Raw genomic sequence first — 115,343 nt, forward strand, 5'->3', positions numbered from 1 at the left:
ATGAATTTGAAATTTCTAAACAAAAAGAAGCTGTTTACTCTTCGTAATTTCCGAATATTGTTAGGTGTTATGGGAATAATCATTGTGTTATTTAATGATTTTTTTGGAAAAAAAGAGGGCTTTGTAGAGTTTCTCCTACTCTATTTTATAACGGTTTGTGTTGTGGTGTTCCATTGGTTATTTGTGAATATAAGGTTCATTATTAATTTGAAAAATGAAAAGACAAAAACAGAATTAATGCATTTACAATCACAGATAAATCCTCATTTTTTCTTTAATATGCTTAATAATTTATATGGATTAGTAGATAAAGATAGTGATAAGGCAAAACAACTTATTTTAAAACTGTCGGATATGATGCGTTATAGTATTTATGAAGGACAAAAAGAACGTGTTACGTTACAACAAGAAATAGATTTCGTTCGCAATTTTATTAAACTTCATAAAATGCGCTACCATAAAAATATTACGATAACTTTTGATGTTTCCGTGGAAGATGAAACCCTTAAAATTGTTCCGTTACTTTTTATTATTTTAGTTGAAAATGCTTTTAAACATGGAGTTGAAGTACTTCGAAACAATGCTTTTGTTAATATTTTTATCAATTCGGAAGAAGCTCAAGTCTGTTTTAAAATTGAAAATAACTTTGATATTGATGAAAAAAGTGAAACAGGAATTGGTTTGGAGAATTTAAAAAGACGGCTGATTTTGGCATACCCTAAAAAACATGATTTCACGCATACAATTCAGCAGGATATGTATAGTGCAAAACTTACCTTAAACGTATGATAAAGTATATTATAGTTGATGACGAACCAATAGCGCATGAAATTATTAAAGGCTATTGTAATGTGCTACCGAAACTTTCATTTGTACAGCATTGCTATGATGCCATTGAAGCAATGGAATATTTAAAAAATAATGAAGTAGATTTAGTTTTTTTGGATTTAAATATGCCTAAATTAAAAGGTTTTGACTTTTTAAAAATACTCCAAAACCCTCCGAAAGTTATTGTTACAACGGCTTATCAAGAGTTTGCTTTGGAAGGATATGAGTTGAATATTGTTGATTATTTATTGAAGCCATTTAGTTTTGAACGATTTATAAAGGCTGTAAATAAAGTGGATGTAAGTGATAAAGAAACGAGTCCAACTTCAAATGTTAAAAAGAAAGAACAAAGTTTATTTTTACGATCAAATAAAAAACATGTCCAGGTAAAGTATGAAGATATTTTGTTTGTGGAGGCTACTGGAAATTATATAAAAGTTGTTACTTCGGATAAGGAAATTCAAGTTAGAGAGAAAATTTCTGATATTATGAATCTACTACCTGAAGAAGAATTTTTTCAAGTTCATAAATCGTTTATTGTAGCGAAACAATGCATTAATGAAATTGAAGGAAATAGAATATTCATTAATGATTTTGTGATTCCTATTGGTAAGGTTTATAAAAACAATTTGAAAAGATTGTTTGAATAATACTCGCTTTTACTTTTTAATGATTTTTTTTGTTACGTATTTATTTTCATCATAAAGTTTTAGGATATACATTCCTGAAGACAGTTCTTGAATATCTATTGAATTCTGAATATTATATACTTCTATGAGCTTTTTACCTAAGAGTGAATAGATTTCAATCTTTGATAAAGTTATTGAAGAAGAATCTACATAAAGCCTATTATCAACTGGGTTTGGATAGATACTTATTGGAGTTGTAATCACCTCTGTAGTTGATAACGTTGCTGTTTGCTGTACGTCATCAAAATAAAAAGTAGATGCTGGCGAACCATCTCCAATAGATCCAAAATCAAACATAAAAACTAGCCTGTCATAAGCACTCACTCCGAGTGAACTAAAATCCCAACTCAATATCTCCCATTGTCTTGTTACTGAAGTGTTTGTAAGCAATTCAAAAGTATTACCACCGTTCTGTTGTTCGAGTTTAATTTGCATTGGAGTACCAATAGGTGCATCCGTCCAAACCTTTAAGGTTATATAACTATTGCTACTGAAATTTAGAGCATCATTTAGATTTATATAGGATCCAGCCCATGGCTGACCACCATTTTTAACTATTTTAGCTAAGTTTTCGCTTGTATTTCCCTCATTCTGTGGAGAAATAACGGCTTCTACAGTACCCGTTCCTCCGTCGAAATTAATAAAATCAGAGGTTATGGGACTTGCTTCAAAATCAAAAGGTAAACCTGTATTAATTCCAGGTTCGGCACATTCTGTATCGTTATAACTAAAGGCCATTTTACCTAAATTAATTTCACCCTCAGTTGCTACAAGCCGAATCACATGCTCTCCTTCCAGCAAGTCAATAGTACTGGTAGATCTTGTATTCCAGTTTTCCCAACCACCAGTGGAAGGAAAAGAAATATCTTGACTAATTTTTTCACCATCAACTTCAAAATAAATTGGACCTCCTCCGTTGTCATTACCTGAAGCATATCGCATATCTAAATTATAGCACCCTGTCGTTTCTACATTCACGGTATATTCAAGCCATTCTCCAGAAGAAATCCACCCTACTGTTTTTCCTTCTGAGGCAACAGCTAAAGCATCTACATATTCTTCAGGTCTAAAATCACCCTTATTATCTAAAGAAGAATCAAAATAAGCGATGTTCTGACCATTTCCTCCTTCGAAATAATCGTAATTACCTGCTTCAATAACTCCGGGAATTTGATTTGCTACATCGAGATAAGGCAATTGATCACCCACCGTTACCGTAATAATATTGGTTACAATGGAGGTCTCTCCTGCATAAACTCTAGCATAGAATTTATGGATTCCTAATTCAATATTTTGAAGATTGTAATTGTAAGGAGCCGAACTGTCTTCGCTCAATAAAGCATCGTCATTATAAAAGGCTACTTTCGTTATTCCTGCGCCTGTAGTTTCTGCATTTAGCAAAACATTATCATTTTCATTAACTTCAGAAGAGTTTATAGACAATTCACCAGTAATATCAATATCTTTACTTGTTGCTAGAGTATTAGGTGGAACTGTTAGCATATAACCATCAGAAAAAGTAACAGTGGTTGCATTATTTGTATAATTATGAGCTGTATAAATAGTTTCTCCATTATTATCAAAAGCCACTGCTAAGGGATGATTTGCCGTTATAGAAGTATCTGGAACTCCCAAACTGTTCATCGTATGCAACCAATGGTAAGTATGTGCATCAGAAACCCCAAATTTCAACTCTCTATTTGGATAGGAATCGTAAAGATCGACGGCTGTTTGAGCATCTGTTAGAGCTAGAAACTTCCAATAAGTATCATGCCATAAATTAGGATTCTCTTGGTTACTTAAAATACCAGTATTGGCCGCCATTTCTGTCCATAAGGATTCCGCATACGTTTGATGATGCCCTAAATATAAAGAACCGCCATGCATGGGATATAGTTCAATCCCGTAACTCGCGGCTATATCTTGTGTCCAAAAAGTACCATTATCATATGAGTTTCCCCAAACACGAGAGACCAAACTATAAGGATGTGTCGCTGAAAAGTTACGATTGTAAATATCTAACCAATATTCTTCAATAGCTGTTTGTTCAGTGGTATAAATGTATATTCCTAAATCGCGAATAGCATCATTATTTGTAACGGCTCCCCAATGAATTAAAGAAGAGGCAAATTGCATGCTTTCAGAAGTCGATTCTTGATCGTTACCATGAGGAAATGAGGCAAAACCGTTTGCCCAGCTATGACCAGCATACGGACTAAAGTTTCTTAAAAAAGGAAAAAGTGAATCGTTTCGATCTTGGCTAGCCGCATCTCTTACTAACAAATTAATCATTTCTCCCCATTGATTTGCCCAACCTGGCTCAAACTGTTCAATAAATGCGGCAGCATGAATAAAATACCCCCAATGAAAATGATGATCATTAATATTGCTATCTTGACCATGACCTGCTGGGTATCCTAATAATGTTGACCAATTATTGTTGTAATAATACAAAAAGGCTACTTCACCCGATTCATAAGTTAACCAATCTTCCAATCGCTCTTTTATTGTTGAAAGCATGGTATTTCTAGCTATGATATTTCCTGTTTGGTGAGCGATTCTGGCCGTTTGTATTAATCTATTCATTACTTGTCCTTCATTATAAGAATCCGTCCAAGTAGCTAATTGATCATTTTTAATTAATGAAATTTTGGTGTTTAAAGCAGCAGGGTTAAAACCAGGACTGTAGTGACCTAGATTGGGTAACGTTGGTAAAATTCCCTTAAATGTGTTTTCTACAGTAAAACTATTTCCGCTTAGTGTTTTTAAATCTCCTCGCACTGTTGAATAAGTGTATTCATTGGGTGCTGGAGAATTGGCTGCTAAGTTATTCCATTGATGTGGAAGTAACCCCATCAATATGTTCGTATGATTTCCTTCTTTTATATCTGTTGTAACAGAAAATGTAGAGGTCATTTTAGCGTTAGACTCGTTGTAGTTCCAATTTGTTGTTGTGTTACTAGGAAATACATAGGCATATTTTTTATACTCTTGGGCAATACTGCTGACATTATTAGTACTTTGAGGCAACATAGCTAAAGACCAATAATTCTTTCCGTTTAAAGAGGAAGTGTAAACGTTTCCTGTTTGATTCCATATACTTCCCGTTGGACCATAGATGACAAAATCTGCACCCGAAGCAGCATCTTTTACCATAATTATTTCGTTTGAAATTGTGACATCACCAGCGTTAATTTTGATTTCTACAATATCATCATTCCCTTTTTCAAAGTAGATGAAAGGCATTCCTATTCCTGATGTTGCTTTTAGATCATGAGAGGTATCATTCCAATTCATGGTAACCGTCCAATCTGAATAATCAGAAACTTTAGCCATTGAGGCATGCAACCCAGAAAGTCCAATTTCAATAGGTGATGAATCTCCTATCGGTCCCCACGGAATATAGGTTACAATCAATCCTTGTTCATTGGTTTTCATAGTCATTGGATAATTAAACAAATTATCAGCATGATTTTCCTTAATTAACTTAGACCACCAATCATTAGTAGGAACAGGTTTACCTAAAGCATTACCACTTAACTGAGGAGTCCCTGAAGGAAAGCCGTTTCTCCCTGCGGAATCTGAACCAGGAAAACTAGTGGTATAGCTTCCACTACCAATATTAATAGTTTGTGCATTACTTGAAGATATAACTCCTAGTAAAAAAGAAATAATAAAGATCTTTAAAGTCTGAAAATGGATGGTTCGCATGTCTAAAGGATAAAGCCTTTCAAATGTATTTTAATTTTAGGGTGTATAAAATTAAAGCACCCATACACCACCCATACAGCTCTATTGTTTTATAAAAAAATGCTAATCTATTATTCCTTTGGCCTTAAACCCTGTATAATCTCAGCATCAACCCAAAAAATATTCACATTTTTATAATCATCATTTTCGTAAGGAACCTCACCAACCGTTCGATTGAAGAATAAAAACTTTCCATCAGGAGTAATACTAGCAGCTGCCTCCCATGCCGCTGTGTTTATTTTATTTCCTAAGTTAATAGGATCACCCCATGAACCATCTTGCTGACGAAAACTAATATAAATATCAGAATCTCCATACCCACCTTCTCTATCACTATCGAACAGTAAATAAGATTCATCAGGAGCTATAAAAGGATGAAAACTTCTACCTGTATTAATTTTAGCGTTGAGTTTTTTGGGTTTTTCATGCTTTCCATTAACTAATCCAGAATAACGAATATCTCCGGTAAAATCACGTTTAAATTCATCAAAAAAATAGGTTCCTTTATCTGAAACAGATAATCGCATGATAGGTAAACTATCAAAGGGAGCTTTAAGCTTTTTGATTTCAGACCAATTACCATTTCCAGTTCGTTCTGAAAAACTATTTCCTAAATAAATGATATTATTATTTGAAGAGAAAAAAGGACTTCCTTTCGTTTTGAAATTACTTTCTGAACCCATTGTTTATCCTTTTTGATATAAGCAACATTTAGTTGTATTTCTCTCTTCTCATCAAGCTTTATATAATAGAATTCATTTAAATCAGGAGAAAATACACCGTTATATTCCCAATCCGTTGTTGTTACCAATTTTGGTGCAAAAGGTTTAGGAACAAGTCCCGGAGGCTTTTGTCCTAGATATGCATTTTCAGTCGTATTAGATATAATATCTTTCTTTTGCTTCTTGCTTTCGCAAGCATGACAAAAAGAAATGCCTATAATGAGTACTATAAAGTTTGCTACCTTCATGATATTTGAATTTATTTATTCCAGGTTAGGTTTAAGGTTTTCAATGATTTTAACATCAACCCAATATTGTTTTCCAATGTAAGTACGATTACCGTCTTTATTTAATTTCCAATCTCCTCTTATGAAAAAGAAATATTTACCATCAGGCGATATTTGTGGAGAGCTTTCCTGTTTATCCGTATTTATTATTGGCCCCATATTCATGCTATTTGACCAAGTTCCCTCATTTTTTTTAAACTAATATAAAGATCACTTTGCCCATATCCATCTTCTCTTTCTACACTCCAGATTAAATAGGATTCATCGGGGGAGATTAGAGATCCTGCAATATATTTTCCTCTATTGATATCATCATTTAACCTGATAGGATCTTCATATTTACCATTAACAAGTCTTGAATAATAGATAGCTCCAATCGGTCCCCGTTCTTTGTATGCCGTGAAATAGTAAGTGCCCTTAGCTGAGACAGATCGACCATGATTCATATGCTTTAGAAAAGTACCTGCACTTTTAGGTTCTGACCAGTCATTGCTCTTTCGTTCTCTATAAAGTTTTCCAATGAACATCTTATTACCATCAGTTGAAAATTGCGGCCATCTTATGTCCGTCTCAGATTCTTGCCCCCAATGATTATTTTCATATTTGATAACGAAAAAAGTGCGCTTACCGTTATTTCGTACGAAGTAATACGATTTCATATCTGAAGTATATGTCCCCTCTTCAAAAATTCCTTCTGGAGAAATAATATCAGGATCAAAAGGTTTTGGAGTTAAGCCAGGTGGTTTTTGTCCAAAATAGCGGTTCTCTAGGGCTTGAAAATCAGAATTATTTGCTTTTTGATTTTTAGTATTACAAGCACACGCGAATAGTAGTGATGTGAGCAATAATAAAATAAGTTTGTTGTTTTTCATCGATTATAGATTGTAATATTTGGCAATGGCTTATGAAGAAGTATTAGTAGATTTCTTTTCGCAAACCTTTTTATTCAAGATTTTAAGTTCTTTAACAAGTCTGATAGCCAATACATGCTACGTATTGATATCATTGGAAAAGCTGAACTATGATCAAAACCTTCAATCAACTCGAGTTTTGATGTTATATTTGGATAATCTTTACTCTTTAGAAAAGAATCAAGACCTTTGGCTTGTTGAATCGTCTTTTCATTATCCAATGTACCAATTGCTATGTAAACATTAGCATTTACGTCTTTTTGCTTCTGGGATACTATTGATTCATTTTCATAAATAAATGATTTGTCCATTAAATATGTTGAGCTACCAAGAATGTAATTTTTAAAAGTATTAGGTTTTGTCAACAACACATAGGCTCCAAAATTTCCGCTTATGGAATATCCAAAATAACTACGGTTATCGGGGTCTGCCTGATAATTATTCTCTACATACTTAATTACATCGTTACAAATAAAATCTAGGTGATTTTCAGCTTGTCCATAATTATATTTAGCCTGATGTTCTTGGTTACTGGATTTCATAATTGAGTAATCACGAAACCTGCTAGCATAAGCTTTAGTTGGATGTAAGTTTTTCTGCCAAGAAATACCAACAAGAATAAGGTTATCCATTAGATATTCACTGGATCCGGATAATATTTCTAAATGCCACATCGCATCTTCAATATAAAGAACAGGGTATTTAATATCATTATCGTTTGAATATCCTTCTGGCAACTTTATATAAAGTTCATATTGTCTATCAAACTGACTATCTTTTATAGGAATCACTTGTATCTGTGGTAATTCTAAAGATTTTTTAAGAGGTTGAATATTACTATTGATACTATTATTTTGAGCATATACAGCATTAAACGATATATATAATGTTAGTATTAATAATTTAGTTTTCATAGTTTTAATGTTTTCGATTGTAGCTTGTCATGTTCTATGTTAGTATTGATCTAGATCGATCATATTTTTACAAAGAAGGTCTTTAAATTCCATTTTACATACCTATTTTTAATGAACCGCTCTATGCATTAATGAACGGCTCAAGTAAGCCGTTCATTAATGCTATCTTGCATAAGTAATCACTTATTAAAACGGTTTGAGGTACTTTTATGTTTTTCTTTTTTTTAGCTTCCTATTATCAACAGTTTCTTGTTCTGATAAACCGGTTTATAAGCAAGGTAAAACTGTTTTTAAACTTAGTGATGAACAAGAATGGGCTTCTAAGCATTTAAACACTGCTGAATGGAAAAGAAGATTGAAGTTTGTGCCCGACGGAAAAGTTTTTTGGTCTCGAACCAATGTGAAGATATTAGAAAGCCCTGAATCATTAAAATCTTACGGTGTCCGATTGGAAATTTATGGAGAGTATGAATTATTTTGGGATGGAGTATTAATTGGTAGAAATGGAAACCCAGGGCAAGAGTCCAGTTTATCTCCAGAAGGGGAATTGTGGACTACTTTCCTTATTCCAAGAAATTTGTCAGCTAAAGGAGAGCATATTATAGCCATTCGTATAAGTAATTACTATTTTCCCGATCATATTGGTATCTATGATCTCAATATAGATGATTATGATGATTTATTAACAGATAGGCTTATCGAGTCTTCTTATATGAATCTTTTTGCGGGAGCTTTCCTTATTGCTTCTTTTTATTTCTTTTTTCTCTTTTTAAGTAATAAAAAGGAATATGCAACCCTTGTTTTTAGCATAAGTTGCTTTCTTTTTTTTAGTTTAATATTAGCGGAATTTATTAAAACATACATCCCTATTCATTACAATATGCATGTTGTACGCTTAAAGACTATAGGGGCTTTATTGCTTTGCATTTCCTTTTTGATTCCATTCTATTTTTCTATGCAATTTCCATTTCCTAAGCGAAAATGGTTATTCATAATTTATGGAGCACACTTATTATTTATTTTCTTTTCTAGACATGTTTTTCAATTAACTTCAAATAATATGACCTTAAGTATGTGGGTTTTCTCCTTTGGAATTGTAGTATTCGGAGTTTACCGTAAGATGAGAGGAGCACTTTTGGTATTATTAATACTAGTTTTATCTGCTCTTATTGGTTTTATTACTCCTTTTAGCAAAAGTCTATTTGTAGGTTTTAGTTTAATACTTTTAGGGATGTTTTATTTACTTTCTTTAAACATAAAAGAACAGCGAATTGCTTATGAAAATTCATTATTGCAATCTACTCGTCTCCGTTTGGAATTACTAAAAAAGAACATTCAACCTCATTTTTTAATGAATACGCTAACTTCGCTGATTGATTGGATTGAAGAAAGTCCGAAGAAGGGCGTTCAATTTATAGAGGCCTTGGCAAAGGAATTTGATCTTTTTAATCAAATAGAAAACAAAAAACTGATCCCCATAACACAGGAAATAGCTCTTTGTCGTTCTCATATTGAAATAATGAAATATCGAAAGGAGATCGATTATTTATGGCAAGAAGAAGGAATACAACCTGATGAAATTATTCCTCCTGGTATTTTTCATACATTATTAGAAAATGGAATTACACATAGCTTGCCTATGGAAGGGAATATAATTGAGTTTAAATTGATTTTTGAGCTCGGACAGGACTTCAAATGCTATACTTTTTTAACTTTTGCCAAGTTAGTAAAAGAGGGTGCTAATAACAAAGAAGGAACGGGTTCGAAATATGTAAAAGCACGATTAATGGAGAGTTATAGTAATAAATGGGAGTTTATTTCGGAACCTACAAATAGTGGTTGGAAAAACACGATAAAAATATATTCTTAAGCTTATGAATGTTTTAATTGTTGAAGATGAATTAAGAATAGCCAAAAGAATCGAACGAATGGTTCTTGAAATTTTGAGTGATAATTTAAAATTCATAAAGGTCTCAAACACGCTTAAGAATGCCGTTGAATATATTGAGAGTAATACGTTAGATCTGGTTTTTTTGGATTTAAATTTAAATGGAGAAAGTGGTTTTGATTTACTTGCAACGGCGGTTTCTAAATCATTTTATACGATTATCGTTTCTGCATATAAAGATCAAGCAATTAAAGCTTTTGAATATGGTGTTTTAGACTTTGTCCCAAAACCATTTAATAAAGATCGATTAGAGTTGGCAATCAACAGAATGAGAACTGAGGAAAAAATAGCAAACAATCCTATTAAGTTTTTAACTGTTAAAAAAAGACATAAAATACAACTCATCCCTATAGATAGCATTGTTTATATTAAAGGTGCTGGTGTTTATTCGGAGCTCTTCCTTTCTGATGGTAAAACAGAACTCCATGATAAATCTCTTGAAAAACTAGAACGATTATTGCTTCCTTCTTTTGAACGAGTTCATAAGTCGTATTTAGTAAAAATGACTGAAATAAAAGAGATTATTGTAGCTTCAGGAAGTAAATACATGGCAGAATTAACCGATGGAACACAAATTCCTATAGGAAGAACAAAGTATAAAGACTTAAAAGCGAAATGGATTTAAGACTCTGCTATATTTTATCTAATATACTTTTTCTGTACGACTTCCCTATTGGCAATTTTGCATCGTTTTGTAGTATTATTTGATTCCCATCGATTATTTTCAGCTTATCGAAATTAATAACAAAAGATTTGTGTATCCGTGTAAAGTAGTCAGGTAGTTTACCTAAGAAATCGGATAAGGTTTGTTGTGTTAGCAACATGGAGTCAGTATATATTTTTATATAGTTTCCATAAGCTTCTATGTAGTTAATATCATCAAAAAAGAGCTTGATAATTTTCTTATCACTTTTCACAAAGATAAAATTAGGTTCTTCTTCTTTTTCTATTGAAACTGTTGTTTGTATGGATGCCGTTTCTGGGATACTAATTTTATTCACTGCCTGCAAGAAACGTTCTAAAGAAAAGGGTTTTAATAGATAATCTGTTACAGCGAGTTCAAAACCTTCTAAGGCATATTCAGGATAAGCGGTGGTAATAATTACATTTGGTTTTTGTTGCATGGTTTTCAATAAACTCAAACCTGATAATTTTGGCATGTTTATATCTAAAAACAAGATATCTACAGACTTTTCTTTTAGCACTTCAAGAACTTCAAAAGCATTTTTACATGCAGCAACAATCTCTAAATGAGGCATAGAGTCAATATAGTTCTCTAAAATTTGACGAGCAATAGGCTCATCATCTGCAATAATACATTGTAATACCTTCATTTTACAAGTTTATGATTAGTTGTACTGAGTAATTGTTATTGACTTTATTGATATGCAATTCGTGCTGATCTGGATATATAAGATCTAACCGTTTTCTAACATTGTTTAATCCAATTCCACTTTTACCTTTTTCCATATTATTCACTGTTTTTTCCTTTTCAAGGGTATTATTGCATTCAAAAATAATACTATCATTTGATTCTTTTAATGAAATAGAAACCTCACTCTTGCCATTGGCTTGTTCTCCTAAATGCTTAAAACAATTTTCGACAAACACAATCAATAACATAGGGGCTATTTTCTTTTCGCTGAAATTACCGGATTTATGAAACTCAATATCGGCTTCGTCTTCTAGCCTTATCCTTTCTAATGAAATATAATTTTCTAAATAACTTACCTCCTTTTCAAGTGAAACAAACGTTTCTCGGGTGTCATATAAACTATAACGTAGAAGATCTGATAATTGCAGCATCAAACTAGGAAGTTTGTCTGATTTAATTACAGAAAGTCCATATAAGTTATTCAACGTATTGAATAAAAAATGTGGATTTAACTGTGCTTTCAAGAGTTTTAATTCAGCCTCTTTTTCTTTTTGACGACGGATAAAACTATCTCGAGATAATTTCAAAGCAGTTCCAAAAATTATAATAAGTAAAAAGGCTCCAAAAACATTGATAAGCATTCTGAATTCAAATTTCTTGAAGAAATCACTCAATACAGCAACTCCAATAAAAGTGAAAAAGCAAATATTCAGAATATAAAAAAGAACCCCAAGTTTCTCTTTCTTTTTAAAGAAAAGAGGGAGTATTTTAAGATTGCTAATGTATACTGGTGGTATAATAAAAGCAATGAAAATTAACGCAGTAAGGAATGTGTTGTCAGCCGTAATAATCATTGTAAAAATGATTAATAGTAACAGCCACGCGAATACATTTTGAACAATTTTGTTATCAATTAACTTATCAAGTGCAGTCATTTTATCCTTTTAAAATCCCTCCAAAAATAAAGGTTCATCTATTAAAATGCTTCTTTTAATGATGAAAGTTCTCTTTTTAAATGTAAACGTTTCTTTTACGATGATAATGGTAAATCTGTAGGGATATCATTAAAGTAAACACCTTCATCATTCTTTTTTTTAAAAGACATGGTTACTTCTGATTTTTGACCCGACAATTAAAAACAAATACCATGAAAACACTATTCAATATCTTAATTTTTATAATAATACTAATTCAAAGTACAGTATTTGCTCAAGAAGATACCCTAAACCTAATAAACGATAAGTACACACCTATACTAAAAGAACAAAATAAAGGTTTGGCTATACTTGTAAAAAAGAACAATAAGATAAGTACGTCAAGTATTGGAAACTTCAGTTTAAATGAAAATAGTGTTTTTAATATTGGAAGTGCAACGAAAACATTTACTTCAATTTTAATATTGCAGGAAGTAGAAAAAGGAACTTTAAAATTATCAGATACGATTGGTAAATTTTTAAAACCAATTAAAAACATTGATAGTTCTATTACTTTAAAGCAACTACTGACACATGAAACAGGCTTGGATGAGATTATAGGAGAAAATATTTTGGAAATATTCTTTTCGAAAGCAGATTCACTATACACTCAAAATTTATTTAAGTTAGTTGAAAAGCGAAATATAGAAAAGATTGGAACTTTTGATTATTGTAATACAAACTACTTTCTTTTAGGGAGAATACTTGAAAAAATTACAGATGAGAACTACTTTGATTTACTTAGAAAACGAATTATAGCCCCTTTAGGGTTAAAAAACACACATCCTTATTTGCATAAAAACTTGCCAAATTTAGCAGCTCCTTATCACGATGGAAAAGATGTTAGTAATTATTTAGATTATAAGTTTTTTGCCAACATTGCCTACTCCGCAGGTAGCATGGCTTCTACTCTATCGGATATGGAAATATTTTATAGCTCACTTTTTCAAACAGAAAAACTATTGAAAAAAGAAACGCTTCAATTAATCATTGAAGATGGAAATGACACATATGGTTTAGGAATATTTAAGAAAGACTATAACGGAAAGAAATATGTAAATCATGGAGGAAACAATATTGGTTATGCTTTTCGAAATACATACGATATTGAAACAGGGAATCTATTTTTAATATTCTCAAATACCATGAGAATACCTTCAGGGAAAGCTATAACGAGCGATCTGTACGCTTATTTGCATAATGAAAAGATTCAGGACTTTGAAGCTGTAAACTTGTCTAATTTTAAAGACATAACAGGTAAGTATTTATTAAAGGAAGCCAATTTAGTCTTAGAGATAAAACGAGAAAACAAGAAGTTATATCTAATTGTTGAAGCACAGGGGGGCAAAAGTGAATTAGCTCAAAAATCGAAAGACACTTTATACGATACAACTGTAGGAGCCTCTTTAACTAAAATTATCGGAAGCTTAAATAGTTTAACCTTCAAGCAAAATGGATTTACAACTACAATTACCAAGATCTCTTCAGAAAACAGTACTAGTTTAACATCTAAAAAATAAAAGTTATGCAATTAGAAATTCAAAATGTATCAAAGAAATACAATAAGAATAAATATGGGTTGAAAGATTTTTCAATCAATATTGAAAAGGGAATCTTAGGTTTATTAGGTCCCAATGGTGCTGGAAAATCTACATTATTAAAAATGATTGCTACTGTCAGTAAACCCACCGATGGAATTATTAGCTTAAACAAAAACAATATTTTAAAAGATGCAAATTATATGCGAAAGCAACTAGGTTTTTTACCTCAAGACTTCGGTGTGTATCCTAACTTAAATGCATACGAGTTTTTAGAATATATGGCGGCCATAAAAGGCATTGGTGGTAAGAATTTAAAGGATAAAATTGAATTGTTATTGGAAGGACTGAATTTAATTGAGGTTGCCAATAAACCGATCGGAAGTTATTCAGGAGGAATGAAACAACGTATAGGTATTGCTCAAGCTTTATTAAATGACCCTAAAATTGTGATTTTCGATGAGCCTACCGTTGGTTTAGATCCAGAAGAGCGTGTTCGGTTTAGGAACTTGATTTCTGACTTAGCCAATGATTGTATTGTCATTTTATCATCTCACATAGTTTCTGATATTGATACAGTCGCAGATACAATCGCCGTGATGAAAAATGGCGAATTGCTCTTTCATGGAAATCAAAGAAGTATTATAAAGCAAATGGAAAATAAAGTTTTTGAAATATCTATTAAAAAAGAAGAGTTCATTGACTTTAAATCAAAATATAAAGTAGTAAGTACGTCTCGTCAGGATAAGCAATTACTCGTTCGTTATATATCAGATATTCCTTCAGAAAACTCCATTAAGAAAACGGCAAATTTGGAGGATGCGTATTTAAATCTAACCAAAGCCAATTAAAATAAATAAGAAATGAAACAACTTTATCATATTGTAAAACTAGATTATTTACAGAGAACTCGAAGTTATTCCTTTTTGATTACACTCTGTTTAACATTAGCAATAGCATACACGTTTATTCCCCATCCTAATGCAAATTATTCTACCATTAGAGTAGCAGATTATGTGGGATTTTACAACTCTGCTTGGATTGGAAATGTAACAGCGGTAATGACGAGTGTGTTTTTATCTTTGATAGGCTTTTATTTGGTGAATACGGGTATTAAAAAAGATGGTGAAACTAAAGTTGGGCAAATTATAGCCTCAACTCAAATCAAAAACAGTGCATACTTGATAACCAAAGCTCTAAGTAATTTTTTAGTACTCTCTACAATTGTAGTTATCGTATTCATTATGAGTCTGATTCTTTTTACCTTATACAATAATGGCTATTCATTTGAATTGAGACATTTTATAAAGCCTTATTTACTGATCACGGTTCCTGCCATCTTTTTAGTATCGGTTATCGCAGTAGTTTTTGAAATACTTTTTGGAAAATATACCGTCATTCAAAATGTAGGTTTTTTCTTTTTATTTACGGCTGTCATGAGCTTTAATACACAAAATGAAAATTACTTTTCCTTTGATCCCTTTGGAAATCAAATAGTCGTTCACCAAATAGAACAAGATGTAAAAGCTATGATTAATCAAGATGAAAATATAAACTTATCTGTAGGTTACATCATTGGTGATAAAACAAAAATTCAAAAGTTTCAATTTAATGGCGTCGATTTTCCAATATCTTTTATCGTGAGTCGATTTATTTGGATAGGCTTTGGAACTCTATTAATATTTGTAGTCTCGCTATTTTTTCATCGTTTTGATAACAAAAGAATCGCTTCCAATAAAAGAACTATTAGTGGAACAGTTTCATCAAAAGGAAGCAACAGTATTAGTTTGCTAACATTACCTTCGGTATCTTATAATGGCAATATACTTCCCATTTTAAAAACGGAAATTCTATTGTTATTTAGAAAAGGTAAAAAATGGCTATGGATATTGAATATTATTGGCATGATCCTCTTAGCCGTTTTACCCCTAAAAATAGCTCATCAGATAGTACTACCAATACTTTGGTTTTTACAAGTATCAAGACTATCCGATCTTACGATTAAAGAAACAATAAACAATGTACATTATTTCACATTCACAAGTTACAACCCTATTAAAAGGTTGTTGTTCGCACAACTACTTTCAGGATTTATATTAATGCTGACCTTAGCATTGCCTTTAGTAATTCGACTCGGAGTTGAAGGAAACCTTATGGCTGTATGTTCTGTCTTTCTGGGAAGTATTCTTTTGGTTTTATTCTCAAGTATCCTTGGATTATTCTCTAAAGGAAAGAAACTATTCGAAGTATTGTTCTTTTTTATCACTTATTTAGTAGTAAATGGAATGACATTTTTAGATTATTATGGCGGATTTCAACATGATAAAATGTATATACCCTGGATAACTTCGTTAGTATTGTTTTTAAGCTTGGGTAATGTGTTAAAGCGAAAACAGGAGTTAAATCGATAACAACTTATAATTGGAGTATTTAATGATGTTGAATACTCCAATTATCTATCTAACCAACGTTTAAATAGGGCTGCTTTATCTTTACCAATAATCACATCTTCGTTGTGTACGGGGTCTGTTTCCAGCTTTAATTTTCCATTAAAATAAGAATGTACTCGCTTAATACTGTTAATGTTGATAATGATTTGACGATTTAGTTTAAAAAAGTAATCAGGATCTAACTGCTCTTTTAAGTTTTCTAAGGAAAAGTTAACAGGATATTCTCGTTTTTCGAAGGTTACCGCAAATGTTACCCCTTGCATACTATAGAAATATGCTATTTCATTTACTGATACTTTTAAAAATGAGTCATTCGATTGAATTAAAAAGCGTTTACGATATTCCTTTTGCTTATTACCTATAATGGAGGCTAGTTTTTCATAATCTACGATTGCAGTTCTTTCTTGAACAATATTACTTTGATGCTTTTGAAATTTATTAAGTGCCATTTGCAGCTCTTCTTCTTCAATGGGTTTTAATAAGTAATCTAAACTATTCACTTTGAAGGCTTGTATGGCATATTCGTCATATGCTGTAGTAAATATAATTTGACTATTGACCTCTACTTGTTTGAAAATTTCAAAACTAAGTCCATCTGATAACTGTATGTCCAATAAAATAATCTCTGGATGCTTATTGTTTTGTAACCAATTAACAGCCGATTTAATACTGTTCAAACAAGTAATAACCTCGGTATTAATGGAGATTTCCTTTAGAGTTTCCTTTAACAAACGTTGTGCAGGTATTTCGTCTTCTATTATTAGTATTTCTATCATATTATTGATCAATTAATGGAATAGTTACGTTAAACTTTCCGTTATTTTCTCCGAAATTAAAACCTTCTTTCTTCAAAAGTTCAAAACGTTTACTTAAATTGATTAATCCTGTATATGTTGATTCCACTTCACCATGAATAGGTTGAATATTATTACTAATTATTAATGTGTTTTCGCCAGTTTCATTAATTTGAATATGCAATATATTTTCTTCATTAGCAACATTATGCTTTATAGCATTTTCAATAAGGATTTGTAAAGTTAATGGAGGCATTTTTAAGTACTTGGCGCTTTCTGAAATTGTCACTTCATAATTAAGGGCCTCTCCTAACCTAACCTTATGCAAAAAAATAAATGAATCTATAAAAGTGAGTTCTTCTTTTAACGAAATTAAATCGTAATTTTTACTTTGTAAAACATATCTATATACTTTAGACAATTTACGTGTAAATTCAACTGCTGTCTTTGGATTGTGTTTTATTTCTGCTATTAAAACATTTAGACTATTGAATAGAAAGTGTGGATTTACTTGATTTTGTAGAACTCTGTATTCTGCTTTAAGTTTTTCTTGTTTATAATATTCTGCCTCTAGTAATGACCTTTGAGACTGTTTGAAAAAATTTATGGTAACAGAAATTCCAATAAAAACTAACAGAAAGATAATAGATCCTACAAATATAATTACAGGTGCTCGAGGATAAATAAATGACTCATCATTTAGGTAATACCAAGCGGTGAAAGGAATTATAATGGAAACGATTGCCCAAGAAAAAATTAGAGAAACTTGCGTTAATAATCGTTTTTTAGGAAAGTGAAACCATGGAAGTTTCTTATTTAAATAGCCATCAAAAAACAAACTACCTTCAACATTCAGATTAAAAAAAAAGAGATATAGTAACGCGAAGAATTCTTTTGGAATTCCTGATTTAGGTTCAAATTTTATGTTAGAAGGCATTACGTAGGTAACTAATTTCATGACACATATTGCATATATTGAAACCAATACGATGCGAACAATACCTCTTTTTATATTTTTACTCATTTCAATTTATAACAAAATGTCTTTAGAAAGATATTGAATTATTTTCTTTTACTAGGAATGTAAACAATGCCTATATTGAAAAAAGAAGCTCCTTTAGAATCTACTTCGAGTGTATTACCAGCAATATCTACAAAATTATATTTTCTATTCGTACTAATGCCTCCATAAGCTTCTGCACGAAATCCTTTTGCAAAATTATATTGCGTCAAAATACCAAGGTTTGTACGAGAATAATTGATCTTATTTACATTATTTAAGTTATTATCTGATACATTAAAATTAGCACCATCACTATTATATTTTACACCAAGAGCTAATTTATTATTGGCTAATAGTGAATATGTATATTTCAAGTTTACAGGTAATAATGCATTCACTTGATGTTTATTCTTTTTATAGTTTAAACTTACTAAAGGAATAACTCTGGATTCCCCAAAGCGTGAACTTTGAGCAATACCCGCTCCAATTTTTAACCTTTCATGAATTGTCCTAGTCGCTAAAATTGCTCCTTGAAAAAGAAAATCGTCTGAGCTTAATGATTCCTCAAAATCAGAGGCTAATGAAGGTCTGAGATTAATCGCTAGGCCCCATTTATCATTGAACTGATGTAAAATAGTAAGTTGATAATATAATTCCTGTAGTTTTTTATTATAAGAATCAAGTGATGTTAAAGGCAAATTGTACATATTGGCTTCAACAAACGCATATCCTACTCCATTTATTAGAGTTGTCTGTTTATTCTTCAATAACGTCGGAATATTCAAATAAACTCCAAATTCTTGAAATGCTATTTCCTGTCCATCTGTAACATCTTTTATCGCCGCTCTTTGATAATTATTGTACTGAAGTCCTGCTAATCTAAACTCTTGAGCTTCTGTTTTGAAAATAATAGCAAAACAGGCAAAGTTAAAGGCAATTAGCTTTGTAATTACCTTCCTTTCTAAATTAATATTTATGATTCCTTTTTTGTCCATTCTATTGTTTTTGAGAAGAATCCTGCCTTCACTTTAACTTCTAGTACATTTTCCTTTGGTGTGAACTCAGCATCATACCATTCCTTCTTTTTTGGTGAAAATAATTTACCTTTCCATTTTCCATTTTTGCTTTTTAGTTCTTTCACCATCAGTTTTCCTAAAATAACTTTTGGATTATCAGAAGCTATGATCTTTCCTTCATAATTATTATCGTTTTGTTTCTCAATTTTTATAATGGTATTTTTCTTTCCAAGAACCCATTCTTGTGCTATATCGGTTTGCCCATAGCTAGTAATGCTTGTTACACTAATGAGTAATAAAGTAATAATTGTTTTTAAATATTTCATGTTTACTGTTGTTTAATTTGCTTACAATTTTAGTCATAATTCAATTTTATCTAATATTTAAATAGATGAACTCGAATATGTTGTGTTGGAATCGAAATTTGTGACTTAAAGACTTTATTGACGAATCAATTCTCCATCTGACAGTTCGATAATACGATCGCATTTATCAGCGAATTCATCATCATGAGTTACGGCAATAATAGTTTGTCCTCTTTCTTTGGCTAATTCACGAAATACATCAAATACGATATCTGTGTTTTTGGAGTCGAGGTTACCCGTAGGTTCATCTCCCATAATAATGGATGGTGAATTAATTAAGGCTCTTGCAATCGCTACACGTTGTTGTTGCCCTCCAGATATTTTCGAAGCTTTTTTATATTCATTCCCTTTTAAACCTAACAGATGTAAAGACTCAATGGCTTCCGCTTCAATTTCTTTCTTACTCTTTTTGTTAAGTTTTAGTGCTGGTAACATGACGTTATCGAGAACCGTGAATTCAGGAAGTAAGAAATGAAACTGAAATACAAAACCTATATGCTCATTTCTGAATTTGGCCAATTGATTTTGAGATAAACCAGTAACTTCCGTATTATTTATTGATATATTACCGTTGTACTGGGTATCCATTGTAGATAAAAGATATAGTAAAGTGGATTTACCAGAACCCGATTTACCAACGATAGATACAAATTCTCCTTTATGCACATCAAATGAAATATCTTTCAAAACTTGGAACTCTACTGGATCGTAGAAGTGTTTGTTGATATTATTTACTGAAATCATATTCATAATTATCTGTTTTTATCCTCTTAATATTTCAACTGGATCTACTTTTGATGCTTTACGAGAGGGGAGATATCCTGCTATTAAAGTGATGATAACTCCAAAGCAAAAAGACAAAACATAATCCTTTGGATTATAAACTACAGGTAAGGTATTATGTGTAGCTATTTTAAACGGAACAACATCCAATGTTTGAACAATAATATTACCTAAAAACACACCTATAAAGCCACCAATTAGCCCTATCACTATGGATTGTGTTAAGAAGATTTCAATCACATCTTTTCCGTTGAACCCCATAGCTTTAAGAATAGCAATTTCCTTTATTTTTTCGTTAACAGTCATGTTCATAATATTATAAATACCAAATCCAGCTACGATTAGAATAGTTAAGGAAACTGATATTGCAAGAATATCTCTTAAAATGCTCGAAGAAACTAATTGACTGTTTCCCTCCTGCCAGGATTCAACTTTATAATCTGTGATTTCACGAACTTTTTTAGCCACTTCGTTAGCATTATTGTAATCATTGGTGTTAACTAAAATGTCCGTAGCATAGCTCTTATTTTTTGAAAACAACTGCCTTGCAGTTTGAATAGAGACTAATGCACGTGTCATATCCGCTCCTTTAGAACCCGTTTCTATGATTCCAATAATCTTAAAAGTTTTAGAGATACCATGAGATGTAGATACAGATACAGTATTTCCCGTTTTTACTCCTATTTTTCTAGCTAAGTTGACACCAAGTATAATTCCATCGGAACGTTTATCTAATTCGCTCAAACTTCCCTCAATCATATAGCTAGCTGTTTCGAAAAGTTCATTTTCGTTAACCGTATCAATACCAGAAAGAGAAGCATTTGCTTTAGCTACTCCATTTCTAATAAAAACCGTCTCATTTAACTGAACAGTTACACTGTTTACCTCAGGGATTTCAAAAATCTTTTTTTTAATCTCATCCACATTTTTAATGCCTTCTGTGTATTGAATGTTTTTATTGTTATGAATCATCAATACAGTGTTATTCTCTTTTGGTGCAGATAATATTGAAGAAGTATCGTCTGTTAAATCGTTAAATACTTTTATATGTGCCATAGAAGTAAAAGTAATTTCAGTTTGTATATTGTTTACTCCGGCCATAAAGCTATTCATAGCGATATACATAGATGTACCGAAAGCAACGCTTAATATAGCAACGAGTAACTGCCTAAACCTTGAACTTAACTGAACTTTTGCTATTTTTTGATTGGTGTTCATGTTTTACTTTTTAGGTTTTACAATTTTGGTGCTTTCAGATATACCTGATTTTACCACGGTCCAATCAATATTTTTATGTCCTATTTCTATCGCTTTTTCTTCTCCGTTATCTAGCAATACATGATTTTCTTTAATTAAATATTCTGTAGGAATCACCAAAACATTCGTCACGTTCTTGGTTTTTATATTTGCTTGAAGTTGTGAACCTGAGAAAATCTTTTTTGGGCCTTGCTTAAATTTTGCTTCAACAATATAGGATTGCTCTTGAATATTGAAACCAGGATATATTTTAGATATTTCTGCAGTAAAAGTTTCCTCTGTATTCGTATTTACATGAACAGCCACCAATTGTCCTAAATTTATCTTGCGTATATCATCTTCAGCAACAAATAGTTTAATTATAAAATCTCCGCTACCTATTTCAGCAACAGCCTCACCCCTTCTAATGAGTTCACCTTGCTTTTTGAAAACATCAATTACAGTTCCAGAAATTGATGATTTAAGGTGATAGTCTTCAAGTAGCTCTTTTTGGGTATTTACTTGAACCAAACTACGTGTTTTACTAACTTTTAAGTCCTTTATGGTTTGTTTATAATTGTCTTTTAAGCCTAAAAGATTATTCTTAGATGCTTGATATTGTATATACGCCTTTTCATATTCCAATTGTGAAACAGAATTCTTTTCCAACAAATTCTTATATCTTTCATAATTAGACTCATCCAATATTAATTGTGACCTTGCCTGATTAATTTTTACTTCAATTTGTTGTAAAGTGGAAGAATTACTTGCTGCATTATTTACTGCGTTATTATAAACTATAAGGGCATCTTTGACTTGATTCTTTTGAACATCACTTTTGATACTTGCAACGGTGGTATTCTTCATAATGAAATCACCTTCACTTACAGGTATAGAAGTTAAAATTCCTTCAACACTTGCTGAAACTGTATATTGATTTTCTTGTTCGATATGACCACTGGCAAACACTGCATTTTCAATGTTTTTTCTTATTGGTTTGGTTGTTTCTTTCTTATTACAAGAAATAAATAGAGATAGTGTTAATATGGTTGCAACTAAATATAGTTTGTTATTATGTTTCATTTTTATGACTTTTTAGTTCTGAGATTCTAAATCGATTTGCCTGATATAGAGTTTATATTTAGATAAAGTGTAAGAAGAAAGGCTTTGTAAATATGCATTTTGGGCATTCAATAAATCATCATAACTACTTAATCGATCATCCAGACTAATAATACCCGAGTTGTATTTGTTTTCTGCATGTTGATCGTTTTTCTCTGTAAGTTTTAGGATTTTTGAATTTTCAGAAAGTTCCTTTTTAAAATGTTCTACTTCATCGACTAAAAGTTTATCTTCATTTTGAGTTATTAGTTTTATGTTTTCTAATTGTAATTGTTGTTGTTGTAGAAGTAATTTGGATTGTTTGATCTTTTTACGACTCGAAAAACCGCTAAAAACGGGGATGTTAATTTTTACCCCTAAGGTTTGTTGTGGTAACTCACTTACATTGGAAAAGTCGTTAAATGTGTCTGTTGCCCAACTTTTATTGTACTGGTAATTAAAACTTAGATTTGGTAATAACAAAGATTTGGATTCTTTAAGAATTGATTTTTGTTTCTCAACTTCCATTTTTTGCCAAACAACATCGGGATGCGTGCTTGATATGAAAGTACTCGATAAATTGAAATTATCAGGTGTGTCTTCAATGCTTATTTCTCGATTACAATTTAATTGACTTTGTAGCTGTTTGTAATAACGATTTATATTGTTTTTTGCCTTTTGAAGGTTTTTTCTATTTTGAATATGCCTGATTTCAGCAGTATTTACGGCTTTTTCATCTACAATTCCTCTTTCATACTTATCTTTTGTATGGTTATAAAAAGCCTCTGAAACTTTAAGATTTTCATTGTATATTTTAGTAACTTCTTGTGTTAGAATTACGGAATAGTAATTGGAGGCCAATCCATTGTAGGTAGACAGCTTACTCTTTTGAGTAGTGATTTTACTCTGTTTTGCTGATATATTAGCCGTTTCTGAAGCGAATATTTTTTGAAAGTTCAAAATATTCCAATTTACTTGTAATCCCGCCGAGTAGATATGCTGCCTACCAAAAGTTAATTCTTCAAAAGTTCCTGATGGAGCATTCGGGTTGAATATCTGTGCAGGAATGAGCGTTGGTTGCAAGGTGAGATTATTATTATAGCCACCTGAAGCATTTATGGTTGGATAGAGGTAAGCTTTGGATGCTTTTTTTCTTTCTTTTGAAACTTTTTCATTGATGCCTGAATTGAGAATAGATATGGCATGTTCATTGGCATAAGAAATAACTTCTTCAAAAGAACTAAACTCTAATGGAGTATAATTTGTACTAGTTTGAGCAAAAAATGATAGCGCGTTAAGCCAAGTACAAAGAAAAGTTAATACTATGTTGGTTCTCACTAAAAATACATTTAAAATTCATGGTAAAGATGAAGTTTCAATGATCGTTCTGGATAAAATTTTTAATGAAGTCGAATTTTAAGAATTAAAGTCGAAATTAAGAGTATGAAAATATATAGATGATTGAATTTATGGATAATAAAAAAGCCGCTTTGGAAATTAAGCGGCTTTTAACTATATAAATAATTTTATTAATTTTTCAAGTGTTTTGCATAGAATCCCATCATAGCTTTGTATAGTTCTATGCTATTTTCCTCTTTAGCAAACCCATGGCCTTCATCATATTTCACCATATATGGCACGTCAAAACCTTTTCCTCTCAAGGCACTAACAATTTGATCAGATTCATCGATGTTTACTCTTGGATCATTGGCTCCTTGTACTACAAAAAGAGGCTTCTTTACCTTGTCAATTTGGAATACAGGAGACACTTCGTTCATTATTGCTTTTTCCGCAGGAATAGCAGAATCATACCAAATCTCTTTTAAAATTTTTAAATATGGTTTCCAATATGCTGGTATACTTTTCATGAAAGTAAATAAATTTGAAACACCTACATAATCTACACCACAAGTATATAAATCCGGAGTTTTAGTTAAACCACGTAATACCGCATAACCACCATGACTTCCTCCATAAATAGCTACCTTACTTTTATCTACCCAACCTTGATTAATAGCGTATTGAAGACCATCTTCAACATCATCCATTGCTTTTCTTCCAATCTGTTTAAATCCTGATTCTAAAAATTTCTTTCCATAACCACCTGATATTCTAAAGTTAACTTGAAGTGTAGCATATCCTCTACTTGCAAACAATTGTGCCTCTGGGTTAAATCCCCAAGAATCTCTAATACCTTGTGGCCCACCATGTGGATTTACAATTACAGGAACTTTATTTCCTTTTTTTGCTTCCCTTGGTAATGTGATATAACCACGAATTGTAAGTCCATCTCTACTTTTAAAAGTAATAGGACGCATTTCAGCCATATCTTTTTCATTAAGATTAGGCATTAAATTATAAAGTAATTTAAATGTATCCTTCTTGGCATCATATGAATAGTATATACCGTATAGTTTATCACTTTGAAGGAAGATTAAATATTTACTTTCATCGTCCGTTACATCCGATATAGAATAACTATAATCAGGAAATTTAGAGGTGATTCTTTTGTGCAATGTTTTATAATAATTGCTTACCGGAATAACATTTGCTTTCTCCCCTTCATATGAAAAATAGTCTAATTCATAATTTCTTTTTCTTGATAAAGACAAACCAGAGACATCATAATCTTCATTAGCAAATAATTTTTTAATTATTTTATCTTCCTTTAAATCATATAAATAAATTTGTGTTTTATCACTATATAAATTAGAAGAAACATAAGCCTCATGTTTATTATCAGAAGCATAATTAAAACTTATAATCGAAAAACGATCTTTCCAGCTAAGTTTTTTCTTGATTTCATAGTTTTTACCATCTACAGTATAATACATATCAACAAATACTCCATCTCTAAGTATTGAGAAACCTCTTAAATTTCCATCTTTATCAAACTCATATCCATTAATAGGATTAGCAGCATCTTCGTTTTTATAAAGTTGTTCTAACTCACCACTAATAATATTGATTTTATAAGGTTCAAAAATTGAAGGATTGTTCTTATTCATAGAAATAATCATATGGTTTTTGTCCTCTTTTAAACCATTCAATATTCTAACCTTAACACCATCATATGGAGTCAATTCTTTTTGATTTTTTCCGTCTACATCAACAGCGAACAAATGATAATCTTCATTCCCTCCTTTATCCATAACATATATTAATCGATCATCATTTGCCCAACCAAAACCTCTAATCAATTCTTCTTTCTCTTCAATAACTCTCGTTATTTTCTCTGTTTCAGTGTTTTTTACATAAACATGATTCTTTTTATTAGCATCTTTCTCTTGATAAGACATATAGTAACCATTAGGTGAAAAGCTAAAGCTTCTTGCCTTAGGTCTAGCAAAATAATCTTCTACAGAGTACTTATAATTGCCTGTATCTGCATTCATAAGCTTTTCTAATTCCGCTTCTGATGTCGGTAAAGCCGTATTACCAGGTAATGTTTTAACTGTTTTATTCAATATTAATGGAATTTCATTAGAACCTTGAAAGAAGGTTCCTTCAAATTTATTTTCTTTTAAATTCCCAACATATTTTATTCCAGCTTGATTGAATTTTATGGTTAAAATGTTGTTCGTAAAACTGGTTTCATCCATAGGAATTCCCGAAGCCCCTTGAGATGGGCTGTCCATTGTTGATGAATATGATCCTGCTTCTAACTTAACGTTAAACAGTATCGGTATCTTACTCTCTTTAATGGTTAGTTTCCCTTCCCATGCTCCAGTAATATCTTGGGCATTAATTTGTGTTAGCATACTAGAAAAAAAGAGTAATGTAATTAAACATTTTGAAATTATGGTTTTCATTGTTCAGTTAATTATGGTTTGTAAATTGTTAATAGACATAAAAGATTAAGTTCTGTAAAATAATTACGCAATCATTTAACAATTAGCAAAGTGTTATACCTTGTATGTTGTTTCAAAATCTATTTTGTTACGTTGAATAATATAATTAACATAAAATTAAGAGTTTTAAAAAAGATTTAAGAGCCCAAAAAATATTGCAAACATGTCAATAACGTATATTTGTATAAAACCATCTTAGTGCTTATCCATTTAATTCAAATACTCGTTTTTTCGTCATTTTTGCTACTTTCATTTATCATGCTTTCCAATCCCTTAAAAGTAAATAGAAAGGCCAATGTTTTATTTGGTATGTTCTTATTTTTGTGGGCCACTTTCTTTTTAGATGAAATATTAATACTAATAAAAGCACCACCTTTAGGCGGTATAGCTTCATTAACAATTGCGTTTTTTCAATTTTTAACACCTATTTTATTTTATATAAGTGTTGTTTTTTTTACGAACCCTAACTATAAATTTAAAAAGCAAACTATAATCTACCTTATATTGCCATGTATATATTTAGGAGTTCTTATTCTTAATTTTATAGGTAATAGTTCACTTCAAATGATTTTGGTTTTATTACTTATTGGCCATGCATTCTTGTATACTTTACTGTCATATTTAAAAATTAGAAAACATCAGCGAAAGATAAATTTATTTTCTTCAAACATATCAGAAATCGATTTGAACTGGCTAGTATATATCATTGGAGCCATTATTTTCACTTCCATTACTATTGCCATTTTTAATTCTATTTATTTCGGTCTTCCATTGAATTTGTATGCCAATATAATAATGCTTGGTATTGCTTTTTTTATCGCTTATCATTCATTAAGACAAAAGGAAATTTTTCCAAAAAATGAAAAACACCGAAAAGAAGTTATTTCGATTGAAAAAGATGAAAAGAAATTTGATATAATAAAGCGTAAATTGATAGAGGATGAAGATTTAGTACGGCTAAAATCTAAATTGAATTCTTTGATGAAAGAAAGTGAATTATATTTAAATCACGATGTCAATTTGGCTTCTTTATCTGAAGAAATGAAGGTAACTACACACCAACTCTCTTATATAATTAATAAAGGGTTTAATCAGAATTTTTTTCAGTTTATCAATACATATCGCGTTCAAAAAGCAAAAGAATTATTGTCCGATACTTCTACTGATAAACTATCTATTTTAGGGATTGCTTACGAATCTGGGTTTAGCTCTAAAACTACTTTTAATACAACTTTTAAGAAATTAACCAACCAAACACCTTCTGAATTTAAAAAACAACGTTCTAATTTATAAGTACGAACTTATTTTTACTTCAACATTCTGTTTTTAAAGGGATTCGTAATATGTTCTTGTTTGTAAAATCGAACATTTAAAGACCATTCTAGTACTAATTTAGCACCATATCTTAATATCGATTAAATATGAATGCTCAATCCCAAAAGAAGTACGCTCTTATTACAGGTGCCAGTCAGGGCCTAGGAAAAGAGTTCGCGATATCTCTAGCAAAAAGAAAACACAATGTAATACTAGTAAGTTTACCTAACCAAAATTTAAATAAACTGGCTGAACATATTAAATCTTTATTCGGAGTTAAAGTGTCTTATTTTGAAGTAGATTTTTCCTCGGATGAAAGTGTACTTTCCTTAACTAAGGAGTTGAATAATAATTTTGAAATCGATGTATTGATTAACAATGCAGGTACAGGTGGAACGAAGAAAATTGAAGATGTTTCTCTAAATTATGTGACTACAATTATTCAAGTAAATGTAAAGGCGACAGCCGTTTTTACTCATCAATTACTTTCAAATTTAAAAAGACAATCACGCTCTTACATTCTGAATGTATCAAGTATTGCGGCCTTTGCTCCTGTTGGTTATAAAACAGTATATCCCGCTTCAAAAGCCTTTGTTCATTCATTTTCTTTAGGGCTTTCAGAAGAGTTAAAGGGCAGTAACATTTCTGTAAGTGTAATAAACCCAGGGGCTATGAAAACCAATCCAGAAATTACGGCGCGAATAGAAAAGCAAGGTTTTATGGGAAAATTAACCTTATTACATCCTAAAAAAGTGGCTGAATATTCTCTAACCAAAATGTTTAAAGGCACCACTTTCATATTAATCAATCCAATGAGTTGGTTTTTGTCCGTTCTTTTACCGAATTGGATCAAGGTACCTATGATGACTAATATTGTTAAACGGGAAGCTTAAGATATCAATTGAATGAAACATATTTTTATTACAGGAATCTCTGGATTACTAGGGACTAATTTATGCCATGAATTATTAGATAAAGGATATTATGTTACTGGCTTAGTTAGAGATAAAAATAGCTATATAGGAAACACGCATGAGAACTTAAATTTACTAGAAGGCCAGTTATTTGATGATTTCTCGTCATTATTTAAAACTATTGATGTTGTAATTCATGCCGCAGCTGTAACAAATCAAGGATTGTTAGATTATTCAGACTATTGGGCGATTAATTGTAACGCGACGAAACAATTATATACTACTGCCATTCTGTGTAATGTTGAGCGATTCATTTTCGTGAGTTCTGCTAATACTTTAGGCTATGGCACATTAAAACAGCTTGGTAATGAAAAAAAACAAGCAAATAACTTGTTTAAACAATCATACTATGCAAAAAGCAAAATAGAAGCGGAAAAATACTTGGTAAGAAATAAATATAAGATAGAAACAATTATTGTAAATCCAACATTTATGCTTGGTGCCTATGATAGTAAGCCTAGTTCAGGTAAAATAATATTAATAGGTTGGAACAAAAAGGTTGTTTTTTATCCACCAGGTGGAAAGAACTTTGTCCATGTAAAAGATGTTGCTATTGGAATAATTAAGGCTATGAATAAAGGAGTGTCCGGAGAAAAATATTTATTAGCCAATAAAAACTTAAGCTATAAAACGTTCTATAAAACTTTAAACCAGATTGTAGATCAAAATCCGATAATGGTAGAAATACCAAAAAGTGTTTTGGTACTATTTGGGTATTGTGGAAATTTGCTACGAAAAATAGGAATAAAATCAAGCTTAAGCTTAATAAATATGAAGATTCTATGTATTGAAAATTATTTTTCTAATAAGAAATCTGTTAAACACTTAAATATGGAGTATCAACCTATTGAGAACGCCTTAAATGATGCTGTAGATTATTTTTCAAACCCGAAAAATTAATCTCATAAACTATAAAAACAAGATGTCTCCCCTTTCTTTTTCTAAGTCCCAGATTGTATTTAAATAATATTTATCTGGGACATTAAAAGAACTACTTATCCTTTATTATTGAAAAGCAAATATTTACAAAGTTTAACTAAGGTTGGTGTTAATACCTATGTAAGTAGGAGTTATGAAAAGCTTTATAAGTATGCAGTAAGTTTGCGGTAATCTTCCTTTATATAACCAAGAAAGAATGATTCTTGAAATGCAGTGCTTAGTATTAAAGCTGAAGGAAATGTATTTTGTTTTTTAGGTAAAGTAAAACAAAAATCAATGTTGGAGCCGAATTTCTTCTTACGAATACAAACTAATTCATACTTTAGAGATGCAAAAATGTAAAAAAGCAAGCCCATATTTTTCCTATCTATAGTTGATTTCATTAAACACAAAAAGCCCTGTAAATTAATACAGAGCATATTTTTTGTTACATAGTTTCTTACATAATTTTAATTAAAATACACTTCATTAGCATTATCTAATAAAAGTGGTATATGATTATAAAATTAAGTAAGGGCAATTTTAAGCACTATTTTATAAGACCTACACGTACGGCATTCATACCTCTTGGTCCTTTTTCTAATTCAAATGAAACTTTGTCATTCATAGAAATATCGTCCTTAAAACTACTTACATGCGTAAAATACTTTTCTTGGTTTTCTGAATCAAGTATAAAGCCAAATCCTTTCGAATCATCAAAGAAAGAAACAACTCCTTTACGAATAGGATCAACTTGATCTTCTCTATCTTCAAGTTTAGGAATACTTATTTCTATGTTCTTTGCTTTAATCTTGATTTTTTCAGAAGGATCCGGAGGAGTATCAGTTAATTGACCATTATGATCTACATAAGCGAACTCAATACCTTTTGATCCATTTTCTTCTTTGTCAAGCTTGCGAGCGTCCATCTTTTTTTGCTTCTCCTGACGCTTTTTTAAACGCTTTTTTTCTCTTTCACTTTTACTAAACGATTGTTGTGATTTACCCATAAATTAATTTAAGGGCGTAATTTACTGCTTTTTTAATTAAGAAATGGGCTTTTATAGTAAAAAAGCCTTCATATTGTAATGAGAATCGTGTTCATTACTTTTACTTTATTAGTATTTTACCGTTTTTCTTAACTTAAATATGAACCAGTTTTTCGGCTGCAGCGGTTAAAGTGTCTTCTGTTTTTGCAAAACAAAATCTCAACATTTTCTTATCAGTTCCATCTTTGTGAAAAACGGAAATTGGAATGGCAGCAATACCATGCTTTATAATTAATTCCTTTGCGAACTCCATATCACCCTTATCACTAATCTCACTGTAATTAACAACCTGAAAATAGGTGCCTTCAGAAGGTAATATTTGAAATCGACTGGCTTTTAATAGATTTTGAAATAATGTTCTCTTCTTCGAGTACATTTTAGCGACTTCTTTAAAATCAACAACATCTAAATATTCAGAAATTACATATTGCGCGATACTATTTATACTAAACACCAAAAATTGATGTATCTTTTTTATTTCGGACATTAACATTTCGGGAGCAATCAAATAACCTACTTTCCACCCTGTGACATGTAATGATTTACCAAAAGAAGAAGCTATGATAGCTCGATCTCTTAATTTTGGACGAGAATTTATAGAGATATGTGAGTGTTTAAACGATATATATTCATAAACTTCGTCACTTAGCAGTAAAATTTCAGGATACTTTTCTAATATAGTTTCTAAAGCTTCAAATTCCTGTTCTCTCCATATTTTACCCGTTGGATTATGCGGATTATTTACTATAATCATTTTAGTTTTTACAGTAATTGCATCTTCAATTCGATTAAAATTAGGGGAATAATCTTCATTCAATGAAATACGTATTGGCTTTCCTCCTGCTACCATAACTGATGGCTCATAACTATCGTAGCTCGGATCTAATATAATGACTTCATCTCCAAAACCAATAAACGTGTTTATAGTGGTATAAATACCTTGAGTTGCTCCTGTTGTGATTAATAACTCAGAAGAAGTTTTAATTTTTCGCTGATAATTTCTCTCTGTTAAATCCGCTATCTTTTCTAAGAGTGAAGGTAAACCAACCATAGGAGTATATTGATGAATGTTTTCATTCAATAATTTTTTTGATATTTCAAGTAAACGAGAGTCAACGTCAAAGTTTGGAAATCCTTGAGACAAATTTATAGCGTTATGCTTATTTGCCAATTGAGACATTACTGAAAAAATACTTGCAGGAGTGTTTGGTAGCTTTGACATAGGATAGTTCTATCTTTATTTTTACGAAAATACTACAATAGAAGAAATTATCTCAATTTAAATAATTGAACTTGTAGAATGTTTTATTCTTTAAAAGAAAAATCCAGATTTTAAATTTTGATAAGTTTTTTTTAAAATTTCCTCATAGAGTTATGGAAAGAAAAAAGATTATAAGGTACCAATAAGAGTTTTTTCATCTTAAAAAAGTTTTAATGAATTCAATACCTGTGCATACAATATTTCCTTCTACCTAAAGTTATCTTTTGTTTAGCGAAATAAAATCAGAATACATTACTTTTTATTTAGCTTCAAAGTACAATGATTATACTATTAGTTTTATGAGAACATGCTGGAAAATATTTAGATTATATAAATCTTTGTTAAAAGAATTAAAAACTACTTATATACTCTCTTGTATCCTTGTGGTATTCGTTTCTTGTAATAACTCGGAGTTATCATCCATTGAATCTACAAATCAGGGATATAATTCTAATCAATTTAACTCAGAGGTGGTTGTTAATTGGTTTAATTTAATGAAAAAATTAACCACTGAAACTTCTGGTTATACCCCTCCAGTTGCCGCAAGAGCTTTCGGATATACGGGTATAGCTTTATATGAAGGCATTCAATTAGGAACGCCTGAAAAAGAAAGTCTTTCCAATAAACTAAATGAGTTAAATATTCTGGTTGACTTTGATGATACCAAAGTATATCATTGGTCGAGCGTAGCTAATACCATTTTAGGAAATATGATCAGCTATTTTTATGATAATGCAACAGAAGCTAATAAATACCTCATAGACGATTTAAGAATGGAGTATAAAACTTTGTTCGCTATGAATATGGATAATTCTATTTTAGAGCGATCTATTACTTTAGGAAATCAAATTACTTCTCAAATTATAGAATGGTCGGAATTGGATGGCGGATTAAATGCCCAATTTTCAAATTTTCCGGATGATTATACACCCATGCAAGGAGATGAGTTTTGGAAACCAACTGCTCCTGATTTTCTACCTGCTCTTCAACCTTATTGGGGAACGAACAGACCTTTTATGATTTCGAATGTTGAAAACGTAAACCCTTTAACACCTCCTGAATATTCAACTGATGAAAATTCTGTATTTTATCAAAGAGCTTTATCAGTATATGAAGCCGTGAATAATGTTTCAACTGAGGGGGTAATTATTGCAGAATTTTGGTCGGATGATCCCGAGACGTCGGCAACACCGCCTGGGCATTCTATAGCCATCTTAAATCAATTAATTGAAGAGAATGATTTTAATCTTATGCAAGCATCGGAAGCTTTTGCCATGCTGGCTATAGGTATTAATGACGCTTTTATTTCTTGCTGGAAAACTAAATATTCTACGAATTATATTCGCCCGATTACTTTTATTAATAACTATATTGATCCTAACTGGACGCCTATTTTAGTTACACCTCCATTTCCTGAATATACCTCGGGCCATTCTGTACAATCTGGTGTCTTAGCAAAAGTACTAAGTTCAATTTTCGGAGACAACTATAGTTTTATGGATAAAACGCATATGAATAGAACAGATATTGACGGTACTCCACGATCTTTCGAAAATTTTATCGCAATGGCCGAAGAAGCGGCTATTTCAAGATTATATGGAGGAATTCACTATCAAGAGGCTATTGATAATGGCCTCGAACAAGGATATGCAATAGGTAATAATGTCATAGAGCTTTTTCAAGATTAGCCTATAGATCAACAATAGTTAAGCAGCTTATAAATTAAGCCAATAGGTCATTTTTAGATTAATAGAACGAAAACGAGGTCCAAAATTATCTATTTCGTAATTATCGTTATACACTAAAAATAAATCCGATAAAGGAGCAAATCGCCATTGCAAACGGGCATTAATTCCCAAATTATCTCTTTGGTTACTATATTGAGCAAGTGCTGTAAAAAACACAGATTTGTTGAAGGTAACATCTAGTCTAGGACTAATTAGCCAGTAGTCTGCACTTTCATAAGGTTTTGGTAGTTTAATACCATCGTAGTTCATATCTACACTAAACTGTGCCCAAGGTTGCCAACGGTACCCTAGCCTTGCCCCAAAAGAATATCGATTTCCATTAAAAAATTGCCCTAAAGTTGAATTCAAAGAATAGGTAAATAAATTTGTATTGTTCGAATTAAATCGCATTTGTATTTGACTAAAGCTATAGCCTTTATCTCCAGGCAGAGGATTTCCCTCATCTTTTCGAGTTGGATCAAAATCATCTGTTAAAAAGATATAATCATTTGTATAACTCACATTAATTTCAGCATTACTCGTAAATCTTGTAGTCCATCTTGCTCTTAAAAAATAATCAGAAAGCTTAAAATCTAAATTAGGTCTAAAATAATTAATAAAAAGCACCGAAGTCGAATGTCTATTTACAGTTTTACTATGTTTAGGAATAAAAAAGCGTTGCACAAAGTTTCCCATTTTGAAAATATCAGTTCTTGGAACAAAACCTAAATCAGCAGTGAAATCTTCATCAACATAAGCCCAATCATTCGTAAATATCCAATTATTCTTATTATAAGTAGTCATTGCTTGTGCCGATAAATTCCCAGAAGAATCATCTGGATTAACAGATTTATGCAAATAATAACGTCCAGACCAAGTATTATCGGAAGAAGCTAGGTTATAATCTACCCCGAAAACACGGTTGTATTTATCATTTTTTTCGGAGAAACTATATTCCTTAAATCGTTCTCTGTTTACAATAAAAGCACCAATATTTGAACGTTGTCCAACTTTTCTTTGAATAGCAATCATTGAATTATTGTTAGAAGCTATTTCATTTGTTTCATCGGCAGCAGTCTGAATACTTAATACACCAAGTCTCCAGTCTTTGTTTAGTTTACCGCTTAATCTTGCACCAGCGATGATATCATTCTGAATCAAATCGTCATCTGCATCTCTAGCCAAACCTATTCTTCTAGAGAAAAATGGTCTAGCCTCTCCAAAGAAGTTACCAAAAGAGCTAAATAAATCGCTGTTATCAATAAAAAACTGCCTGCGTTCAGGCAATCGAAGTTCAAATCGTGTTAAGTTCGTGAAAATATTATCTACTTCAACATTTGAAAAATCTGGATTAAAAGTTAAGTCTAAATTTAAACCATCTCCAATGGCAATTTTCGCATCACCTCCAATCAAAAATTTGGTTTCATTCGTGTTATTTTCAAAATCATTTTGAGTTAAACCATTGACATAAGGAATTAGAGTAAATGGTGTTCTTGATTTTCCGAGTGGTTTTTCAAACTCTAGTTCATTCATAAAAGCCAAATTGGCCAATATTTGAGCCTGTGGAACCTGAAACGAAGTACTAGTTTCATTGGTTTGTAAGTTAAAGCGGTACGGACGGAACCTCCATTTTGTTGTTCCTTCTTCAAATTTTAAAGAAGTAAATGGGATGGCTATTTCAGCTGTGTAATAATTGTCATAAATTTTACTTTCTCCTTTCCATTTTACATCCCAAGTAAAATTAAAATTATCAAAGTTTGCCCCTCCAGATGCTATTAAGAATTCGCGTCGCACTCCATAAGGTGTAATTCCAAAACCAAAGGCATTTGTACCATCATTGAACGTATCAAAAATTATAGTAACATTATCATTACGTGAACCTCTAAAGTCACGTTTTAAAGAAGTAACCACATATTTGTTATTAGGAGCTTCAGCTCTTATTCCAATAAACAAAGTAGTCTCATTATAAGCTATTTGAACACTTGTTTGATGTTTAGCCCTAATGGTATCAGAAGGAAAGTACTGCCAAAAGTTAGTCGTTTTATTGGCCTCAGACCAAATTTTTTCGTTTAGTTCTCCATCAAGTTGTATCTCTTCAGTGATATAAGTAGCCTTTAAAGGTTTATTTTGAACTGATTGTCCATAAAATTGTTGGCTATAAATAAGAATTAAGACTAGTAAAATTCGTAATCGCATGGTTAATGGGGTATTTTCAAAAATAAAAGTTTTTTTTTAGATACGTTTTATATTCACATACAATATGAAGTATAATCCCTTAAATGTTTTCACTAAAGCAAATTTTTCTTTTTATTTTAGACACAAAATCAGCATTATACCTATGAAGTTCAAATTTGTTTTTATTTTAATGACCTTTTCTACATTGATAAATGCCCAAGAGGTAAATCAATATTTTTCATCCATGAAATACCGAAATATAGGTCCATTTAGAGGAGGGCGTTCCGTTAGCGCAACAGGAATTGTTAACAATCCGCTCGTGTATTATATGGGAACTACCGGTGGTGGTCTATGGAAAACAGAAGATGCGGGACAGCATTGGAATAATATTAGTGATGGTTTTTTTAAAACGGGATCTGTAGGAGCCGTTGCCGCTTCAGAAAGTAACCCAAATATTATCTATGTAGGCATGGGGGAACATGCTATTCGTGGTGTGATGACCTCTTATGGTGATGGTGTTTACAAATCTACCGATGCGGGTAAAACATGGAAACATATGGGATTGGCTAAAACAGAACAGATTTCGAGAATTGTTATACATCCTGAAAATCCAAATATTGTGTATGTTGCTGCCCAAGGTAAATATGCTACCCCTACAAAAGAAAGAGGTGTTTATAAATCTGTTGACGGAGGTAAGACATGGAAAAAAACCTTATTTGTTAATTCTTTTTCTGGAGCATCAGAATTGTCTATTGACATGAATAATCCCCAAATTTTATATGCTGCCCTATGGCATCATCAACGAACACCTTGGAAAATAATTAGTGGTGGTAAAGGTAGTGGTTTATATAAATCTAACGATGCTGGAGAAACTTGGACTAAAATAGAAAAAGGCCTACCGAAAGAACTTGGAAAACTAGCAATATCTGTATGTAGAAGTAATAGTAATAAGGTATATGCCTTGGTAGAAAGTGATACGCAAAAAGATAAAAGTGGCCTTTATGTTTCCAATAATTCCGGAAAGAGTTGGTCGCATGTAAGTGGTGATAATAGGTTGACGCAACGAGCATGGTATTATACAGAAGTTTTTGTTGATCCTAAAGATGATGAAACTGTTTATGTATTAAGTGCTCCTGCCTTACGTTCTAAAGATGGAGGCAAACATTGGGAAAGAATTACAGGAACACATGGTGATTTTCATGATTTATGGATTCATCCAAACAATTCTAAGAATATGGTTATTGCTAACGATGGTGGGGCAGCAATTTCTTTTAACTTCGGAAAAACATGGTCTACTCAAAATAACATGCCTACCGCACAATTTTATAGAATAAACGTAGATAATTTGGTGCCTTATAATATTTATGGAGGACAACAAGACAATACTTCTATAAAAATTGCCAGTATGAATAATACTGGAAGTAATATTTCGGAACGTCAGTGGACAAGAGCAGCAGGTGGAGAAAGTGCTTTCTTAGCTTTTGATAAAAACAATCCTACCATTACTGTTGGAGGAAGTTATTTGGGCACTATTGAAGCGCTTCATATGAATACTATGATTAGCACTAATATCATGGCCGCTCCTATTCAGTATTTAGGGAAAACGGCTAGAGATATGAAATATCTATTCAATTGGAATGCTCCTATTGTTTGGTCGCAACATGAATCCAATACTATTTTTCACGCTGGACAACTAGTTCTAAAATCAATAGATTTAGGTAAAAATTGGACTTCATTTTCTCCTGATTTAACAAGAGATATTGATGATAAGCAAGGTAAAGGTGGTGGTCCATATACAAATGAAGCAGTAGGTGCAGAAAATTATGGTACAATTAGTTATTTGTTAGAATCACCGCATAAAAAAGGTGTTTTTTATGCAGGTAGTGATGATGGCTTAGTACATATTACCAAAGATAATGGACAAACATGGTTGAATATAACTCCTAAAAACTTGGGTGAAACCTTAGTGAATGCCATTGAGGTATCTCCTCATAATCCTGCTGTTGTTTATATTGCTACTACTAAGTACAAATTAGGTAGCTATACTCCTGCCCTTTTTAGGAGTGATAATTACGGACAAACGTGGAAAGCGATAAATAAAGGTATTCCTGATGGTGCACATACGAGAGTTGTTCGAGAAGATAAAACGAAGAGTGGACTGCTTTATGCTGGTACGGAATTAGGAGTCTACCTTTCATTTGACAATGGTGAAAATTGGGAACCTTTTCAAAGGAATCTTCCTATAACTCCAATTTTAGACCTAATGGTACATCGAAATGATTTAATTGTAGCAACCTCTGGAAGATCATTCTGGATTTTAGATAATTTATCATTGTTATCACAATATGATTCTAAAAATGAATCAGTAAAAGTATATAATCCTGAGCCTATTTATTATGGAAATTGGAGAAGTAAAATGAATGGAAATATTGATAAATTTAATGGAATGCAAAACTTTACAGGCGTCAACCCTGCAAATGGCATTGAACTTTATTATGAGCTTCCAACAATAGACAAATCAAAACCTGTAACGCTTACTATTTTAGATAGTGCAGGTAAATTGGTCAATTCGTATACTTCTAAAAAAGATGAAAACTATATACCTCATAACGGTGGTGGAGCACCAAAAACTCCAAGATTACCTAAGAAAAAAGGGTTAAATCGTTTTGTATGGAACATGAAGCATAAAATAGTTCCTGGAATTCCGAAAGTTTATATCGAAGCCAATTTTAACGGACATAAAGTCGTTCCTGGTGTGTATACTATGAACCTTCAATATAATGGGAAAACATATACTACTGAAGCAACCATCAAGGAAAATCCCAATTATGGAATTACTAAAGCTCAATATGATGAATATGATACAATTATGAATCAAATGGAAGCGAACGTCACTGATATGCATAATAAAGTAAATTTATTATCTTCTATTTCAAAAGATATTAAAACGTCTATTAAAAGATTGGCTAAAAAAGGTAAAAACACAAAGTTGATTGAAGAGGGTAAAGTCCTATTAAAAGAAATTAAAAATTGGGATGAACAAATGGTGCAACGCAGATCACAAGCTTATGATGATGTGGAGAATTTTGAAAATAAGTTTACGGCTGAATATCTATTTTTAATGAATCAGACCAACAGTAGTTTACCTATCATAACTCAAGCATCTATAAACAGAAAAGTAGTACTAGATTTACAATGGGAAATTTTATATAAGAAAGCTGAAAATTTAATAACTCTAAAGATCCCAGCATATAATAAAAAATTATGGCAAGCAGGTATTGGAGCTATTGGAATAAAGCAATAACTTAGAATATTTTATAGAGATAATTAATAAGCTAGATTTTGCATATTACAATGTGCAAAATCTAGCTTATTAAAATAAGAGGTTGTTTTAATTTTTTATAAGCCCTTGTCCTTCTATCCAAGGAGCCCCAGCCTGTTTCAGCTTTTGTTCGATAGTTGGAATAGTAGATTCGACAATGATACTTAATTTCGATTTTATTTGTTGCAGTTGAGTATTCGCCCTGTTTACCGCTGCTTTCTGATTGCCTGTTGGTCCATAGGTATTTGAAAGTGCACTCCAAGCTACCCAATTAGCATCATTAGGTGTTGGATTTGAACGTTCTCCAATTTCATCTTTAACAGGATCGCCTCGCAACTCTTTTTGGATCGTTAATAAAGAAAGTCTTATCTCATTAATATCTTTTAATAGTTGATCATTATTATTAACAGTTTTATTTGCAGCTCTTTTCATAGCAGCAACTTTTTTCATTTGATGCCCCATCATCATGTTTGTTGCTGTAAGATCTTGTTGAAATGCAAATAACTCCTTTCTAAACAGGTTCATTTCATTAAATGTCTTTCTAGGTAAGGCTCCTTCATACATAGGAATAACATTAAATTCATTAGGCCCCTGCAATGTTGACGTTGTTCCGTTTACTCTTTTAACTAAAGTAACGGTATATTTCCCAGGAGTCACAAGAACACCTCTTCCACCGAAACCATCTCCTTTTTGGTTTAAACGCTCTCCTCTTTTGTTAGGATAATTCAATCCCCAACTAACACGGTTAAATCCTTTTTTATTGGTTCCTTTAACTGTATTTACAATGTTGCCATTAGCATCTTTAATAATTAATAAGACTTTGGGCTTATCTTGGTTTTTCTCTTTTTCAAGAGCATCCCAATTTGGGAAATCTGTGTTCTTTTTTTCTCTTTTCTTGCGAACATCAGTCAGAGATTTTATGTTCTCAGACAAGAAATAGGTAAATCGAGCACCAAAAGGAGCATTAGGAGCTTTATATTGCGAATCTCCCTGACCATATGATCTATTTGCCTGGCGATACCAATACGTATCCTTTACAGGAAATAAAGTAGCTTCATCAGATGCCATTGATGGTTTAAAGTTTCTGATTGGGGTAATATCATCTAAAATAAAAAAGCCTCTACCGAAAGATGCTGCCACTAAATCATTTTCTCTTCTTTGTATGGTAATATCTCTGAATGAAATGGTTGGAACACCTCCCTTTAATTGTAACCAATTTTCACCTCCATTATAAGTAAAATAAATTCCGTATTCTGTAGCAGCAAATAATACATTTTTATTCACATGGTCCTGTACTAACCTCCAAATAAGAAGCCTTTCAGGAAGATCTCCATTGATTAACTTCCAACTTTTACCTTTATCTGTACTTTTGATAATATACGGTTTATAATCTCCATATTTATGATTATCAACAGCCGCATAAACGACATTAGCGTCAAATAAATCTGCTCTAACATCATTCACAAAAGGAACATGATCTAAGCCTCTAACATCAGTTAGTGTAAATTTGTGCCAGTTAGCCCCACCATCTTCAGTAACTTGAATTAAACCATCATCAGTACCAGCATATAATAGACCCTCTTGTTTTGGAGATTCTGAAAGTGAGGTTATGGTATTGTAATTAGACATTGCATATACATCCCAAGCATTGTCCCAACTTTGTTGCTGACCATAATATGGAATGGTCATTCTATCTTGATTCAAAGTTAAATCCTTCGAAATAGGATTCCAATCATCTCCACGGTTTTCAGAGCGCCAAACACGTTGTGAAGCAAAATATAAACGCTTAGGATTATGAGAACTTACTATAATTGGTGCATCCCAATTAAAGCGCTCATAGGGTTCTCCTTGTCTCGGCTGTGGTTGAATGAATACAGTCTCTTTTGTAGTTTGATCAATACGCCAAAGTGCTCCTTGCTGAAACTCTCCATAAGTAATATTTGGATTTCCTGGTTCGATTGCAGATTGATGTCCATCGGCTCCCAAAACTTGTGCCCAATCACCATTAGTTATACCATTTGTATATATTGTTTGAGAAGGTCCACCATGCGAACCATTATCTTGAGTTCCTCCATAAATTTTATAAAAAGGCTTAGTATCGTCAACAGCTAATTTGAAATACTGAGTAACAGGTAAATTTCTTATGTATTTCCAACTTTTCGTTCCATCGAAAGTTTCATACAGTCCTCCATCTGTGCCAAAAAGAATATAATTCGGATCAGAAGCTTTAAATGCCATTGCATGACTATCAACGTGTTTATTGCGCTCATTCATCGTATAAAAAGTCTTCCCATGATTATCTGATATTTGAACGTAGTTACTCATTAAAAAGATCTTTCCTTCTTGATGAGGAGAAGCATATAATTCTTGATAATAATGAGGCCCTGTTCCTCCTGAAACAGCATCAGATTGTTTTTTCCATGATTCTCCCCTGTTGGTAGACATAAATACGCCTCCTTTTCTACGATCCAACTCTATGGCAGCATAAATAACATCTGGATTAAATGGAGAAATGGCTAATCCTATTTTTCCAAGATTAGAGCCAGGAATACCTTTCGTTAATTTCGTCCAAGTTTCACCTCCATCAATACTTTTATGAAGCCCTGAACCAGGTCCACCACCTAAATATCCCGCTACTGTACGATGACGCTGCCAAGTTGCCGCATACAATACATCAGGGTTTCTAGGGTCAATTTCTAAATCCGTAGCTCCTACCCATTCTTCATCTCCAAGAGTTCTTTTCCATGTTTTTCCTGCATCAATTGATTTATAAACTCCGCGTTCTCCACCAGAAGTCCATAAAGGGCCTTGAGAAACAACCCAAAGGATGTTTGAATCAGAAGGATGTACTACAATTTTAGAAATATGTTCCGATTTTTTTAAGCCCATGTTCGTCCATGAAGAACCATCATCATGACTTACATAAACACCGTCTCCAAACGCAACATGTCGTCCTCCAACATTTTCACCCGTTCCAACCCAAATGGTATGTGGATTATTAGGATCAATGGTAATGGCTCCAATGGAAAATGACGTTTGTTTATCGAAAACAGGCTTCCAAGTAGTTCCCGAATTTGTTGTCTTCCAAACCCCACCTGATCCGACTGCAACGTACCAAATATTTTCATTTTGAGGATGCATGGCAATATCGGCAATTCTACCAGAAGTAAAGGCAGGACCAATGTTTCTGAGATTTAAACCTTGGAAGGTACTATTTGTTATTTTTTGAGCATGAAGAGGAATTAATAGTAGTATCAATCCCAATCCAAGTAATAATTTTGAAAATGATTTCATTTTTTAGTTCATTATTTTGGTTAATTTTATTTTTTACTTCTATCATAACAACTTACGGTTTTCAAAGCATTATTTCTTATTGAATACTGGGCGATAATCAATAGGTTAATTCTCTTGTGCAAACATCGAAGCCTTTAAAAATAGTTCGACTAGATAACTCGCTTATTAGCATCGGTGTAATTCATTTTTTTACAAGGACGATTTCTGAATCAGTTTTCGAAGCATTTCTACTCCTTTTTCTAATTGCTCTTTAGCTATAAATTCATTAGCTCTATGTGCCTGCGCTATTGAACCAGGGCCACAGATAACAGATTGAAAACCTTCATCAGCAAATTGACCTGCTTCAGATGCGTAAGACACAGTATTTAATTTTGATTTCCCCGATATACTTTTAATTAAATCTACAACATCAGCATCATCCTTAGTGTCTAAATGTGGAACCACTGGGTGATTTTCAACTGTTTTTATAGAGAAATCAGAACATATATTTTTCAATTCCTGTTCTCTTTCCTTGCAATATGTCTCAAATTCGGCTAAAATACTATTCACATCATCCATTGGAATAGTTCGTAAGTCCCAGAAAAAATGAGCTTTATCCGCAATTATATTAGGAGCTATTCCACCCTTAACCAACCCTATATGAATTGTTGAATGAGGAGGGTGAAAGCGATCATCAAATTGTTGATCAGTAATTAGTTGATTCATTTTATTTTCAAGCCAAAGAATAAGACGCATGGATTCATGAATAGCACTTACCTCCTGCTTTATTCGACTGCTATGACCTTCGGAACCTTGCACATAGGTTTCCAAAATATAAATTCCTTTTTGACCTACAATAGGTTCCATCAGAGATGGTTCTCCTATAATAGCATATTTTGGAGTTTCCTTATAGAAATTTTTAATAGCAGCTGCTAATTCAGATCCCGCTAAGCAACCTATTTCCTCGTCATAAGAAAAGGCTAAATATATAGGTTTTTTCAAGTTAGCCTTAACCATTTCTGGTAATGCAACTAAACAGCACGCAATAAAACCTTTCATATCGCAAGACCCTCTTCCATATAAATTCCCATCGTTTTTATCGGTTAGTAGAAATGGATCTGTTTCCCATTTTTGTCCTACAACGGGAACTACATCGGTATGACCTGAAAGGATAACACCACCGTCAACTTCGGGGCCAATTCTGCAATGTAAAGAAGCTTTTTGTTCTTTTTCATTGAATACTAAATTTACTTTTACATTATACGATTCAATATATTCTTGAATCCATTGAATAATACTTAAATTACTTTCTCCTCCGAGCACAGGAAATGATACTAGTTTTGCTAGAATTTTTTCTACGGTCATATTTAGCTATAATTTATTGCTACTGCTATAATTAATGTTAAAAAGGCAATGCCTATTAATGTTATTAAAACTGGAAATATAAAACGAATCCACTTGTTAATGGGGACTCGACACATACTTAACATGGCGATTAGCCCCCCTAAGGTAGGATTTATTAAATTAGATAACCCGTCACCTATTTGAAAAGCCAAAATGCTTACTTGTCTTGTAAGTCCAAGTGACTCACCTAACGGAAGCATTACTGGCAATGTAGCCAGTGCTTGTCCACTTCCTGAAGGAATAAAAAAATTGATAACAGATTGTGAAATAGCCATGCAAACGGCCGAAACATGTAATGGTAAACCTTCTAGTAAAGTAGAAAGTTGATACGATATTGTATCGCCAATATTTCCCATTTCCATTAACACTTTAATAGAGGTTGCAAATCCAACAAGAAAAGCGCCGGGTGCAACAATGCTAACCGATTTTAATACAGTTTCACTCATTTTAGTAGCCTCCATATTCGATACCAATCCACAAAGAAGTGCTATTATTAAAAAGATCGCTGACAATTCATTGATATACCAATTCAAGTTAAATACTCCGTATAAAATAGTCAAAAGGCCTCCAATAAAAATTGAAATAACCAACCAATTTTGATTTGATATGCTGTATTCATTAATGGGTTTCGACAATGAAAGCTCACTCGTATCTAAATTTTTACCAAGACTTTTTGTTGGATCTAATCTGATTCTTTTAAAATATCGAACATTATAATATGCCATAACGGACAATGCTATAAAACAAAGGACACTGCGAAGTAAAGCTCCTGAAAACATTGGTAGTTCAGCTAACTTATGCCCAGTACCTACCGTATAGGCATTAATAGGCGATAATCCGAAACCGACGGTCATCGCTCCTACGGAAATACCCGCGGCCAAAATCAAATCACCTCCCAAAGCAAGACTCAATACTGCCGCTATGGGAACCATTGCAATATTATTTTCATATCCAATAGCCACACCAAGCAATCCATAAATAAAGGTCATTATAACGATGATCAAATATTTGTTTTTCGACCCTAGTTTTTTAACTAAGGTACCCACAGCATTCTCCACAGCTTTGGTTTTATCCATGAAACCGAACATAATTCCACTTGCTAAAACGATAAAAATTATTTCTACAGCTGCCTTAAAGCCTAAGGGTATCGCTCTAAACATATCAAGAAGTCCGATTGGTGTTGAAGCGATTATTTTATATGAATTCGGAACAACGGTACTTCTGCCATTTATGAAAACGCGTTCATACATTCCTGCAGGAAGCACATAGCTTAATAGTGTTACAAAAATGATAATACCAAATAATATTGTTATTGCATGAGGTATTCGTTTAAAAAAGGATAACTTAAATGATGGACTCCTCATTGTATAGTCGAATTTGCTTTTATTTATTAAACAAGATTAAAGGCTTTAACTTGTTGTTACTAATTTGTTTGGACATACATAGACTTAGTTAAGGTTTTGTTTTTTTCGACAAGCAAACTAAAAAGAAACAATTTATAGATGTCATTTTAATATTTAACTAGTATAAAACCTTAATAGCCAGCTGCATGCCCATCTTTACGACTTTCGGAAGCACCATGATATACTTTGTTCTTTTCATCCCACATAATGGCTTGATACCCACCATAAACTCCTCTAGCCGTTCCAATTCGATGGCCTTTTCCCATTAAACTTCTTAAGGTTGAATACGGAATACCAGACTCTGTTCTTATCATTCCAGTATTTGTAGTTCTTTCTCCAGTTGGGCTTGCACCACCAGTATGATCCCATCTAGGAGCATCTCCGGCTTCTTGCAAGTTCATCCCAAAATCGATGAGATTCATTACAATTTGCGTATGACCTTGAGGTTGAAAATCTCCTCCCATAACACCGAAGCTAACAAAAGGTTTTCCATCTTTGGTAATAAATGCTGGAATTATCGTATGAAAAGGTCTCTTACCTGGTTCGTAAGTATTTGCCTGTCCTTTTTTGAGGCTGAATAGTTCCCCCCTATCTTGCAACATAAAGCCTAATTTTGGAGGTACCATTCCTGACCCCATTCCGCGATAATTACTTTGAATTAAGGAAACCATGGTTCCTTCCTTGTCGGCAACTGTCATATAAATTGTTTCACCTGCAGAAATTTCACCAGCATTGTATTTCCCCGCTCTTTTACCAATTTCTTTCCTTCTTTCCTCTCCATACTCATCAGAAAGTAATTCTTCTAAAGGAACATCGAAAAAATCCATGTCTGCATAATACTTCGCCCTGTCTTCAAAAGCTAATTTTTTAGCTTCAGTAAATACATGAAGATGTTTGGCGCTACCGAATTCAATTTTAGAAAAATCATAACCTTTTAAAATTTGTAGCATTTGAAGAGCAGCAATGCCTTGTCCATTTGGTGGTAATTCCCAAACATCATATCCTCTATAATTAACGGATACAGGTTCTACCCATTCTGATTTATGTAAAGCAAGGTCTTTAACAGATAAAAAACCTCCTTGGTTTTTAATAAATTCAGCGATTGTTTTAGCAATTCCCCCTTTATAAAAGTCATCTCTTCCACCTTTCGCTATTTTTTTATAGGTATTTGCTAAATATGGATTTTTATAAATTTCACCTTCTTCTGGGAGTTCCCCATTATTTTGATTTATATAGGTATCCGCAATGTTTGGGAAATCTTTAGACTGAAAAAAAGGAACACTGCGGTTTAAGTACCATGAAATTAGTTGAGTTAACGGAAATCCATTTTCAGCATAATCAATTGCCGGAGCTAATATTTCCGCCATAGGTTTTGAACCAAACTTTTTATGTAGTTCAAACCATCCATCTACCGTTCCAGGTACACTTACAGGAAGTGGACCAAATGCAGGTATTTTTTTTAATCGTTGTTTTTTAAAATAATCCAATGAAAGTCCTTTAGGAGAACGTCCACTGGCATTTAATCCATACAGTTTTTGGGTTTTGCCGTCCCATACAATGGCAAATAAATCTCCTCCAATCCCACATCCAGTTGGCTCCATCAGCCCTAGTGCAGCATTAGCCGCAATGGCTGCATCGACTGCATTACCTCCCTTTTTTAAAATGTCAAGTGCAATTTGAGTGGCTAAAGGGTGGCTTGTGGCAGCCATTCCGTTTTGTCCTAATACTACTGAACGCGTAGCAAAAGATTTACCAATAACTCTATCTTGTGCGTTTGAATATTGGCTGAAAAGAAATACGCTTAATAGGTAATAAAAGTATTTTCTCATGATTAGTTTTATTCACCTAAAATACAAAATATTAACCATTTAGTTTATTTCAAATTATATTCTAATAAACCATTATCATTTCCATTTTATACTACATCCTATGCTAGGGTGTTGTATTTCAGGAATTTTTGTTTTGTTAATGATAGCATCAAGTGCCGCCGATAATTCTTTTCCTGAGGCAATGCCAAGATTAGGTCTGGTTTCATCGAAGCGTCCTCTATATACCAAAAGTAAATCTTTATCGAAAACAAAGAAATCAGGAGTGCATTCAGCTTGGTAGCTTTTTGCTACATTTTGAGTCTCATCATATAAATAAGGGAAATTATAGCCATTATTTGCGGCCACACTCTTCATCATTTTTGGGCTATCTTGAGGATAATAATCTACATCATTACTGCTAATAGCAATAAATTGTATAGATTTTGACTCGTATTTTTTTGCAATTTCTACTAACTTATTATTTACATGGTGAACGAATGGGCAATGGTTACAAATAAACATGACAACAGTAGCTACTTCAGATTTAATTTCAGATAAGTGAAGTGTTTTTCCCGTAATAGTGTCTGGTAGAGAAAATTCCGGAGCTCTAAATCCTAAATTTACCATCTTTGAATATATTAATGACATAATGTTTTAAATTTTATTGTTAAAGTTATACCATTTACAAGTTGAATTTACTGGAATAAAACGCCCTTTTTTTCCTTTCTTTTTTACTTAAATAAAGAATAAAATCATCATTTTCTTTTACAGAAAATTCAACTTGTAAATGGTATTAGCAGTCAAAACTTATGTTTTGACAGGATATTTTTACTAGATATTTTATTAATCAGGTTTTACCCAATTATTTGCTTGAAAGGCAGTATCGACTTCCGTATTGGCAATATAATTAATATAGTTCGTCATAACTTTTAAACTAACAATTGTAATAACTTCTAAAACATTCTCTTTAGTAAATCCAGCGTCTAAAAAATCTTCTAAATCTTTTTTTGGCACTCGTCCTCTATTAATAGTAACGCTTTTTACATATTTACTCAAAGCTTCTAATCTCTTATCTGGAATTGTTTTTCCCTCTCTTAAGGCATTCAATATTTTTTCATCTATTTTGTGCATTTGACCTATAGAAGTATGGGCCGCCATACAATAATGACAATCATTTTCGAAACTAACGGCCAAAAAAGCTACTTGTTGTTCTTTTCCAGATAAAGTGCTATTCTTCTTTAAATTTTCATTGCCATCCCAATAGTTTTGGAGTAAAGCAGGATGGTTAGCCATATATCCTAGAAGATTTGGAACAAAACCATAGGTTTTCTTTGCCGCAAGTAGCGTGAATTTAGCACTTTCAGGTGCATTATCAGTTGTTTTTACTTGATATTTAACTTCATTTGTGGTTATCATATAACTTAGTTTAATTGGTTATTATACTTGTTTTAATAGACCGTTCGTTTATTTTTGACATAAAAAAATAGACGAACTCTATTTTCGTTTAATTAATTCTAAATGTATCGTTACAAAACGTTGCAAAGGAGCCTTACTTCTTTCTACTTTCATTCTTCCCAATGCACCATTAAAACTATCAAAGAGGTAGTTTGCTAAGTCCAAAGATTCCATGTTATTAACAATTTCTCCTTCAATCTGAGCCTTTTTTATAAACATTGCCAATCCACTACTCCATCTATCATAAACTCTTGAAATAGTATGAGAAACCGAGTCTATTGTACCAGCAACTTCTGTACTCAGATTCCCTAGTAAACATCCCACTTTAAAATTGTGTTCCGTATACCATTTGATATGTATTTTAAAATGATTTACGATTCGCTCGAAATAGCTTAAAGATTCATTTTCAAGATTTTTCTGAAACTCTTTCCCTATTTTATCTTCAAAATGAAGTATGGCTTTGATAACAAAGTCTTCTTTACTATCAAAGGAATGGTAAAACGAACCCTTTGGCATATTACATGCTTTTAAAATATCTCGTATACCCGTATTATGGTAACCATTCAAACGGAATAGCTCTATTCCCTTATCTAAAATATTGTTCAAATCATGTTTTGCCATAATAGACCGACTGTTTATTTCTACAAATATATAAAAATAGACCAGTCGTTTCATTAAGTGTTACTGTTAATTATTTGTTAAGGCATTTTCAACCCTCCCTTACAATTTAGAGTGACAAAGTAAGAACGTTCCTTAAAACACTCTTACTTTGATTTTTATATGATTTTTAAACTCATGCACAACTGCATTTATTACAAGTACCTTTTACCACTAAGTTTACGTTTTCTGCAATAAAACCATCAGGTATTTTTATTTGTGGTATTTTATGATCTGTTAAACAAATGGTTTTTTCGCAAACATTGCAACGAAAATGTAGGTGTAAATCAGTTTCCATTTCGCAATTACAACCTTGCTCACATAGAGCGTACTTAATTATTCCTGTACCATCATCAATTTGATGCACAATATCATTCTCTTCAAAAGTTTTAATTGTTCTGTATAAAGTAGTTCTATCAGATTTTTCGAAAGCATTTTCAATATCACTTAGTGCAACTGCCACTTCTTTTTCTCCAAGAAATTGGAATATGAGCAAACGCATAGCGGTAATACGAATGTTCTTAGACTTTAATAATTGTTCAGCTTTTTCCATAGTTAATCATGATCATTATTTCCAAAAGGCCTTATGATAACTCCTAAACTCAATATAAAACCATCTGTCGGAGCATAAATCTCTGGAAAGGTGGGATTTTCATGTGGAGGCAATACTAACGGTGAAAACTTACTTTGTCTTTGATCAGTAAAATTTTCGAAGTTAACAAATATGCTTCCAAGCTTAAAATTACGCATTATTAAAAGACCCATAGTGACAAAATCGGTAGTTTTTTGTCCATTTGATAAAAACTGTGTTCCTGTATAGTAAGTTTCGTAACCAATACGCCATTTCTCTGACTCATACATGAGTACACTTCCGGCATTATGCTTTGCTGTTAATGGTTTTTGAGGATTTCCTGCAAGGTAATTTAATTGGGTATCAATAAGAGCATAGTTTAAAAACCATCTAAAATCTTTATACGTAAATTTTATATTAGTCTCAGCCCCTTTACTTATTAGGTTGCCTTTAGCGTTTTCAAATTTAAAAAGACCATTTGTTGTATTATTTAATAAAAGACCATTTTTAATGGATGATAAATAGAATAATTGATTTATCGAAAAAGTTAACTCATCAGTTAATTTTCGACGGTAATTAAAATCTACATTCACTCCATATGAATATTCTGCTTTAATGGAAGATTTATCGATACCTAAAATATTCTGAAAGTTAATATATTCAGCTTCTTCCGTAAATATATCTGGTATTTTATAACCAAGCCCTCCTCCTATTCTGGAAGAGAAATCATTTTTTTTATAAAGTAATGAGATTTTGGGTAATGGAAATAGCCCAAAGTCATTATTATAATCAATTCTTAAGCCAGATTCTAAAATCCAATTATTTGAAATATCAAGAATATTATTTGCAAAAGCTCCGTAAGTAACATCTTTTTGATCACGTTGTAATTGAGATTTCCGATCTTCGTTGAATTTAGAAGTATAAACATTTGCTCCAAAAGTCCAATTAAGATTATCCTTTGTTTTATTATAGGTAATCTCTGTAAATGTATTTGTTTGTTTTCCTTTAAATTGGAAGTTAGGAATACTTAAACTCCTATCAAAAAAAGAAATACTATTCTTCACCTGAAGAAAAGTGTTTAAATCTATATTGGTTTCATAAACAAACTGACTACTCAACCTTTTTGAGGTGTTCTTTTCTGTATATTGGTGAATTCCATTTCCCCCCTTTTCTATTTTATCCATGTCTCCACCTTCACGTTCGTCATAAGTTCCATTAAGCCCAAACCATATTGTTGTTTTTTCGGAAGGGTAATAAAACAATTTAGGATTAAAAGAAATAGATCTTGTTTCTGGAAGGTTGCTAAAGTGATCATTCTCCGGATCGTAGGATTTTTGATAGTGCCCAGAACCATAAAGGGTTACTCCAAATTTTTCATTCCTATTACTGAAAAACATATTGGCTGTGCTTCCTAAAGCTTGTGTTTGGGTAAGCATAATATCTAATGAAGAGGTTTCTTCTGGTGTTTTGGAAACCATATTGACTAATCCAGCAATGGCGCCTCCTCCGTATAAGGTTGACGAACTTCCCTTAATAATTTCAAATTGCTTTAAATCTAATGGAGGTATTTGCAATATGCTTAATCCACTTGAAAAACCACTATACAAAGGAAAACCGTCTCTTAATAATTGTGTATAACGTCCTTCTAAACCTTGAATACGAATGTTCGTATTACCACTGCTCAAAGAAGTCTGTTGCATTTGTATTCCTGTACTTTCCCTTAATACCATGGAAACATTAGCGGGGTTCATAATTGCTTTTTCTCCCAATTCTTCCGTACCAATAAATTCTATTCTTGTTGGAATTCGTTTTATAGTTCGGGTATTTCTAGTTGTTTGTAAAACTACAGTTTCAAGCTGATTACTTATTTCCTTAAGTTCAAAATTAATGGGGCTTTGTGCTGGGATTTTTAGGGTAGTATTGATGCTTTCAAATCCAATAAATGAAATAGTGATTTGATAATTTCCGTTTGGTATATTATTCATTTCTACGATGCCATTAAAATTAGTAGTAGCACCTTTTTTAAGCTCTTTAATATAAATAGTAGCTCCCATTAAAGGTTCTTTTTCATTCTTGGTAAGAACTTTTATGGTAACGTTTGATGTTTGTGCGTTTATTGAAAAGCACAAGATAATTGTGAGCAAAAAGCTCAGTATGTATTTACACATTGAATTACATTAATAATAATACCATGTACCAATTGAAATTACCATGTTAAAACTCTCTTTTTTTCCTTTCACCTTCTTTTGAAAAACAAAACTTAATTAAGCCATGTTTTATTTTTAATAACTCGAATAGAGAAAAAAATCATCATTTTATTTTAGAGTAGTTTCAAATCATAACAGGTATAAGTTAAACATAATGTTCACTAAATGATTGTTTATTATCCAGATAGTGATCATTTAATTTTAAAGGAATTATTGGGTAAGTACCTAATGAATGCCTTTTTTAAAATGGTTGTTTAACTAATATTTTTGGGTGGTTGCCAAATATTAAAAAGACTATCAAAATTATAAATAGATAGATAAGAAGCTACTAATGATGATGGTTCTTCCGTTGTTATATTTAAATTTAAAAGTAGTACTTCCTGAAAAGCGATTGTCATTCCACAACATGAACATATGCATGTAATTGGACAGGTATCATGGTTCTCTTCTTCATGTTCATGATTCACATCTATTTTTGATTGAATCTGGTTCTCAAAAAACAATGTGTCAGAACATTCACTTGTAGATAAAACAAGGATTAATAAAGACAATATGATACTTAGTGTTTTCAATGAAACAAATATATTAATTAATAAGTGCACAACTTGTGCAAAGTACCTCTCTCTCGATAGTAATTTATGAAGTAACGTTATTTAATTAATTGTTTTACGATATGCAGAAGGAGTCGTTCCTAGATTTTTCTTAAAAGCGGCGTTGAAAGATGATAGACTATTAAACCCAGAATCGAAAGCAATACTTGATATAGTAAGATTTTTATGTTTAACTAATAAATCTTTTGCTTTTAAAATTCTGAAACTATTAACAAAGTCATTAAAATTTTGCTTAGCATTCTGATTGATGATCTCAGAAGTTTTTTGAGGTGTTTTTTGAATAAGATTACTTAATTCTGCTAGCGAAAGATTTGGGTTCAGAAATAACTCATTGTTTATTATATTATTTACTAACTGTTTGAATAATATAGCATTTTCATTCTTTTTAAAGACATTACCATCACTTTCTGTTGTTTTTAATTGAAACGCCTTAACACTTAAAAAATAGACGACAATTGAATACATAATAGGCCCTACAAGATATGGAATGGTATCATCTATAATGTTTAAAAAGTAAGAAATCCAAATAACAACAAAGCCAATGAGAACCATTTTTAACCATGACATTGTTATACTTTGTGATTTTGTTACCTCTTGCTTTCTTAAGCTTTTTTTAATTTTTTGTAAGTGTTTACCAGCTAAGAATATGTAAAAAGCAAAATGCAAGTACACGAAGAAAAGCACACTTACAAATATAATAATAACACTTTTACTATTTGTGTCGAACCAATTTTCAGTGACAAACAGACTAGAAGTGAATAATAAAACAAAAGGTGTTAATTCAAAATAATATTGGCGTTGAAATTTAAAATTAACGACTGTCATTCCCATGGTATACCATCGTAATAAAGGACCTATAAGTAACATGAAGGTAAGACCGATAAATATGAATAACGGTTCTAAATTGTTACTAAAATGGAGTACGACAGATTTCCCAATTCTAAATGCCATAAAAACCAGAATTAAAGCCAATAGATAATTCGTTAAGCTAGCTTTCTTTTTAAAGAAAAAAAGATAAATAGCAAATGCAGAACCATGTAAAAGTCCCGCACTGCTTATGATGATTAGAAGTATATCTAAAAAATTCAACTACTGATAGTTTTTTTCAAAAATAAATGAAAATGTAATTATAACAGGAGCATCGCTTCATTTTATTTTTTTTTAGATTCACAATCCTTAATAAAAGAAACAAGACTCATTAGGTTCGTAAAATCCCCAAGTTTCCAGTCCATTGCTCCGATTATTGCATGTTTAGCTATTAAGATTCTGTTAATAGGTTTGTATTCAGATAGTATTAGGTTTTTAATAATCTCTTTGGCTTTAGCTTTACCTTCTGTTTTATATACCACCAATACGTCCACCGCATTTTCTTCATCTGTTTTATCTCTAAATTTAGGAGTATATCCGAGTTGTTCAATCATTTTTTCGGCTAAACTCCAGGTAGACCAAGGGTTTTGACCTGTTATTAGATTATTGTCATGACTAATTTTATCTAAATACATGAGTCCTTTGTTAAATATTGCTCCTTGTTCAGTTAATTTATCCTGTAAAAGAAAAGGAAATATTTCTTTTGCCTCTGGTATTAAAAATAATTCTTCTTCATTGGTAAAACCACTTACATTTTTACTTTCAAGTAATGATTTCCCATTATCTAGTCTTACATTCACCAAAGCTGAAGGACCATGACAAACTGCTCCAATTACTTTGTTTGTTTGATAATACTCCTTTACTATTGATTGGATGGTTTTATTATTTGGGAAATCAAACATCGTTCCTTTTCCTCCAACAAAATAGATGGCTTGATACTCTTCAGGTTCCACATTTTCTATAGCTATTGTGTTGGTAGTTTTTTGCTGAGCTTTTGTGTCATTTAAGAAAGCGTAATCGAAACTTCCCATATCTTCATCATCAATAACAACCGGAGCCTTCCCTCCTTTTGTACTTGCGATATCAACTTCGAATCCATTCGCTTTAAAAACATAATATGGACGAGATAGTTCAGTAAGCTCATACCCTGTACTTTTTGTATTTTCGCCCATTGTGTCAACACTTGTAACTACGGCCAGTATTTTTCCCCTTGGAGGAATACTGTTTTCTGATATATATGAAATCTCTTTTATGGTAGTAGCTTGTAACCTATGATCTACAGGAGGTAATATACTTCTTACCCAAAAGACAAAAGAGATTGTTGCAACTATTAAAAAAAGAATAAATACGGAAATCCATTTTAGAACACGATATTTTTTAAACATAAGATGTGATTTTAATTTTTAGCTAAATACCTGTAAAAAAGCGGTTTCTTATGAGTAAATGATAATTCCGTCAGAGTAAAATATGATTTTACTACCTAATTATAGGCTTAATAAAAGTTAATTCTATGGTTAATTTTTTTTTTACAAGTGTTTGCATTTTTTTGACACTCTTTAGACTTTATTGATTACCTACATTTCTATTTTAGTCAAAATTTGATGTATGAAACGTTTATTATTTATTTTCATGTTGCTTATTACTTCTTTGATAACCTTTGGTCAAGAGAATAAAAACCTGACCATACTTTCAACCAATAATTGGGCTAAAGAAATTATTAAGTTTCCTGTTAATTGGGCGCCAAGAGTGAGTCTAGAAGGTTTTGAAGAACTTCGTTTTGCTCCATATTGGTCAGACCAAAATAGCGATCAATTTTGGTCTTTGATAATGGCATGGAAAGTAAAAACGAGCACTCCTTTAAAAGTAACTGAAATTGAAAAGAATTTTGAAGGATATTTTGAAGGATTAATGATTCCTAATCATTGGACAAGTACTTTTCCAAGACCGAATGTACTTTTTATTGAGGATGAAAGAAATATGCAAAAAATAATAGGTAAAATGAAGCTTTTTGATGGATTTCATGCTGGTAAAATGATTGATTTGAATATTATTATCAATCAGTATTTTATTAAAGAGGAGGAAAAAAGTGTTTTAATATTTAGAATATCCTCTAAAAATTTAGATCATTCTATTTGGAAGCTATTGAACAATATTAAAAGGAAGCCCTAAGGCTTCCTTTTAATTACAAAATTATACCATTTGAGTTATTTTAGCCGCTTCGCTATGTAAAACGCCTTCTATTAATTCATGAATTTTATTATTGATAAGAGAACATGGAACATACCATGGAGAATTTACTGCTTGAATATCTAATTCTTGGTTACTAGGAATATAATTCCATGAAATTGTAAAGCCATCTTTAGATTCTTGTCCTTTATTTGAAGCAATGACAATGCCTAATTCGCTTTTAACAGCATTTTTTATTTTATCCCAAGAGGTTTCAGATACATTGTTAAATGTTTGTCTTGAACATGCGCCCATAATTTTAAGTTTTGGTTAATACTTCCTACTCTTTTTAGGCTTTTCGGAATCCGCCAGTTGTAATAAATTTAAAAAAGGCCTTTGTTTTTATTATTGCTTAGTAAATATGGTTATAAGATTTGATAGAAAATATTACACTTTATATCATCACTAAAAAACTGCTAATAAACGTCTTACTAATAGTTTTAGTGTTTGGGGTTTTTAAAGTGAGATTAAACAAGTATTGCTGCTTGTTGGGTCGTATTGAATAGATATGGTTGTCTGCAAATAATGGTAAGTACATGCCTTACTTTTATTTGAGGATTATATATTTACAATACTGTTGCCTTTAATATCATGAACAACATAATGTTGATTGAATTTAGAGTCGTCTGAAAGCTCGGGCATTTATATTGAAAATCATTTTTAATTAAACTATCAATATTTTCTAGAATATCATCAGGAAGGTTATCTTTTACAAATTGAACCAAGTGTTGTTTTTTATGGTGATTGGGTTTTATAAAAAAGTCTTTACTCAATTCGAGATTTATTTCTTGACTGCGCCCAATCGCTACGCCTCCATTTTTTGAAGATACTTTAAAATTTGTACACATAATTTTTTATTTAGTAAATCAAAACTAGTAAGAGAATAGATTAAAAATATATCAACTTATATCATGTTTAAACTTATATATATAACTCCTGACAATTCAAAGTCTCTTCTGTTTTTTGTCTTGATAAACAGCCTAATAAAACAGGAACCTCATAAAGTCTTCTATTAGCTAGTTGAGGCCAAATATGACATAACCCAGGAACAAATACTTTTACGGTGGAAAGAGGAATAGAGTTTCTGCTATAATTTAGAACCAATACTTCTAAATCTAGTTTTTGAAAGTGCGCTACAATAATTTCTATATTCGTTTTTAAATCATTTTTATATTCTAAACTATACTCTTTCTTCGAATTAGTATTTTCTCCATAAAGAAAAGCTTCATCTTGAATAGCATTAAAGGCGAAAGGAGCTGTATGTGTATTTCTAATAGGAATCAACTGACAGAGTTCTGTTAAGGCACGTTGAGCAGCCAATTCTGGAATTAAATGACAACCAAACCCTAAAGTAAATTTACCAGAAGTTTTATCTTTTGCGACCCCTACCATTACGGGAATTCCAATATCGTTGGTAATATCTAAAATCCAAAAATTATAATTTTTCATGCTTTTTTTAAACTTTTCAAGTGCAGAAGCGTCTATACGAGTTAATTTAAAAACAGGACAAGTTATTTTATTATACCACCAAATTGCAGTAGCATCGCGTTCTATTAATTCAAAAAGCCCTTGTAAAACAGCTTCTTCGACTACATTACCTGCCGCACAACCATTGGAGTTCCATTTACCAAATTGTACATCTTTGAAAGGAAGATTACTAAAACAACAAGTTAAAGGAATGTATACATTTTCTTTTTTTGATAGCGACCAAACGGGTAGCCAATATATCTTTTCATTCGTATATCGACGTACAGCATGTTTTAATTTAGAACTAGGAAATTCTTTTCCTGTAAACTGTAAATATTGTCTATCAGAATAAGGAGATAACTCATGAAAACTAATTGCTCTATAATTTAATTTCAGTAGACTTGATAATGATATTTTATATAGAGGAATGTCCGGTTGGTATAAAGCATTATAGCGTTCAATAGATTCAGATAAAGCACTCACTTTTGATTGCTGAATGCTCACTCCTTTTCCTAAGCTTGTTTGAACAAAATCGACTATATTAAATTGAAAATCTGTATTGGTAAAAGATTTATAATATCCCGTTCTAAAAATTTGAATTTGTGTGTTTGTTTCGGAAGGAATTTTTTCGATACGATTAATTATGCCTGTTTCAGCGCTTATCAGTGGTAGTAGTTTTTCTAATGTCTCTTTTGGGGTACATATTCTTGAGCCTCCATCTTCTGTATAAAAAACTTTTCGATTTCTCAATAACAAAGGACTATGTAATTGATTGGCAATATCATCAATATTCGTTAAGGTCTTATCTATGGGATGCTTTTCGGTTTTATTTGTAATTAAATTATAAGTAATTAGTGAAGTACTATTACCAGGACTGTTCAGCTGTTCTAAAATAATTGATCTTAGTATTTCAATTTGATCGTTATTGAAGTTTCTGTTTTTTCTAAACTTATAAGACGATGTTTGTTTTGAAAACTTCTTCTTCAGAGCCTCTTTAATAGGTTGATTCTTTAATATTCTTCGTTGAACCTTAGTAAATATCGAAAATGATTCTTTCGAAAATACGGGAAGTATCTTAATGATGTCTCCACTAATTTTAATAACCATAAATTTTTCTTTAAAAGAAATATTTGATATTCGTCCATCTAAAAAGTCATCTACAAATACAATATCAATAAATGAAGGTGAAAAATAAGGCATTTCACCAAATACCATATTTTTAATTTCTTGGCGATCTTTAATTGAAAGTAATGACAGCCAATACATACGCATTGTTTGATTTATAGAAATAATTTCTGTTTCTATCGGATAAATGGGTAACTCAAAAATCTTATCAGATGGTTGTACATATTTCCCTTTGATACTATTTATAGTATTTGAACAACCTTTAATTAACAACTTCAAAGTTGTTAATTGTTCTGCCTGATAGATAAATAAGTTTTTTTCAGCAGGTTCCATGACCTGAAGCATACTTGATACATTTATTTTGTCTTTTTGTTCGTTTATTAAATGGAATCCGGGAAAATCGTTGGCTTTCAATAAAAACTGTTCAACTTCTCCAAATAACAAAAGGTCCTTATTCTCTAGAATGTACAAATTGAAACGTGGATGCCATTGTATATACTCGGTTCTCTCTTCAAGAAAGTTTTGCATTATAAGAATCTAATAGTTAATTATAATTAGCATGCTCATGTTCTTCCTCATAATTAAAAAACTCCCGAGCATTTAACTCGAATATTTCTTTTAGTTCTGAATCAGTTAATTCAGGTAACTTACTTGGTACATCATCAGAATTAAGGTGTTCATGATCAGGATGAGGGAAATCACTTGCAAACAACAGTCTGTTACTACCAATAATATTTATTACCTCTCTTAAGCAAGGTTCCCCTGGTTCTATTGCTATCCAACATTGCCTCTTAAAATACTCAGATGGAAGCATTTTAATGTTTTCTTTGGTTTGATTTGGGAAATCTGGATAACAGATAGTGTCCAAACGCCATAACCAATAAGGAAGCCATGAAGAACCAGCTTCTAAAAAAGCAAATTTTAAGGTTGGGTATCGTTCTAACACTCCCGAGGTAAGTAATGATATAAAAGCACTAATAATTTCAAACGGATGTGTTGTTGCTAATAACGAAAAGCGATCATTAAATCGATCTGTTCCTACTGATTTCCCGTGAAAGTGCGCACCACCGTGAAATGCTATTGAAATGTTATTTTCTGTGCAGATTTCCCAAAAGCCTTCGTAATCCTTATGACCTAAAGTACGTCCATTAATTTCTTCAGGACGTAAGATTATAGTTTTCCATCCATAAGAAATCACTTCTATTACTTGAACAATCATTTCATTAGGATCATGTCTATTAATAATACCAACTGCTTTTAATCTCTTTGGATTAACATTACAATAATCATTCAACCATTTATTGTATGCTTTAGCATAGGCAACAGCTACATATGAAGGTATTTCGCTATGGTAAATAACGCCTAAGGCAAAGGTTGGAAAAATATTAGCAATGGCTATATTGGTCAAATCCATACTTTGTAACTGTCCAAACCCTGTTTTAGCTTGATGTCTTTGCAAAAGGGTTTCTTTATTTATTAAATACGATTCTTCCTGTAAAGACTTTGTCCAGTAATTTACAATTGGATATGAACCAATCATATATTCGGCAGGAAGTTCTTCTCCTTTCGTATTTTTATTCGTTTTAAGATATACAGGGTACTTTTCAAAAACCTCTTTTTCGACATATTGCTCCCATATTTCTATCGGTTCAATAACATGTCTATCTGAATCGTGAATTTTATAGTTCATTTATTTAATAGAAGTATAATTTTAGTGTTAATTTGTATGCATATAATAAGTTTATTATTATATGTTTTATAGGGATTTAAAACTCTTTAAACTATAGTGTTGTGAAAGGCATGTTCGATCTTAAAGCTAAAAAGTCAGATAAAGCAATTGGTTGTATAGCAGAATTGTGAGGAGGTCCCGGAATATTAACTTCAACAGTGCTAAACAAATTATTCTGAGCAACTTGAACACTTTCAGTAGCATTCTTTGAGTCAAGATTAATTTTTTGGATAACACTTTCAACAAGTACTTCTAATCCAGCAGGAATAGTATATCCAAGTTTTATCTCTAGCTCCACTTGTCTGTTTAAAACAATTTCCTCACCATCATTATTAACCTTTTTTTTCCATTTTAAGTTATGATTCCATAAATAAGAAATCATTCTGGGAACGAAGTTAACGTAAGCAATATGGTCAGTATATCCTTTTGCTCCTCCTCTGTCAAACTTTTGAGATAAACCAGAATCTAAATAGTCGCCTGGAAGTTCGAAATCATCTGGTTCGGCGTGAGTTTGATCGGAATCATCAGATATATCAAAGAACTCATTGACAAAATCATTATATCTTTCATATTTATTGGATAGTTCATCAAAAATGAATTCTTTAACTGAAGTTATATTGTTATTGACATTATTAGACATGCTTTCTAATGGCATTGCGGCGTCTAAAAGAGTGTATTGAGATAATATATTGAAACAAACATTGCAAAGGTTATTGAAGTAGTTTAGACTTAATTTCAACATTTCCTGCTTTTCTTCTTCGATATTTGATCTTTGGTTACTTTTAAATTCGTTAATAGTATCTTCCAATAACGATGTTTTTTTAAATATACTACGAATAGGTATTTTACTAGAAATGTTTTGAAATTCAAGATACATAGGTACTTTTAAACGAATCCTTCCACGAACATCTCTCCATCCATTAATAGGTAAATAGGCTAAGGCATTTTCATATTTAGGGGTTTCAATATTTATTTTTCCCTCCAATTTCCCTTTATCAAAAGATGGATGAAAGTTAGCTCTCAATTCAAATTGAATTTCTTTATTTTTTTTATCCAATGCTTCAAGTAAAACGGGTAGAGAATCAAAAAGCTTATTTTTTGGAATATCAAATTCTTCATCGCTATTAACCTTATTTTTAATAAAGTAAATAGTATTTGTCCCTTGTACTTTTGCCGTATTTTTAAATTTTATGTTATCTATTATATCAACAAGGTTATCAATTCTATCGCTGGGTGTTTTATAGTTAGTCCAGTAATAAGTAATTATTTTGTTCCATAAATCATCCCAATCATTTCCATTTGCTATGATATCCGATTGTGTATTCATATATTTATTATAGTTTAGTAATTAATTTTAATATGTTGTAAATAAATCTTTTATATCGAGGTGAGTTTTAGATAAATTTGTTTAAAATTTTAATTGATGAATTGAATAACTGATTTGTATAAATCGGTAGGTTCCATATTTTCAGGACATTCGAATAACTCAATTAGTTCTTTTAACCTGTCGATTTTCTCGGAGTTTGATTTGTTATTATTTAATTTACAGTAATAAAGTAAGATTTCTGTCTCGAAAAATACTTCATTTTGTGTTCTTGCATAAAAAATAGCTTTATCAAGAGTGTTTTTAATTCGTTTACTTAAATATTTATCTTTTGCAAAATAACATTGTGCAAGCGTATGAAGAATAAATGAATAGGCTCCACACATTTTTTTTTCAAAAACAATTTTTTTCGTTTTTGTTATCAACTGAATGGCTAATTCTGGTTTGTTTTCTTCTAAATATAATTTTGTCAAATAGGGAGTATACCAAGCTATAACCACATCCTGTCCGGTATCCAAAAGTTCTTGTATATAACTTTGTGCCAAAGTAGATTTACGGTAGAAACAAGCATAAAGTATGTCTAAAAAAATGGTATGCCAAACTTCTTCTCTGGTTTTATTATGCTTCTGTTTATAGGTGTCTACACTCTCCTTTATTAAATCGAAGTTTCCAGTAAAATATCCATATAAACCAATAAATACATAAGCAAAAGCAATTGATGTGTCATCACCTATTTCTTCGGAATAAGCCGCCGCCTCTTTTATTTTTAATAAAGCTTTATTGGGGCTACCTAAATAGAGGTAGCTAAATGATGATAATACCAATCCCTGAGCTTTTACATGAATCCCATATTCATCCACTAAATTTATATCACGATTTTCATCAAAAAGGAATAAAGCTCTTTCAAAATAATCTTTTGCGGTAGACCAGTCTCCATCAATTTGATAGGCTTGTGCCAAATGAATGAGTATTACCATTTCCTGCTGATTATTTTGTGTTATAACAGCTTTTTCTAAAATTTTGCTTCCTAGTTTTTTTGCCTCCGCTCTTTTAGAAGTGTTATGTAAACACAAAAACTCAATCAAATTAGCTTTATTAATACAATCATTCCTATATTCAAAATCAACTTTGGGGCTAATGTTATTTAATAAGTTTACAGACTTTTTAATACCAATACTTAATTGAAATAATTCTTCACTCCCGTACCCTCCTGTTTTCATTATTGCAGGAAGAATTGCCAGATGTAGATTTAACTTTAACTCTTCTTTTTCGTACTGTTGAGTAATATTATTAATCCATATTTCTGTTAAACGATGAATAGCAATCGCTTCATGACTGGCAGAACTTTTTGATTGCTTTTTTATATCCTTAATCCCATAATAACTTGCTTTTTTAAAAAGCCTTGCTTGAGCCAAATGCTGTGCAATGTTAATGGGAGACTCTTCCACAGCTTGTGGAAAATATGTTTCCAAACTATTTGCTATTCGCAAATGCACTTCTTTTTGATGTGATGCAACCATACTTTCATAGGCCGCATCTCTAATTAATGCATGGCGAAAAATATAAGTAGCACCTTCCACTCTTCTCTGCTCGTAAATTAAGTTAGCGTCTACAAGCAGATTTAAGTCGTTTTGTATCGCTCCTTCATCTTTTATTGAAGATTTGATTAAAAGTTCATAGCTAAATTCTCGGCCAATAGCAGCAGCTTGCTGTGCAGTTTCTTTTACGATTCCTAAACCATCTAATCGCGCATTTAATAAGTCTTGTAAAGTTGTTGGAATTAACTCGTCAATATCAGGTTTGATATTATAGATGTCATTTTTTAGCTCCAAATAACCTTGTTCAATAAGCATATTTATTAACTCTTCAGTATAAAGAGGGATTCCATCAGCCTTTTTTACAATATATTTTAATGTGTTATCTGAAACAGCTTTATTGTTCAACATTTCTTGTAAAATAAGTTCTACAGCCTGTTGCGGTAAAGCCGGAATGTCAATTTGAACAAGGTGTTTATTATTCCAATTGTTATTAAATGACGGTCTGGAAGTCATTAACAACATATAACTGTTATTTTGAATATCGGATAAAAGGTATTCTACGAACTCCAAACTTGTCAAATCTAACCAGTGTAAATCTTCCAAGACAAATAGAAATTGTTCTTGTTTCTCAATTTCGAATAAACATCGTTTTAAGGTAGCGAATAGTATTTTTTTTTGTTCTAATGGAGATATTAGATGTATAGTTCGGTCGGAGGGCAATGGTATGGATAGCCAGGAACAAAGTAATGGTAAACTATCTTTTTCTTGGCAATTAGCTACTTTCAGAGCTTCTTCAATTCTAGAAATAATGTCGTTGTTGTTTTTTAAGCTATTGATGCCTAATATGTTTCGTAGCAACTCTAAAAAAGGATATAAAGCGTTATTTTGTTGCTCAGGAAGACACCTACATTCTTTGACTTTTATTCCTTGTAATTGTACCTCTTTTTTTATTTCATAGGTTAATTTTGATTTTCCAATACCAGCTTGACCGTTAAGTATGACAGAACATCCTTCAACGGTACTATTATTCCATAGGTTTAATATTTTTTTCTTTTCATGTTCCCTACCTACCAATTTTCTGGAACCACTCCATGGTTTTAATGATGATAAGGCTTCAATACTTCTTTCTCCTATTAATTGATAAACTGTATATACTTGACGCTTAGAAACATTGTTTTTAACTTCTTTAAAATCTAAGTAAGGAGCTAATATCTTTTGAGAAGTATTGCTTACAAAAACGTTTCCTGGAGGAGCGGTATGTGCCAAATCAAAAGCTTTATTAGCTGTACTACCTTCTGGTAGTTGATTTCGTTGTATTAGGCTAGTTCCTGTATGCATGCCTAATTGTATACTTAGCGATACACCGTATTGTTGTAATAATAAAGTGCTTCGTTTTTTTATATCATTTATTAATTCTAATGCCGTTCTTCCAGCTCTTCTAGCGTCTGTATCATTTGACTCAGGATAACCAAAATAGATAGCAAGATTGTTTAAAAATGATTCAGATACGTATCCTCCATAGCGAATCGCAGTATCTTTGCACAAGTTTAATTGGTCTTTCTGAATAGCATCAAGTACTTCAAGATCAATTGATGTATTATCAGTAATGTGCATGTTTAGTTTTAAACAAATGATAGTTAACTGTTTTCGCGATTGAAAACTATAATTATAAAAAGAATTGTTTTTAACAGTTGTTTCTTCGGAATCTATATTATTATTGTCATCTACAAGTTTTCCTGTTAAGGTATTAAAGTTGATGAGATGAAACTCTTTTAAAATAGTGTTAACACTTTCAATTCTTTTTTTTGGTTTTTTATCTAAAACTCTTCGAAGTAAGTTAGCAAATTCATGTCCTAATATTGAGGGTGGAATAGGTACACTTGATGGCATTAACTGTTGTTGAAATATTTCAGCAATAGATCCTCCATTCATTACTGGTTTTCCCGTTAAACACTCAAGAGCAATAAGTCCCCATGCATATATATCGGACTTTACAGTTGGTGGTTCTCCTCTTAATTGTTCTGGAGCACTGTACATAGGAGTACCTAGTATGTCTTGGGTAACAGTGATGTTTTTATAATCAGCTGATCGAAAGTCTCTAGTAAAAGCCCCAATACCAAAATCTAAGATCTTTATATGGTTTTTGGAACTTAATTCAGAAACCATTATGTTGCTCGGTTTTAAATCTCGATGAACTATCCCTTTATCATGAGCATAAGCAAGAGCGTCTAGTATTTGTTCCATTAAATGAGCCATTTCAATGGTATCTAGCCCTTTCTTTTTTAATATGTAATCTTTTAAAGTTTCTCCTTCAACATATTCAAAAACAATAAAAGGGGCGCCATTTTTTAGGTATCCTTTATCCAAAATTTTAACAATATTGGGATGGTTAATTTCTGCGCACAACCTTGTTTCTCTTTCAAAACGGGCTAATTGCCTTGTTTTTGTTTGTTCATTTATAGTATCGGTAAGTTTAATAGTTTTAATGGCAACGAATTGATTTGTACTTAGTTGCTTTGCTTTGAAAACTAATCCATAACCTCCTTCTCCAATTTTTTCATAAAGCGTGTAGTTATCTATACAGATGTTCTCTGAAAGTAGTGTTTGGGGGACTTCCATATGTTTATATTATATAAAGACTATTGACTAAAAAAGTTTTTTTTAGTTAGTTTTAGGCAAACGCATGTTCTTTATTTATTTCAAATTTTGGTAAACCAAACCTTAATTTTCCTTTTTTCCTTTCAATAATATTTGCGAAAAGAAAACCATATGGTTGAAGTTTCATAAGATTTTTTCGCAAACGATAAATCAACGTGTTAACATAATATGCATCAACATCTTTTAATAATTCTTTACCCAAAGAAATATATAAATCATCCATGTTTACCCATCCGCATAAATCGACATTTACACCATAATTTAAATCTTTTTGTTTTTTTCTTACCAAATACAACAAAAGATGGTTAAAAACACGGTTCCCTAAATCAAGCTCCAAATCATTAATCTCAATTTTTGAAATAATATGTTCTTCATCAATACTAATAAATAACTTGAAACATGCATTTTTTGTAATATCAGCGTTTAATAATGTTTTGGATAGACTTTCATTGTCTATAAATCTATATTGAATGTTGTTGATAAGGTATATTTTTCCATTGATAAGCTCTATTTCTCGGGTTTCATTATCAAGAATCCATTTATTTTTATTGGTTTGGAAAACATAAGAATTGATTGTTTGACTTTCCATGATTATTCCTTCTTTATTTAAAAGAATTATCTCATTGTTTTCTTCTATTGGATCTAGAAAGCTTCTTGGCTCATCTATATTTATTATTTTCCAATTGTCTTTTTGAGAACTTGAAAACTGAATTAAGTCATTCATCTTTAAAGTAACTGTTTCGTGATGTATAAGCTTAGAGTTAACTTTGGTTCCATTACTACTAAAATCAGTTAGTTTCCAACGGTTACTTTCCCAGTAAATAACTGCATGTTTTCTTGAAGCATCATTATAGTTAATTACGCTTGTATTATTGGGGTCTCTGCCTACAGTATGTTGCGTATGAATAACATAAAGTCTGTTATTCATCATGTTTTGAGCTATTGCCATATGAAGGATATTTAAAATGTTATATTTTTTTCAGAAAAACACCTAAATACAGCAGTTTATAAATGTTTTAAGATATTTGTTTTACACAGTAAAATCTAGTAAAAAAAAGACTGTAGAGGAATTTGTTTTACAACAATAGAATATATAAAATCCGTTTTCTGAAAAAAGAAAAATATGTTATGAAAATAAATAGAGGGTTCTAAGTGAAAAACCTCATTTTTAGAGTATAATTTTGGTGAATGGAGACTCTTAAGTTTGGGGATAAAGAATTCATTTTATAATAGTTTGGTTAGTACCAAATATAAGAAAAAATAGTTTTTATGGCACTAATCTTAGTAAATTATGAAATAACCATGTAAATATTTGAGGTATAAAAAAACACCTATTTAAACTTTCATTTAAATAGGTGTTTAATTATTTTATTGTGCTACTTCCTAGCAGATATAAGTTCCTTGACCTATTACTTGAGGGCAATCATAACCAGGACGAGGATTACAGTTATCAACTGGAGGTATATAACAACATACTTTTGCTCCGTTTTGATAGATATAAGATCCGTCTCCTCCACATACTGTGTCAAGGAAAAATCCTCCTTTGATTTCTTTTAATGTTTCAGTAGTTAATTTTTTAGTACCGTTTAAATTTAAAATTGATTTTTTCATTCTTGTAGTTTTTATTTTTGGTTAAATATATTGTGATCCGAATATAATTATTATTTTAAAAAAGACTTAATAAAATTAAATTTTAACTTAAAATTATATGTTAAAATAATTTGAAAAATATAAGATAAGTTCAAAACTTTACCTTCTTCGATTGGGTAATAAAGGTGGTGGTTCTCCATTAAATGGATTCCATCGCGAAATGCTTTTAGCCTCCATTCCAGTTGCTCGTATAACAGCACGGTCTCCATAACGTTCACGCATTTTATCCATAGCTTGATAAAGATTGATTATTTTATCATTATCATCAAACAAATCTATTTGATAACCTCCTTCAACTAAATGACTAAACTTTACTCCTATCAAACGCACTAATAAGCGTCTTTTGTATAAACTTTTATATAATTCTTTTACCAAAGGGATAATTTTATGATCTGCTGAACTATAAGGGATTCTACGTTGTAATGTGTAGGTCTGAAAATCGGAATAACGAATTTTAAAAGTTACGCAAGCAGTTAACTTATTTCCTCTACGCAACTGATAAATTAAATTCTCAGTCATCGCTACAATAATACTCTCTAATTTACGAACATCTGTGGTATCTTTATCAAAAGTACGTTCCGTAGAAATAGATTTACGCTCGTGATATTGCACTACAGGACTATGATCAATTCCGTTAGCCTTTTTCCATATAGAAGCGCCATTCTTTCCAAATACTCTAGACATCATTTCTATTGGCATTTCCTGTACAGTTTTAATCTTTTTAATACCTAAATCACATAAAGACTTATAAGTTACCTCCCCTACCATCGGTATTTTTTTAACAGACAAGGGTGATAGAAACGGCTTTTCTGTTCCTTTTTCTATTTTTATTTGATTATTAGGTTTAGCTTCGCCTGTAGCTATTTTAGAGACTGTTTTATTAATTGATAATCCAAAAGATATAGGTAATCCTGTTTCTTTGATAATACGATGCCTTAATTCTGAGGCTAATTGATGGCAGCCAAAAAACTTATCCATCCCTGTTAAATCAATATAAAACTCGTCTATAGATGTTTTTTCATATAAAGGAACCATTTCTTTGATTACTTCAGTAACATCTTGTGAATGTTTTGTATAAATACCTGCATTTCCTCTTAAAACAACAGCTTCAGGGCATAATTGTTTGGCCATACGCATGGGCATGGCTGAATGAATACCAAATGCACGAGCTTCATAACTACAAGAAGCAACTACTCCTCTATCTGATGTTCCTCCAATAAGTACAGGTTTTCCTATTAGTTTGCTATCGATAAGTCGTTCACAAGACACAAAAAAAGTGTCTAAATCCATATGTACTATTGATCGCTCATTCATGATAAACTTTTTTTAGGGCGTGGACGTTGTGCTTTTCTACTATCAGCATATCTAGGATCTTCAATAATCGCTAGGCGCTGCATACTACTTACTTCAATAGTTATACATTCAAACTCTTCTATCACTTTTCCATATAAACGATAGACTCCTTTTCCCCTGAAAGGATATTTTTTTGCTATAGGAGGAAAATGAACGGAATCTATAAAATAACCGTCTCGATCTAAAAAAGTTCCAAAAAACATAGGTTTTCCGTTTGCTGTGTTTGTTTTTTTAGTAGTAACCAAATAGCCTTCAATGGTCACGAATTGATTTTTATATAGATGTAAATCATTAGCTTTTAATAAAAAGGAGCTTTTTTCTACTAACAAATCAAAAGGACTACATAATGGATAGCCTAATAGCTCTATTTGGTCAAAAGCATCTTCTAAAGACGAAGAAAGTAATTCAGGTGTTTTATATGTAATTCGTTTTGATTTAAATAAAGTAGGAAGATCTTCTTCAAAAGTAACTTTGCTAATTTTCATATGCGCTTCCCATAAAAGCGCTCGTTTATTTCTTTTCGTAAAATCAAACGCTCTTATTTTTATAAGAATAGTTATTTGTTCTATAGAAATAGAAACGCGATCAATAAAATCGTCCAAACTCTCAAAAAAACCATTCTTCGATCGTTCTTCTAAAATTTTCTTAATCGCTTTACTTTCTAAGGATTGTAAAAACATAAACCCTATAAATATTTCTTTTCCATAGATAACTGTTTCATGATAACTTTTATTAATGCAAGGAGCTTTAATAATGCCTCCGTGCATTCTGGCCTCATGTACATACAGTTCCGTGCGATAAAAACCTCCAAAATTATTAATAGTAGCTACCATATACTCTAACGGATAATAAGCCTTTAAAAACAAACTCTGGTAACTTTCTACAGCATAAGACGCTGAATGCCCTTTCGCAAAAGCATACCCCGCAAAGCTTTCTATTTGTGCCCATATTTCTTGAGTTAATTGTAATGTTTCTCCTTTGTTTTTACAGTTTAAAAAAAACTGATCTTTTACTTTTAAAAACTCTTCTCTAGATCTGAATTTTCCAGACATTCCTCTACGGAGCATGTCTGCTTCTCCCAAATCTAAACCTCCGAAATGATGGGCAACTTTGATGACATCTTCCTGATATACCATCACTCCATAAGTTTCAGGCATAATATTTAACATTGTTGGATGTGCATCTTTTCTCCTTTCTGGGTTTCTAAATCGTAGAATATATTCGCGCATCATTCCCGATTTAGCGACTCCTGGCCTAATAACAGAACTAGCGGCAACAAGTCCTAAATAATCATCTACGCGTAGTTTTTTTAGCAACATTCGCATTGCTGGCGACTCTACATAAAAACAACCAATAGCTTTTGCATTTCTAAGTAAATATTTAATTCTTTCATCTTCTTTAAACCGTTGAATATCGTGTATGTCTATCGGTTCTTTATCAGGGTAATTATAACGCACTATCTCAACTGCATCTTTAATCTTTCCTAAACCACGTTGACTTAAAATATCGAACTTATAAAGACCTACATCTTCTGCTATTACCATATCAAATTGTGTGGTAGCATAGCCTTTTGGAGGCATAAATGTGGCAGTATAATAATGAATAGGCTTATCAGAAATTAAAATTCCACCAGCATGAATTCCTAGGTAGTTTGGAAAACCTTCTATATACGTACTGTAAATAACTACTAATTGTGATAACTTATCAAGTGTGTTATAGTTGTAATGACCAGATGATAGTATATCTATTTCTGATTTTGGAAGCCCAAATACTTTTCCCAACTCTCTAACAGCTGCTTTATATTTAAAGGTATTATACACAGTAAGTAAAGCCGTGTTTTTAAAATTTTCGAATATAAAACGTGTGATATCATCTCTATCAGTCCACGAAAAATCAATGTCAAAATCGGGAGGATTCTTTCTGTATAAATTGATAAAACGCTCAAAATATAAATCCAACTCCACAGGGTCAACATCTGTAATACGTAATAAATAAGCAATAATACTATTGGCTCCGCTCCCTCTTCCAACATAAAAATAACCTTTAGACCGCGCATATTCTAAAATTTCCCAATTGATTAAGAAATATGAAACAAACCCTTTTTCTTTAATAATACCTAATTCCTTTTCAATACGATCATATATTTCTTTGGATGGTTTTTCATAGCGATAAGGAATGCCTTCATAACTCAATTTTTTAAGTAAATCATAATCACTTTCCTCATTTTCGCCAAATACCTTTTGATTTTTAGGAGTTTCTCCTGAAAAATCAAATTCAATAGCACATTGATCTAGTAAGTGTTGCGTATTCTTAATGATTTGTGGGTACTCGATAAAAGCATTTTTAAGTTCTTTCGTAGTAAGTAAAATATCATTTTCTGAAGCCTGTTCTGATACAGGTAGTTTACTTAATAAGGTGTTATTATCTATAGCACGGAGTAACCGATGCGTATTAAATCCTTTTTTATGTTCAAAAGTAACTGTTTGTAGCACAACAACCTTATCTAAGCTATTTTTCCACTTTGAAAACTTTAACCTATTTAATTCTTCTTTTCGTATACCTATATATTCATTGGGTTTTAGCGAGAAATCAATAGTATTTTGAAAAGGATAAATCACAAAGGTATTTTGTAGCTCTTTTGCTTTTTTAGGAATTTCATAAGAGTTTTGATGCAGAAAACCAGATAAGTAATCATTAATTTTTTCAAAGCCATTATTATTTTGAGCTAACATGATAAATTGTTGATGGGCACCGTTTCTAAAATCAACTCCAAGTATTGGTTTTACCTTGTAGTTAGGAGACAATCGAACCATATCTAAATAAGCTGAAGTATTATTAATATCAGTAATTACAAGCTCATTAAACCTTTGCTTGTCAGCCAATTCCAATAATCTGTTAGGTAAAATGGTTCCGTATCGTAAACTGTAATATGTGTGATTGTTTAAAAACATTTTTCAAAATTAGCTACAAAAAATAGTTTTCATTGCTTATATTTGTAGTATTATGAACCATATTGCAAAAAATATTCGTCATTTACGAAAGTTAAAAGGTTATACTCAAGAGCAATTAGCCGATGAAGTTGAAATGACTCGCTCTAAAATAGGCTCTTATGAAGAAGGTCGATCGGATCCTCCTATTGATATGCTTGTTCGTTTTTCAGAACACTTTTCTCTTCCCGTAGATGTACTAATCAAAAATGATTTGACTTATGCTACAGATACTTCTTTTATAGATATCGGAAATCAGCGTGTTCTATTTCCAATTTCAGTAGATATTAATAATGAAGATTTAATAGAGGTAGTTCCTGTAAAATCATCTGCAGGATATTTATTAGGATATGATGACCCTGAATACATTGAACAGCTAGAGAAAATAAAACTTCCATTTTTACCTACAGGAAAGCATAGAGCTTTTCCCATTAAAGGAGATTCTATGTTGCCTATGAAAGATGGTTCGTATGTGGTTGCTAAATATCTAAATGATATACGCGATATAAAGAGTGGTACCTCGTATATTATTGTTACTGCAAATGATGGTATGACCTATAAACGAGTATATGACAAAATTGAAGAAAAAAATGCTCTGTTATTAATTCCAGATAATAAAAACTATCAATCATATCACGTCCCCATAACGGAAGTTTTAGAATTATGGGAATTTACGTGTAGTATTAATACGCAAGAGTATGACGAACGTGATTTAAAAATTAGTAGCATTGCTTCTATGCTAAATCAATTGGGTGTGGAATTAAAAGCTTTAGAGAAAATGGTAAAAGCATCGTAATAATTATGAGTTGTGAATTTTGAATAAAAATGTAAAGAAATAAAACTACAAATGGATTTTCAAAAACCAAATTATTACGTTTATGCTGTAAAAGGTGGTAGGAAAAAAACCTGCTAAATTTTCTATATAGGAAAGGAATGTGGAATAAGAAAAGAAGACCTTCTGACGGATATTGACAATACACTCAAAGGAGAATGATGGAAAACAGAAGAACTGTCTAACATAATAACCTTTTTTGGAATATTAATGAGAGAAAATAAAATTTATAAATCTGAAAACGGTAGGTATAAAATAATTGACCATAAAATAAACTAAAAACTTAGCATTAAACACTTATCACTAAAAACTCAACACTCACAATTAAAAAACAGGAGTATGAAATATTCAATTGTCGATATAGAAACCAATGGAGGTGATAAAATAACAGAGATTAGTATCCTTGTTTTTGACGGAGAAAAGATTATTGATGAGTTTACTTCATTGGTTAATCCTGAAAGTAATATCCCTTCATTTATTACAAATTTAACTGGAATAACACAGCCTATGGTCGCAAATGCCCCTAAGTTTTATGAGGTTGCAAAAAAAGTATATGAAATCACTAAGGACACCGTTTTTGTAGCGCACAATGTTAATTTTGATTATGGAATTATAGGTAAAGAATTTAAATCCCTAGGATCTAGTTTTAAACGTAAAAAGTTATGTACCGTACGACTTTCAAGAAAGTTATTACCTAACAAAAAATCTTATAGCTTAGGTAATTTATGTGCCTCGGAAGGAATAAAAATTAACGATAGGCATAGAGCAAAAGGTGATGCCGATGCTACCGTAATTTTATTTAAGAAACTATTAATTTTAGATGAAGCTCAAGAAGAAAGTGTTATTTCTACATTTTTAAATCCACGTTCAAGACAAGCTACGCTCCCTCCACTCCTTTCTAAAACTGTTTTTGACAATCTTTCAGAAAAAACAGGAGTTTATTATTTTAAAAATGAAGCTAAAGACATCATTTATGTTGGTAAAGCTAATAATATAAAACAAAGAGTACTTAGCCATTTTTATGATAAAAAGAAAAAAGAAATAACAATGTGCATGGCTACTGCTGATATTACATATACCGAAACAGGCAGTGAATTATTAGCATTACTATTAGAATCTTCTGAAATCAAGAAGCACTACCCTAAATACAATCGAGCCCAAAGAAGAACTGCTGAGAGTATTGGCTTATTTTGCTATGAAGACAGATTAGGAGTAATACACCTTGCTTGGAATAAACTAAAGCTAGCTCCAAATCCTATCACTAAGTTTTACACAGTTTCTGAAGCTCGTAGTTTCGTGGAGAAGCTATGTGAAAAGTTTGAACTATGTCCTAAATACTGCCATTTACAAACAAATGTAAGCGGTTGTTTCCACTATCAACTAAAAAAATGTAGAGGCGTATGTCGACAAGAAGAAACGATAAAATCTTATAATTCAAGAGTACAACAAGCTCTTGATTCGATAAAATATAAAGAAGATAACTTTATTATTAAACAACCTGGTTTAAAAGATGATCAATACGGATTTGTACTTGTTTTGAATGGCTTTTATAAAGGGTTTGGTTATCTAGACACTAAAAAAGAAGCTTCTTTAAACGAATACATGAATAGTATTACCTCATTAAAAGATACCAGAGATGTACAACGGATACTCAATTCACATTTAAAAAACTATCCAGAAAACCTTATGTTAATCGAAGAATCAACCCTTTAAATTGAGTGGTATAAACTCAAAATTTAACAAGAGTTTATTTTTACACAAAAAATGTAATTTATTTTCAAGAATAGGTATCTTCGCGCCCCATGTGGATGTACTTAGGTTTATTGGCAGCACTATTTTTAGGTTTACATAATTTATGTAAAAAACATGCTGTAAAAGGAAATGAGGTTTTTCCTGTTTTATTAGGAACAATTACTGCTGGGTTTTTATTATTGACTCCTTTGTATATAGGGTCAAAATACGACCCAGACACATTCAAGGCCATCAACCTCTTTATAAGTGATATTTCTTGGAAAAACCATGGGTTTATCTTTATAAAGTCTTCAATAATGGCTTCTTCTTGGATATTAGCTTATCAAGCTTTAAAACATTTACCTATTACTATAGTGACACCTATTAGGTCGGCAGGCCCCTTTTTTACGTTTTTAGGAGCTATTTTAATATACAAAGAACAACCAAATGGTTTTCAATGGGTAGGTTTCTTTTTAATAATACTATCCGTGCTACTATATTCTCGCATAGGAAAAAAAGAAGGAATTGATTTTAAGTCAAACAAGTGGATCTTTGCTATTATTGGAGCTACTTTTTTAGGAGCATCAAGCGGTTTATACGATAAGTTTTTAATACAAGAGTTAAACCTTACACCGCAAACCCTACAGTTTTGGTTTTGTTGGTATACTATGATTATCCTTTTTATTATTATAGCCATTATATGGCTTCCTTATAAAGAAAAGAGACAAGCCTTTACTTTTCAATGGTCAATGCCGGCGGTTGGGGTATTATTGCAAGCAGCCGATTATTTTTATTTTAAAGCATTACAAGATCCCGAAGCTATGATTATGCTTTTATCTGCTATAAAAAGAAGTCAAATTGTAATAGCAGTAGTCATTGGAGGAATTATTTTTAAAGAGAAAAATAAAAGAAAAAAATTAATACCCTTAGCTGGAATTATTATTGGTGTTTTTCTAATACTGTATTCTGCATAAAAAAAAATCCTGCTTATATTAATAAAACAGGAATTTTCAAATAAAGTTTAATGTTTCTCTTTCTTCATCGTTAGAATTTCTCCCAACAATAAAATAAAATCTAATGATTTATTTCTATGCAATATTATCATTAATTTAATAGTCGTACAATCGGTAAAATCCCTATTATATACTTAGGGTTTTTCCCTAGTGTTTGCGCTGAAACCCCTAGAATCTTATAAGAAAAAAGTTAGATTACTTTTAATTTGGTTTTTAACATATTTATAATGAGATAAATAGATTCATCAACTTGTAAAACATGTTTTTTGAAATTTCGAGGTATTTAACTGAAAAAAGGCTTTTTCAATTCTTTCGAATGGAAAAAACCTTTAAATCGCTAATCAAAAAATTAACTTACTACTACACTGTAAACTTACAACTGAATCATTTATATCCCCCTTAAAAAGAGATAACTGGAAGCAATACATCGTTAGTTGGTTTAATTTTTAAGATAAGTGGTATAAATAAAAAAGCTCATTAAAATTTAATGAGCTTTTTATATATTTTGTAAACAATTTTTAATCCCTAATATTTCTATTTCTATAATCAGGCAATGTAGGATTATCAGGATCACTAAAATCATTTCTTGGATCTCCATCACCATTCGCGTCTTCATCTCTTGTAAAAACGGTATCGTTATCATCATCTATATCTAGAAAATCCACTGTTCTATCTTCATCGGTATCATCATTCCATGGTTTACCATCACCATCAACATCTTCATAAAAAGAAGGAACATTATCTCTATCGTGATCAGTATCTTTTATAAAATCGTATAGTTCAATATAGTACAACAATATTTTATTTGGAAGAGTACCTCCGTTTCTATACGATATACCAGAAGGTAAAATGAAAAAACCTTTTCCGCTATTTTCATAAGTTATAGGACCGTTGTTTGTTACATTATTTCCGTTTTTAAAATGTACCCAAGGATATCTCCACCCAGGAATAACGTTAACTTGATTAAACCATTGAGGGTTAATTAAATCTTGTTCGTTTTCAACTTCTGTAGAATTCGTTAATGTTCTAAGTCTATAAACTGGTAAAATAGAATCTATTACCGTTGGAAACCCTTTATCTACATTAGGTGTTCCTTCATTTTGAACGAAAACATAGTATGTATAATCTATATCGAATTCATTTACAGTTTTTGTTAATAACCTACTATCCTCAAATAAAGTAGTCTCACCATTTTCAATTGGCATAATAGAGTCTCGCTCTTCATTAAAATAATTGTTCTTTAAAAATTTGACGATTGAGTCACTATCTTTTATGGCCTGAGCTTCATGATCAAAGTCATCAACTGTTGTATTATTGCTATTACTACATGAATACAAAGTCACTCCAGAAATCAAAATGTATAAGAAATGCTTAAATTTTATCATTTAATACTAATAATTTTTATGCGCAATTTACCATTTTTATACCTTTGTAAAAAATTATTAATAAATTTTAAGATTCTTATATGAGAATAGACAAATATTTGTGGTGTATTAGGCTGTTTAAGACAAGAAGTATTGCTACAGATGCTTGCAAGAAAGGACATGTGAAAATTAATGAGAGTGCCATTAAACCGTCAAGAGAAGTTTATGGTAATGAGGAAATCTTGGTCAGAAAGAATCAAATTAATTATAAGATCAAGATATTGGATATACCTGCAAATAGAGTTGGAGCGAAGTTAGTAGACTTATATAGAAAAGACTTAACACCTAAAGAAGAGTTTGAACGTACCGAGCTGTTAAAATACTCGAAAGACTATTATAGAAAAAAAGGAACAGGAAGGCCCACCAAAAAAGATAGAAGAGATATTGATGGATATCACACCGATAATGAAGATTGATGGTACTTTATTTTGAATAAAAAAATTTCATAGATCATATGATTGCACAAAACAATATTATATTAAACAACATACAGATTGAGCAAAAAATAAAGAGAATTGCTTATCAAGTGTATGAAACAAATAACACAGAAAAAGAAATTGTAATTGCTGGTATTTCCAAAAATGGATACATTTTGGCTCAAAAGTTAGCAAAAGTATTCGCTGAAATCTCTCCAACTGAAATTATACTCTGCGAGGTTTTTATCGATAAAAAAAATCCAATAAATTCAGTTTCAACTTCAATTGAACAACATGAATATGAAAACAAGGCGCTTGTTTTAGTAGACGATGTTCTTAATTCAGGGACAACGCTTATTTATGCTATAAAGCACTTTTTAGACGTACCATTAAAAAAGTTTAAAACTGCAGTTTTAGTGGACAGGAATCATAAAAAATACCCAGTTAAAGCAGATTTTAAAGGAATATCACTTTCAACTTCTATAAAAGAGCATGTGAATGTTGAGTTTAAAAACGAACAAACAATAGCTTACTTAATTTAAAGTAAGCTATTTATTTCGTCTACAATAACCTCTCCTTCTTTGTTATCTATATGTACTGTATTAGATGCCGAACTATAGAAAGTGTTTCTTTCAAAAAGGTGTTTAGCTACAAACTCTAGCAAATCTTCATTCTTCAAACTAGCAACTAAGGGCCGTTTATCTTTTTCATCCCTTAATCTATTTACAATCGTGCTAATAGAAGCTTTGAGGTAAAAAGAAATAGTATTGTCAGCTTTGTCTATTATTTCCATATTATTCGCATAACAAGGTGTACCACCTCCTAACGATAATACATAATCGTCGCTATTAGTTAAAAGTTCCTTTAAATACTTATTTTCTATTGTACGAAAATATATTTCACCTTTACTATTAAAAATTTGAGGAATGGTTAAGTTTTCTTTTTCCTCTATATAATTATCTAAATCTATAAAAGGTAATTGCATGTTTTTAGCTAAAATTTTGCCAATGAATGACTTTCCACTTGCCATGTACCCTAAAAGAATTACTTTCATATTTGTTGAAAATTAAATGCTTACAAATATCAGTAAAAAAAACTTAAAAAAAGTTTTTGTAAATTCAAAAACCATTGTATATTTGCACCCGCAATCGCAGATATGCAAAAGCAAAAAATGACCGGGTAGCTCAGTTGGTAGAGCATCTCCCTTTTAAGGAGAGGGTCCTGGGTTCGAGCCCCAGCCCGGTCACAAAAAGTTAAGCTACTATGCTTAACTTTTTTCTTTTAAGCGCATATGGCGGAATTGGTAGACGCGCTGCCTTGAGGGGGCAGTATTCATTATGGATGTGGAAGTTCGAATCTTCTTATGCGCACAAACCGAGAGTTATTCCAAACTCTCGGTTTTTTTATATCCGTGTTTTTACTAGTACACTAAGGGTTTACCCTGATATGATATTTAGGGGTACTAGGTATTTTACACCCCGTTCTTTCGCTATATATTTGTATCAAATTATTCTCATAAAGTTATTTATGAAATAACTAAAACACAAAGCATACTACCTTAAAACTAAAACTCTTACATAACATTCGTTTGTTGGTAAGAGTTTTTTAATACAGTTGTTTTTCATAACTCCATAAAAGGAAACAAATTCAATAAATCATTTTTCAGTAACCCCATCTCCAAACCTTGTTATTCTCACTTTAAAAAACTCTTTTTTATATTATATTGACATTGAATGACTTCAGGGAAAACCATTAGAAGCTTAAGGATTCTCCCTAGGTTTTAAACTAGTAAAAATGAGTATTTTATTTAACTCATTCATCGTATATATTTGTAACATAGATACCCCCTACTGTTCTTTTAATTTTTAATTTTTAAAATTTCCAGCTATATGACATTTAATAGTTATTTAAAGAAGAAGGAGTTTGATAGTAAAATAAGTTTACTGGAAAATAATATCAAGAATTTTATATATGATAATGAGTATGAGATCGACTCGAAGCGAGTACGAAATTTTGTTGATTGGAATCATACTGTGAAAGATCAGAAAATAGTAAGAATGATCTATCCTAACGAACAATGTAGTAATGATTTAAAAAAAATAGTAAGAAATTTTATACAAACTGAATTCAACGGTTTCCATTAAAAAAGAGTTTCTACTTACTTTCTATTTGAATTATATTAACGAAAAAACCATCAAATCTAATTTGATGGTTTTTTATTTACCAATCTTTTCTAATATTCACAGATAATTAACTATATAAACTGGTTTAATTGCTATTTTCGCAGTATGCAAAATAAACACATACTTCTAACAGCTATGTTGTTCTTTAGCTTCATAGTATCTGCTCAAGGTAATAAAGGTGAAAAGTTAAAAGGACAAATTGTTGATAATGAAACCAAAAAACCGTTAAGTGCAGCCCACGTTTTAAACTTGAATACAGTTAATGGAACGATTACTAACGAAAAAGGTTTGTTTGAGTTAGTAGCCAAGGCGAATGATACTGTATTAGTATCTTTTTTGGGATATTCTTCTATTAAGGTAAAAGTGACTAATGACCTTTTAAAAGGAAATGAGGTAGAGATTTCATTATCAGAAAAACCTGAAGAGATTAAAGAAATTGTTATTAAATCTACCAAGTTAATAGGCGTTTTAGAAGTAGATGTGAAACAGGTTCCTAAAGACAGATTCACAAGAATTCACATTAATGGGTTGCCTCAAACTTATGAAGTAGGAAGACCTCAAAAAATTAGTTCTCCAATAGCTAAACTCTTAAACCCTGTAGATTTGGTTTATAATTTGTTCGGAAAAAAACCAAAACAGTTAAAGAAACTTCAGAAATTAAAAAAAGAAGATGATTTAAGAAAAATGCTGGCAGGTAAGTTTGATAGAGAGGTTATGATGGAGTACCTCCAAATGGATCGAGCTGAATTACATACGTTATTAGCGGATTGTGATTACTCGGAGTATTTCATAAAAAAAGCAAGTGATTTGCAACTTATCGAAGCCGTATTAAATTGTTATGAAAATTACAAAGCAATTAAGAAAGGTAAGATTGATAGAAATAGGATAAACATAGATAATAAGTAGGAAAGCAATAATCCCTAGCACAAAAAAAGCAGTAAAATTTACTGCTTTTTTTGTGCTTTTATTTGAAGGAAAAGAACTAAATTTACACCTTTTTAAAACACACACAAACACAACTAATAATGATTCATTTCTTTGGGAACGTAAATAGCAAGGTTTTTGCTGTGCAAACAACAGAAGAATTAACTGCTCAAACTATTTCGAAACTTACTTGGTTATTCGGAAACCAATCTAAAATAAACCTGGCGTCACTTGACGCCTTTTTTGTTGGTCCAAGAGCAGCTATGATTACTCCTTGGAGTACTAATGCCGTAGAAATTACTCAAAATATGGGGATTTCTGGAATTGTTAGAATTGAAGAATTTGAAACAGTTACTGAAGATTATTCTGAATTTGATCCAATGATTTCACAAAAATTCAACGGATTAAATCAAGAAATTTTCACCATTAATATTGAACCGGAATCAATTTTAGATATTGAAAACATTGCCGCTTATAACGAGCAAGAAGGTTTGGCATTAAATGATGAAGAGATTTCTTATTTAGAAGAAGTATCAACCAAAATTGGAAGAAAGTTAACAGATTCTGAAGTGTTTGGTTTTTCTCAGGTAAATTCAGAGCATTGTCGTCATAAGATTTTTAACGGAACTTTTGTTATTGATGGTGAGGAGCAACCTACTTCACTATTTAAATTGATTAAGGAAACATCGAAACAAAACCCTAATGGTATTGTTTCTGCGTACAAAGACAATGTAGCCTTTATTGAAGGTCCAAAAGTAGAGCAATTTGCTCCAAAAAGTGCAGATGTTCCTGAGTATTATGATACAAAAGATTTTGAGTCTGTAATTTCTTTAAAAGCAGAAACACATAATTTCCCTACTACTGTAGAGCCTTTTAATGGCGCAGCTACTGGTTCTGGAGGAGAAATAAGAGATAGACTTGCAGGAGGTAAAGGTTCACTTCCCTTAGCTGGTACAGCTGTATACATGACTTCTTACTCTCGTTTAGAAGAGAATCGTCCTTGGGAAAAAGGGATGAATGAACGCAAGTGGTTATATCAAACGCCTATGGATATTTTGATTAAAGCATCAAATGGGGCTTCTGACTTTGGAAATAAGTTCGGTCAACCATTAATTTGTGGGTCTATATTAACCTTTGAACATGAAGAGGATGCTCGAAAGTTAGGGTTTGATAAAGTGATCATGCAAGCTGGAGGTATCGGGTATGGTAAGAAGGAACAAGCGATAAAAGATACTCCAAAAGAAGGAGATAAAATTGTAATTCTTGGTGGTGAAAACTACAGAATTGGTATGGGAGGAGCAGCAGTTTCTTCAGCTGATACTGGGAAATTTTCAACAGGAATTGAATTAAATGCCGTGCAACGATCAAACCCTGAAATGCAAAAGCGTGCCGCAAATGCAGTTAGAGGAATGGTAGAAAGTGAAGATAATTTTATCGTTTCTATACATGATCATGGAGCTGGTGGACATTTAAATTGTCTATCAGAATTGGTTGAAGATACAGGTGGTAAAATCGATTTGGATCAACTTCCTGTTGGCGATCCTACTTTATCCGATAAAGAAATAATAGGTAACGAATCTCAAGAAAGAATGGGATTGGTAATTGCTGATAAACATATTGATACTTTAAATAAAATTGCAGAACGTGAGCGTTCTCCGATGTATACAGTAGGAGATGTAACTGGTGATCATAGATTTACTTTTGAATCTAATTCTAAAGGTAACAAACCTATGGATTTAGCACTTGAAGATATGTTTGGGAGTTCTCCTAAAACAATAATGACAGATTCTTCTGTAACTAGAAACTATAAAGAACTAGCTTATAGTACAGAAAACTTCCGTGATTACTTATCTCAAGTACTTCAATTAGAAGCTGTAGCTTGTAAAGATTGGTTAACGAATAAAGTTGACCGTTGTGTTGGTGGGAAAGTAGCAAAACAACAATGTGTTGGAACTTTACAAATTCCTTTGAATAATGTTGGAGTAATGGCTTTGGATTATAAAGGAAAAGAAGGTGTTGCTACTACGATTGGGCACTCCCCTATTTCTGGATTAATTGATCCCGAAGCGGGAAGTAAGAATTCTATAGCCGAAGCATTAACAAATATCGTATGGGCTCCATTAAAAGATGGTTTAAACTCTGTTTCTCTATCAGCCAACTGGATGTGGCCTTGTAGAAATGAAGGAGAAGATGCTCGTTTATATAAAGCGGTTAAAGCTGTTTCTGAATTTTCTATCGGTTTAGGTATCAATGTTCCTACTGGTAAAGATTCATTGTCTATGAAGCAGAAATATCCTAACGAAGAAGTAATTTCTCCAGGTACTGTGGTAATTTCGGCAGCAGCGAATTGTAATGATATAACAAAAGTTGTAGAACCAGTATTTCAAGTAAATAAAGGCGATATTTATTATATTAATCTTTCTCAAGATGAATTCAAATTAGGAGGAAGTTCATTTGCACAAGTTGTAAATAGAATAGGAAATCAAACACCTACTATTAAGGATACAGCTAGCTTTAAAACTACTTTCAACGTTCTACAACAATTAATTAGAGATGAAAAAATAGTAGCAGGACATGATATAGCTTCAGGAGGTTTAATAACCACTTTACTTGAACTTTGTTTTGCAGATGTAAACATAGGTGCAAACATTGATCTATCTTCTCTTAATGAAATTGATAGTGTTAAAGTTTTATTTGCGGAAAACTCTGGAATAGTTTTCCAAAGTACTGATGATACTGTTGAGGCTATCTTTTCTAAAAATAATATAGAATTTTTCAAAATAGGATCGGTTACTGAATCTGATCGTTTAAATATTAAAAACAACTCAGACGTTTTTGCTTTACCAGTTTCTGAATTAAGAGATACTTGGTATAAAACCTCATTTTTATTAGATAGCAAACAAACTGCTAATGATTTAGCAAAAGAACGTTATGATAACTATAAAAAACAACCTTTAAAATATAAGTTTCCAGCCAATTTCACTGGAAAATTAGCCGATGCCGTAGGAGCTGTTTCTAACAGACCAAAAGCGGCAATCATAAGAGAAAAAGGATCGAATTCTGAGAGAGAAATGGCGAATGCAATGTATTTAGCCGGTTTTGATGTTAAAGATGTTCACATGACTGATTTAATTTCGGGGCGCGAAACTCTTGAAGATATTCAATTCATCGGTGCTGTCGGAGGTTTTTCTAACTCCGATGTGCTAGGTTCTGCGAAAGGTTGGGCTGGTGCATTTTTATACAATGAAAAAGCTAATACTGCTCTGAAAAAATTCTTCGAAAGAGAAGATACTTTATCAGTGGGTATTTGTAATGGATGTCAATTATGGATGGAATTAGAATTAATAAATCCTAACCATAAAGTTCATGGTAAAATGCTTCACAACGCTTCTAAAAAACATGAAAGTTCTTTTACATCTGTAAAAATTCAAGAAAACAACTCTATAATGTTATCTAGTTTAGCAGGAAGTGAACTTGGTGTATGGATATCTCATGGAGAAGGAAGATTCAATTTACCTGAAACTGAAGATAGGTATAATATTGTAGCTAAGTATGGTTATGAAGGATATCCTAACAACCCTAATGGTTCTGATTATAACACAGCAATGATGTGTGATGACACTGGACGTCATCTAGTTACAATGCCACATATAGAACGTTCTACTTTTCAATGGAACTGGGCCAATTACCCCGACTCTAGGAAAGACGAAGTATCTCCATGGATAGAAGCCTTTGTAAATGCTAGAAAATGGATAGAAGATTTAAAATAATTTTATGAACAATTATTAGGAAGTATCATAAAAAAACCTTTACATTTGTAGATTGATAATATTAGTCTATTTTAGAAGGGTTTTAGATTAATAATATTTTCAGAATAAGGCACGGTTTTCCGTGCCTTATTAATTTTATAGACTATTCTATGAAACAAGCACTAATTTCTTTCTATTCCATTTCTCACTCTTTTTAATTTACTTATATTCATTGTTTTAACATTATGATGAATACCTCTAACCAAACCGCGCTACGAACATTAAAAGACTTACAAAGTCCTAAAGGAAACATACTTATAGGACATATAAGAGAGTTTAAAAAAAAGGACATCCACCTTATTCTAGAAAAATGGGCTAAGGAAGTCGGTAAAATCTATACAGTCAAGTTCGGCCCTGCCAGAATTTTAGTTTCTGCGGATAATGATTTTAATAATCAAATACTTAAGCAACGTCCAGACAACTTTAGACGCCTTTCAGCAATAAATGAGGTTTTCGTTGAAATGGGACTTCATACTGTATTTAATGCTGAAGGAGAGCACTGGAAAAAACAAAGAAAAGTTGTTAATGAATCGTTGAATGTGAAAAGAGTGAAGAGCTACTACCCTATTATCAGGGAGAAAAATAAGCATTTAATTCATAAAATATCTTCTTATGCTGAAAGTAATCAATCCATTGAAATACTTAAAGATTTTGTTGCTTTTACAATTGACGTCACCACTGAAATAGCATTTGGTTATAAGTTAAATACCATAAACAATCAAAAAGATCGATTTCAAAATCACCTCGAATTAATTTTTCCTAAAATCAATGATCGGATAACAGCTACCTTTCCTTTATGGCGCTATTTCCCTTCAAAAGAAGATAAAAAATTAGTGTCTTCATTAGAAAAAATTAAGCTTATTGTAAATGGGTTTATCCAAGAGGCTAAAATTAAATTTGAAAACGATTCTTCTTTAAAAAATAATCCCGCTAATTTTTTACAAGCAATGCTAGTTGAGAGTAAAAAGGAAGAAAGTGTTTTTGATGATAATGTTTTATACGGAAACGTTATAGCCATGCTTATTGCAGGTGAAGATACAACATCAAATACGTTAGCTTGGACACTTTTTCACTTATCACAGAGCCCTGAATTTATTAAGAAAATAAGACAGGAAGCAATTGAGTCTTATTCTTCCAATGTTCCAGAGAATTACGAACAAATTTCTTTATTGAAACATGCGAATGCCGCGGTACAAGAAGCTATTAGACTAAGCCCTACAACTCCTGTATTGATTTTTCAAGCTAATAAAGATGTAATAGTTGACAATCTTTCTATCCCTAAAAACACTACGATTATCTTACAAAATGGTTATGAACCTAAAACAAAAGATAATTTTTCGGAACCAGAAATTTTTAACCCAAATAGATGGATTTCATCATTATGTCCCTACCAAAATCATACACCAAAATCTATAAAAGCATTTGGTGGAGGTGCCAGATTATGCCCAGGGATGCATTTATCAATTATTGAAATGACTTCAGTAATATCTGGAATATGTAAAAATTTTGAAATTACTTTAAAAGGCGAACCGAAAGATATTAAGGAAAATTTTGCCTTCACGATGAGTCCTGAAAACTTAAAATTAATATTTAAAAAAATTGGGAGCTAGTAAATTACTAACTACCAATTTTTCTTAGATTAATTTCTAATCTTATTTCTTGTTATAATTGCCTTCAATTTTTGCTTCACATCCTTTCCAACATCATAAATCATTTGCTCATTACTAGGAAAAGGTACAGCTCTTAAAGTTAATAAATTAATGAAGTTTTTCTCCAAAGCCCTTCTATCTCCATCAGAAGTAGCATATGTATGTTCAAAAATAAATTCACTCTGTAGCGGGAAGGACTCCAGTAATTGTTTACTAACGTTATCAAAATACCTTACTTGGCCAACCACCTGAACAGATTTAGATTGTGTAAATCTGTAAAAATTACATCGGGCTTTGATAAATTTATCTACTTTTATTTTATTACCTAAACTATCTTTTACTTGGTTTCCTTTACTATCTAAAAGGTATTTAAAACCATCCTTGATTTGTCTTTCTTTCACAAATTCTTTTTCATAAATATGCTCTGGAGATATAATAATATCCCTAAACAATAACTCTAATGTAAAATCATAATTTAATCGTGGTTGTTTTTCATTATGGTATACCGTCCAAAAGTCATTTAAATGATTGGCCTCAAAATTTAATAGATCATCTTCCAGTCTCACAGGAATTACCTTATCTGTTTTGTTTTCAAGAGAAACAAATACAAAGTCAGTTCCAATTTGATGACATTCATTCATCAAATCTCTTACATTTTTGTAGTTCGGATTAATTTTATCAATATAAGCAAAGTCCTTATATGCTAACCTGTAATCTTGCTTATTTCTTGATTCAAACACAGTTTTAGCCTTAACGTATAAATGCTCCGAAAGATCATTTTTCGCTGCGATAATATCCTCATTATAATTATTAAAATTAAAAATAGCATTTCTACCTGTAGAAATAAGTTTTAATGGTAATAAGGGTTGAATTTTCTCTTGTCTTCTTTTAAGCCTATTGTAAATCTCAAAAATTTCTTCTAAATTTTCTGGATTACTATCTCTTTTTAAAAAGTCGATTTTTGAAAGATCTCTTGAAGTTGCTTTCACAAAAGCATCTCGTAACATAACGACATACGGCTGGTTTTTCTCTTTAAATTTATTACTTACCAACTTTTTAACTGATAACTTTATCGCCTCATCATAGTTTCCTTTATTAATAGCCTCTTGTGTGGATTTTACGCTACTACAAGCATACCCCCATAAACAAACCACCATTAATAGTACAGTTTTTCTCATAAAATAGTATAGTTTCGTTTTTTTTGGTACATTCAAAAAAGATACCAAACTTTAATCATTTGACAAAACTATACTATTTTAAATTTACTTTCCACATTAGATTTAAATATTATATCAATGATATCAGTATTTATTCCTTAGTGCATAAATATTTTGTTATTAGAATGGCTGATTACACTTTTCATGCTCAGTCTTTACATTACTTTACTTATTGTAGATTCTCCAATAACAATTCCTTTTTTTAAACTAGCCTCTCCTTTGTATAAAATTTTGGCCTCTCCGTAAGAGGTTACTTTTACTTTTTCAGAAGCGTTTACTTGATACGTTCCATCACCATAAGCTGTAACTTTAGTTTCCTTTGAAACAACATCATAAGCCATTACTTTACTAGCCCCATAAGCAGTGATTTTCTGTCTATTTATACTCCCTTTCATTAGTTTAAGATAACTTTCTCCGTAAATTGTAACCCCTAGTTTATCTAAATCTACTTCGTTTATGGTTACTTCTGAATCTCCATAAATACGAAGCTTACAATTTTGTTGCTTTAAAGGAGTTTCGAATGTAATTTTTTCCTCACCTCTTACAGAAAACACTTCTACGTCGGTATATGTTATTGTTAAAACTACTACTCTGTTTTTATATAATGGAGTTTTTCTGCTATACCCTTCATGTTGTGTTTTCTTACTTTTTGTATACGTTTTAGCTCCTTCTAAATATACTTGAAGTGTTCCGTTTTTTATCTCGTACTTGAACTTTTCTCTTGATACATTTATATCGTCTATTACAATACTTGAGTTATTTCCTTTTTTAAACACAACTTCTATATGCGGACTTACAATAATTTTATCAAAATTTGTGGTAAGATTTATATTTTCCTGAGCCGACATTAATGAGCTTATGAATAAAAATAGTCCCAAAAAAGAGGTTACTTTAAGTTTCATCTGTTTTAATTTTTAATGGTTGATATAAAAAAGACTATTTCTTTTTTAATTTGTGACACCATCTTTTATAGTTACTCAAACTTTAAGTATTTGATTAAATTAACCTTAGTCGCTAAATAGGCCTTAATTCCTACAACGCTAAATACTAAAAGTGTTAAGATTATTGGAGTAATTATATAAGGTGTAAATGGCATATCGATACGATACACGAAGTTTTCTAACCAGTTTTGCATGAAATAGTAACTTAGTGGAATTAGAACAATAGTAGCATAAATAGCTATTTTCAAAAACACCTTTATCAACTGAAACATGATCTCTTGCACTGAAGCTCCTAAAGTTTTACGAATAGCTACCTCTTTTAAACGTTGCTGTATGGTTAAGGTAGCTAATGCAAAGAGTCCTAACAATGAAATTAAAATAACGATTATCGTTAAAATTGTTAATAAAGTCTTCTGCTTTTGATACTTATTAAATGATTTTTGGAAGTTTTTATCCAAAAATTCATGTGTAAATGGATAATCTTGTTCAATGTTTAATTTCCAATACTTTTGAACAAATTTAACGGTCTCTTGAATATTCTCAGGCTTAATTTTAAGTTGAATATTATAAAAATTGTATTGTTTCATCCAATTAAAAGTATTCCAGTGAAAAAAGAACGTTGGAGGTATTTCTCTTTGTAAACCAAATACATGATAATCCTTTACCATACCTACTACATTAAACTTATTATTATCTTCGGGCGATAGGTATCCAACTTCTATTTTCTTACCTATTGGGTCATTATAAATTCCCAATCCTTTTGCCATTGTTTCGTTGACAAGGATGTTTCTAATAGTGTCTGAAGCAAACTTTTCCTGTAAACCTCTTCCTTTTATGATATCTATTTTTACCATATCAAGGTAATTAAAGTCTATAGCATTCCCATTAGAGTTCACTAATTTTTCTTTGTAATTCGTGTTTGTGGAATTTGAATACCCTCCATTTGGGACAAAGAAATTACTAGTAACCTTTGTAATATTAGGGTGTTTTATCAACTCTTTTTTCGCTACTAAATACTTATTATATCTCTCTAATCTCGAATCATTCATATGAACCATTAATACTTGTTCACCAGAAAACCCTAAATCTTTTTCAGTCATATAATTTACCTGTTTGTAAATTATAATTGATGCAGTAAGAAAAAAGCCAGAAATTAGGAATTGAAGACCAAGCATAACATTCCTACCTATTATTCCTCTTTTACTTCTAGCGACATTTCCTTTTAGAACTTCAGAAGATTTAAATCTAGATAATTTAAAAGCGGGAATGTATCCTACAATCAATGATAATACTATGGTAGTTAAAAATAATTTAACAATAACTCCTATTTCGTCAATTAGAATAATTTCCTTATTCATAAAATCATTAAAAGAAGGAAGAACTAATTCAACTATTACCAGCGATAAAATAAAAGCTATTATTCCTTGAAATAATATTTCAGCGGTATATTGAACAATTAGAGAAAACTTAGATATTCCCAATGTTTTTTTAATGCCAACCTCCTTTGCTCTTTGTTCTGCTGATGCAATTGAAAGATTAATAAAATTCACACATGAAATAATTAGAAGTAATACCCCCAGTGACAACAAGATAATAATAAGCTCATAATTTCCCTTTCCTTCCGGACCTCCATCTTCTGTGTATGCTTTCAATCGAATATCCTCAAAGCTTTCTAATAAAATTTTCGTGCCATACTTTTCTTGCCATTCTTCTGCAGTAATTCCATCTTGTTCCGCTTCACGTAGTACCTGATTAACATGCCAAACTTGATTCATTTTCTCTTGAAGATCTTCTGCATTACTACCTTTCGTGGTTTTTACCAAGAGCCCATGAGAATAATTTCCCCAGTGTCCTTCAGGAGCATCATTAAATTGAATAACCAAATCAGGTTCCATATAATGTTTACCTTCAATTTTAAATACTGTAGTAATAATAAACGTCCTTTCATCAAAACTTAGGCTTTTTCCAATGGCTGAAACTGAACCAAAATATTGTTTAGCCAAAGTTTCAGATATGGCTACGTTATTTCTTGTTTCTTTAAACTTATCAACGGATCCCTTAAGAATATCAAAAGGAAAGAACTCAAAAAAAGAAGCTTCTCCGCGTATTATTTTGTTCGTATAATACTTCTTGTTTCCTAGATCAACCAATTTCGAGCTATACCAAGAATCGCTCATATAAGTTTCTATTACCTCGGGGATATCATTTTTATAGGCAACACCTTCTACAGTGGTACTAGTTGTCCATATATCTCCATGTGACATATTATGAACTACTCTATAAATTTCTTTTTTCTCTAAATTTTCTTTGTTATACGTTTTTTCATCATTGAAATAAAGCAGTACCAAAACAAGCACCCCTAAACTTAATGTTAAACCAGAGATATTTACGATTCCATTTAACCAATTTTTCTTTTGGTTTCTGAAAAATATTTTAAACCATGTTTGAAACATAATTATTCAAATTTTAAATGCTTTATTAAATCTATTTTTGTTGCCTTAAAAGCTTTGAATCCGACTACAGTGAATACCAGAATTAACAGAATAATAGGCGTTAACAAATAAGGCCAAATTGGCATATTTATTCTATAAACAAAATTGTTTAACCAACTTTGCATAAAGTAATATGCAGTTGGAATTAATACAGCTGATGCTAATAGAGTGATCTTAAGAAATATCTTAACCAACTGAATCATAATATTATTAGCTGAAGCACCTAAAGTTTTCCTTATCGCAACTTCTTTTAATCTTTGTTGTATTGTTAAGGTGGCAAGAGCAAATAATCCTAATAAAGCAATCGTGATTACAATAATTGAAAGAATTAGAAACATCGCTTGCTCTTTTCGATACTTTTTATAAGTTTTAGCAAATTTTTTATCTAAAAACTCGTAAGTAAATGGGTATTTAGTATCAATATTAGTTTTCCAAAATGTTTCAATTTCACTAATTGTTACATCAATATTTTCTGGTTTTATTTTAAATTGAATTGCTGGAATCCATTGTTTAGCAAACTCAAAGTTTTCCCATAAAGTGAAGAACATAGGACTAATTTTTGTATCGAATCCATCAAAATGATAGTCTTTGACCATTCCTATTACTTCTAAAGAAGGTGCATCGTCTTGAAGCCAGCCCAATCTTACTTTTTCTCCAATTGGCTTTTTATAAATACCTAGTTGCTTAGCCGCCGTTTCATTAATTATTATTCTATTAATACTATCAGAAGCTATATTTTTAGAAAAACTTCTACCCTTTAAAACTTTCAACTTTGCAAATTTTATATAGTCATAATCCACCAAATTTGATGCACAGTTGAATTGCTTTTCATTAATCGGATGTCTTAATGCGGTTCCATTAACGAAACCTTCTCCAGGAACAAACATACTTGCTGTAATCGCAATGATATTCGATTGTTTCTCTAATATTTCTTTGGTTAATTTATATTTATCATACTCGTTTCCTATACTATAAAGATCTACAGCTATTACTTGTGATTTATCAAACCCCAAATCTTTCTCCATCATGTACGAAACTTGGGTACTAACAATTAAAATGCTAATTATGAAAAAACCAGAAATTAGAAATTGTACGCCTAACATTAAATTTCTAGCCAAATTTCCCTTTTTACTTTTCGAAATATTCCCCTTTAACACCTCAATTGATTTGAAATTTGATAAATATAAAGCTGGAATTGCTCCTATTAAAAGTGAAGTACCTAGTACAACTAAGAATAATATCGATAGTGATTTAAAATGTAAAATTGAAATTTTAGTTTGCATGAAATCATTAAAGAATGGAAGTGCTAATTCAACAATGATCAAGGCAAAAAGAAAAGAGACCAATCCTTGCAGAACAATTTCAAATACATACTGAAATAGTAAACTCTTCTTAGTAAACCCTAAGGTTTTCTTCACTCCTACTTCTTTAGCCCTTTGATTGCCTGAAGCTAGAGATAAATTAATAAAATTAACACAAGAAATGATTATTAATAAAATGGATAATCCTAAAAGTATCATTATTAACTGGTAATTTCCAGTTCCACTCGGACCAGCTCTTTTAGCAGTATTATGAAGGTATATGGTGCTTAATTTATCTAGTAAAATTGTTGGTATTCCAAATTTTTCATTAAACTCTTCAATGCTTACCCCTTCTTCTTCAGCAAACCTTCTATACACATTGACTATAATTTGTTCCATTTTTTCTTTTACAGAAGCTAAATCAGAACCTTCAGGGATTTTACAAAATAGTTCATTATTATGATTCCCCCAATGTACTGCAAATGGCGTTTCGAATTGCATCAATAAATCAGGTTCATAATGAGAGTTTTTAGGAACTTCATAAACACAAGCTACGAAATAACTTTTCCCATTAATTTTTACTGAATTCCCTACGGCATCATCATCCTTAAAAATACGCTTTGAATAGACCTCAGAAATGGCAATATTATTTCTCGTTTCACTAAATTTATTGACGGAGCCTTGAAGAATTTTAAACGGAAAAAACTCAAAAAAAATCGGCTCTGTAGTTATTGTTTTACTATTAAATTCTGAAACATCATTGTATTGAATGACTCTACTTCTATAAAAGGGTTTGACCATTAAAGCCTCTTTTATCTCTGGTATTTCTTTCGGGTACGTTAAATACATACCTGGATTCACCGTAAACCACACCTCTCCACTTTGTGCTTGTTTTATATTAACTCTATAAATAGTGTTTTTATCTGGGTTCCATTGATTATAGCTTTTTTCTTCATTTAAGTAAAGAATCACTAAGAGTAAGGCCGAAAACCCTAAAGTAAGCCCAGATATATTTACCACTCCATTCAACCAATTTTTCTTTTGGTTCCTGAAAAATATTTTAAACCATGTTTGAAACATATATCATTATTTCTTTATTATGTTAACCATTGGTAGATAACTACAGATAAATTTTCAGTAGTTTCTTCCAAGGTATTTGGATTAATTTTCTTGTATTTTTTCTCGATATGCTTCGAGGATTATTCAATAAGACCCTATTGATTCTGTACTAATACATCAATTTTATGTTCGTTAACTTTTTGCGAAATAATTTCTCCATCCTTTAAAGTAATAATGCGTGAAGAAAAATTAGCATCATATGATGAGTGAGTAACCATGATTATAGTAGCACCACTTCCATGCAATTCTGTAAGTAATTCCATAACATCATTACCACTTTTACTATCTAAATTTCCCGTAGGTTCATCTGCTAAAATAATTTTAGGATTTGTAACCAGTGCTCTTGCTACCGCCACACGTTGCTGCTGGCCTCCCGACAATTGTAATGGAAAATGTTTCGCGCGGTGTGAAATCCCCATTCTATCAAGAATTTCATTCACTCTGTTTTTTCTTTCAGATGATTTAACTTTGTTATAAATTAAAGGCAATTCCACATTTTCAAACACCGTTAATTCATCAATTAAATTAAAATTTTGAAATATAAACCCAATGTTCGCTTTTCTTAAACCAGCACGTTGCTTTTCACTAAATTTTGATACCTCTATACCATCAAAAAGATAGCTTCCATCATTAGGTGCATCCAGTAATCCTATGATGTTTAACAAGGTAGATTTCCCACATCCAGAGGCCCCCATAATTGAGACAAACTCCCCTTTTTCAACTTCTAAAGACAACTTATTTAAAGCAGTTGTTTCAATCTCTTCTGTTCTATATACTTTTACTAAGTCTGTTATTTTAATCATAATTATATTGTGTTTCGTTTGTTAATTTAATTCCAAGTTGAAGAAAAATTACCAGAGGCATTTTCTCCACTTAGTTTGATTCTATATACTTTTTTAGGATCTATTGATATCGTTTTTTTAATGGACTCAATACTGCTTAATGCTATCTTACATATTTGATTTTCCTTTTGATCCATTAGGTAAAAATACGCCTTGCCTTTTTCTATTTTCGATTGAATTACTATGGTTATTTTATTTTGATTTTTTAAAGGAAGTTGCTGCTCTGTATTCCCGTAAAAGTCAGTAAAATTAATCTTATATTCATTCTGGTTCATTTTCATTTTCCAATTTTTAACTTGTATTCCGTTGAAATTTGATTTCGAACACCCCAGAAAACTCAAAATCAGTATAAAAACAGATACTCCTTTTAATGCTTTCATTATGTTGTTTAGTTTTTACTTGTTTTAAAATCAATTAAAAATGGTTTCAACGGAATTCCCGTAGCCATCCTAAAGTTGTTAGAAATTAAAATTTGGTAATGTCTTTCGGGTTTTAATTTTACTGGAATTGTCCAAGATTCATTTTCACTTCCCCATTTTCTTCCGACTAAGGTTCCCTCAGGAAAAGCTTGCTTTCCTAATTTTCCAAAATCAACACCCGTATGATAACCGTTCAAAGGTTCAGAAAACTCTATTGTGATTTCGGTTATTGCAGGATTTACATTTACCGAATGATTCTCGAATTGATTTATACGAGTTACCTTAGGTCGTTTTCTCTCGAAATTCTCATACAGCTTTTCCAAGGTATCTGAAAAAACATCAGTACCATCGACAAAAGACTCAATATCCTTTTCATTATTAAAATCTAATTCAATCAGTTGTTGTATAGCCACTTTTTTGTTTTTAGAACTATTGTAAAAATTTTCACACATTTGGTAACCAACATAATACCCTAAATCACGTACATTGAATTCATTTAATCTAGCTTCTCCCCATAACCATTTATTTTCGTTTACTGAATAAAACATTTCCTCTTCGAATTTTTTCAGTACTTTTTTCATGTTTTTCTTTCCATATGCTATAGCTGGCACTGCCGATACGCCTCCCATAGCTTTTACTGACACAAATTCCGCAACACCTTCATAAATAGCAAGTGATAATATGTTATGAACCATTGCTTTTTGTTGAGTATGAACATATTCATGTACATTCAATAAAACCAAATCATTTATAGGGTTTGAGTTAAAATACTTTCTTCGAGCACTCTGTATTTCTTCAGGAAATTCCGTAGATACTGTATTCTTATCTGTCATTGCAAATTCACTACCAATCAATACTAAACTGTCTAAAGTGGTTCCTGATGTTCTAAATGCCCCGATGATAAAAAATATTTTGGCCGGTTTTAAATCTGGATATATATTCTTTAACTTTTGTATTCCTTCTTCTAAATCTGAACTCAACTGATTTGCTTTCAAAGTATTCTTTCTAATCGACGACCAGAATAACGGATAATTATTGATAGAATTAATATAATCTGTAGCTTTATAATTCCTTACAAATCTAATTGCTTTCAATCCTTCCGTCCCTTTCTTGAAATATAAACTATCAAGATATTTGTATTGAAGAGTAGAATCTTTAGTCGCTGTTATGTTATCATAAGCATTCCAAAAATTATCTATATCTGAAGTTATGATATTGCCTCTTTTTTGACAACCTGATATCATTACTATTAATAGTATAAATAATAATTTAATGATATGATTAAAAGAGTTTTTTAACTTGAGTATCATGATTTCATTTATGATTTTTAATGGTTTCACTTTAATTCAATTAGCTTTTGATATTTACTTCTTCAACATCTTTAAAATCATCATAACCAGAAGTTATCACTCTATCTCCTTCTTTTAAACCACTTATTATTTCGTAATAAAAAGGGTTTTCTCTTCCTAATTTTATATTCCTTTTAACAGCCGTGTTGTCAGAATTTAACACAAAAATCCATTGCCCATTAGTTTCATGAAAAAACTGTCCTTTTGGTAATAAAACGGCATCACTATTATTGGATAAAAACACCTTACTCTTTAAAGTCATTCCTCTTTTAATATCAGTAGACAAAGAATCACTTTGAAATAATAATTCTATCATAAATCTACCGTTAACTACTTCAGAATAAATTTTATGTAACTCTATATTATGACTTTGACCATTTGCCATAACAGTTCCTTTAATATCCTCTTGTAATTTCGAAATATAATATTCATCAACATTGGCCACTAGCTTATAACCATCAAGAACATCAATTTTCCCAACAGATTCTCCTTGATTATAATTTTGTCCAAGTACAGGATTGAAAGAAGACAACAGTCCATTTACAGGAGCCTTTACAACAAAATTCTCTTTGTTTTTTCTTAATAAATCCAAACTTTTTTGCATGTTACCAATGGACGTATTTATACGTGATAATTGTGTTGTACGATTCCTTTTCTCTTCGGTAACACTTTTTTTGATTACATCACTTCTCTTATTTTGAAAAGTAAATTCTTGTGCCGACTTTTCGAAATCATTTTTGGCTACTACTCCTTTATTGTATAAGGTGGTATCAAGTGTATATTGTCTTTTAGCATTTCTATAATCGTTTTCAATACTAATCAATTGTTGGTCTAAGTTTAATTGTTGATTGGTTATACTTACTCGAATATTTCTTAAGTTATTTATTTGTTCAACAATAGCCGTTTCTTGAGTCAAGTAATTTAATTCAGCATTTGGGTTATATACTTTTAATAAAGGAGTTCCTTTTTTTACTTGTTGTCCGCTTTCCACAAATATTTCCGAAACCGAACCACCTTGAATAACATTTACTAAGACTGATGTTTTAGGTTCAACTGTGCTATTAAACAAAACTACATCTTCGAATTCTCCTTTTTTTACCTTATTAATTATTAAAGAGTCTTTATCAATTTTAACTTGTTTCTTTCTTGTGAGATTCATCAAAGTGAGTCCCACAATTAAAATAATAGGAATACCAATGAGTAGCATTTTTTTTAATTTGTTATTTTTAGGTTTAATTAGTTTGTCCATTTTTATCCTGTTTGACAATAGTAAAGCTACAAACATGCCAAGAAAAAAATCCATATGTAATCTACTAAAAAACAATAGGTTATAGTTTAATTTCAAAACCAGAGTGTTCATAAATGAACATTTTTTTGTTCATATTCAAACAAAACCTTATTTATGTAGTATGAGAAAAAAAGAAGCTTCTATACTCATTGTTGACGACGACGACGATATTTTATTTTCTGCCAGAATTAGTCTGAAGAAATATTTTACTGAAATTATTACAAGTAATAACCCAAAAAAAATAGGAAATCATTTAAGTAATTCCACAATTGATGTGGTTTTACTCGACATGAATTATCGCGTTGGTTTTGAAGATGGTAAAGAAGGACTTTATTGGTTAAAGTATATTAAAGAAGTAAGTCCTGAAACTACAGTAATATTAATGACCGCTTTTGGTTCCGTAAACTTAGCCGTAGATGCTATTAAGCAAGGAGCTTCTGATTTTATTTTAAAACCCTGGAACACTGAAAAACTTTATGGTGTAGTAAATGTTGGTGTTGAACTGGCAAGATCTAAAAGAAAAACAGTTCAATTAGAAACTGTTCAAAACCAAGACAATTTAGATTTTCATAAAAAAGCTGGACATATTATAGGGAACTCTGCACCAATGGAATCTGCTATTCGCTTAGTAAAAAAAGTAGCTCCTACCGATGCCAACATTCTAATTTTAGGAGAAAATGGAACTGGTAAATATGTTTTTGCTAAGGAGATTCATTTAGAATCTCTTAGAAAAAACGCTCCTTTTATTCATGTTGATTTAGGAGCATTGAATGAGAATTTATTTGAAAGTGAATTATTTGGTTACGCTAAAGGAGCTTTTACGGACGCTCATAAGGATACAATTGGTAGGTTTGAACTAGCCAAAGGAGGCACCATATTTTTAGATGAAATAGGAAACCTTCCTCTTCATTTACAATCAAAACTCTTGACAGTAATTCAGAACAGAAAAATTACCCGATTAGGAGAAGGAAAAGAAAGAGAAATAGATGCTAGAATTATTTGTGCAACCAATGCTCCTATTCATGATATGGTTGATAAACAAACATTCAGGCAAGATTTATTGTTTAGAATTAATACAATTGAATTAAATCTTCCTCCACTACGGGAAAGGCAAGATGATATACTATTGTTGGCCAATTATTTTTTGAAAAAATTAAATAATAAGTACAGAAAGAGTATTCAAGGGTTTTCAAATGAGGCCATTAATGGATTGAAAAATTACTCTTGGCCTGGAAATATTAGAGAAGTTGAGCATATTGTTGAAAGAGCTGTAATTATAACGGATGAAAACATTATTCAATTATATGATTTACATTTTTCTGGAAAAAAAATAGATAGCTCATTAGGCAATAACCTAAACATTGAAGAAACGGAGAAACTACTGATAAAGAAAGCTTTACAAAAGCATCAGGGCAATATTTCCAGAGCTGCTAAAGATTTAGGTTTAACCAGAGCAGCGCTATATAGACGCTTAGAAAAACATCAGTTATAATGGGAAAACCTTTATACGTACAAATAATTATACGAATTACATTCCTTATTATTAATGGTGTTATTATATATCACTTTTTTAGCACTGGTTATGTTATTAATGGAATAGGCTTTTCTTTAATTTTGCTTTTTCAAATTTTCCTATTTATTGATTATATGAAGAAAATACTGGGGGATATTGAAAAATCAATCGACTGTTTACTCTTTGAAGATTATACCAATACGATATCTACTCATAAAAGAAAAAACTCTTTGTATCATAAAACAGGGTTACTTTTAGAAAAAAATAGAAAGAAAAGTTTACAAAATAGTTCTGAAAGATTGATTTTCACTAATATTATTGACAGTCTACCTTTTGGTATGTTAATATTGAGAAAAAATTTTCATGGATTTACGGAAGTATTTCAACTAAATCACGCCTTTGTTAATTTTTTGGATATACCAAAGTACTATCGTTGGGAGTTACTTAAAGAAAAAATAGGTCCACTTTTAGAGTTTATTGAAGAATGGAGAGAGGTAAAACACACTCTCAACATTAGCGTAAATGAAAAAAAAGAAACTTTTTTTCTAAAAACATCCCTCACACGAACCAATGAACACGAGTACTTAATCGTTTCATTGGAAACAATACAACAATTAATTGATAAAAAGGAAAAGGAGTCTTGGTATAAGTTAATGAATGTAATGTCACATGAAATAATTAATACGATTACTCCTATAAGTAGTTTAGCAGAAAATTTAGATTCTCTTATTCAATTAGATAATTCTGAAGAAACTTTTGATGAATTATCACAGGGGCTAAACATTATAAAGCGTAGATCGCAAGACTTAACAACTTTTGTGGATAACTATCGTAAACTCGCAGAATTGCCTATACCCAAAAAAATAAAATTAAATCTGCCTGAGTTGATTAGAGAAGTGTTGGTATTATTCAATTCTGAATTTGAGCAAAAGAATATTACTATATTGTTTGACAATTTTGAGGATGTTTACGTTCACGGAGACAAAAATCAAATAGAACAGGTAGTTATAAATTTGATATCCAATGCTATTTACGCTGTTCACAATTGTAAACAACCTCAAATAGAAGTACTTCTTGAACAAAATGAGAAAAGAACTTTTTTGTTTATAAAAGATAATGGAATTGGGGTTTCAGAAGAGATTAAGGATCTAATATTTGTACCTTATTACACTACTCGTAAAGAAGGGGCCGGAATAGGGCTAACATTGAGTAAAAGTATCATAGAAGCACATAATGGTACGATACGATTTAAGTCTAATGAGAAAATTACAGAGTTTCAGGTAATTTTTACATAGTTTACAAATGTAACATACCTCCATATTCATTTACTGCGAACTAACAAGCATACTCGACTCTTTTATTCTGCTTAACTAGTGTATTGTGAGTATTTATAGAAGCTTATATGTCATAATTAAAGATAAAACTCTTTGTATTATAGGATATTAGCATTACTCGCTTAAATTCGTTTATAAGTCGCTCAAACATGCACTAAAAGACCAAATACAAGTCCTTTATATGAGGAAAAAGAGAGGTAAACATGATCCTGTAAAATTAATACTAAAAGAATGGGATAAGTTATGAAGTGTTTATCTTATTATCCCTTTAATCCTATTACGTCTACAATTGTAAACCATTCATACCGATATTATAATCAATCAATCTGTTGTTACAGATGTAAACCTTTTTAAAACATCTAATTACCTACTAATTATAAATTTACTCTATACACAACAACTAACTTACTCTTTTTTAGATATTTAAGTGTATTTACTTTAAGTTTTACTGTAATATAATTACCTATTCAATAGCTTATTACATTTATTTGCCCATATTAAACCTTTTGTTTACATTTGTGTATTAAGTAAATATATTACAATTGTGAATAGATTGAATTTTTTGAACCGTATCAAAGAAGTAATTAAGTATTACAGTTTAACATCGTCAACTTTTGCGGAAAGTATTAGTGTTCCGAAATCAAGTATTTCCCATTTAATGTCTGGAAGGAATAAACCCAGCTTAGATTTTGTTTTAAAAATTATAGATAAATTTCCAGAAGTTGACCTCTATTGGTTGTTGAATGGTGAAGGTAGCTTCCCAAAAAATAACATCATTGAAGAAACCATTCCTGAAATAGAACATACAGATATTACTGATCCAGTAAAAAAAGAAGAAATCCAGCCTCAAAAAGTACAGGATACACCTACTCTTTTTTCAGGTTCTACTGCTAATAATAACGTTGAGACCGACAAAGAAGATTATATTCAATCAAAAAAAACGAAGAAATTGGTTAAAGTTATACTTCTTTATAATGATGGAAGCTTTGATGAATTCAATAAATAGAATATACTTCCATAGTACTCCTAATTATTTTTCAATTAAAAATTTCGCTGTATTATTTATTTTCAAAAGGCACTATTTAATATGATTATCTATAATAGATAATACATTGCAAGCCTCAATCTTAACTGGTTTTGTTTTCCCGTAATAATCACTACTCTTTGGTATTATATGATTCATTATGACTTAAGCATAATGATTTAATCTAGAATTTTAGACAAATTATCCCGTTTTTTTGTTATCAGAGGACTAAAATTGGTTGATTTTAAAAATTCGATGTAAAAACACGAACCCTATAAATTATACATATACTAAACAAACACCTATTCAAACTAAAATAACTACAATAAAAACCCTTTTAAATTTACAGTTCAGTATTTTTTGAGTAATTCTATTTTAAATAATCTATTTACCAAAAGACTCAAAATTGAATATAATACACAATGATCCATCTTGCTTCGAAATACGCGATTCTCAGAGAGGTATAATTACTACCAAATTTACGTAGTTTCTAAATAAGTTAAACTCCTCATAGTTTCACTATATATTATATGTATTTTTGCGTTTTACTTATTTGAATGAATACGTTATTACTATCCACTGAAGTTCAAAATTTTATTGATAACAATATAAATACTGATATCAACCGGCTATTGTTTAAAGGTTCACCTTTTGAGGGGATTACTGTTCAGGAATTGGCGAATCAAATAATATCGAAAAAAAAGTCAGAAAAAAAATTACCATCTTGGTTTGAAACCGTAGCTATATTCTATCCACCAAAATTAAGTATTGAACAAACATCATCAGAAATAACGGCGAACTACAAATCTAGTTTGATCCAAGGAAATTCAATGATTGATATAACTGGTGGTTTTGGGATAGATTGTTTTTATTTTTCAAAAAAAAATGAAAAAGTGATTCATTGTGAAATGAATGCTGATTTATCCAATATTGCGAAATACAACTTTGAACAATTAGGAGTAAATAATATAGAAACTATACCTCATGATGGACTTACCTATTTAAAAGAAAGTCAAGAGAATTTTGATGGTATTTATATTGATCCTTCTAGAAGAAGTGATGCAAAAGGGAAAGTTTTCTTATTGAAAGATTGTGCTCCAAATGTTCCTGATAATTTAGATTTCTTGTTTACCAAATCGAACACTATTTTAATTAAGAATTCTCCTATTCTAGATATTAGTGCCACTCTCAAAGAATTACAATTTGTAAAGGAAATCCACATTGTTGCTGTAAAAAATGAAGTGAAGGAACTTTTGTTTCTATTAGAAAAAGATTTCAATGGTGATTTAGAGATTAAAACAATCAATATAAAAAAAAATGGAAATGAAAACTATACACTTAAACTTAACGATAAATCCGAAGTCAAATTCGGTGAACCTCTAACCTATTTATACGAACCTAATTCAGCTATTTTGAAAGCTGGCGCCTTTGATCAAATAGGGAATTCATATGGATTGATAAAGTTACATCAACATTCTCACTTGTATACATCTAATGAGAAAATAATAAATTTTCCTGGGAGAATATTTAAAATACAAAACTCATTCGAATACAATAAAAAAAAATCTAAAAAAGAAATTAATTCTGACAAGGCGAATATCACTACAAGAAACTTTCCCAAAACTGTTGAGCAATTAAGAAAGGAATTGAAATTAAAAGATGGTGGAGATCGCTATATTTTTTTCACAACAAACATTAACAATAAATTAATAGTTATCGACTGTAAAAAAATAATAATCTAAAGCATATCACGTTATATTATTGATAAGTGTCTATATCATGATATGTTATTTATTAGGGGAATTATAAAATAACAACATATCGAAAAAACGCCTTGGAAACAAGGCGTTTTTTTCATGCTAAAAATTTAAAAACTATCTCTGATTCAAGCATATTGAGTATCTAATACCATTTATCTTTCAAAATTACTGACACAATCAAAACACAGCCTAAGGCACTGTTTTACAATACAATATAAATTAACCACTTCTCCCTTTTAAAGAGCTTCTTTCATGATTAACTCTACGACTTCAGGGTTTAATAATGTGGAAGTATCTCCTAAATTACTTGTATCTTTCGAAGCTATTTTTCTTAATATTCTTCTCATTATTTTACCACTACGTGTTTTTGGTAAACCAGGAACAAATTGTATTTTATTAAGTTTTGCTATAGGACCGATATGATCTGTAATTAGCTGATTAATTTCTTTTCTTAAATTATCACGATCTCTTACCTCGCCTGTCTCTTTCAAAATTACGTAACCATATAATGCATTTCCTTTAACATCATGCGGGAATCCAACAATTGCCGATTCTGCGACCGCTGGATGTTCATTGATAGAATCTTCAATTGGAGCAGTTCCTAAATTATGACCAGAAACAATTATCACATCATCTACTCTACCTGTAATTCTATAATAACCTACCTCGTCTCGGAGAGCACCGTCGCCCGTAAAATACTTATTATCAAAAGCTGAGAAATAAGTGTTTTTATAACGCTCATGATCCCCCCAAATAGTTCTTGCTATGGATGGCCATGGGAATTTTATGCATAATCTACCTTCAACAGAATTCCCTTTTATTTCTTTTCCATTCTCATCCATTAAAGTAGGTTGAATTCCAGGTAAGGGTAAAGTAGCATAGGTTGGTTTTGTAGGAGTTGAAAACGGTACTGGTGAAATTAAAATTCCTCCCGTTTCAGTTTGCCACCAAGTATCAACAATCGGACATTTTTTATCTCCAATATTGTCATTATACCAATGCCAAGCTTCTTCATTTATAGGTTCACCAACAGTACCTAATACTCTTAAACTACTCAATTCGTATTTATTAACAAAATCTAAATTTTCTTTAGCCAAGGCACGAATGGCCGTTGGAGCCGTATAAAATTGCGTTATTTTATGTTTCTCAACAATATCCCAAAATCGTCCATAATCTGGATATGATGGTACCCCCTCAAACATTACTGTTGTGGCTCCATTAGCTAAAGGACCATACACAATATAGGAATGTCCTGTTATCCACCCAATATCTGCAGTACACCAATAGATATCATTTTCTTTGTACTGGAAAACATTCTTAAACGTGTAAGCCGTATAAACCATATATCCACCAGTAGTATGAAGCATTCCTTTTGGTCTACCCGTTGATCCAGAAGTATATAAAATAAAAAGAGGATCTTCCGCATCCATAATTTCAGGATTACATTCGGCTGAAGCTTCGTCTAAAAGAGGCTGCAACCAATAATCTCTGCCACTTTTCATTTCAATATTAGTGTTAATTCTTTTTGCAACAAGAACATTTTCTACCGTGGGGCAATCTTCTAATCCCTCATCAACAATTCCTTTTAAATCAATAGTTTTTGCTCCTCTATAAGAACCATCTGAAGTAATTACCATTTTTGCCTGGCAATCATTAACTCTTGTAGATAACGCTGTCGAAGAGAAACCTGCAAATACAACAGAATGAATTGCACCAATTCGAGCACATGCCAGAACCGAAACAGCAAGTTCAGGAATCATGGGTAAATAAATAATAACTCTATCTCCCTTTTGTATTCCTTTAGATTTTAAAACATTAGCAAACTTACATACTTTTTCATGTAACTGTTTGTAAGTAATATGTTGTGCTTCTTCGTTTGGATTATTAGGTTCAAATAATATGGCCGTTTTATCTCCACGAACGTATAAGTGTTTATCTAAACAGTTTTCGGTAATATTTAATTTGGCTCCCTGAAACCATTTTATCTCTGGTTTTGTAAAGTCCCATTCTAGTACTTTATCCCATTTTTTCCTCCAAAGAAAATGTTCTTCTGCTACTTCTTCCCAAAAAACTTCAGGATATCTAACTGACTTTCTGTATACTTGAAAATATTCTTCTAAGTGTTTAATATGATAATTACTCATGATATTAATTTTTTATATTGTGCGATTTAATTCTTTTTATAACTCTATAGGTTACTTCTCTTTACTTTATGACTCCTTTATTTTTGAGTTAAAAAGTCCGAACCAATTAGGATTTAAAAACTTTAACTTTATTAAAGACCATATAACAACGATAAAACATACCCCCATTACAATAGATAAAACAGGGCTCATGGATGTGTTGTTATATTCAAATTTAAATCGTATAAAGAGCGTTATTATAACATATATGGTAATAAATATATCTGATGCTAAAGGTTTTAATGCTAGTTTCATCTGTTTGTTTTATTGTTAGTTAATTTGTCAGATGTAATTCATCTGTAATCTTTTAATTGGGTACAAGATTCTTTAAATTCAATTTATATCCTTAAATTTAATCTGCTTGTTTGGTGTTTTTCAAAACTATTGCCTCAACCTTTTCAATCAATTTTTTCACGGAGAAAGGTTTAGTTACATAATCATCGGCGCCTAAACTCATCCCTTTTTCGATATCATTTGTTTTACTCTTGGCTGATAAAAAAATGACGTTTGTGTTTTTCAAATGATCAACTTCCTTTATCTTTTTAAGAGTTTCATACCCATCCATTTTGGGCATCATAATATCTAATAATATTACCTGTGGTGATTGTTCTTTCGCAATCTCAAATGCTTCTGTTCCATCTCTTGCTATAAATACCTCATAGGATTTCTTTTTAAAGGCATACTCCAATGACATCACAATATTTGGTTCATCATCTACAATTAAAATTCTTTTTACTTCCATATATTTTTTTGTAACGTAAATACTAACCTTGCCCCCTTTTTAGTAGTTTGATCTACCCAAATTTCACCTCGATGACTTTCTATAATTTGCTTACAAATTGCCAAACCAAAGCCACTCCCCTGCGGTTTTTTAATATTTTGGTTTTTAGACTGATAAAACTTATCGAAAATATATTGATAATCTTCTTCAGGTATTCCTTTGCCATTATCTTCAACGACAACATGAACTAATTTTCCACTGTTTTTTATAAATACTTTAATAGTTCCTGTAATTTCATCAATAAATTTTAAAGAGTTGGATAATAAGTTAATGAGTACTTGCAAAATTCGATCTTCATCATAAAAAGCGAAATCTTCTTGTTGTTTTCTGAACTGAATATTAACCTGTTTTTTGTCAGCTAAATACTGAATACTATCTATGGATTTTTGAATTGTATCATTGATATTCCTTTCAACTATATCCAATTCTGTTCTATTAGTAGAAAGCTTTTCTAAATCTAAAATATTATGAATCAATGTTGCTAATCTATCCGTATCTTCAATTATATTCTCTAAGAACTTTTGCCTCAATTCAGAAGGCATGTCATCATCAATTAAAATTTCCGATGCCGCTTTAATTGAAGTAATTGGAGTTTTCAACTCATGGGCTACGGTATCTAAAAATTCATCCTTAGTTTTATCTTGCTCTAAGAGTTCTTTATTCACTTCTTTTAACTGATGAGTCATTGTAGATAACTCATCAGACTTTTCTAGTAAAAGCTTATTACTGGCCTTCGTTTCTTTACTTTCTTCCAAAATTTCCAAAACTTGCACCAAACTAATCGGTTTCTCCTTAGTAACATGAGTAAGTAAAATTTTAGCGGAAACACTTCCTAAAGAACCCGTAAGTAGTTTTTCAGAAAAATTTATTAATCTAGAATCTGCCCTTTGCTCTTGTTCAGAAATTCCATATTTTTTATTAAATATAGACAAAGCTCTTTTTGTTCTGGTTTCTCCTAAAAACCTCACTAACAAACGTCTAATATCACTAACATAGGCCTCTCCTTTCCATATAAATGCTTCTTCTTGTAAATTCTCATAATTGTCGTTATTCACAAACATTTCGGCATAATTACGCTCTCTATAATTTCCCTTTACCAATAGTGAACCAACAATGAAAATGGCTGCATTCAAACTCATGCTCCATAAAAAAGCATTACTCTCTGGAGTTAAAAATTTTAGCCCCATTAGTTGAGAAGGTTTTAAATACTCAATACCAAATAATCCATCCTGAATAAAACGAAAGTTTAATTTCAATGAATGATCGATGATAGGAATTAAAAGTGTATACATAACCACCAAAAGCCCCAGAATAATTCCTACGTTAGCCGCTTTTGAAGAGCCTCTTCTCCAAAAAAGTCCTAGAAAAAATGAAGGTGCCAATTGAGCTATGATAACAAAAGAAATTAAACCTATTGAAAAAAGAGAAAGTTGTTTGGAAAATTGAATATAAAAAAGATACGCAAAGATGATAATGATAAAAATAGATATGCGTCTGATATTTTTAATATTCTTCGTATTTTCTATAGAATTACTTGCTACTAATTTTTTTAAAAAACCATAAGGTATTATTATATTGTTACTTACCATGGTTGAAAGTGCCAATGTTGACACAACAATCATTGAAATAACAGCGGAAAAACCTCCCATAAAAACTAATAAAGCCAGAAAGGTATTTTCTGTATTCAAAGGAAGTAATAGTGAATAATAATCACTATTCATGCTAGAAGGTAATTTTAAGTTTCCGGCCCAAGCGATAAAAATGACAAAAACATTGAAAAGCAACAGATAAAGAGGGAACATCCAAATTGCCTTTTTTAAGTCTTTAATATTTTGATTTTCTATTACGGCCACATGAAATTGACGAGGCAATAAAAAAATAGCAAAGAAGGACAAACAAATAGTAAACATCCAATTAAAACCATTTTGCAAACCACCAAATGAACTCAATTGTTCGAAACCATCTAATAAAGAAGCTTGATTATAGATGTCCTGGGTACCATCGAAAAGATAAAACACAACATAAAAACCAATTACTAAGAAGAATACAAGTTTTAAGATCGATTCCACCGCAACCGTTACCATAATTCCGCGTTTTCCTTTTGAAGCATCGGTTAATTGCGTTCCAAAGAACACAACAAATATTGCTATAATTAAAGCTATATATAACGTAGAATCGTCAAGAATACCCGTTGCTATATATTGCTTCGATGACATAATAGAAAAGGTCTCAGAAACGGCCTTAAGCTGTAGTGCTATATACGGTATGATAGCTAATAAACAGGTTAAAGTTACCAAAGCCCCTAAAAAACGGTTATTCCCATAACGAAGAGATATAAAGTCAGCAATACTTGAAATTTTATGCTGCTTAGATATTTTAATAGTTTTTTGCATGATAACCAACCAAAGAGGCATAGCAATTACGGGGCCTAAATATATAGTTAAAAAACTTATTCCAGATTTAGCAGCAATTCCCACACTTCCATAAAATGTCCAAGCTGTACAATATACAGCTAAGGACAATACATATATATATGGATTATTTACCCATTTTTTTCGTTGTTGTTTTTCAGCCTTATACGCTAACAAAAAAAGAAAAGCTAAATAGCAAATTATAATAAATATCAGTAAGTAATTACTCATAAAATCTTTTCAATACAGAATAGGTTAATGCAATCGTTAAAAGCCAATTCACAAAAATGTAAACATAAATTGAAGGAAATCCCAAGAGATGAGAGGAAGATTCAAAAATGGTAATAAAAGGCACGTTCCAAGCCAAAAAAAGAAAGATAGAAACAACCACTAATTTTTGTTGATGGCGCTTTTTCATTGTGAATGGTTTAGTTATCTGCTCAATTTACAAAAACGGTATGGCAAATTAAAATTTACCATCCCGTTATGTATATTAATTCCTAAAGTATTAGTGTGAAACAGCGTCACCAGCCCCACTAGGAATTCTAATGTTTTCTACAATTTCTTGAACTTCTTGTGGTGGTTCTTCTGTAAATGCGTTTATTGCTAAAGAAACTACAAAATTTACAATCATGGCTATGGTTCCAAAGCCTTCTGGCGAGATACCAAACCACCAATCTTCTTGTGTTCCTCCTCCAAAAAACTGTAATTTATATTTCAACATATAAAAGAGCATAATACTAATTCCGGCCACCATTCCTGCGATGGCTCCCTTACTATTCATTTTCTTGTAAAAAATACCCAAGATGATTGCTGGAAAAAAGGATGCAGCGGCGAGCCCAAATGCGAGAGCAACAACTGCGGCGACAAAATCAGGTGGATTAATTCCATAATATCCAGCCACTAAAACTGCACCCACCGCTGCAATTCTTGCTGCCATAAGTTCTCCTTTTTCACTTAAATCTGGCTTAATTACTTTTTTAAATAAATCATGAGAAACCGATGAAGATATTACTAAAAGTAATCCAGCGGCAGTCGATAAAGCTGCGGCAAGCCCTCCAGCTGCAACGAGTGCAATAACCCAAGCCGGTAGATCGGCTATTTCAGGATTGGCCAAAACCATAATATCTCTGTTAACAGTAAGTTCATTAGTAGCTTTATCACCTACATATTGAATTGTTCCATCGTTATTCTTATCATCAAACTTTATCAATCCTGTTTCTTCCCATTTTTTAAACCATTCTGGCATGGTAGCATATTCTTTATTACTCACAGTTTCGATTAAATTGGTTCTTGCGAAAACCGCCACAGCAGGAGCTGTTGTGTATAATATAGCTATAAATAATAATGCCAATCCGGCCGATTTTCTTGCATCTCGTACTCTTTTTACTGTAAAGAAACGTATAATAACATGAGGTAAACCTGCAGTTCCTACCATCAATGCAAGGGTTATACAGAATACATCTCTCATTGATTTAGAACCATTAGTATATTGAGTAAACCCAAGCTCTGTCGATAATCCATCCAATTTATCTAATAAATAAACACCTGAACCATCGGCCAAAGTACTACCGAATCCTAACTGAGGTATTGGATTCCCTGTCATTTGAATCGAAATAAAAATAGCGGGAACCATAAATGCAAAAATCAAAACACAATATTGTGCTACTTGGGTATAAGTAATTCCCTTCATACCACCCAATACAGCATAAAACAATACAATAATCATCCCTATAATAACTCCGGTATTAATATCTACTTCAAGAAACCTAGAGAAAACGATACCTACACCACGCATTTGTCCTGCAACATAAGTAAATGATACTATTAAAGCACAAATCACAGCTACAACTCTCGCCGTTTTTGAGTAATATCGTTCTCCAATAAAATCAGGTACCGTAAATTTCCCAAACTTCCTGAGGTAAGGCGCTAATAACAATGCCAGAAGTACATATCCTCCGGTCCACCCCATTAAATAAACCGAACCATCATAACCAGCAAAGGCTATAATTCCAGCCATTCCCATAAAGGAAGCGGCACTCATCCAATCAGCTGCTGTAGCCATTCCATTGGCTAATGGAGAAACACCACCACCAGCTACATAAAATTCTTTTGTTGACCCTGCTCTTGACCAAATAGCAATTCCTATATATAGTCCAAAAGTTATTGCCACTATAATCCAAGTCCAAACTTGTACACTCATAATTTTTTTTCTTTAGTTAGTTAATCTTCGCTGTATCCGTATTTTTTATCTAGTTTATTCATAAGCCTCACATATACAAAAATGAGGACAACGAATACATATATTGATCCCTGCTGAGCAAACCAAAAACCTAGTTTAAAACCTCCTAGTTTAATTGAGTTTAAAACATCTTTAAGTAAAATTCCGGCACCATAGGATACAATGAACCAAATGCTTAATAAAATGGTTAAATATTTAAGGTTTTCTTTCCAATACGAAGTTGCCTTTTGTTGTTTATCTGACATAATATTATTTTATAAGTAAATCATTGCTTGAAGTGTAAAAACACCTGAACTATCACTATTTCCTATTTGAGAATTAGCGTATTCCAGTGATAATTTAGAGTGGTGTCCTGTCATAAATATATTCGCTCCAATTCCTAACCTGTTCGCATTATCATTTATAGCATCAATTGATCGATTTTGATAAGAAACATATGGTTGAAAACGAGTTTTATCTTTTTCTCCAGGAATTAAATATCCCACATGACCATAAATCATACTTCCAGAAGAATAAGCACTGAAGTTATAATTCTCACCATAATCATTACTTTGAAAAACTCCATATGCCGTAATTGCAGAACCGTTGTTTCCAATAGGAGCATCATAAAATGCATCAAAAGCAAAAATACTTACATCATCTCCTTGTCCATCTGCTTTTACTACACCATTTGGGTGATTGAAGAATCCAACGCCAACATTAAACACTTTTTTACTTCCCAAATACGTACCAACTTTATAGGGAAGGAAATTCGATTCTTGGTCTAAGAAATTATAATCGACATATCCTTGATAAACTTTACCTGCATCAGCAGAGCCTAAAATTCTTCTTCCTCCATAAACTGTTGTGTTTTCAACTATTGGATCTCTGTTATCTAGCGTACTTGTACCCGCTTCATTGATAGCGAAACGATATTGCAATTTACCTAGTTTACCTTTGGCATACACTCCGATATGCCTTGCAAATTGATCCGATAACCCAATAGTAGCCCACGATTGACGGTTGTTATCCAAAGTCAACATGTTTAAGGTACTTTGGTTATTTAAACGAGAAATACCGTTCCAGTAATGTAAACCAGCTCCCACTTGAATTTCATCAGCAACCTTCCATTCTCCCCAAAAACCATGAAAGAATAATTGCGAACGATCCCCAGCACCAATTGGATGTTGATTCCCGCCGTTTAAGCTATTTAATCCAAAATGAGTTAAAAGTAAAAATTTTTTATTTAGTTGGGTAAAGGTGAGTACCCTTGCTCTACGCACACTAAAGTTTAATTTACTGGTGTTATCAGGGACATTATCATTATACTGGGCCCAAAATTGACCCCATGCTATAATCCGCATGTATTTGGAGCCATCTTCGTTGAACTTAATTTTATAACCTCCTGAATACTCTGAATTCCCCTGAGCATAAACAGAAAAGGTTGCCATTAGAAATAGCAACTTTACTATTAATAATTTTCTCATAATTAAATTGTTAGTTAACATTTAGTTGATCACTAACATCTTAAAAAATGAGGGTAAAATGAAAACTAGTATACTTTTTTGTAAAATTGATATACTTAATCTCTAAAACGTTCCCATTTTATTAGCATAAACTTATCCCCTAACTCAGTAATTACAACACCTGCCCCCTTAATATTATCGATACTTGAAAAGTACTTCTGGAGTTCTTCATGGTTAAGAATTTTATAGGAAGGATGATAATTCTCTTTGTATGGGCGCTTTATTCCATACTTTTTTACCCAATTCATAATTGACACATGAGACACACCGAGAATTCGCTCTATTTCTCTATATGTTAGTCCTTCTAAATATAATTGCAAGGCCTTATTAACGTAGTAATCATCAATTTTTTTACCAATTTTATTTACCGTAAAATAATAATTACATGATTTACATTTATAGCGCTGACGGTCTTTAATAATACCTGCCTTTATAATTTTATCAGAGGAACAATTTGGGCATAAATTCATTTAAGTATACTTATTTAGCATAAATATACCAAATTAGCATTAAAATTAACAATTGTTTTACATTTTAGTTAAAAACAAAAACAAAATGTTGTTTTGAATGATTAATATTCGATACATCAATTCTAATTTTTATGTATCTAACACATTCATACTTTTCTAAATATCGTTTCTTTTTTATGAATTTGTAAGATTGACAAAACAATTATGTCTTTTCAAAGTAGTGCCACTTCTAATGAGAAAATTCATAACACTTTAACGATTGATGATAGATTTCATCTTTTCGTAGATAACTACATAAAATATATATTTTATATCTAGAGGAGCTTATTGAGCTCGTTTAAACTATTTCAAACTTGAATGATAATGATCGATCAATTTATCTACATTTTTTATTGACTTTCGTAACCAATCCATATAAATATCTTGCTTATGCTCATCTGACAATTGCCAATTAATGGATGAATTACGAAGTCTAGCTGTAACATCTTGTAAAATAATTGCTGCTGCAACAGAAATATTAAGACTTTCAGTGAAACCAACCATTGGAATCTTAAGAAAGCCATCGGCATGCTCTTTTACATATTCTGAAATCCCCTCCTTCTCTACTCCAAATACAAAAGCGCTTTTTTTGGAAATATCAAAATCAGACAAGTAACAGGAATCATTATGCGGTGTAGTTCCGATAATTTGATATCCTTTCGCTTTCAAATCTGATAAACATTGTTTGGTATTATCTCCATCATTTTTATAACGATGAAGGTCTAACCACTTTTGACTTCCTTTAGCAACATGGCGGGAAACTTTATTGGTATATCGATTCTCAATTGCATACACATCTTGGATTCCGAAAATATCGCATGATCTAACAACAGCACTTGCATTATGAGGTTGGTATATATCTTCCAAAACAACTGTAAAATGTTTCGTTCTTTCTGTTAATACTTTCTGAAATAAGGTCTTTCTATTTTCTGTAAGATAGCCTTCTAAATATGTCAATAAATCATGATCAATCATGCTGCAAACATAGTAAATTTTCCTATTTTTAAACTCTTAGTTCATTGATACCATTTACAAATTGAAATTACCATAATAAAACACCTTTTTTTCCTTTCTTCCTCTTTTGACAAGGAAACATAGTTGAGGCTATGCTTTATTTTTGATAATATTGGTATTCGTGGAATAGATTTTCTTGGAATGATCTATTCGATTTTTTTATTTTATTGGTTAATTAATATCTATATAAACTTTTATAAAATTATTTATGAAAAAGAAATTAGTAATCCTTACAGGTGCCGGAATGAGCGCCGAAAGCGGTATCAATACCTTTAGAGATGCAGATGGTTTATGGGAGGGACATGACATCTATGAAGTGGCTTCTCCGATTGGGTTTAGAAACAATCCCGAATTAGTTTTAGATTTTTATAATCAGCGCAGAAGTCAGCTACTAAAAGTGTCTCCGAATAAAGGTCATAAAAACTTAGTTTTACTAGAGGAGGTATTTGATGTTCAAATTATTACTCAAAATGTTGATGATCTGCATGAACGTGCAGGTAGCTCCAATATAACTCATCTTCACGGTGAATTACGTAAAGTAAGAAGTACCAGGGATCAAAATTTAGTATATGACTGGGATAAGGACATTGTGCTTGGCGATTTATGTGAGAAAAATTCGCAATTAAGGCCACATATCGTTTGGTTTGGAGAGGACGTTCCTTTGTTAGAAAATGCGGTTGAAATTACTATGAAAGCTGATGTTTTGGTAGTCATCGGTACTTCAATGCAAGTGTATCCCGCGGCAAGTTTAATTGAATATGTGAATCCTACGACTCCTATTTTCTTTATTGATCCAAAACCTGCTATTACAAAAAACGCCTTTAACAATTTAACAATTATTGAAGACGTTGCTAGTTCAGGTACTGATAGGCTAATAGAGTTACTGACCAAATAAATGATTATGAATCACTAATCAAACTCTTAAAGTACTCAAAAAGTTCACCTTTTGAAATATTACTTCCCTTTTCTATTAAGTCAAATATTTCAGTATTTCTTTCGTTTTGATATGCTTTATTCCCCTGTAAAATTTCTACCGAAGGATCTTGTGCGTTTTTTAACAACCACTCATATCCATCTTTTTCCATTAAATTAATATCGTTATTACTTATCTGTATTACAATCCTATGGATTCTTGTTTCGTCAGATTTAAATAAATTGATAATGTTTGATGAAAAGTGCTCTAAATATTCGGTTCTATTTAAAACATCATCCCAAACAACATCACTAAAAACATTCATTTCTTCCTCAGCAACATGCGGCTTATCTTGTTTTATTTGATTCCATTCCTTTGCATCAATACTTTGAGAGGCCAAAAAATGAGCAAACTCCTCATGTAAACCTTCAAATTGTTCCTTTGTTAATTGTCTATATTTCATTCTTTATATAACATAAATAAGAGCAACCAAAGATAAATGATTGCTCTTTAAAATTAAGGGAACTTTTTACAAAAAACTAACGTGTTACCGTTCCAGAAATAGCAGCTACTGGTCCAGCTCCCATAATTAATGTGTCATGGTGATTAGCATCAGACGGAACCAAATGAGCTAAGGGTTTTAGAGTAAATGGTGATGGGCTATTGTCTGGGTCTGGTTCAACTGAAACCACGATAGTCGATCCTTTTAAATCGGTTGGAAAGGTTAATCCCATAGGAGCATTTTGAATATAATCTTCTCCTGGATATCCTGGACCATTCCCCATGTCTCCTTTGAATGTAGATGTTGCTGCATTATCATCGGCCATGTCAGCCGCTGTAAAAGTACCTGTACTTACAGGAGTTCCGTTAATAACGGCCCATCCTTCATATTTCCATCCAGCCGAAAGTGTTGGTAATGTTAATCCTACAGTAGGACTTCCACTTGTTAAGTCTAAAAACCACACACCACTAAATTCATTGTTGTCTTCTCCATCTGTTGGAGTTGCTAAAATATATTTTCCTGTTGCATTAGCGAAATCACCTACAATGCCTGTTGATGAAACATTTGCTGAATTGCTTGAAAAGTCTCCTGCTAAAATTTTAGTATCTGCTGGTGCAGGATCAGGATCGTTGGTTGGTTCAATCGATAAAACAAAAGTTGTTGCCGAAGCCAACACATTTGACTCTACTGAGAAAAAGGTTTGCGATAAATTTCCTGAATCATCTACGGAAAACACACCGGTAGAAACTGGAGCGCCGTTTACTATGACCCATCCTTCGTACTTATAATCTGAACCAAGATTTTCTAAACCGGTAATATCAAGGGTTAAATCTCTTGTAGTTGGCACTGAATTGGTATCATTGTCATCACTACAAGAAGTAAATGTAACTGCTGCTACGGCTAAAAAGCCTAAGAATAATTTCTTCATTGTTTTTGTATTAATATTATATAAAAACAAATTTATCCCAGACTTTTCTAATAAAATGTCAGCTAGCTTACACTTAAGCTATTTTTTTTAAAATTCTTAGTTCTTTTCTATTGAAATCTATGATACTTTCCTGTTTCAATTCATTCATAAGAGTATTTAACGTTGGTCTTGAAGTGCCAATAAGTGTA

Annotated in this window: 90 protein-coding genes and 2 tRNA genes (1 of these 92 running past the window's edge); 29 read left to right on the forward strand and 63 right to left on the reverse strand. The window is 31.5% G+C overall.

Going from position 1 to position 115,343, the window contains the following annotated elements; all coding sequences use genetic code 11:
* The first annotated feature begins 237 nt into the window (after positions 1–237).
* Positions 238–789, forward strand: coding sequence for a sensor histidine kinase (locus tag BLW23_RS04245; RefSeq protein WP_255362731.1), 552 nt, complete (start codon positions 238–240; stop codon positions 787–789).
* The gene (locus BLW23_RS04250; protein WP_093667982.1) at positions 786–1,478 is read left to right on the forward strand and encodes a LytR/AlgR family response regulator transcription factor; all 693 of its coding nucleotides are present in this window, start codon (positions 786–788) and stop codon (positions 1,476–1,478) included. Before BLW23_RS04245 ends, BLW23_RS04250 begins: the two co-directional genes overlap by 4 nt.
* Before the next feature lie 9 nt (positions 1,479–1,487).
* Here BLW23_RS04250 and BLW23_RS04255 read toward each other — a convergent pair whose 3' ends face one another.
* The 6 genes from BLW23_RS04255 to BLW23_RS04275 all read right to left on the reverse strand — a co-directional run bounded on the left by BLW23_RS04255 (position 1,488) and on the right by BLW23_RS04275 (position 7,978).
* The gene (locus tag BLW23_RS04255; RefSeq protein WP_093667983.1) at positions 1,488–5,228 is read right to left on the reverse strand and encodes a glycosyl hydrolase; all 3,741 of its coding nucleotides are present in this window, start codon (positions 5,226–5,228) and stop codon (positions 1,488–1,490) included.
* 110 nt (positions 5,229–5,338) lie between these two features.
* Entirely contained in the window at positions 5,339–5,950 is a 612-nt protein-coding gene (locus BLW23_RS04260) for a TolB-like translocation protein (RefSeq protein ID WP_093667984.1), read from the reverse strand.
* The gene (locus BLW23_RS23480) at positions 5,878–6,237 is read right to left on the reverse strand and encodes a hypothetical protein (protein ID WP_093667985.1); all 360 of its coding nucleotides are present in this window, start codon (positions 6,235–6,237) and stop codon (positions 5,878–5,880) included. Before BLW23_RS23480 ends, BLW23_RS04260 begins: the two co-directional genes overlap by 73 nt.
* A 15-nt stretch (positions 6,238–6,252) precedes the next feature.
* Complete coding sequence (locus BLW23_RS23485) at positions 6,253–6,435, reverse strand: hypothetical protein (RefSeq protein ID WP_218134027.1); 183 nt, start codon at positions 6,433–6,435, stop codon at positions 6,253–6,255.
* A 2-nt stretch (positions 6,436–6,437) separates the two neighbouring features.
* Positions 6,438–7,121 carry a hypothetical protein gene (locus tag BLW23_RS04270; RefSeq protein ID WP_218134028.1) on the reverse strand — a complete coding sequence of 228 codons (684 nt, stop codon included), beginning with the start codon at positions 7,119–7,121 and terminating at the stop codon, positions 6,438–6,440.
* A 101-nt stretch (positions 7,122–7,222) separates the two neighbouring features.
* Positions 7,223–7,978, reverse strand: coding sequence for an alpha/beta hydrolase (locus tag BLW23_RS04275; RefSeq protein WP_218134029.1), 756 nt, complete (start codon positions 7,976–7,978; stop codon positions 7,223–7,225).
* A 319-nt stretch (positions 7,979–8,297) separates the two neighbouring features.
* Between BLW23_RS04275 and BLW23_RS04280 the strand changes: the two genes are divergently transcribed.
* Positions 8,298–9,971 (forward strand): histidine kinase, encoded by a 1,674-nt coding sequence (locus BLW23_RS04280; RefSeq protein WP_093667987.1) that lies wholly within the window; start codon positions 8,298–8,300, stop codon positions 9,969–9,971.
* Positions 9,972–9,975: 4 nt separating this feature from the next.
* Positions 9,976–10,674 carry a LytR/AlgR family response regulator transcription factor gene (locus tag BLW23_RS04285; protein ID WP_093667988.1) on the forward strand — a complete coding sequence of 233 codons (699 nt, stop codon included), beginning with the start codon at positions 9,976–9,978 and terminating at the stop codon, positions 10,672–10,674.
* Positions 10,675–10,681: 7 nt separating this feature from the next.
* Here BLW23_RS04285 and BLW23_RS04290 read toward each other — a convergent pair whose 3' ends face one another.
* Both BLW23_RS04290 and BLW23_RS04295 read right to left on the reverse strand, forming a co-directional pair.
* On the reverse strand, positions 10,682–11,383 hold the full coding sequence (locus BLW23_RS04290; protein ID WP_093667989.1) for a LytR/AlgR family response regulator transcription factor: 702 nt from the start codon (positions 11,381–11,383) through the stop codon (positions 10,682–10,684).
* A 1-nt stretch (position 11,384) separates the two neighbouring features.
* On the reverse strand, positions 11,385–12,359 hold the full coding sequence (locus BLW23_RS04295; RefSeq protein ID WP_093667990.1) for a sensor histidine kinase: 975 nt from the start codon (positions 12,357–12,359) through the stop codon (positions 11,385–11,387).
* A 212-nt stretch (positions 12,360–12,571) separates the two neighbouring features.
* Here BLW23_RS04295 and BLW23_RS04300 point away from each other — a divergent pair, with 212 nt between their 5' ends.
* The 3 genes from BLW23_RS04300 to BLW23_RS04310 are packed head-to-tail and all read left to right on the forward strand — an operon-like array spanning position 12,572 to position 16,347.
* Positions 12,572–13,918, forward strand: a complete 1,347-nt coding sequence (locus tag BLW23_RS04300; protein WP_093667991.1) for a serine hydrolase domain-containing protein — start codon at positions 12,572–12,574, stop codon at positions 13,916–13,918.
* 5 nt (positions 13,919–13,923) lie between these two features.
* Positions 13,924–14,787 (forward strand): ABC transporter ATP-binding protein, encoded by an 864-nt coding sequence (locus BLW23_RS04305; RefSeq protein WP_093667992.1) that lies wholly within the window; start codon positions 13,924–13,926, stop codon positions 14,785–14,787.
* 12 nt (positions 14,788–14,799) lie between these two features.
* On the forward strand, positions 14,800–16,347 hold the full coding sequence (locus tag BLW23_RS04310; protein ID WP_093667993.1) for a hypothetical protein: 1,548 nt from the start codon (positions 14,800–14,802) through the stop codon (positions 16,345–16,347).
* A gap of 41 nt (positions 16,348–16,388) precedes the next feature.
* Here BLW23_RS04310 and BLW23_RS04315 read toward each other — a convergent pair whose 3' ends face one another.
* The 9 genes from BLW23_RS04315 to BLW23_RS04355 form a co-directional block, all read right to left on the reverse strand.
* Positions 16,389–17,162 (reverse strand): LytR/AlgR family response regulator transcription factor, encoded by a 774-nt coding sequence (locus BLW23_RS04315; RefSeq protein WP_093667994.1) that lies wholly within the window; start codon positions 17,160–17,162, stop codon positions 16,389–16,391.
* A 1-nt stretch (position 17,163) separates the two neighbouring features.
* Entirely contained in the window at positions 17,164–18,204 is a 1,041-nt protein-coding gene (locus BLW23_RS04320; protein ID WP_093667995.1) for a sensor histidine kinase, read from the reverse strand.
* A 38-nt stretch (positions 18,205–18,242) separates the two neighbouring features.
* Complete coding sequence (locus BLW23_RS04325; RefSeq protein WP_093667996.1) at positions 18,243–19,178, reverse strand: DUF6268 family outer membrane beta-barrel protein; 936 nt, start codon at positions 19,176–19,178, stop codon at positions 18,243–18,245.
* Positions 19,157–19,525 carry a DUF2147 domain-containing protein gene (locus tag BLW23_RS04330; protein WP_093667997.1) on the reverse strand — a complete coding sequence of 123 codons (369 nt, stop codon included), beginning with the start codon at positions 19,523–19,525 and terminating at the stop codon, positions 19,157–19,159. The genes BLW23_RS04325 and BLW23_RS04330 overlap by 22 nt, the downstream gene beginning before the upstream one ends.
* Positions 19,526–19,639: 114 nt before the next feature.
* Positions 19,640–20,314 carry an ABC transporter ATP-binding protein gene (locus BLW23_RS04335; RefSeq protein ID WP_093667998.1) on the reverse strand — a complete coding sequence of 225 codons (675 nt, stop codon included), beginning with the start codon at positions 20,312–20,314 and terminating at the stop codon, positions 19,640–19,642.
* Between the two features lie 12 nt (positions 20,315–20,326).
* The gene (locus BLW23_RS04340) at positions 20,327–21,565 is read right to left on the reverse strand and encodes an ABC transporter permease (RefSeq protein ID WP_093667999.1); all 1,239 of its coding nucleotides are present in this window, start codon (positions 21,563–21,565) and stop codon (positions 20,327–20,329) included.
* 3 nt (positions 21,566–21,568) lie between these two features.
* Positions 21,569–22,666: an efflux RND transporter periplasmic adaptor subunit gene (locus BLW23_RS04345; protein WP_093668000.1), complete on the reverse strand. Its 1,098-nt coding sequence runs from the start codon at positions 22,664–22,666 to the stop codon at positions 21,569–21,571.
* A 12-nt stretch (positions 22,667–22,678) separates the two neighbouring features.
* Positions 22,679–24,022, reverse strand: a complete 1,344-nt coding sequence (locus BLW23_RS04350; RefSeq protein WP_093668001.1) for a TolC family protein — start codon at positions 24,020–24,022, stop codon at positions 22,679–22,681.
* Between the two features lie 191 nt (positions 24,023–24,213).
* Positions 24,214–26,445 (reverse strand): S9 family peptidase, encoded by a 2,232-nt coding sequence (locus tag BLW23_RS04355; RefSeq protein WP_255362732.1) that lies wholly within the window; start codon positions 26,443–26,445, stop codon positions 24,214–24,216.
* A 288-nt stretch (positions 26,446–26,733) separates the two neighbouring features.
* Between BLW23_RS04355 and BLW23_RS04360 the strand changes: the two genes are divergently transcribed.
* The 3 genes from BLW23_RS04360 to BLW23_RS04370 all read left to right on the forward strand — a co-directional run bounded on the left by BLW23_RS04360 (position 26,734) and on the right by BLW23_RS04370 (position 29,723).
* Entirely contained in the window at positions 26,734–27,828 is a 1,095-nt protein-coding gene (locus BLW23_RS04360) for a helix-turn-helix domain-containing protein (RefSeq protein WP_255362733.1), read from the forward strand.
* A 128-nt stretch (positions 27,829–27,956) separates the two neighbouring features.
* Positions 27,957–28,742, forward strand: coding sequence for an SDR family NAD(P)-dependent oxidoreductase (locus BLW23_RS04365; protein ID WP_093668004.1), 786 nt, complete (start codon positions 27,957–27,959; stop codon positions 28,740–28,742).
* A gap of 12 nt (positions 28,743–28,754) precedes the next feature.
* Complete coding sequence (locus BLW23_RS04370; RefSeq protein ID WP_093668005.1) at positions 28,755–29,723, forward strand: NAD-dependent epimerase/dehydratase family protein; 969 nt, start codon at positions 28,755–28,757, stop codon at positions 29,721–29,723.
* 568 nt (positions 29,724–30,291) lie between these two features.
* Here the strand turns inward: BLW23_RS04370 and BLW23_RS04380 are convergent.
* Together BLW23_RS04380 and BLW23_RS04385 are read right to left on the reverse strand one after the other, a co-directional pair.
* Complete coding sequence (locus BLW23_RS04380) at positions 30,292–30,750, reverse strand: cold-shock protein (RefSeq protein ID WP_093668007.1); 459 nt, start codon at positions 30,748–30,750, stop codon at positions 30,292–30,294.
* Positions 30,751–30,883: 133 nt separating this feature from the next.
* Complete coding sequence (locus BLW23_RS04385) at positions 30,884–32,011, reverse strand: methionine aminotransferase (protein ID WP_093668008.1); 1,128 nt, start codon at positions 32,009–32,011, stop codon at positions 30,884–30,886.
* 263 nt (positions 32,012–32,274) lie between these two features.
* On the opposite strand from BLW23_RS04385, the gene BLW23_RS04390 reads away from it, so the two are divergent.
* Positions 32,275–33,738: a vanadium-dependent haloperoxidase gene (locus tag BLW23_RS04390; RefSeq protein ID WP_143032109.1), complete on the forward strand. Its 1,464-nt coding sequence runs from the start codon at positions 32,275–32,277 to the stop codon at positions 33,736–33,738.
* A 27-nt stretch (positions 33,739–33,765) separates the two neighbouring features.
* Here BLW23_RS04390 and BLW23_RS04395 read toward each other — a convergent pair whose 3' ends face one another.
* On the reverse strand, positions 33,766–35,973 hold the full coding sequence (locus BLW23_RS04395; protein ID WP_093668010.1) for a DUF5916 domain-containing protein: 2,208 nt from the start codon (positions 35,971–35,973) through the stop codon (positions 33,766–33,768).
* A 142-nt stretch (positions 35,974–36,115) separates the two neighbouring features.
* On the opposite strand from BLW23_RS04395, the gene BLW23_RS04400 reads away from it, so the two are divergent.
* Positions 36,116–39,256 carry a sialidase family protein gene (locus BLW23_RS04400; RefSeq protein ID WP_093668450.1) on the forward strand — a complete coding sequence of 1,047 codons (3,141 nt, stop codon included), beginning with the start codon at positions 36,116–36,118 and terminating at the stop codon, positions 39,254–39,256.
* Between the two features lie 87 nt (positions 39,257–39,343).
* On the opposite strand, the gene BLW23_RS04405 is transcribed toward BLW23_RS04400, so the two are convergent.
* From BLW23_RS04405 to BLW23_RS04460, 12 genes are all read right to left on the reverse strand, one after another.
* Positions 39,344–42,568 carry a VPS10 domain-containing protein gene (locus tag BLW23_RS04405; RefSeq protein ID WP_093668011.1) on the reverse strand — a complete coding sequence of 1,075 codons (3,225 nt, stop codon included), beginning with the start codon at positions 42,566–42,568 and terminating at the stop codon, positions 39,344–39,346.
* 189 nt (positions 42,569–42,757) lie between these two features.
* Positions 42,758–43,912 carry an acetylornithine deacetylase gene (gene argE, locus BLW23_RS04410; protein WP_093668012.1) on the reverse strand — a complete coding sequence of 385 codons (1,155 nt, stop codon included), beginning with the start codon at positions 43,910–43,912 and terminating at the stop codon, positions 42,758–42,760.
* 2 nt (positions 43,913–43,914) lie between these two features.
* Complete coding sequence (locus BLW23_RS04415) at positions 43,915–45,315, reverse strand: YfcC family protein (RefSeq protein WP_093668013.1); 1,401 nt, start codon at positions 45,313–45,315, stop codon at positions 43,915–43,917.
* 170 nt (positions 45,316–45,485) lie between these two features.
* A complete protein-coding gene (gene ggt / locus BLW23_RS04420) occupies positions 45,486–47,183 on the reverse strand; it encodes a gamma-glutamyltransferase (RefSeq protein WP_093668014.1) in 1,698 nt (565 codons plus the stop codon).
* A gap of 75 nt (positions 47,184–47,258) precedes the next feature.
* Complete coding sequence (locus tag BLW23_RS04425) at positions 47,259–47,810, reverse strand: thioredoxin family protein (RefSeq protein ID WP_093668015.1); 552 nt, start codon at positions 47,808–47,810, stop codon at positions 47,259–47,261.
* A 195-nt stretch (positions 47,811–48,005) separates the two neighbouring features.
* On the reverse strand, positions 48,006–48,578 hold the full coding sequence (locus BLW23_RS04430) for a carboxymuconolactone decarboxylase family protein (protein WP_093668016.1): 573 nt from the start codon (positions 48,576–48,578) through the stop codon (positions 48,006–48,008).
* Between the two features lie 78 nt (positions 48,579–48,656).
* Positions 48,657–49,238, reverse strand: coding sequence for a TetR/AcrR family transcriptional regulator (locus tag BLW23_RS04435; protein ID WP_176829752.1), 582 nt, complete (start codon positions 49,236–49,238; stop codon positions 48,657–48,659).
* Positions 49,239–49,410: 172 nt separating this feature from the next.
* The gene (locus BLW23_RS04440; RefSeq protein WP_093668018.1) at positions 49,411–49,827 is read right to left on the reverse strand and encodes a Fur family transcriptional regulator; all 417 of its coding nucleotides are present in this window, start codon (positions 49,825–49,827) and stop codon (positions 49,411–49,413) included.
* A 2-nt stretch (positions 49,828–49,829) separates the two neighbouring features.
* On the reverse strand, positions 49,830–51,989 hold the full coding sequence (locus tag BLW23_RS04445; protein ID WP_317039301.1) for a TonB-dependent receptor: 2,160 nt from the start codon (positions 51,987–51,989) through the stop codon (positions 49,830–49,832).
* A 317-nt stretch (positions 51,990–52,306) separates the two neighbouring features.
* Entirely contained in the window at positions 52,307–52,624 is a 318-nt protein-coding gene (locus tag BLW23_RS04450; protein ID WP_143032110.1) for a DUF6660 family protein, read from the reverse strand.
* An 81-nt stretch (positions 52,625–52,705) separates the two neighbouring features.
* Positions 52,706–53,752 carry a helix-turn-helix domain-containing protein gene (locus BLW23_RS04455; protein ID WP_093668021.1) on the reverse strand — a complete coding sequence of 349 codons (1,047 nt, stop codon included), beginning with the start codon at positions 53,750–53,752 and terminating at the stop codon, positions 52,706–52,708.
* 62 nt (positions 53,753–53,814) lie between these two features.
* On the reverse strand, positions 53,815–54,915 hold the full coding sequence (locus BLW23_RS04460; protein ID WP_093668022.1) for a type 1 glutamine amidotransferase domain-containing protein: 1,101 nt from the start codon (positions 54,913–54,915) through the stop codon (positions 53,815–53,817).
* A gap of 220 nt (positions 54,916–55,135) precedes the next feature.
* Between BLW23_RS04460 and BLW23_RS04465 the strand changes: the two genes are divergently transcribed.
* Entirely contained in the window at positions 55,136–55,699 is a 564-nt protein-coding gene (locus BLW23_RS04465; RefSeq protein ID WP_093668023.1) for a hypothetical protein, read from the forward strand.
* Positions 55,700–55,720: 21 nt separating this feature from the next.
* On the opposite strand, the gene BLW23_RS04470 is transcribed toward BLW23_RS04465, so the two are convergent.
* The 10 genes from BLW23_RS04470 to BLW23_RS04515 form a co-directional block, all read right to left on the reverse strand.
* The gene (locus BLW23_RS04470) at positions 55,721–56,011 is read right to left on the reverse strand and encodes a hypothetical protein (RefSeq protein ID WP_093668024.1); all 291 of its coding nucleotides are present in this window, start codon (positions 56,009–56,011) and stop codon (positions 55,721–55,723) included.
* Between the two features lie 311 nt (positions 56,012–56,322).
* Positions 56,323–56,604, reverse strand: a complete 282-nt coding sequence (locus BLW23_RS04475) for a hypothetical protein (protein WP_093668025.1) — start codon at positions 56,602–56,604, stop codon at positions 56,323–56,325.
* A 73-nt stretch (positions 56,605–56,677) separates the two neighbouring features.
* Positions 56,678–58,876, reverse strand: coding sequence for a YcaO-like family protein (locus BLW23_RS04480; protein ID WP_093668026.1), 2,199 nt, complete (start codon positions 58,874–58,876; stop codon positions 56,678–56,680).
* A 16-nt stretch (positions 58,877–58,892) separates the two neighbouring features.
* On the reverse strand, positions 58,893–60,038 hold the full coding sequence (locus BLW23_RS04485; RefSeq protein WP_093668027.1) for an amidohydrolase family protein: 1,146 nt from the start codon (positions 60,036–60,038) through the stop codon (positions 58,893–58,895).
* A gap of 91 nt (positions 60,039–60,129) precedes the next feature.
* Positions 60,130–61,404 (reverse strand): hypothetical protein, encoded by a 1,275-nt coding sequence (locus BLW23_RS04490; RefSeq protein WP_093668028.1) that lies wholly within the window; start codon positions 61,402–61,404, stop codon positions 60,130–60,132.
* 89 nt (positions 61,405–61,493) lie between these two features.
* Positions 61,494–65,558 (reverse strand): TOMM system kinase/cyclase fusion protein, encoded by a 4,065-nt coding sequence (locus BLW23_RS04495; protein ID WP_093668029.1) that lies wholly within the window; start codon positions 65,556–65,558, stop codon positions 61,494–61,496.
* A gap of 52 nt (positions 65,559–65,610) precedes the next feature.
* Positions 65,611–66,546 carry an FHA domain-containing protein gene (locus BLW23_RS04500; protein ID WP_093668030.1) on the reverse strand — a complete coding sequence of 312 codons (936 nt, stop codon included), beginning with the start codon at positions 66,544–66,546 and terminating at the stop codon, positions 65,611–65,613.
* A 434-nt stretch (positions 66,547–66,980) separates the two neighbouring features.
* Positions 66,981–67,208 (reverse strand): hypothetical protein, encoded by a 228-nt coding sequence (locus BLW23_RS04505; RefSeq protein ID WP_093668031.1) that lies wholly within the window; start codon positions 67,206–67,208, stop codon positions 66,981–66,983.
* Between the two features lie 138 nt (positions 67,209–67,346).
* Positions 67,347–68,561, reverse strand: coding sequence for a DNA polymerase IV (dinB, locus tag BLW23_RS04510; RefSeq protein WP_093668032.1), 1,215 nt, complete (start codon positions 68,559–68,561; stop codon positions 67,347–67,349).
* The gene (locus BLW23_RS04515; protein ID WP_093668033.1) at positions 68,558–71,551 is read right to left on the reverse strand and encodes a DNA polymerase III subunit alpha; all 2,994 of its coding nucleotides are present in this window, start codon (positions 71,549–71,551) and stop codon (positions 68,558–68,560) included. The genes dinB and BLW23_RS04515 overlap by 4 nt, the downstream gene beginning before the upstream one ends.
* Before the next feature lie 52 nt (positions 71,552–71,603).
* Between BLW23_RS04515 and BLW23_RS04520 the strand changes: the two genes are divergently transcribed.
* The 3 genes from BLW23_RS04520 to BLW23_RS04530 all read left to right on the forward strand — a co-directional run bounded on the left by BLW23_RS04520 (position 71,604) and on the right by BLW23_RS04530 (position 75,124).
* Positions 71,604–72,383, forward strand: a complete 780-nt coding sequence (locus BLW23_RS04520; RefSeq protein WP_093668034.1) for an XRE family transcriptional regulator — start codon at positions 71,604–71,606, stop codon at positions 72,381–72,383.
* A gap of 375 nt (positions 72,384–72,758) precedes the next feature.
* Complete coding sequence (locus BLW23_RS04525; protein ID WP_093668035.1) at positions 72,759–74,132, forward strand: exonuclease domain-containing protein; 1,374 nt, start codon at positions 72,759–72,761, stop codon at positions 74,130–74,132.
* Positions 74,133–74,221: 89 nt separating this feature from the next.
* Complete coding sequence (locus BLW23_RS04530; protein WP_093668036.1) at positions 74,222–75,124, forward strand: DMT family transporter; 903 nt, start codon at positions 74,222–74,224, stop codon at positions 75,122–75,124.
* A 557-nt stretch (positions 75,125–75,681) separates the two neighbouring features.
* On the opposite strand, the gene BLW23_RS04535 is transcribed toward BLW23_RS04530, so the two are convergent.
* Entirely contained in the window at positions 75,682–76,548 is an 867-nt protein-coding gene (locus BLW23_RS04535) for an FKBP-type peptidyl-prolyl cis-trans isomerase (protein ID WP_093668037.1), read from the reverse strand.
* An 80-nt stretch (positions 76,549–76,628) separates the two neighbouring features.
* Here BLW23_RS04535 and BLW23_RS04540 point away from each other — a divergent pair, with 80 nt between their 5' ends.
* Together BLW23_RS04540 and BLW23_RS04545 are read left to right on the forward strand one after the other, a co-directional pair.
* Positions 76,629–77,003: an RNA-binding S4 domain-containing protein gene (locus tag BLW23_RS04540; RefSeq protein ID WP_093668038.1), complete on the forward strand. Its 375-nt coding sequence runs from the start codon at positions 76,629–76,631 to the stop codon at positions 77,001–77,003.
* 38 nt (positions 77,004–77,041) lie between these two features.
* Positions 77,042–77,545, forward strand: a complete 504-nt coding sequence (locus BLW23_RS04545; protein ID WP_093668039.1) for a phosphoribosyltransferase domain-containing protein — start codon at positions 77,042–77,044, stop codon at positions 77,543–77,545.
* On the opposite strand, the gene BLW23_RS04550 is transcribed toward BLW23_RS04545, so the two are convergent.
* Positions 77,542–78,057 (reverse strand): shikimate kinase, encoded by a 516-nt coding sequence (locus BLW23_RS04550; protein ID WP_093668040.1) that lies wholly within the window; start codon positions 78,055–78,057, stop codon positions 77,542–77,544. The two genes, BLW23_RS04545 and BLW23_RS04550, sit on opposite strands and share 4 nt — an antisense overlap.
* 119 nt (positions 78,058–78,176) lie before the next feature.
* Here BLW23_RS04550 and BLW23_RS04555 point away from each other — a divergent pair.
* The 6 genes from BLW23_RS04555 (at position 78,177) to BLW23_RS04580 (ending at position 85,529) form a co-directional block, all read left to right on the forward strand.
* Positions 78,177–78,249 (forward strand) — tRNA-Lys (locus BLW23_RS04555).
* A 39-nt stretch (positions 78,250–78,288) separates the two neighbouring features.
* Positions 78,289–78,373 (forward strand) — tRNA-Leu (locus BLW23_RS04560).
* Positions 78,374–78,892: 519 nt separating this feature from the next.
* Positions 78,893–79,147, forward strand: coding sequence for a hypothetical protein (locus BLW23_RS04565; protein ID WP_093668041.1), 255 nt, complete (start codon positions 78,893–78,895; stop codon positions 79,145–79,147).
* 144 nt (positions 79,148–79,291) lie between these two features.
* Positions 79,292–80,092 carry a carboxypeptidase-like regulatory domain-containing protein gene (locus tag BLW23_RS04570; protein WP_093668042.1) on the forward strand — a complete coding sequence of 267 codons (801 nt, stop codon included), beginning with the start codon at positions 79,292–79,294 and terminating at the stop codon, positions 80,090–80,092.
* A gap of 119 nt (positions 80,093–80,211) precedes the next feature.
* The gene (purL, locus tag BLW23_RS04575; RefSeq protein WP_093668043.1) at positions 80,212–83,880 is read left to right on the forward strand and encodes a phosphoribosylformylglycinamidine synthase; all 3,669 of its coding nucleotides are present in this window, start codon (positions 80,212–80,214) and stop codon (positions 83,878–83,880) included.
* Positions 83,881–84,104: 224 nt separating this feature from the next.
* Complete coding sequence (locus BLW23_RS04580) at positions 84,105–85,529, forward strand: cytochrome P450 (protein WP_093668044.1); 1,425 nt, start codon at positions 84,105–84,107, stop codon at positions 85,527–85,529.
* Positions 85,530–85,558: 29 nt separating this feature from the next.
* Here the strand turns inward: BLW23_RS04580 and BLW23_RS04585 are convergent, their stop codons facing one another.
* The 8 genes from BLW23_RS04585 to BLW23_RS04620 all read right to left on the reverse strand — a co-directional run bounded on the left by BLW23_RS04585 (position 85,559) and on the right by BLW23_RS04620 (position 96,497).
* Complete coding sequence (locus BLW23_RS04585; RefSeq protein WP_093668045.1) at positions 85,559–86,746, reverse strand: hypothetical protein; 1,188 nt, start codon at positions 86,744–86,746, stop codon at positions 85,559–85,561.
* A 194-nt stretch (positions 86,747–86,940) separates the two neighbouring features.
* Positions 86,941–87,687 (reverse strand): head GIN domain-containing protein, encoded by a 747-nt coding sequence (locus tag BLW23_RS04590; protein ID WP_093668046.1) that lies wholly within the window; start codon positions 87,685–87,687, stop codon positions 86,941–86,943.
* Positions 87,688–87,758: 71 nt separating this feature from the next.
* Positions 87,759–90,179, reverse strand: a complete 2,421-nt coding sequence (locus tag BLW23_RS04595; RefSeq protein WP_093668047.1) for an ABC transporter permease — start codon at positions 90,177–90,179, stop codon at positions 87,759–87,761.
* A 2-nt stretch (positions 90,180–90,181) separates the two neighbouring features.
* Complete coding sequence (locus tag BLW23_RS04600) at positions 90,182–92,599, reverse strand: ABC transporter permease (protein WP_093668048.1); 2,418 nt, start codon at positions 92,597–92,599, stop codon at positions 90,182–90,184.
* Positions 92,600–92,733: 134 nt separating this feature from the next.
* On the reverse strand, positions 92,734–93,441 hold the full coding sequence (locus tag BLW23_RS04605) for an ABC transporter ATP-binding protein (RefSeq protein ID WP_093668049.1): 708 nt from the start codon (positions 93,439–93,441) through the stop codon (positions 92,734–92,736).
* Between the two features lie 26 nt (positions 93,442–93,467).
* A complete protein-coding gene (locus tag BLW23_RS04610) occupies positions 93,468–93,860 on the reverse strand; it encodes a hypothetical protein (RefSeq protein WP_093668050.1) in 393 nt (130 codons plus the stop codon).
* 8 nt (positions 93,861–93,868) lie between these two features.
* Positions 93,869–95,209 carry a gliding motility protein GldB-related protein gene (locus tag BLW23_RS04615; protein ID WP_143032111.1) on the reverse strand — a complete coding sequence of 447 codons (1,341 nt, stop codon included), beginning with the start codon at positions 95,207–95,209 and terminating at the stop codon, positions 93,869–93,871.
* A gap of 40 nt (positions 95,210–95,249) precedes the next feature.
* Positions 95,250–96,497, reverse strand: a complete 1,248-nt coding sequence (locus BLW23_RS04620; RefSeq protein ID WP_093668052.1) for an efflux RND transporter periplasmic adaptor subunit — start codon at positions 96,495–96,497, stop codon at positions 95,250–95,252.
* 160 nt (positions 96,498–96,657) lie between these two features.
* Here BLW23_RS04620 and BLW23_RS04625 point away from each other — a divergent pair, with 160 nt between their 5' ends.
* The 4 genes from BLW23_RS04625 to BLW23_RS04640 all read left to right on the forward strand — a co-directional run bounded on the left by BLW23_RS04625 (position 96,658) and on the right by BLW23_RS04640 (position 102,149).
* Positions 96,658–98,028 carry a sigma-54-dependent transcriptional regulator gene (locus BLW23_RS04625; RefSeq protein WP_093668053.1) on the forward strand — a complete coding sequence of 457 codons (1,371 nt, stop codon included), beginning with the start codon at positions 96,658–96,660 and terminating at the stop codon, positions 98,026–98,028.
* Positions 98,028–99,344 (forward strand): sensor histidine kinase, encoded by a 1,317-nt coding sequence (locus BLW23_RS04630; RefSeq protein ID WP_093668054.1) that lies wholly within the window; start codon positions 98,028–98,030, stop codon positions 99,342–99,344. The genes BLW23_RS04625 and BLW23_RS04630 overlap by 1 nt, the downstream gene beginning before the upstream one ends.
* A 583-nt stretch (positions 99,345–99,927) precedes the next feature.
* Positions 99,928–100,389: a helix-turn-helix domain-containing protein gene (locus tag BLW23_RS04635; protein WP_255362734.1), complete on the forward strand. Its 462-nt coding sequence runs from the start codon at positions 99,928–99,930 to the stop codon at positions 100,387–100,389.
* A 575-nt stretch (positions 100,390–100,964) separates the two neighbouring features.
* On the forward strand, positions 100,965–102,149 hold the full coding sequence (locus tag BLW23_RS04640) for a class I SAM-dependent methyltransferase (protein WP_093668056.1): 1,185 nt from the start codon (positions 100,965–100,967) through the stop codon (positions 102,147–102,149).
* 254 nt (positions 102,150–102,403) lie between these two features.
* On the opposite strand, the gene acs is transcribed toward BLW23_RS04640, so the two are convergent.
* The 8 genes from acs to BLW23_RS04690 form a co-directional block, all read right to left on the reverse strand.
* On the reverse strand, positions 102,404–104,311 hold the full coding sequence (gene acs, locus BLW23_RS04645) for an acetate--CoA ligase (RefSeq protein ID WP_093668057.1): 1,908 nt from the start codon (positions 104,309–104,311) through the stop codon (positions 102,404–102,406).
* 391 nt (positions 104,312–104,702) lie between these two features.
* Positions 104,703–105,092: a response regulator transcription factor gene (locus BLW23_RS04655; protein ID WP_093668059.1), complete on the reverse strand. Its 390-nt coding sequence runs from the start codon at positions 105,090–105,092 to the stop codon at positions 104,703–104,705.
* Complete coding sequence (locus BLW23_RS04660) at positions 105,083–107,773, reverse strand: sodium:solute symporter family transporter (protein WP_093668060.1); 2,691 nt, start codon at positions 107,771–107,773, stop codon at positions 105,083–105,085. The genes BLW23_RS04655 and BLW23_RS04660 overlap by 10 nt, the downstream gene beginning before the upstream one ends.
* 277 nt (positions 107,774–108,050) lie before the next feature.
* Positions 108,051–109,745: a sodium:solute symporter family protein gene (locus tag BLW23_RS04670; protein WP_093668062.1), complete on the reverse strand. Its 1,695-nt coding sequence runs from the start codon at positions 109,743–109,745 to the stop codon at positions 108,051–108,053.
* 20 nt (positions 109,746–109,765) lie between these two features.
* The gene (locus BLW23_RS04675) at positions 109,766–110,029 is read right to left on the reverse strand and encodes a DUF4212 domain-containing protein (RefSeq protein ID WP_093668063.1); all 264 of its coding nucleotides are present in this window, start codon (positions 110,027–110,029) and stop codon (positions 109,766–109,768) included.
* Between the two features lie 9 nt (positions 110,030–110,038).
* The gene (locus BLW23_RS04680; protein ID WP_093668451.1) at positions 110,039–111,250 is read right to left on the reverse strand and encodes a hypothetical protein; all 1,212 of its coding nucleotides are present in this window, start codon (positions 111,248–111,250) and stop codon (positions 110,039–110,041) included.
* A 95-nt stretch (positions 111,251–111,345) separates the two neighbouring features.
* Complete coding sequence (locus tag BLW23_RS04685; RefSeq protein ID WP_093668064.1) at positions 111,346–111,759, reverse strand: IS1/IS1595 family N-terminal zinc-binding domain-containing protein; 414 nt, start codon at positions 111,757–111,759, stop codon at positions 111,346–111,348.
* 342 nt (positions 111,760–112,101) lie between these two features.
* On the reverse strand, positions 112,102–112,773 hold the full coding sequence (locus BLW23_RS04690) for a TrmH family RNA methyltransferase (protein WP_093668065.1): 672 nt from the start codon (positions 112,771–112,773) through the stop codon (positions 112,102–112,104).
* Between the two features lie 247 nt (positions 112,774–113,020).
* Between BLW23_RS04690 and BLW23_RS04695 the strand changes: the two genes are divergently transcribed.
* Positions 113,021–113,707: a Sir2 family NAD-dependent protein deacetylase gene (locus tag BLW23_RS04695; RefSeq protein WP_093668066.1), complete on the forward strand. Its 687-nt coding sequence runs from the start codon at positions 113,021–113,023 to the stop codon at positions 113,705–113,707.
* A gap of 4 nt (positions 113,708–113,711) precedes the next feature.
* On the opposite strand, the gene BLW23_RS04700 is transcribed toward BLW23_RS04695, so the two are convergent.
* From BLW23_RS04700 to BLW23_RS04710, 3 genes are all read right to left on the reverse strand, one after another.
* The gene (locus tag BLW23_RS04700; RefSeq protein WP_093668067.1) at positions 113,712–114,188 is read right to left on the reverse strand and encodes a DUF6495 family protein; all 477 of its coding nucleotides are present in this window, start codon (positions 114,186–114,188) and stop codon (positions 113,712–113,714) included.
* Between the two features lie 76 nt (positions 114,189–114,264).
* Positions 114,265–115,155, reverse strand: a complete 891-nt coding sequence (locus tag BLW23_RS04705) for an anti-sigma factor (protein WP_093668068.1) — start codon at positions 115,153–115,155, stop codon at positions 114,265–114,267.
* A 73-nt stretch (positions 115,156–115,228) separates the two neighbouring features.
* Positions 115,229–115,343: the 3' end of a Crp/Fnr family transcriptional regulator gene (locus BLW23_RS04710; protein ID WP_093668069.1), read on the reverse strand. Its footprint extends 557 nt past the window's final position; the window shows 115 of its 672 coding nt (coding positions 558–672); its start codon lies off the right edge, out of view; the stop codon is at positions 115,229–115,231.

Origin of the sequence: Tenacibaculum sp. MAR_2009_124 (genome assembly GCF_900105455.1) — a bacterium.
Classification (GTDB): domain Bacteria; phylum Bacteroidota; class Bacteroidia; order Flavobacteriales; family Flavobacteriaceae; genus Polaribacter.

Excerpts from the sequence above, each read along its gene's own strand:
- BLW23_RS04495 (WP_093668029.1), bottom strand. The coding sequence starts at position 65,558 with ATGGAAGTCCCCCAAACACTACTTTCAGAGAACATCTGTATAGATAAC.
- BLW23_RS04520 (WP_093668034.1), top strand. The coding sequence starts at position 71,604 with ATGAACCATATTGCAAAAAATATTCGTCATTTACGAAAGTTAAAAGGT.
- BLW23_RS04380 (WP_093668007.1), bottom strand. The coding sequence starts at position 30,750 with ATGGGTAAATCACAACAATCGTTTAGTAAAAGTGAAAGAGAAAAAAAG.
- BLW23_RS23480 (WP_093667985.1), bottom strand. The coding sequence starts at position 6,237 with ATGAAGGTAGCAAACTTTATAGTACTCATTATAGGCATTTCTTTTTGT.
- BLW23_RS04475 (WP_093668025.1), bottom strand. The coding sequence starts at position 56,604 with ATGTGTACAAATTTTAAAGTATCTTCAAAAAATGGAGGCGTAGCGATT.
- BLW23_RS04500 (WP_093668030.1), bottom strand. The coding sequence starts at position 66,546 with ATGGCAATAGCTCAAAACATGATGAATAACAGACTTTATGTTATTCAT.
- BLW23_RS04315 (WP_093667994.1), bottom strand. The coding sequence starts at position 17,162 with ATGATAGAAATACTAATAATAGAAGACGAAATACCTGCACAACGTTTG.
- BLW23_RS04300 (WP_093667991.1), top strand. The coding sequence starts at position 12,572 with ATGAAAACACTATTCAATATCTTAATTTTTATAATAATACTAATTCAA.
- BLW23_RS04305 (WP_093667992.1), top strand. The coding sequence starts at position 13,924 with ATGCAATTAGAAATTCAAAATGTATCAAAGAAATACAATAAGAATAAA.
- BLW23_RS04250 (WP_093667982.1), top strand. The coding sequence starts at position 786 with ATGATAAAGTATATTATAGTTGATGACGAACCAATAGCGCATGAAATT.
- ggt (WP_093668014.1), bottom strand. The coding sequence starts at position 47,183 with ATGAGAAAATACTTTTATTACCTATTAAGCGTATTTCTTTTCAGCCAA.
- BLW23_RS04370 (WP_093668005.1), top strand. The coding sequence starts at position 28,755 with ATGAAACATATTTTTATTACAGGAATCTCTGGATTACTAGGGACTAAT.
- BLW23_RS04540 (WP_093668038.1), top strand. The coding sequence starts at position 76,629 with ATGAGAATAGACAAATATTTGTGGTGTATTAGGCTGTTTAAGACAAGA.
- BLW23_RS04465 (WP_093668023.1), top strand. The coding sequence starts at position 55,136 with ATGAAACGTTTATTATTTATTTTCATGTTGCTTATTACTTCTTTGATA.
- BLW23_RS04690 (WP_093668065.1), bottom strand. The coding sequence starts at position 112,773 with ATGATTGATCATGATTTATTGACATATTTAGAAGGCTATCTTACAGAA.
- BLW23_RS04660 (WP_093668060.1), bottom strand. The coding sequence starts at position 107,773 with ATGAGTAATTACTTACTGATATTTATTATAATTTGCTATTTAGCTTTT.
- BLW23_RS04515 (WP_093668033.1), bottom strand. The coding sequence starts at position 71,551 with ATGTTTTTAAACAATCACACATATTACAGTTTACGATACGGAACCATT.
- BLW23_RS04430 (WP_093668016.1), bottom strand. The coding sequence starts at position 48,578 with ATGATAACCACAAATGAAGTTAAATATCAAGTAAAAACAACTGATAAT.
- BLW23_RS04530 (WP_093668036.1), top strand. The coding sequence starts at position 74,222 with ATGTGGATGTACTTAGGTTTATTGGCAGCACTATTTTTAGGTTTACAT.
- BLW23_RS04295 (WP_093667990.1), bottom strand. The coding sequence starts at position 12,359 with ATGACTGCACTTGATAAGTTAATTGATAACAAAATTGTTCAAAATGTA.
- BLW23_RS04685 (WP_093668064.1), bottom strand. The coding sequence starts at position 111,759 with ATGAATTTATGCCCAAATTGTTCCTCTGATAAAATTATAAAGGCAGGT.
- BLW23_RS04290 (WP_093667989.1), bottom strand. The coding sequence starts at position 11,383 with ATGAAGGTATTACAATGTATTATTGCAGATGATGAGCCTATTGCTCGT.
- BLW23_RS04245 (WP_255362731.1), top strand. The coding sequence starts at position 238 with ATGCATTTACAATCACAGATAAATCCTCATTTTTTCTTTAATATGCTT.
- acs (WP_093668057.1), bottom strand. The coding sequence starts at position 104,311 with ATGAGTAATTATCATATTAAACACTTAGAAGAATATTTTCAAGTATAC.
- BLW23_RS04700 (WP_093668067.1), bottom strand. The coding sequence starts at position 114,188 with ATGAAATATAGACAATTAACAAAGGAACAATTTGAAGGTTTACATGAG.
- BLW23_RS04470 (WP_093668024.1), bottom strand. The coding sequence starts at position 56,011 with ATGGGCGCATGTTCAAGACAAACATTTAACAATGTATCTGAAACCTCT.
- BLW23_RS04440 (WP_093668018.1), bottom strand. The coding sequence starts at position 49,827 with ATGGAAAAAGCTGAACAATTATTAAAGTCTAAGAACATTCGTATTACC.
- BLW23_RS04435 (WP_176829752.1), bottom strand. The coding sequence starts at position 49,238 with ATGGCAAAACATGATTTGAACAATATTTTAGATAAGGGAATAGAGCTA.
- BLW23_RS04705 (WP_093668068.1), bottom strand. The coding sequence starts at position 115,155 with ATGAAGAAATTATTCTTAGGCTTTTTAGCCGTAGCAGCAGTTACATTT.
- BLW23_RS04260 (WP_093667984.1), bottom strand. The coding sequence starts at position 5,950 with ATGGGTTCAGAAAGTAATTTCAAAACGAAAGGAAGTCCTTTTTTCTCT.
- BLW23_RS04335 (WP_093667998.1), bottom strand. The coding sequence starts at position 20,314 with ATGAATATGATTTCAGTAAATAATATCAACAAACACTTCTACGATCCA.
- dinB (WP_093668032.1), bottom strand. The coding sequence starts at position 68,561 with ATGAATGAGCGATCAATAGTACATATGGATTTAGACACTTTTTTTGTG.
- BLW23_RS04415 (WP_093668013.1), bottom strand. The coding sequence starts at position 45,315 with ATGAGGAGTCCATCATTTAAGTTATCCTTTTTTAAACGAATACCTCAT.
- BLW23_RS04595 (WP_093668047.1), bottom strand. The coding sequence starts at position 90,179 with ATGTTTCAAACATGGTTTAAAATATTTTTCAGAAACCAAAAGAAAAAT.
- BLW23_RS04630 (WP_093668054.1), top strand. The coding sequence starts at position 98,028 with ATGGGAAAACCTTTATACGTACAAATAATTATACGAATTACATTCCTT.
- argE (WP_093668012.1), bottom strand. The coding sequence starts at position 43,912 with ATGACCGTAGAAAAAATTCTAGCAAAACTAGTATCATTTCCTGTGCTC.
- BLW23_RS04565 (WP_093668041.1), top strand. The coding sequence starts at position 78,893 with ATGACATTTAATAGTTATTTAAAGAAGAAGGAGTTTGATAGTAAAATA.
- BLW23_RS04255 (WP_093667983.1), bottom strand. The coding sequence starts at position 5,228 with ATGCGAACCATCCATTTTCAGACTTTAAAGATCTTTATTATTTCTTTT.
- BLW23_RS04395 (WP_093668010.1), bottom strand. The coding sequence starts at position 35,973 with ATGCGATTACGAATTTTACTAGTCTTAATTCTTATTTATAGCCAACAA.
- BLW23_RS04580 (WP_093668044.1), top strand. The coding sequence starts at position 84,105 with ATGATGAATACCTCTAACCAAACCGCGCTACGAACATTAAAAGACTTA.
- BLW23_RS04610 (WP_093668050.1), bottom strand. The coding sequence starts at position 93,860 with ATGAAAGCATTAAAAGGAGTATCTGTTTTTATACTGATTTTGAGTTTT.
- BLW23_RS04680 (WP_093668451.1), bottom strand. The coding sequence starts at position 111,250 with ATGAGAAAATTATTAATAGTAAAGTTGCTATTTCTAATGGCAACCTTT.
- BLW23_RS04310 (WP_093667993.1), top strand. The coding sequence starts at position 14,800 with ATGAAACAACTTTATCATATTGTAAAACTAGATTATTTACAGAGAACT.
- BLW23_RS23485 (WP_218134027.1), bottom strand. The coding sequence starts at position 6,435 with ATGGGGCCAATAATAAATACGGATAAACAGGAAAGCTCTCCACAAATA.
- BLW23_RS04285 (WP_093667988.1), top strand. The coding sequence starts at position 9,976 with ATGAATGTTTTAATTGTTGAAGATGAATTAAGAATAGCCAAAAGAATC.
- BLW23_RS04600 (WP_093668048.1), bottom strand. The coding sequence starts at position 92,599 with ATGTTTCAAACATGGTTTAAAATATTTTTCAGGAACCAAAAGAAAAAT.
- BLW23_RS04615 (WP_143032111.1), bottom strand. The coding sequence starts at position 95,209 with ATGATACTCAAGTTAAAAAACTCTTTTAATCATATCATTAAATTATTA.
- BLW23_RS04405 (WP_093668011.1), bottom strand. The coding sequence starts at position 42,568 with ATGAAATCATTTTCAAAATTATTACTTGGATTGGGATTGATACTACTA.
- BLW23_RS04620 (WP_093668052.1), bottom strand. The coding sequence starts at position 96,497 with ATGGACAAACTAATTAAACCTAAAAATAACAAATTAAAAAAAATGCTA.
- BLW23_RS04340 (WP_093667999.1), bottom strand. The coding sequence starts at position 21,565 with ATGAACACCAATCAAAAAATAGCAAAAGTTCAGTTAAGTTCAAGGTTT.
- BLW23_RS04355 (WP_255362732.1), bottom strand. The coding sequence starts at position 26,445 with ATGCTAACACAAATTAATGCCCAAGATATTACTGGAGCATGGGAAGGG.
- BLW23_RS04675 (WP_093668063.1), bottom strand. The coding sequence starts at position 110,029 with ATGTCAGATAAACAACAAAAGGCAACTTCGTATTGGAAAGAAAACCTT.
- BLW23_RS04325 (WP_093667996.1), bottom strand. The coding sequence starts at position 19,178 with ATGGACAAAAAAGGAATCATAAATATTAATTTAGAAAGGAAGGTAATT.
- purL (WP_093668043.1), top strand. The coding sequence starts at position 80,212 with ATGATTCATTTCTTTGGGAACGTAAATAGCAAGGTTTTTGCTGTGCAA.
- BLW23_RS04425 (WP_093668015.1), bottom strand. The coding sequence starts at position 47,810 with ATGTCATTAATATATTCAAAGATGGTAAATTTAGGATTTAGAGCTCCG.
- BLW23_RS04490 (WP_093668028.1), bottom strand. The coding sequence starts at position 61,404 with ATGAATACACAATCGGATATCATAGCAAATGGAAATGATTGGGATGAT.
- BLW23_RS04525 (WP_093668035.1), top strand. The coding sequence starts at position 72,759 with ATGAAATATTCAATTGTCGATATAGAAACCAATGGAGGTGATAAAATA.
- BLW23_RS04460 (WP_093668022.1), bottom strand. The coding sequence starts at position 54,915 with ATGTTTAAAAAATATCGTGTTCTAAAATGGATTTCCGTATTTATTCTT.
- BLW23_RS04345 (WP_093668000.1), bottom strand. The coding sequence starts at position 22,666 with ATGAAACATAATAACAAACTATATTTAGTTGCAACCATATTAACACTA.
- BLW23_RS04570 (WP_093668042.1), top strand. The coding sequence starts at position 79,292 with ATGCAAAATAAACACATACTTCTAACAGCTATGTTGTTCTTTAGCTTC.
- BLW23_RS04640 (WP_093668056.1), top strand. The coding sequence starts at position 100,965 with ATGAATACGTTATTACTATCCACTGAAGTTCAAAATTTTATTGATAAC.
- BLW23_RS04670 (WP_093668062.1), bottom strand. The coding sequence starts at position 109,745 with ATGAGTGTACAAGTTTGGACTTGGATTATAGTGGCAATAACTTTTGGA.
- BLW23_RS04590 (WP_093668046.1), bottom strand. The coding sequence starts at position 87,687 with ATGAAACTTAAAGTAACCTCTTTTTTGGGACTATTTTTATTCATAAGC.
- BLW23_RS04605 (WP_093668049.1), bottom strand. The coding sequence starts at position 93,441 with ATGATTAAAATAACAGACTTAGTAAAAGTATATAGAACAGAAGAGATT.
- BLW23_RS04485 (WP_093668027.1), bottom strand. The coding sequence starts at position 60,038 with ATGAACTATAAAATTCACGATTCAGATAGACATGTTATTGAACCGATA.
- BLW23_RS04330 (WP_093667997.1), bottom strand. The coding sequence starts at position 19,525 with ATGAAATATTTAAAAACAATTATTACTTTATTACTCATTAGTGTAACA.
- BLW23_RS04480 (WP_093668026.1), bottom strand. The coding sequence starts at position 58,876 with ATGCAAAACTTTCTTGAAGAGAGAACCGAGTATATACAATGGCATCCA.
- BLW23_RS04625 (WP_093668053.1), top strand. The coding sequence starts at position 96,658 with ATGAGAAAAAAAGAAGCTTCTATACTCATTGTTGACGACGACGACGAT.
- BLW23_RS04550 (WP_093668040.1), bottom strand. The coding sequence starts at position 78,057 with ATGAAAGTAATTCTTTTAGGGTACATGGCAAGTGGAAAGTCATTCATT.
- BLW23_RS04385 (WP_093668008.1), bottom strand. The coding sequence starts at position 32,011 with ATGTCAAAGCTACCAAACACTCCTGCAAGTATTTTTTCAGTAATGTCT.
- BLW23_RS04505 (WP_093668031.1), bottom strand. The coding sequence starts at position 67,208 with ATGAAAAAATCAATTTTAAATTTAAACGGTACTAAAAAATTAACTACT.
- BLW23_RS04695 (WP_093668066.1), top strand. The coding sequence starts at position 113,021 with ATGAAAAAGAAATTAGTAATCCTTACAGGTGCCGGAATGAGCGCCGAA.
- BLW23_RS04535 (WP_093668037.1), bottom strand. The coding sequence starts at position 76,548 with ATGATAAAATTTAAGCATTTCTTATACATTTTGATTTCTGGAGTGACT.
- BLW23_RS04400 (WP_093668450.1), top strand. The coding sequence starts at position 36,116 with ATGAAGTTCAAATTTGTTTTTATTTTAATGACCTTTTCTACATTGATA.
- BLW23_RS04585 (WP_093668045.1), bottom strand. The coding sequence starts at position 86,746 with ATGAGAAAAACTGTACTATTAATGGTGGTTTGTTTATGGGGGTATGCT.
- BLW23_RS04655 (WP_093668059.1), bottom strand. The coding sequence starts at position 105,092 with ATGGAAGTAAAAAGAATTTTAATTGTAGATGATGAACCAAATATTGTG.
- BLW23_RS04320 (WP_093667995.1), bottom strand. The coding sequence starts at position 18,204 with ATGAGTAAAAATATAAAAAGAGGTATTGTTCGCATCGTATTGGTTTCA.
- BLW23_RS04545 (WP_093668039.1), top strand. The coding sequence starts at position 77,042 with ATGATTGCACAAAACAATATTATATTAAACAACATACAGATTGAGCAA.
- BLW23_RS04365 (WP_093668004.1), top strand. The coding sequence starts at position 27,957 with ATGAATGCTCAATCCCAAAAGAAGTACGCTCTTATTACAGGTGCCAGT.